The organism is Acidovorax sp. SRB_24 (assembly GCF_012931925.1).
In genome coordinates this window covers 1-91,952 of the sequence record NZ_MWOM01000013.1, presented here as the reverse complement: position 1 = coordinate 91,952, position 91,952 = coordinate 1, and the positions used below count along the sequence as shown (strand labels likewise).

The 91,952-nt window shown below is 66.8% G+C and carries 92 protein-coding genes, 1 tRNA gene, 1 other RNA gene and 2 riboswitches; of the genes, 27 read left to right on the top strand and 67 right to left on the bottom strand.

What is annotated here, in order from left to right; translation table 11 throughout:
• Positions 1-1,483: hypothetical protein (locus B2J89_RS06955; protein WP_169168410.1), on the top strand; the 1,483-nt coding region annotated here is incomplete at its 5' end.
• 96 nt (positions 1,484-1,579) lie between these two features.
• Here B2J89_RS06955 and B2J89_RS06950 read toward each other — a convergent pair.
• Genes B2J89_RS06950 through B2J89_RS06935 form a run of 4 tightly spaced genes read right to left on the bottom strand, consistent with a single transcriptional unit; the run spans position 1,580 to position 4,638 of the window.
• On the bottom strand, positions 1,580-2,485 hold the full coding sequence (locus B2J89_RS06950) for a thiamine phosphate synthase (protein WP_169168409.1): 906 nt from the start codon (positions 2,483-2,485) through the stop codon (positions 1,580-1,582).
• A gap of 10 nt (positions 2,486-2,495) precedes the next feature.
• On the bottom strand, positions 2,496-3,314 hold the full coding sequence (locus tag B2J89_RS06945) for a thiazole synthase (RefSeq protein ID WP_169168408.1): 819 nt from the start codon (positions 3,312-3,314) through the stop codon (positions 2,496-2,498).
• A 14-nt stretch (positions 3,315-3,328) separates the two neighbouring features.
• On the bottom strand, positions 3,329-3,526 hold the full coding sequence (thiS, locus tag B2J89_RS06940) for a sulfur carrier protein ThiS (RefSeq protein WP_169168407.1): 198 nt from the start codon (positions 3,524-3,526) through the stop codon (positions 3,329-3,331).
• Positions 3,523-4,638, bottom strand: coding sequence for an FAD-dependent oxidoreductase (locus B2J89_RS06935; RefSeq protein ID WP_169168406.1), 1,116 nt, complete (start codon positions 4,636-4,638; stop codon positions 3,523-3,525). The genes thiS and B2J89_RS06935 overlap by 4 nt, the downstream gene beginning before the upstream one ends.
• A 39-nt stretch (positions 4,639-4,677) precedes the next feature.
• Positions 4,678-4,800: riboswitch (TPP riboswitch) on the bottom strand.
• 66 nt (positions 4,801-4,866) lie between these two features.
• On the opposite strand from B2J89_RS06935, the gene thiD reads away from it, so the two are divergent.
• Positions 4,867-5,721: a bifunctional hydroxymethylpyrimidine kinase/phosphomethylpyrimidine kinase gene (gene thiD, locus B2J89_RS06930; protein WP_169168405.1), complete on the top strand. Its 855-nt coding sequence runs from the start codon at positions 4,867-4,869 to the stop codon at positions 5,719-5,721.
• 33 nt (positions 5,722-5,754) lie between these two features.
• Here the strand turns inward: thiD and B2J89_RS06925 are convergent, their stop codons facing one another.
• The 5 genes from B2J89_RS06925 to B2J89_RS06905 form a co-directional block, all read right to left on the bottom strand.
• A complete protein-coding gene (locus B2J89_RS06925; RefSeq protein ID WP_371809045.1) occupies positions 5,755-6,201 on the bottom strand; it encodes an SH3 domain-containing protein in 447 nt (148 codons plus the stop codon).
• Between the two features lie 257 nt (positions 6,202-6,458).
• The gene (locus tag B2J89_RS06920) at positions 6,459-7,766 is read right to left on the bottom strand and encodes a cytosine permease (protein WP_169168403.1); all 1,308 of its coding nucleotides are present in this window, start codon (positions 7,764-7,766) and stop codon (positions 6,459-6,461) included.
• Positions 7,767-7,830: 64 nt separating this feature from the next.
• Positions 7,831-7,938: riboswitch (TPP riboswitch) on the bottom strand.
• 94 nt (positions 7,939-8,032) lie between these two features.
• Positions 8,033-8,791, bottom strand: coding sequence for a 3-hydroxyacyl-CoA dehydrogenase (locus tag B2J89_RS06915; protein WP_169168402.1), 759 nt, complete (start codon positions 8,789-8,791; stop codon positions 8,033-8,035).
• 102 nt (positions 8,792-8,893) lie between these two features.
• Positions 8,894-9,946 carry an extracellular solute-binding protein gene (locus B2J89_RS06910; RefSeq protein WP_169168401.1) on the bottom strand — a complete coding sequence of 351 codons (1,053 nt, stop codon included), beginning with the start codon at positions 9,944-9,946 and terminating at the stop codon, positions 8,894-8,896.
• 279 nt (positions 9,947-10,225) lie between these two features.
• On the bottom strand, positions 10,226-10,780 hold the full coding sequence (locus tag B2J89_RS06905; protein ID WP_169168400.1) for a phasin family protein: 555 nt from the start codon (positions 10,778-10,780) through the stop codon (positions 10,226-10,228).
• Positions 10,781-11,024: 244 nt separating this feature from the next.
• Here B2J89_RS06905 and B2J89_RS06900 point away from each other — a divergent pair, with 244 nt between their 5' ends.
• The 5 genes from B2J89_RS06900 to B2J89_RS06880 all read left to right on the top strand — a co-directional run bounded on the left by B2J89_RS06900 (position 11,025) and on the right by B2J89_RS06880 (position 17,061).
• The gene (locus B2J89_RS06900) at positions 11,025-11,483 is read left to right on the top strand and encodes a thioesterase family protein (protein ID WP_169168399.1); all 459 of its coding nucleotides are present in this window, start codon (positions 11,025-11,027) and stop codon (positions 11,481-11,483) included.
• Positions 11,484-11,752: 269 nt separating this feature from the next.
• A complete protein-coding gene (locus B2J89_RS06895) occupies positions 11,753-13,168 on the top strand; it encodes a sodium:proton antiporter (RefSeq protein WP_169168398.1) in 1,416 nt (471 codons plus the stop codon).
• 19 nt (positions 13,169-13,187) lie between these two features.
• A complete protein-coding gene (locus B2J89_RS06890) occupies positions 13,188-14,165 on the top strand; it encodes a D-glycerate dehydrogenase (RefSeq protein ID WP_169168397.1) in 978 nt (325 codons plus the stop codon).
• An 81-nt stretch (positions 14,166-14,246) separates the two neighbouring features.
• Entirely contained in the window at positions 14,247-15,881 is a 1,635-nt protein-coding gene (gene rmuC, locus B2J89_RS06885) for a DNA recombination protein RmuC (RefSeq protein WP_169168396.1), read from the top strand.
• A 1-nt stretch (position 15,882) separates the two neighbouring features.
• The gene (locus B2J89_RS06880) at positions 15,883-17,061 is read left to right on the top strand and encodes an MFS transporter (RefSeq protein WP_169168395.1); all 1,179 of its coding nucleotides are present in this window, start codon (positions 15,883-15,885) and stop codon (positions 17,059-17,061) included.
• Positions 17,062-17,109: 48 nt separating this feature from the next.
• Here the strand turns inward: B2J89_RS06880 and B2J89_RS06875 are convergent, their stop codons facing one another.
• The 13 genes from B2J89_RS06875 to flgB all read right to left on the bottom strand — a co-directional run bounded on the left by B2J89_RS06875 (position 17,110) and on the right by flgB (position 27,882).
• A complete protein-coding gene (locus tag B2J89_RS06875; protein WP_169168394.1) occupies positions 17,110-17,979 on the bottom strand; it encodes a TIGR00730 family Rossman fold protein in 870 nt (289 codons plus the stop codon).
• 94 nt (positions 17,980-18,073) lie between these two features.
• Positions 18,074-18,988, bottom strand: a complete 915-nt coding sequence (locus B2J89_RS06870; RefSeq protein ID WP_169168393.1) for a hypothetical protein — start codon at positions 18,986-18,988, stop codon at positions 18,074-18,076.
• A gap of 155 nt (positions 18,989-19,143) precedes the next feature.
• The gene (gene flgL, locus B2J89_RS06865) at positions 19,144-20,040 is read right to left on the bottom strand and encodes a flagellar hook-associated protein FlgL (RefSeq protein ID WP_169168392.1); all 897 of its coding nucleotides are present in this window, start codon (positions 20,038-20,040) and stop codon (positions 19,144-19,146) included.
• Between the two features lie 9 nt (positions 20,041-20,049).
• Positions 20,050-21,444, bottom strand: a complete 1,395-nt coding sequence (flgK, locus tag B2J89_RS06860) for a flagellar hook-associated protein FlgK (protein ID WP_169168391.1) — start codon at positions 21,442-21,444, stop codon at positions 20,050-20,052.
• Between the two features lie 38 nt (positions 21,445-21,482).
• A complete protein-coding gene (locus tag B2J89_RS06855; RefSeq protein ID WP_169168390.1) occupies positions 21,483-21,845 on the bottom strand; it encodes a rod-binding protein in 363 nt (120 codons plus the stop codon).
• Positions 21,846-21,853: 8 nt separating this feature from the next.
• Positions 21,854-22,957: a flagellar basal body P-ring protein FlgI gene (locus B2J89_RS06850; RefSeq protein ID WP_169168389.1), complete on the bottom strand. Its 1,104-nt coding sequence runs from the start codon at positions 22,955-22,957 to the stop codon at positions 21,854-21,856.
• Between the two features lie 19 nt (positions 22,958-22,976).
• Positions 22,977-23,645 carry a flagellar basal body L-ring protein FlgH gene (gene flgH / locus B2J89_RS06845; RefSeq protein WP_169168388.1) on the bottom strand — a complete coding sequence of 223 codons (669 nt, stop codon included), beginning with the start codon at positions 23,643-23,645 and terminating at the stop codon, positions 22,977-22,979.
• A complete protein-coding gene (gene flgG, locus B2J89_RS06840; RefSeq protein ID WP_169168387.1) occupies positions 23,645-24,433 on the bottom strand; it encodes a flagellar basal-body rod protein FlgG in 789 nt (262 codons plus the stop codon). The genes flgH and flgG overlap by 1 nt, the downstream gene beginning before the upstream one ends.
• 27 nt (positions 24,434-24,460) lie before the next feature.
• Positions 24,461-25,186 (bottom strand): flagellar basal body rod protein FlgF, encoded by a 726-nt coding sequence (locus B2J89_RS06835; RefSeq protein ID WP_169168386.1) that lies wholly within the window; start codon positions 25,184-25,186, stop codon positions 24,461-24,463.
• A gap of 11 nt (positions 25,187-25,197) precedes the next feature.
• Complete coding sequence (gene flgE / locus B2J89_RS06830; protein WP_169168385.1) at positions 25,198-26,409, bottom strand: flagellar hook protein FlgE; 1,212 nt, start codon at positions 26,407-26,409, stop codon at positions 25,198-25,200.
• A 13-nt stretch (positions 26,410-26,422) separates the two neighbouring features.
• Positions 26,423-27,091 (bottom strand): flagellar hook capping FlgD N-terminal domain-containing protein, encoded by a 669-nt coding sequence (locus B2J89_RS06825; protein WP_169168384.1) that lies wholly within the window; start codon positions 27,089-27,091, stop codon positions 26,423-26,425.
• A gap of 4 nt (positions 27,092-27,095) precedes the next feature.
• Positions 27,096-27,515: a flagellar basal body rod protein FlgC gene (gene flgC, locus B2J89_RS06820; protein WP_169168383.1), complete on the bottom strand. Its 420-nt coding sequence runs from the start codon at positions 27,513-27,515 to the stop codon at positions 27,096-27,098.
• A gap of 4 nt (positions 27,516-27,519) precedes the next feature.
• Positions 27,520-27,882, bottom strand: a complete 363-nt coding sequence (flgB, locus tag B2J89_RS06815) for a flagellar basal body rod protein FlgB (protein WP_169168382.1) — start codon at positions 27,880-27,882, stop codon at positions 27,520-27,522.
• Positions 27,883-27,900: 18 nt separating this feature from the next.
• On the opposite strand from flgB, the gene flgA reads away from it, so the two are divergent.
• Positions 27,901-28,650, top strand: coding sequence for a flagellar basal body P-ring formation chaperone FlgA (gene flgA, locus B2J89_RS06810; protein ID WP_169168381.1), 750 nt, complete (start codon positions 27,901-27,903; stop codon positions 28,648-28,650).
• Here the strand turns inward: flgA and flgJ are convergent.
• From flgJ to B2J89_RS06725, 17 genes are all read right to left on the bottom strand, one after another.
• The gene (flgJ, locus tag B2J89_RS06805) at positions 28,635-29,336 is read right to left on the bottom strand and encodes a flagellar assembly peptidoglycan hydrolase FlgJ (RefSeq protein WP_169168380.1); all 702 of its coding nucleotides are present in this window, start codon (positions 29,334-29,336) and stop codon (positions 28,635-28,637) included. The genes flgA and flgJ overlap by 16 nt on opposite strands.
• The gene (locus B2J89_RS06800) at positions 29,323-29,751 is read right to left on the bottom strand and encodes a flagellar protein FlgN (protein ID WP_169168379.1); all 429 of its coding nucleotides are present in this window, start codon (positions 29,749-29,751) and stop codon (positions 29,323-29,325) included. Before B2J89_RS06800 ends, flgJ begins: the two co-directional genes overlap by 14 nt.
• Positions 29,748-30,029 (bottom strand): flagellar biosynthesis anti-sigma factor FlgM, encoded by a 282-nt coding sequence (gene flgM, locus B2J89_RS06795; RefSeq protein WP_169168378.1) that lies wholly within the window; start codon positions 30,027-30,029, stop codon positions 29,748-29,750. The genes B2J89_RS06800 and flgM overlap by 4 nt, the downstream gene beginning before the upstream one ends.
• Positions 30,030-30,064: 35 nt before the next feature.
• Positions 30,065-31,048 (bottom strand): flagellar motor protein MotB, encoded by a 984-nt coding sequence (locus B2J89_RS06790; RefSeq protein ID WP_169168377.1) that lies wholly within the window; start codon positions 31,046-31,048, stop codon positions 30,065-30,067.
• Entirely contained in the window at positions 31,045-31,953 is a 909-nt protein-coding gene (gene motA / locus B2J89_RS06785) for a flagellar motor stator protein MotA (protein ID WP_169168376.1), read from the bottom strand. Before motA ends, B2J89_RS06790 begins: the two co-directional genes overlap by 4 nt.
• 22 nt (positions 31,954-31,975) lie before the next feature.
• Positions 31,976-32,692 carry a FliA/WhiG family RNA polymerase sigma factor gene (gene fliA / locus B2J89_RS06780; protein WP_169168375.1) on the bottom strand — a complete coding sequence of 239 codons (717 nt, stop codon included), beginning with the start codon at positions 32,690-32,692 and terminating at the stop codon, positions 31,976-31,978.
• 2 nt (positions 32,693-32,694) lie between these two features.
• The gene (locus tag B2J89_RS06775; protein ID WP_169168374.1) at positions 32,695-33,156 is read right to left on the bottom strand and encodes a flagellar basal body-associated FliL family protein; all 462 of its coding nucleotides are present in this window, start codon (positions 33,154-33,156) and stop codon (positions 32,695-32,697) included.
• A 6-nt stretch (positions 33,157-33,162) separates the two neighbouring features.
• Entirely contained in the window at positions 33,163-34,281 is a 1,119-nt protein-coding gene (locus B2J89_RS06770) for a flagellar hook-length control protein FliK (protein WP_169168373.1), read from the bottom strand.
• Entirely contained in the window at positions 34,278-34,571 is a 294-nt protein-coding gene (locus B2J89_RS06765) for a hypothetical protein (protein WP_169168372.1), read from the bottom strand. Before B2J89_RS06765 ends, B2J89_RS06770 begins: the two co-directional genes overlap by 4 nt.
• A 10-nt stretch (positions 34,572-34,581) precedes the next feature.
• A complete protein-coding gene (fliS, locus tag B2J89_RS06760) occupies positions 34,582-34,968 on the bottom strand; it encodes a flagellar export chaperone FliS (RefSeq protein WP_169168371.1) in 387 nt (128 codons plus the stop codon).
• 31 nt (positions 34,969-34,999) lie between these two features.
• On the bottom strand, positions 35,000-36,370 hold the full coding sequence (gene fliD, locus B2J89_RS06755; protein WP_169168370.1) for a flagellar filament capping protein FliD: 1,371 nt from the start codon (positions 36,368-36,370) through the stop codon (positions 35,000-35,002).
• Between the two features lie 104 nt (positions 36,371-36,474).
• A complete protein-coding gene (locus B2J89_RS06750; protein WP_169168369.1) occupies positions 36,475-36,909 on the bottom strand; it encodes a flagellar FliJ family protein in 435 nt (144 codons plus the stop codon).
• A complete protein-coding gene (gene fliI, locus B2J89_RS06745) occupies positions 36,906-38,216 on the bottom strand; it encodes a flagellar protein export ATPase FliI (protein ID WP_169168368.1) in 1,311 nt (436 codons plus the stop codon). The genes B2J89_RS06750 and fliI overlap by 4 nt, the downstream gene beginning before the upstream one ends.
• Positions 38,213-38,890, bottom strand: a complete 678-nt coding sequence (fliH, locus tag B2J89_RS06740) for a flagellar assembly protein FliH (RefSeq protein WP_169168367.1) — start codon at positions 38,888-38,890, stop codon at positions 38,213-38,215. The genes fliI and fliH overlap by 4 nt, the downstream gene beginning before the upstream one ends.
• Positions 38,887-39,918, bottom strand: coding sequence for a FliG C-terminal domain-containing protein (locus tag B2J89_RS06735; protein WP_169168366.1), 1,032 nt, complete (start codon positions 39,916-39,918; stop codon positions 38,887-38,889). The genes fliH and B2J89_RS06735 overlap by 4 nt, the downstream gene beginning before the upstream one ends.
• The gene (fliF, locus tag B2J89_RS06730; RefSeq protein ID WP_169168365.1) at positions 39,902-41,572 is read right to left on the bottom strand and encodes a flagellar basal-body MS-ring/collar protein FliF; all 1,671 of its coding nucleotides are present in this window, start codon (positions 41,570-41,572) and stop codon (positions 39,902-39,904) included. The genes B2J89_RS06735 and fliF overlap by 17 nt, the downstream gene beginning before the upstream one ends.
• Before the next feature lie 21 nt (positions 41,573-41,593).
• On the bottom strand, positions 41,594-41,935 hold the full coding sequence (locus tag B2J89_RS06725) for a flagellar hook-basal body complex protein FliE (RefSeq protein ID WP_169168364.1): 342 nt from the start codon (positions 41,933-41,935) through the stop codon (positions 41,594-41,596).
• A gap of 411 nt (positions 41,936-42,346) precedes the next feature.
• Here B2J89_RS06725 and B2J89_RS06720 point away from each other — a divergent pair, with 411 nt between their 5' ends.
• Positions 42,347-43,471 (top strand): hybrid sensor histidine kinase/response regulator, encoded by a 1,125-nt coding sequence (locus tag B2J89_RS06720; protein ID WP_169168363.1) that lies wholly within the window; start codon positions 42,347-42,349, stop codon positions 43,469-43,471.
• 11 nt (positions 43,472-43,482) lie between these two features.
• Here the strand turns inward: B2J89_RS06720 and B2J89_RS06715 are convergent, their stop codons facing one another.
• Positions 43,483-44,370: a helix-turn-helix domain-containing protein gene (locus B2J89_RS06715; protein ID WP_169168362.1), complete on the bottom strand. Its 888-nt coding sequence runs from the start codon at positions 44,368-44,370 to the stop codon at positions 43,483-43,485.
• Between the two features lie 267 nt (positions 44,371-44,637).
• Between B2J89_RS06715 and B2J89_RS06710 the strand changes: the two genes are divergently transcribed.
• Genes B2J89_RS06710 through flhA form a run of 7 tightly spaced genes read left to right on the top strand, consistent with a single transcriptional unit; the run spans position 44,638 to position 51,017 of the window.
• Entirely contained in the window at positions 44,638-45,507 is an 870-nt protein-coding gene (locus tag B2J89_RS06710; RefSeq protein ID WP_169168361.1) for a FliM/FliN family flagellar motor switch protein, read from the top strand.
• Positions 45,508-45,517: 10 nt separating this feature from the next.
• Positions 45,518-45,886 carry a FliM/FliN family flagellar motor switch protein gene (locus B2J89_RS06705; RefSeq protein ID WP_371809044.1) on the top strand — a complete coding sequence of 123 codons (369 nt, stop codon included), beginning with the start codon at positions 45,518-45,520 and terminating at the stop codon, positions 45,884-45,886.
• 11 nt (positions 45,887-45,897) lie between these two features.
• A complete protein-coding gene (gene fliP / locus B2J89_RS06700; RefSeq protein ID WP_240964760.1) occupies positions 45,898-46,665 on the top strand; it encodes a flagellar type III secretion system pore protein FliP in 768 nt (255 codons plus the stop codon).
• Positions 46,666-46,716: 51 nt separating this feature from the next.
• On the top strand, positions 46,717-46,989 hold the full coding sequence (fliQ, locus tag B2J89_RS06695) for a flagellar biosynthesis protein FliQ (protein ID WP_169168359.1): 273 nt from the start codon (positions 46,717-46,719) through the stop codon (positions 46,987-46,989).
• 14 nt (positions 46,990-47,003) lie between these two features.
• Positions 47,004-47,780, top strand: coding sequence for a flagellar biosynthetic protein FliR (fliR, locus tag B2J89_RS06690; RefSeq protein ID WP_169168358.1), 777 nt, complete (start codon positions 47,004-47,006; stop codon positions 47,778-47,780).
• 1 nt (position 47,781) lies between these two features.
• A complete protein-coding gene (flhB, locus tag B2J89_RS06685; RefSeq protein ID WP_169168357.1) occupies positions 47,782-48,906 on the top strand; it encodes a flagellar type III secretion system protein FlhB in 1,125 nt (374 codons plus the stop codon).
• 11 nt (positions 48,907-48,917) lie between these two features.
• Positions 48,918-51,017: a flagellar biosynthesis protein FlhA gene (gene flhA, locus B2J89_RS06680; RefSeq protein WP_169168356.1), complete on the top strand. Its 2,100-nt coding sequence runs from the start codon at positions 48,918-48,920 to the stop codon at positions 51,015-51,017.
• Here the strand turns inward: flhA and B2J89_RS06675 are convergent.
• From B2J89_RS06675 to B2J89_RS06650, 6 genes are all read right to left on the bottom strand, one after another.
• Positions 50,998-52,029 (bottom strand): flagellar hook-length control protein FliK, encoded by a 1,032-nt coding sequence (locus B2J89_RS06675; RefSeq protein WP_169168355.1) that lies wholly within the window; start codon positions 52,027-52,029, stop codon positions 50,998-51,000. The two genes, flhA and B2J89_RS06675, sit on opposite strands and share 20 nt — an antisense overlap.
• 100 nt (positions 52,030-52,129) lie before the next feature.
• Positions 52,130-53,296, bottom strand: a complete 1,167-nt coding sequence (locus tag B2J89_RS06670) for a flagellin (protein WP_205763732.1) — start codon at positions 53,294-53,296, stop codon at positions 52,130-52,132.
• A 192-nt stretch (positions 53,297-53,488) separates the two neighbouring features.
• Complete coding sequence (gene crcB, locus B2J89_RS06665; RefSeq protein WP_169168354.1) at positions 53,489-53,872, bottom strand: fluoride efflux transporter CrcB; 384 nt, start codon at positions 53,870-53,872, stop codon at positions 53,489-53,491.
• 13 nt (positions 53,873-53,885) lie between these two features.
• Positions 53,886-55,190: a TRAP transporter large permease gene (locus tag B2J89_RS06660; RefSeq protein ID WP_169168353.1), complete on the bottom strand. Its 1,305-nt coding sequence runs from the start codon at positions 55,188-55,190 to the stop codon at positions 53,886-53,888.
• Between the two features lie 12 nt (positions 55,191-55,202).
• A complete protein-coding gene (locus tag B2J89_RS06655) occupies positions 55,203-55,712 on the bottom strand; it encodes a TRAP transporter small permease (RefSeq protein ID WP_169168352.1) in 510 nt (169 codons plus the stop codon).
• 12 nt (positions 55,713-55,724) lie between these two features.
• Positions 55,725-56,708 carry a TRAP transporter substrate-binding protein gene (locus B2J89_RS06650; protein WP_169168351.1) on the bottom strand — a complete coding sequence of 328 codons (984 nt, stop codon included), beginning with the start codon at positions 56,706-56,708 and terminating at the stop codon, positions 55,725-55,727.
• A gap of 192 nt (positions 56,709-56,900) precedes the next feature.
• On the opposite strand from B2J89_RS06650, the gene B2J89_RS06645 reads away from it, so the two are divergent.
• Positions 56,901-57,431 (top strand): winged helix DNA-binding protein, encoded by a 531-nt coding sequence (locus B2J89_RS06645; RefSeq protein WP_169168350.1) that lies wholly within the window; start codon positions 56,901-56,903, stop codon positions 57,429-57,431.
• A 74-nt stretch (positions 57,432-57,505) separates the two neighbouring features.
• Positions 57,506-61,165 (top strand): hydantoinase B/oxoprolinase family protein, encoded by a 3,660-nt coding sequence (locus B2J89_RS06640; RefSeq protein WP_169168349.1) that lies wholly within the window; start codon positions 57,506-57,508, stop codon positions 61,163-61,165.
• Positions 61,166-61,274: 109 nt separating this feature from the next.
• Here B2J89_RS06640 and mnhG read toward each other — a convergent pair whose 3' ends face one another.
• From mnhG to gyrA, 16 genes are all read right to left on the bottom strand, one after another.
• Positions 61,275-61,649, bottom strand: a complete 375-nt coding sequence (gene mnhG, locus B2J89_RS06635; RefSeq protein WP_169168348.1) for a monovalent cation/H(+) antiporter subunit G — start codon at positions 61,647-61,649, stop codon at positions 61,275-61,277.
• Complete coding sequence (locus B2J89_RS06630) at positions 61,646-61,924, bottom strand: K+/H+ antiporter subunit F (protein ID WP_169168347.1); 279 nt, start codon at positions 61,922-61,924, stop codon at positions 61,646-61,648. Before B2J89_RS06630 ends, mnhG begins: the two co-directional genes overlap by 4 nt.
• Complete coding sequence (locus tag B2J89_RS06625; protein WP_169168346.1) at positions 61,921-62,409, bottom strand: Na+/H+ antiporter subunit E; 489 nt, start codon at positions 62,407-62,409, stop codon at positions 61,921-61,923. The genes B2J89_RS06630 and B2J89_RS06625 overlap by 4 nt, the downstream gene beginning before the upstream one ends.
• On the bottom strand, positions 62,406-64,097 hold the full coding sequence (locus tag B2J89_RS06620; protein ID WP_169168412.1) for a monovalent cation/H+ antiporter subunit D: 1,692 nt from the start codon (positions 64,095-64,097) through the stop codon (positions 62,406-62,408). The genes B2J89_RS06625 and B2J89_RS06620 overlap by 4 nt, the downstream gene beginning before the upstream one ends.
• A 20-nt stretch (positions 64,098-64,117) precedes the next feature.
• Entirely contained in the window at positions 64,118-64,483 is a 366-nt protein-coding gene (locus tag B2J89_RS06615; protein ID WP_169168345.1) for a Na+/H+ antiporter subunit C, read from the bottom strand.
• Complete coding sequence (locus B2J89_RS06610) at positions 64,483-67,413, bottom strand: monovalent cation/H+ antiporter subunit A (protein ID WP_169168344.1); 2,931 nt, start codon at positions 67,411-67,413, stop codon at positions 64,483-64,485. The genes B2J89_RS06615 and B2J89_RS06610 overlap by 1 nt, the downstream gene beginning before the upstream one ends.
• A 124-nt stretch (positions 67,414-67,537) precedes the next feature.
• Positions 67,538-68,020 carry a helix-hairpin-helix domain-containing protein gene (locus B2J89_RS06605; RefSeq protein WP_169168343.1) on the bottom strand — a complete coding sequence of 161 codons (483 nt, stop codon included), beginning with the start codon at positions 68,018-68,020 and terminating at the stop codon, positions 67,538-67,540.
• A gap of 99 nt (positions 68,021-68,119) precedes the next feature.
• A complete protein-coding gene (gene lapB / locus B2J89_RS06600) occupies positions 68,120-69,277 on the bottom strand; it encodes a lipopolysaccharide assembly protein LapB (protein WP_169168342.1) in 1,158 nt (385 codons plus the stop codon).
• Positions 69,267-69,572 (bottom strand): lipopolysaccharide assembly LapA domain-containing protein, encoded by a 306-nt coding sequence (locus B2J89_RS06595; RefSeq protein ID WP_169168341.1) that lies wholly within the window; start codon positions 69,570-69,572, stop codon positions 69,267-69,269. The genes lapB and B2J89_RS06595 overlap by 11 nt, the downstream gene beginning before the upstream one ends.
• Before the next feature lie 51 nt (positions 69,573-69,623).
• A complete protein-coding gene (locus B2J89_RS06590) occupies positions 69,624-69,944 on the bottom strand; it encodes an integration host factor subunit beta (protein WP_169168340.1) in 321 nt (106 codons plus the stop codon).
• 73 nt (positions 69,945-70,017) lie between these two features.
• Positions 70,018-71,703 (bottom strand): 30S ribosomal protein S1, encoded by a 1,686-nt coding sequence (gene rpsA, locus B2J89_RS06585; protein ID WP_169168339.1) that lies wholly within the window; start codon positions 71,701-71,703, stop codon positions 70,018-70,020.
• A 160-nt stretch (positions 71,704-71,863) separates the two neighbouring features.
• Positions 71,864-73,906, bottom strand: a complete 2,043-nt coding sequence (locus B2J89_RS06580; protein ID WP_169168338.1) for a bifunctional 3-phosphoshikimate 1-carboxyvinyltransferase/cytidylate kinase — start codon at positions 73,904-73,906, stop codon at positions 71,864-71,866.
• Positions 73,907-74,791: a prephenate dehydrogenase/arogenate dehydrogenase family protein gene (locus B2J89_RS06575; protein WP_169168337.1), complete on the bottom strand. Its 885-nt coding sequence runs from the start codon at positions 74,789-74,791 to the stop codon at positions 73,907-73,909.
• A 10-nt stretch (positions 74,792-74,801) separates the two neighbouring features.
• Positions 74,802-75,899, bottom strand: coding sequence for a prephenate dehydratase (pheA, locus tag B2J89_RS06570; protein ID WP_169168336.1), 1,098 nt, complete (start codon positions 75,897-75,899; stop codon positions 74,802-74,804).
• 7 nt (positions 75,900-75,906) lie between these two features.
• Complete coding sequence (gene serC / locus B2J89_RS06565; protein ID WP_169168335.1) at positions 75,907-77,016, bottom strand: 3-phosphoserine/phosphohydroxythreonine transaminase; 1,110 nt, start codon at positions 77,014-77,016, stop codon at positions 75,907-75,909.
• A 111-nt stretch (positions 77,017-77,127) separates the two neighbouring features.
• Entirely contained in the window at positions 77,128-79,791 is a 2,664-nt protein-coding gene (gene gyrA / locus B2J89_RS06560) for a DNA gyrase subunit A (protein WP_169168334.1), read from the bottom strand.
• A 223-nt stretch (positions 79,792-80,014) separates the two neighbouring features.
• Here gyrA and ompA point away from each other — a divergent pair, with 223 nt between their 5' ends.
• The 4 genes from ompA to ssrA all read left to right on the top strand — a co-directional run bounded on the left by ompA (position 80,015) and on the right by ssrA (position 82,523).
• A complete protein-coding gene (ompA, locus tag B2J89_RS06555) occupies positions 80,015-80,656 on the top strand; it encodes an outer membrane protein OmpA (protein ID WP_169168333.1) in 642 nt (213 codons plus the stop codon).
• 86 nt (positions 80,657-80,742) lie between these two features.
• Complete coding sequence (gene ubiG, locus B2J89_RS06550) at positions 80,743-81,453, top strand: bifunctional 2-polyprenyl-6-hydroxyphenol methylase/3-demethylubiquinol 3-O-methyltransferase UbiG (protein ID WP_169168332.1); 711 nt, start codon at positions 80,743-80,745, stop codon at positions 81,451-81,453.
• A gap of 13 nt (positions 81,454-81,466) precedes the next feature.
• On the top strand, positions 81,467-82,132 hold the full coding sequence (locus B2J89_RS06545; protein WP_169168331.1) for an HAD family hydrolase: 666 nt from the start codon (positions 81,467-81,469) through the stop codon (positions 82,130-82,132).
• Positions 82,133-82,145: 13 nt separating this feature from the next.
• Positions 82,146-82,523: a transfer-messenger RNA gene (gene ssrA / locus B2J89_RS06540) on the top strand.
• Positions 82,524-82,753: 230 nt separating this feature from the next.
• Here the strand turns inward: ssrA and B2J89_RS06535 are convergent.
• Both B2J89_RS06535 and B2J89_RS06530 read right to left on the bottom strand, forming a co-directional pair.
• Positions 82,754-82,830 (bottom strand) — tRNA-Arg (locus tag B2J89_RS06535).
• A gap of 239 nt (positions 82,831-83,069) precedes the next feature.
• Entirely contained in the window at positions 83,070-84,905 is a 1,836-nt protein-coding gene (locus B2J89_RS06530; RefSeq protein ID WP_169168330.1) for a M14 family zinc carboxypeptidase, read from the bottom strand.
• Between the two features lie 265 nt (positions 84,906-85,170).
• On the opposite strand from B2J89_RS06530, the gene B2J89_RS06525 reads away from it, so the two are divergent.
• From B2J89_RS06525 to B2J89_RS06505, 5 genes are read left to right on the top strand one after another with little or no spacing between them, the layout of a single operon-like run.
• Positions 85,171-86,178 (top strand): sulfate ABC transporter substrate-binding protein, encoded by a 1,008-nt coding sequence (locus B2J89_RS06525; RefSeq protein WP_169168329.1) that lies wholly within the window; start codon positions 85,171-85,173, stop codon positions 86,176-86,178.
• Between the two features lie 3 nt (positions 86,179-86,181).
• Positions 86,182-87,072 (top strand): sulfate ABC transporter permease subunit CysT, encoded by an 891-nt coding sequence (gene cysT, locus B2J89_RS06520; RefSeq protein ID WP_169168328.1) that lies wholly within the window; start codon positions 86,182-86,184, stop codon positions 87,070-87,072.
• Positions 87,069-87,995 (top strand): sulfate ABC transporter permease subunit CysW, encoded by a 927-nt coding sequence (cysW, locus tag B2J89_RS06515; protein WP_169168327.1) that lies wholly within the window; start codon positions 87,069-87,071, stop codon positions 87,993-87,995. Before cysT ends, cysW begins: the two co-directional genes overlap by 4 nt.
• Before the next feature lie 9 nt (positions 87,996-88,004).
• Positions 88,005-89,147 carry a sulfate/molybdate ABC transporter ATP-binding protein gene (locus B2J89_RS06510; RefSeq protein ID WP_169168326.1) on the top strand — a complete coding sequence of 381 codons (1,143 nt, stop codon included), beginning with the start codon at positions 88,005-88,007 and terminating at the stop codon, positions 89,145-89,147.
• A 47-nt stretch (positions 89,148-89,194) separates the two neighbouring features.
• Positions 89,195-89,704 carry a disulfide bond formation protein B gene (locus B2J89_RS06505; protein WP_169168417.1) on the top strand — a complete coding sequence of 170 codons (510 nt, stop codon included), beginning with the start codon at positions 89,195-89,197 and terminating at the stop codon, positions 89,702-89,704.
• A gap of 25 nt (positions 89,705-89,729) precedes the next feature.
• Here B2J89_RS06505 and B2J89_RS06500 read toward each other — a convergent pair whose 3' ends face one another.
• The 3 genes from B2J89_RS06500 to B2J89_RS06490 all read right to left on the bottom strand — a co-directional run.
• Positions 89,730-90,395, bottom strand: coding sequence for a glutathione S-transferase (locus tag B2J89_RS06500; protein ID WP_169168416.1), 666 nt, complete (start codon positions 90,393-90,395; stop codon positions 89,730-89,732).
• Positions 90,392-91,372: a rhodanese-related sulfurtransferase gene (locus B2J89_RS06495; protein ID WP_169168415.1), complete on the bottom strand. Its 981-nt coding sequence runs from the start codon at positions 91,370-91,372 to the stop codon at positions 90,392-90,394. Before B2J89_RS06495 ends, B2J89_RS06500 begins: the two co-directional genes overlap by 4 nt.
• 160 nt (positions 91,373-91,532) lie before the next feature.
• Positions 91,533-91,952 (bottom strand): FCD domain-containing protein (locus tag B2J89_RS06490; protein ID WP_169168323.1); only part of this gene is annotated, 420 nt, incomplete at its 5' end.

The window sequence follows — 91,952 nt, the reverse complement described above, 5'->3', positions numbered from 1 at the left end:
GCTGGGCAGTTGGCTCGACAACGGCGAGCCCGGCCCCTTGCCGCTGCGCTTGTCGCCGCAGCTGTCGGCGCCGCCGCCAGAGGTGACGGACGCCCAGCGCGCCCAGGCTGCCGCGCTCTGGAAGGCCTTGAATACACCGGTGTCCGAGGTGCAGGAGGCGAACGCACGCCTGCGCCAGCAGCAGGGCGAGGCGGACGCTGCGCGCACCCGCGCCGCCGCAGCGCAGGCTGCTGCGGCCGAGTTGCAGCAGCGTCTGGCCCGCGATCAGGACGAGCGATTTTCTGCCAGTGTGGTGTACGCCCTCGTGGCCCTGCTGGCCGCCGCGCTGGCCGTGCTGGGGCTGTTGTGGACCCGCGCGCGCGCGCAGGCGCAGCGGGCCGAGCAGGCGTGGCGCGGCCTGGTGACGTCCAGCGCCAGCGCCGCCGAAGCCGATTGGGCCGTGCCCACCGCACCGCCACCGCCGCCGCCGCTCCTGTCCGCGGCACCGGAGCCGGCATCGCCAGCCGCCGAACCTGCGCCGGTGGCCCGTGAGCGCATGGGCCTGGCGCGCAGCATGGTCGCGGCGACCGGCTCGTCCGGGGCGTGGCCGCTGCCGGCCGCCAGCGCCCCGGCGGCGCCGGCGGAGGTGGTCAACCCCGAAGACCTGTTCGACCTGCAGCAGCAGGCCGAGTTCTTTGTCTCGGTGGGCGAGCACGACCAGGCCATCGGCGTCATGAAGCGGCACATCGCCGACAACGAGCGCAGCTCGCCGCTGGCCTATCTGGAGCTGTTGCGGCTCTACCACTCGCTCAGCCGCGTGGGCGATTTCAACAGCCTGCGTGACCAGTTCCACCGCTATTTCAACGCGCAGATTCCCGAGTTCGGCGTGTTCCACCGCGCCAGCCGCACGCTGCTGGACTGGCCCGAGGCACTGGCGCAGATCGAGGCGCTGTGGAGCGATGCCGCCGTGCTGGCGCTGCTCGATGGCCTGCTGTTTTGCCACGAGGGCACCGACACCGCGCGCTTCGACCTGGCCGCCTACGACGATCTGCTGCTGCTGTACGCCATTGCCCGCACCACGCCACCGAGGGCCCGCGGCGCGCCGCCGCCAAGGGCCCGCACTACGCCGGTGTCGGCCCCCGAACCGCTGCCGGCGCCCGAACCGCACGGGTTGACTCCGCAGGCGGCCGCGGCTGCGGCGCTCTTCGTGCCATCGGTGCCCGCCAGTCTGATGGACTACGACCTGGAGCTGGTGTCCGATTCGGGCTATGCCGCCCTCGGCCTGGATGCGCCCCTGGCAGCGCCGCAGCCGGACCCGCTCGACCTGGACTTGGACCTCGATTTGAGCGAGCCGGCCGGCGCCGACGACTGGGCGCTGCCGCCGCTGACCGGCAGCGAGCTGCCCGCGATGCCGGTGACGCCGCCGCCCCAGCGCGAGCAGCCGCGCGGCTTTGGCGCCCACAGCGACCGCGTGGAAGCGCGCTTCGACCTCGGCGACCGCTAGCCCGGCTGAGCGCATCGCGGCACTGCAGCGCGGACTATGTTTTTGGTAGCTTCAAGCGCTTGCCAGATCAGCGTTTGAGGCTGTTTTCATGGGTATTCAATGCGGCGCGTGCAGCGCCCGTTGCAGCTGCGCCGCTGCCGCCTCCGGGTCGGGCGCATTGACCAGGGCGCGCACCACCGCAATTGAGCCCACGCTCGTGGCCCGCACCTGCGCGAAATGCTCGGCACCAATGCCACCGATCGCCACCAGCGGGTAGCTTTGCATCAGGCGCGCATAGGCGGCGAGCCGGCCCAGGCCCTGCGGGGCCGTGGCCATGCGCTTGAGCGTGGTCGGGAACACCGCCCCCATGGCGACATAGCTCGGCCCCACGGCATCGGCGCGCAGCATTTCGGCATAGCCATGCGTGCTCACGCCCAGGCGCAGGCCGGCGCGGCCCAGCGTCTCCAGGTCTTCGGGGCGCATCGCGTCGAGGTCTTCCTGGCCCAGGTGTACGCCATAGGCGCCCGCGGCCACGGCCGCCTGCCAGTGGTCGTTGATGAACAGCAGCGCGCCCGTGCCCTGCACCGCGTGCACAGCGGCCTGCACCTCGTGCGCGATGGTGGCGGCGTCCTCGCTCTTGAAGCGCAGCTGCACCGTCGGCACGCCGGCGCGCGCCATGCGGCCGACCCAGGCGGCGTCGGGCAGCACCGCGTACAGGCCGAGCGCCCGCGGGCACGCGGCGAAGGCGTTTTGCTGTGGCAGCGCCTGCAGGCCGAAGTCTTGGGGCTCATCGGGCCAGGTTGCGGCATCGACAGCGCCTGTGCGCTCGGCGCGGGCCTGCCAGGCGCGCGCCAGGCAGCGGGCATCGGCGGCGATGAAGCCGAGAGCGCTGCAGGCCGCCAGCGCCGCGCGGTACACCGGAGAGGTGCCCTCGGATGCCGGGACGGGCTGTGGCGTGCTCGGCGTGAACGTGCCCGTGTGGTGGCGCACGATGTCCTGGGCCAGGGTGTCGGTGTCGATCATGGCTGGGGTCTCAGGCCGAGGGCTGCTCGTGGTGCCAGAACGGCGTGCCCAGCACCGGCGTGCTGGGCTGGGCACTGTGCTGTGGCTGCATGGCGCCGGCGCGGCGTGCGCTGCGGCCGGCCTGCACGGCGTCGGCAAAGGCGCCGGCCATCGCGACCGGGTCCTGCGCCAGCGCCACGGCGGTATTCAGCAGCACGCCGTCGTAGCCCCATTCCATCACCTGGCAGGCATGCGAGGGCAGGCCCAGGCCCGCATCGACCAGCAGCGGCACGGCCAGCCGCTCGCGCAGCACCTGCAGCGCATAGGGGTTGACGGGGCCGCGCCCGGTGCCGATCGGCGCCGCCCAGGGCATGACGGCCTGGCAGCCGACGTCGACCAGGCGCTGGCACAGCACCAGGTCTTCGGTGCAGTAGGGCAGCACGTAGAACCCGTCGCGGATGAGCTGCTCGGCCGCGGCGACCAGGTTCAGCGTGTCGGGCTGCAGCGTGTAGTCGTCGCCGATCACTTCGAGCTTGATCCACGGCGTGTTGAACACCTCGCGCGCCATGTGCGAGGTGGTGATGGCCTCCTGCACGCTGTGGCAGCCCGCGGTGTTGGGCAGCACCGGCACGTCGAGCTCGCGCAGCAGCTCCCAAAAGCTGTTGTGGCCTGCGTCCGCATCGCCGCTGCCCTGGCGGCGCAGCGAGGCCGTGACCATGGCCGGGCGGGCGCGCTGCACCGCGGCCTTGAGCGTGGCCGGCGACGGGTAGCGAGCCGTGCCCAGCAGCAGGCGGCTGGAGAAGGACTGGCCGTACAGGACCAGGGCGTCGTCAGAAGGGGTGGTGTTCATGGCAATGCGCGGCGCTAGCCGCCGGTGACGGGAGAAATGACTTCCACGCGGTCGCCCGCCTGCAGCAGGTGGCGTGCGTGCTCGGTGCTGGGCACGAAGACGGTGTTGACGGCGACCGCGAACGGCGGCCGCGCCGTGATGGCGGCCAGGGCGTCGGCCACCGTGGCGCCGTCGGGCAGCTGGTGCGGTGTCTGGTTGATGGTGATGTTCATGGCAAAGAGAGGGCGCTCGTCGCGCTGTGTAAATCCACGGCCAGGTCGAAGGCGCTGGCCAGGGGCGATTGTCCGGTCTGCAGCAGCTCCAGCACCACGTCGAGCAGGGCGGGCGCGATCATGAAGCCGTGCCGGTACAGGCCGTTGACTTCGAGCACGCGCTCCGCCGTCTGGCGGATGGCGGGCAGGTTGTCGGGCAGGGTGGGGCGGCATTGGGTGGCGATCTCGACGATGCGCGCTTCGGCAAAGCCCGAATGCACGGCGTAGGCGGCGCTGAGCAGCTCCAGCGCCGAGCGCACGCTGGCGGGCGAGAGGTCGTCGGACTCGATTTCGGTCGCGCCGATCACGAACAGGTGGTCCTGCTTGGGCGCGATGTAGATCGGGTAGCGCGGGTGCACCAGGCGCGTGGGGCGTTGCAGCGTCACCTCGGGTGCGTGCACGCGCACGACCTCGCCGCGCACACCGCGCAGCTCGCGCCACTGCGCGCGTGCGCCCAGGCCGCGGCAGTCGAGCAGCCAGTCGGGCTGGCCCGGCGTGCCGGGGGCGAAGTCGGCCGGCTCCCGCGGCGTGTTCCAGTGCACGGCCACGCCCCGCTGCGCCATCTCGCGCGCCAGCGCGTCCAGCAGCTGGCGGTTGTCGAGCTGGCCTTCGCCGGGCAGGTACATGCCCTGCGCAAAGCGCCCGGCCAGGGCCGGCTCCAGGCGCGCCATGCCGGCGCTGTCGAGCGCCTGCATGGCGGGCAGTGCCGGCAGCGCGCTGTGCGTGGTCTCGAACTGCAGGCGCAGGCGCGCCGCCTCCTGTGCATCCTGCCGGTGCCAGACCACCAACGTGCCGTTTTGCTGGAAGAACACCGGCGCTTGCAGGTCTGCCAGCAGCTGTGGCCAGCGCGTGAGCGCGTGCTGGCCCATGCGCACCACGCCGGGCTCCGTCACGGCCGACTCGGCCAGCGGCGCCAGCATGGCGGCCGCCACGCGCGCGGCGCTGCCCTGGCCGCTGGCGTCCTGCGCCTCGTACACGGCCACCGCATGGCCGGCACGCGCCAGTGACACCGCCAGCAGCCGGCCCATGAGGCCGGCGCCCAGAATCGCAAAAGAGGAAGGGTGAGCAATCATCGTTGTCCGTTGGTGTGGGTGCACGGACAAAACGGGCGGGCGCCTGTGCTGGAAACTCCCCACGCCAGCATGACCTGGATCGGGTAACGGGGCCTGCGTTGGCTCGGCCCCAGGGTGTTTCTCAGTCCGCGCCAGCCTGGCGGGACACCCCTGTTTCGTCCTGGCAAGAATTACAGCACAAGCCGCCAGCGCCCGTCTTGATGTGGCGCATAGGCCATAATTTTTGCCATGACTCAAACGACCCTCCCGGCCGCCAGGCCCGCGCGCTACGTCCGCGTGCTCTCGATTGCCGGCTCCGACAGCGGCGGTGGCGCCGGCATCCAGGCCGACCTCAAGACCTTCAGCGCGCTGGGCTGCTACGGCATGACCGCCATCAGCGCGATCACCGCGCAGAACACGCAGGGCGTGCGCGCCATCCACGGCATTCCGCCCGACATGCTGCGCGCGCAGATCGACGCCGTGGCTGAGGACATCGGCGTGGACGCCGTCAAGATCGGCATGCTGCACTCGCCCGAGGTGGTGCGCGTGGTCGTCAAGGCGATTGCCCGCCACCAGATGCTGCAGGTGGTGCTCGACCCCGTCATGGTCGCCACCAGCGGCGACCGCCTGATGTCGCAGGAGACCGTGGGCGTGCTGGTGGAGGAGCTGTTTCCGCTGGCCACCGTCGTCACGCCGAATCTTGACGAAGCGGCGCTGCTGCTGGGCCGCACCATCGACGGTGCCGATGCACTCGACGATGCGGCCAGCGCGCTGCTGGCGCTGGGCGCGCCGGCCGTGCTGCTCAAGGGCGGGCACCTGCCCGGCGACACCGTGATCGATGTGCTGGCGCTGGCCGGCGGGGGGCGGCTGCGCCTGCAGTCGCCGCGCATTGCCACGCACAACGGCCACGGCACGGGCTGCACGCTGTCGTCGGCCATTGCCGCGCACCTGGCACTGGGCCTGCCGCTGCCGCAGGCGGTGGAACAGGCGCGCGCCTACGTCCTGGGCGCGATCGCCGCCGGCGCCGCGGTGTGCACCGGGCACGGGCACGGGCCGCTGAACCACGGCTATGCGCCCGTGGCGCAGCGCGTGCTGCACCATTGAGCTGGCGGGCCCGCGAGCCCGCCCGGTCTTTGCTTACCAGCCCCAGGCCAGCCGCCGCGCGATCCAGCCCTTTTGCCCGCCTTCGCGCTGCACCTGCGCCCAATCGCCCGATTTTTTCAGCGTCTTCACGACCTCGTGCTGGTCCAGCTGGCCCACGCGCCGGTGCTGCTGGCCGGGGCCCGCGCGCAGGTTTGCCGTGTGGGCGGTGACCACCATGTGCGGCACCTTGTGGGTCAGCGGGGCATGGATCCAGCCCAGCGTGGCCTCGTAATCCTTCACCCGCAGCCACTGGCCCTTGCGCTGCAGGACCTGCAGCGGGTAGCCCGAGGCCAGCTCCCACAGCGTGGCCGAACGGGTCGTGGGCGTTTCGCGCACGTTCACGCTGGAGCCCTTCACGCTGACGAATTCTTGCGCGCGTGCGGCGGCGGCCGCGGGCAGGCTGGACAAGGCGGCGGCTGCAGCCAGGCCAAGGGCGGCCACGGAAAGCGAGAGACGGCGGGACAGAAACAGCACGGGAACAACACTCCTTTGAGACAAACGCATGGGATCCATGCGCCCGGTCCGACAGGGCGCTGCCGGTGAAGTTCCTGCACTTTCGATAAAAAGTGAGCTGCTGGCGCTGGCACAGCTTGGGTTTCAGGTGGGTTTTGCTCTGAATCCCAGGACCAGCGTGCGCACAGTGCTCATCTTTGAATAGCGCTGCGCGGGCGCGGGGGGCCGACGCGGGGCCGCGCTTGTCAGGCCTGCCGCGCGCCTGCGGCCAGCGTGCCGGCGCCGGGCCGGGTGCGCGTGGCATAGGCCAGCACGAAGCACAGCGCGAGCGTCGGCAGGGCCGAGCCCAGCGCCGGCGCGAGTCGGGGCACCAGGTGGTAGAACGCGATGCCCGCCAGCCACAGCGCGATCGGCGCGGCATGCGCCTGGCGTGCCTGCGCCAGCAAGGCCGCAGCGCTGGCGCCAAAGGCCAGGCGCCCCAGGATCACGCCAAACAGCGGCACGAAGACCGAGCTGAGCAGCAGCAGGAAGGGTTCGAGGCTGTGCATCGGCAGCACCAGCGCCAGCAGCGTGCACAGCAGCGCGATCGCGATGCCCCAGCGGCGTACGCTCCAGCGCGGCCGCAGGGCGTGGGCCGAGACGGCGCCTGAATAGGCGTCGCCATAGGCGTTGTCGACTTCGTCGATGAGGATCAGCGACAGCGCGATCAGCCCGCCCTGCGCCAGCAGCAGCGCGGTCACCAGGTCCTGGCTGGGCAGCACCAGCGCGACGAGCACGCCAAGCGCATAGCACCAGATGTTGGCCAGCGCATAGCCGGCCCAGGTGCCGCGCAGCGCCGCGCGGCCGCTGGTGCCGTGGCGCGCATAGTCGGCGACCAGCGGCAGCCAGCTGATCGGCATGGCGATCACCAGGTCGAGCGCGGGCATCACGCCCATGCCGCCTTCGCCGCGGCGCTGCCAGAGGTCTGCCAGGCCCTGTGCCTGCGCCAGCGACAGGAACTGCCAGCTCAGCCACACGAGCGACAGCACCACCAATGGCAGCGCCACGCGCGCGATGATGCGGCGCACCAGCTGCACCATGGAGCCGCTGATGAGCAGCGTCACGACACCGCCCCACAGCAGCGTGGCGAGCACCGGCCAGTGGGGCGCCAGCAGGCTGCCCGACTGGCGGCCGATGGCGACGGTGGCGTCGCGCATCACCACCAGTTCGAAGGTGCCCCAGCCGATCAGCTGCACGATGTTGAGCACGATGGGCAGGCGCGCGAACGCGCGGCCGTACACCGCGTGCATCAGCCCGGCGCTGGCCAGGCCGCTGTCGCAGCCGATCTTGGCCACCCAGCCGAGCAGGCCGGCGCCGAGCAGCGAGCCGAACACGATGGCCAGCAGCGCGTCTTGCGTGCCCATGGCGGGCATCAGGTAGGCGCCCACCTGCATCACCAGCAGGCCTACGCCCAGGCTGAACCACAGCGAGGCGTGGTCGTGCCACTGGAACACGCGCCGGTCGGCGGAAATGGGGGCCAGCGCCTCGTTGGCGGGGGTGGCGGGCTGTGTCATGAAAAGGCTCCGTGCGGTGCGCGCGCGGGGCGGGCCAAGGGCACGGCGGCCCGTGGGCGGGGCGGTGCTGTGCGGCCGGCTTCCCTGCGCGAGGATGATCTCAACAGGTTCAAAGGGACTTTCTCAGCCGCCCGGTCCTCGAAAGATCCCGGCGACACCCCCAGCGGTCGTGTCCGGCAAGCCACCGGACACGGCGCGATTGTAGGGGTGCCCCGGATGTCCTGCTGCGCGCGGGGCCGTTCACGCGCGGGCCCGCCGCCCGGCCTTCAGCGGGGCGCCAGGCGGATGGCGCCGTCGAGGCGAATCACTTCACCGTTGAGCATGTCGTTTTCGAAGATATGCCGCACCAGCTTGGCGTAGTCCTGCGGCGTGCCCAGGCGGCTCGGGAAGGGCACGCCGGCGGCCAGCGCATCCTGCACCTCCTGCGGCATGCCAAACAGCATCGGCGTGCCGAAGATGCCGGGGGCAATCGTCATGTTGCGGATGCCGCTGCGGGCCAGGTCGCGGGCGATGGGCAGGGTCATGCCGACGATGCCGCCCTTGGAGGCGCTGTAGGCGGCCTGGCCGATCTGCCCGTCGTAGGCGGCGACGCTGGCGGTGGAAATCAGCACGCCGCGCTCGCCCGTGGCTTCGGGTTCGTTCTGGGACATCGCTTCGGCCGCCAGGCGGATCATGTTGAAGCTGCCGACCAGGTTCACCGCGATGGTCTTGCTGAACGCGGCCAGGCTGTGGGCGCCGTTCTTGCCCACGGTCTTTTCGGCCGGGGCGACGCCGGCGCAGTTGACCAGGCCCATCAGCTTGCCCAGGGACACGGCCTGCGCCACCACGGCCTGGCCGTCGGCTTCGCTGCTGACGTCGCAGCGCACGAAGGCGCCGCCAATGTCCTGGGCCACCGCCGCGCCCTTGTCCGCCTGCATGTCCGCGATGACGACCTTGCCGCCCTGCGCGGCCAGCATGCGTGCCGTGCCTTCGCCCAGGCCCGATGCGCCGCCGGTCACGATGAATACCTTGCCCTGAATGTCCATGCCGTATCTCCAGTGAATGACGTTGACGTAAACGTAAATTATGGCGGATGCGGCACGCGAAAAAAAGCCCGGCAGGGCCGGGCGCGGGGAGGGGTGCAGGGCTTATTTGAAGCCGACGCGGTCCAGCATCTGCTGCACCTTGGTCATGTTGGCGCCCACGGCGCTGATCGGGATGGTCTCGCTCTTGAACGGCTTGCCGCCGGTCATGGCCTTGAGCGCGGGGTTGGCGATGTCCACGCCCTTGGCGGCGGGCCATTCGTTGTTGCCGTTGGCAAAATAGTTCTGCGCTTCAGGGCTCGCGAGGTACTCCATGAACTTGATTGCGTTGGCGCGGTGCTTGGCGTACTTGGCGACGGCGCCGCCCGCGATGTTCAAGTGCGTGCCCCACGACTGCTGGTTCGGAAACACCACGCCGACCTTGTTGGCCACGGCAATGTCTTCGGGTTTGTCCGAGCGCATCAGGCGCGCCAGGTAGTAGCTGTTGGTCACGCCGATCTGGCATTCACCCGACGCCACGGCCTTGATCTGGTCGGTGTCGCCGCCCTTGGGGTCGCGCGCCAGGTTGGCCACCATGCCCTTGAGCCACTCCTGCGTCTTTTGCTCGCCCATGTGCTCGGTAACGGCGCCAAACAGGCTCAGGTTGTAGGGGTGCGAGCCCGAGCGGATGCACAGCTTGCCCTTGTTCTTCGGGTCGCCCAGCTCCTCGTAGGTGTCCACGTCCTCGGGGTTCATCTTGACCTTGTTGTAGACGATGACGCGCGCGCGGGTCGACAGGCCGAACCACGAAATGCCGCCGTCTGCGGCCGGCAGGCTGCGCAGGTTGGCCGGGATGGCGTCTTCGAGCACCTTGGACCTGATCGGCTGGAACAGCCCGTCGACCTCGCCGCGGTACAGGCGCGCCGCGTCGACCAGCAGGATCACATCGGCGGGGGAGGCCGAGCCCTCGGCCTTCAGGCGTGCCAGGATCCCGGCATCGTCGGCATCGACGCGGTTGATCTTGATGCCCGTGGCTTGGGTGAAGCCGCTGTAGAGCGCTTCATCGGTGGCGTAGTGGCGTGCCGAATAGAGGTTGACGACGTTCTCTTGGGCCTGCACGAAACCGCTGGCTGCGAGCAGGAAACAGGCTGCTGCGGCAGCCGTGGAGATTTTTTTCATGGGAAGGGCGAAGGAGGAATGGTAACGGGTGCAATGGTAAAGCAAACGCGAACCATTCGCAATACTGCCTGCGCGGTTGTGTTTTTTCGGCGGCACCCGGTCCCTGGGTCGCGCAAAAAAAAGCCCGGTCGAGACCGGGCTTGAACGAATCCCTGAAACCCGTGTTTCGAGAGGATCCGAGGAGACAACTGGGGTCCCGGCGGCGCCGGGACAGTGTTCGCATTATCAGGGTAATCCCTGCTTTGTGTCCAGCGCCTTGTGGCTGGACAGGCGCATGGCTCAGCGCTGCTTGCGGGCACCCGCAGCCGACTTGGCTGCGTCGGCGGCCGTGGTGGCCACGGCGTTGAAGTTGGCTTCAGCGGCGTCGGTGGCCTGCTTGACGGCCTTTTGCACCGATTCGAACGCGTTGTTGGCGGCCGACACGGCGCTCTTCATCACGGCCACGGCCGTTTCCGAGCCGGCGGGTGCGTTCTTCGACGCCGAGTCCACCAGGGTGGCGAAGTTCTTCTGCACTTCGGCGGTCTGCGACTCGACGGCCTTGCTGAATTCACCGCCGGTGCCCGAGGCGATGTCGTACAGGTGGCGGCTGTAGGAAGCTGCCTTCTCGGCCAGGGGCTGGAACAGGCCGGCCTGCAGGGCGATCAGTTCTTGTGCGTCCTTGACGCTGAGCACGGCCTGGGCGTGGCTGGCGGCCTCGTTCAGTGCGGCGCGCGAAGCGGTCACGTTCAGTTCGACCAGCTTTTCCACGCCTTCAAAGGCTTTGCTGGTCAGACCAAACAGGGTTTCGATGTTGGCTTTGTGTGCGGCCAGGATTTGTTCAGCGGTCAGGGACATGTGAGATCTCCAAAAGAAAGGAAAAGTCGAAAGCGACTGTGGTTCACAAATATCTGCGCTGGCATGCTTTCCGGGCCATGTTGCAGTGCAGCATAGTGCGGATTCTAGGGGCGACGGTGGCCGACACGCAAGCACTTTTTGTTGCGTTGCAACAAATTACGTTTTCTGTCCTTTGTTACGTCAAAACGACGGACTGCGGTCCCTTGCCGGAGGGCCTGTTGCCGCGCTGGCAAAATCCACGGCCATGAACACGACAGCGACCCCGGCGCGCCCTGCGCCCCAGCCGCGCAGCGCCTACGCCGCCTTTCGCCCCATCAGCACGCGCTGGGCCGACAACGATGTGTATGGGCATGTGAACAACGTCGTCTATTACAGCTGGTTCGACACCGCGGTGAACGCCCACCTGATCGAGCAGGGCGCGCTCGACATCCACGCGGGCCGGACCATCGGGCTGGTGGTCGAGACGCAGTGCAACTACTTTGCCCCGCTCGCCTTTCCGCAAACGGTGGAAGCGGGCATCCGCGTGGCGCGCCTGGGCAGCACGAGCGTGCGCTATGAAGTGGGGCTGTTCGCCCAGGGCGAGGCGCTGACGGCGGCGGCCGGGCATTTCATCCATGTGTACGTGGACCGCGCCACGCGCCGGCCCGCCGCGCTGTCACCGCGCCTGCACGGCGTGTTGCAGGCGCTGGTGCTGCCGGGCTGATATTTTGCTCTGGTATCAGGAGCTGCCAGCACATTCTGGGTATGCGCTCAAGCCGGTTTTGACCATATTTTTTTCGCAGCGGGCAGGGCGCGTTGCGATTGGCCTGGCGTGTCCGGGCCATGGCCTACACTTTCGCGTTGCCCGCGGCCGACGCGGCCAGGCGCTCGGGGCGCTGGCAGCGCATGCTGTGGCGCGGTACGCCGCGCCGGCCTGCCGTCCACAGCCCATTTCCGTGCGCCTGTTTTCAATATAACGAGGGAGACCCACGCATGAAGCATTTCCGCTGGCTGCTCATGGCCACACTGTCGGCCTTGCCCGGCCTGGCGCTGGCCGCCGACATCGATGGCAGCCGCCTGGCCCTGTGGTGGGGCGTGCCGTTTGCCGGCGTTCTGCTGTCGATCGCGCTTCTGCCGCTGCTGGCACCCATTTTCTGGCACCACCATTACGGCAAGGTGGTGGCGGGCTGGGCGCTGGCCTTTCTGCTGCCGTTTGCCGCGGTCTTCGGCCCGGCGGCGGCCGGCGCGAGCCTGGTGCATGCGCTGCTGGCCGAATACATTCCGTTCGTGATCCTGCTGACGGCGCTGTTCACGGTGGCGGGCGGCATCTACATCCGCGGCAACCTGCAGGGCAGCCCCGGGCTCAATACCGCCATCCTGGCCATCGGCGCCGTGCTGGCCAGCTTCATGGGCACGACCGGGGCGTCGATGCTGCTGATCCGCCCGCTGATCCGCGCCAACGACCAGCGCAAGCATTGCGCGCACGTGGTGATCTTTTTCATCTTCATCGTCTCCAACGCCGGCGGCTCGCTGACGCCGCTGGGCGACCCGCCGCTGTTCCTGGGCTTCCTCAAGGGCGTCGACTTCTTCTGGACCGTGGCCCACATCTTCCAGGAGACGCTGTTCCTGGTCGGCGTGCTGCTGGCGCTGTTCTATGCGCTCGACACCTGGTACTTCCGCCGCGAAGGCCAGGGCGGCGGGCAGCGCCGCGACCCGACGCCCGACACGCGCACGATCGGCTTCGATGGCAAGGTCAACTTCGCGCTGCTGGGCGTGGTGGTGGCGCTGGTGCTGCTCAGCGGTTTCTGGAAGTCGCCCGTGGTGTTCGACGTCGCGGGCACGCCCGTCGGCCTGCCGGGCCTGGTGCGTGACGTGGGCTTGGTCATCGTCACGCTGGTGTCGCTGTGGCTCACGCCCGCGCAGGTGCATGCCGACAACCAGTTCGGCTGGGGGCCCATGCAGGAAGTGGCCAAGCTGTTCGCCGGCATCTTTCTGACCATCATTCCGGTCATCGCCATGCTCAAGGCCGGCGTGGGCGGGCCCTTTGGCGCCATCGTCGCAGCCGTCACGCGCCCCGATGGCGCGCCCGATCCGGCGATGTACTTCTGGGCGTCGGGGCTGCTGTCCTCGTTCCTCGACAACGCGCCGACCTACCTGGTGTTCTTCAACACCGCCGGCGGCAATCCGGCCGAGCTCATGACCACGCTGGCGCCCACGCTAGCCGCCATCTCGGCGGGCGCCGTGTTCATGGGCGCCAATACCTACATAGGCAACGCGCCCAACCTGATGGTCAAGGCCATCGCCGAGGACCGCGGCGTCAAGATGCCGAGCTTCTTCGGCTACATGCTGTGGTCCTGCGGCATCCTGGTGCCGCTGTTCATCCTGATGACCTTCGTCTGGTTCCGCTGAAACTGAAAGAAAGCCCGCCATGAACAAACCCCGCATCCTGATCGCCCGTGCGATCTTTCCCGAAGTGGTCGAGCGGCTCGCGCAGCACTTCGAAGTCGAAGCCAATCCCGAGGACGCCCTCTGGTCGCCACAGGAGCTGGCCGAACGCCTGGCCGACAAGGATGGCGCCCTCACCACCGGCAGCCAGCGCATCGACTCCGAACTGATCGCCGCCTGCCCGCGCCTGAAGATCGCGGCCAACATGGCCGTGGGCTACAACAACTTCGACGTCGAGGCCATGACCGCCGCGGGCGTGCAGGGCACCAACACGCCCGATGTGCTGACCGAGACCACGGCCGACTTCGGCTTCGCGCTGCTCATGGCGACCGCGCGGCGCATGGCCGAGTCCGAGCATTACCTGCGCGCCGGGAAATGGAACAAATGGAGCTACGACATGTTCGCCGGCACCGAAGTGCACGGCAGCACGCTGGGCATCATCGGCATGGGCCGCATCGGCCAGGGCATTGCCAAGCGCGGCGCGCACGGCTTCGGCATGGACGTGGTCTACCACAACCGCTCGCAGCTCTCGCCCGAACTCGAGGCCGAGTGCAAGGCCCGCTATGTCGGCAAGGAAGAGCTGCTGCGCAGCGCCGACCACGTGGTACTGGTGCTGCCCTACACCGCCGAGTCGCACCACACCATCGGTGCGGCCGAGCTGGCGCTGATGAAGCCCACGGCCACGCTGGTCAACATCGCGCGCGGCGGCATCGTGGACGACGCGGCCCTGGCGCACGCGCTGCGCACGCGCCAGATCGCGGCGGCCGGGCTCGATGTGTTCGAGGGCGAGCCCAGCGTGCACCCCGACCTGCTCACGGTGCCTAACGTCGTGCTGACGCCGCACATCGCCAGCGCCACCGTGGCCACGCGCTTGGCGATGGCCAACCTGGCCGCCGAAAACCTGATCGCGTTCTTTGACGGGCGCGGCGCGCTCACCCCCGTGAACCGCGTCGGCGACTGAATTGCATAATTGGCAGTCAAATATGCCTCCAGCCCTTATGGGGCATGCGTTGACAGCTATTGAAACAAGAGTGAACTGCCTTTGACTACCGACACCCTCGTTCTCGCCGCCCTGCTGCTGCTCGTGGTCGTTCTGCTGGCGCTGCTGCTGTGGCGCCGCCCGCGCGTGGAACTGCCGCCCGAATGGGGAGCGCGCCTGCAGGCCCTGGAAGCCACGGCCCAGTCCACCCAGCTGGCGGTGGCCAAGAACGACGGCGCGCTCGACGGCATGGGCCAGCAGCTGCGCGGCTCCACGCAGGCCATGCAGGGCACGCTCGATTCGCTGCGCCATGCGGTGGACGAGCGCCTGGCGCAGGCGGTGGCCGAGTCGCGCACCGGGCGTGCCGAGCTGTCGGACACCCTGGCGGGCTTTCGCACCGAGCTGATGCAGACCACGGCGGCGCTGGCGGCCGAGAGCGTGAAGTCGCGCCAGGCCATGGCCGAGAGCACGCAGCTATTCGAGCAGCGCATCCAGGAGCGCTTCGAGGCGCTCACGGGCGCCACGCGGCAGACGCTCGACTCGCTCAAGGGCGACATCCAGAGCCAGCTCGGCACCATGTCCACGGCGCTCAAGGACCAGCTCGAAGGCAACGGCCACCAGATCAAGAACCAGTTCTCGGTGCTGCAGGACGCGGTCTCGCAGCAGCTCGCCGGGCTGGTGCAGGGCAGCCAGCACAACGCCGAGCAGCTGCGCACGGCGCTCAACGAGCGCCTGGCCGCCATCCAGGCCGACAACTCGACCAAACTCGAAGAAATGCGCCGCACGGTGGACGAAAAGCTGCACGCCACGCTCGAGCAGCGCCTGGGCGAGTCGTTCAAGCTGGTCAGCGACCGGCTCGAACAGGTGCACAAGGGCCTGGGCGAGATGCAGACGCTGGCCGGCAGCGTCGGCGACCTCAAGCGCGTGATGACCAACGTGAAGATGCGCGGCACCTGGGGCGAGCTGCAGCTGGGCGCCATCATCGAGAACGTGCTCACGCCCGGCCAGTACGCGCGCAACGTCAAGACCGTGCCGGGCAGCGATGAGCTGGTCGAGTTCGCGATCCGCCTGCCGGGCCAGAGCGACGAGCAGCCGGTGTGGCTGCCGATCGATTCCAAGTACCCGGTGGAGCAGTACCAGCGCCTGATGGACGCGCACGACACGGCCGACAAGTCGGCCATTGCGTCGGCCGGCAATGCGTTCGAGACCTCGATCAAGCTCGAAGCGCGCAAGATCTATGGCAAATACGTCTCGCCCCCGCACACCACCGACTTCGCCGTGCTCTACCTGCCCACCGAAGGGCTGTTCGCCGAAGTCATGCGCCGCCCCGGCCTGGTCGAGGCGGTGCAGAACGACTGCCGCATGATGATCACGGGCCCGGCCAACCTGGCGGCCATGCTCAGCAGCCTGCAGATGGGTTTCAAGACGCTGGCGATCGAGAAGCGCTCGTCCGAAGTCTGGAACATGCTGGGCCAGGTCAAGACCGAGTTCGCCAAGTTCGGCGACGTGGTCGAGGCCACCAAGAAGTCGATCGACGCGGCCGCCAAGAAGTTTGACGAGGTGGGGGTGCGCACGCGCGCCATCCAGCGGCGCTTGCGCGACGTGCAGGCCCTTCCGGCCCCTGAAGAGGGCGGGCTGCTGGTCGCCGCGCCCGAAACGGCCATGCCGGCCGCGCCTTCGCCGAGCGAAGGCGAGTGACATGAACGCCGCGCTGGCCCGTCTGATCGCGGGACAGGTCTGCGTGCATGCCTGCATGGCCGGCATGCGCATGGCTGCGCCGCTGCTGGCGCTGCGCGCGGGCTACAGCGCAGCGGCCGTGGGCGTGCTGCTGGCGCTGTTTGCGCTGACCCAGGTGTTCTTGGCGCTGCCCGCGGGGCGCTATGCCGACCGCCATGGACTGCGCCGTCCGGTGGGCTTTTGCGTGGTGGCGGCCGCCAGCGGCGCGGGGCTCGCGCTGGCATTTCCGGTGTTCGAGGTGCTGTGCGCGGCGGCCTTGCTCACGGGCGGCGCCACGGGTGCGGCCACGATCGCGCTGCAGCGCCACGTCGGCCGGGCCGCCCACAGCGCCACGCAACTCAAGCAGGTGTTCAGTTGGCTGGCGATCGGACCGGCCATCTCCAACTTCATCGGCCCCTTCTTTGCCGGCCTGATGATCGACCATGCGGGCAGCGCCGCCGGCAGCCTCGGCGGCTTTCGCTGGGCGTTCGCGCTGCTGGCGGTGCTGCCGCTGGCCACCTGGTTCTGGGTGCGCCACACGGTGGAGCTGCCGCCCGTGATCGCCGCCACGGGCGGGCCGCAGCAGCGCGTGTGGGACCTGTTGCGCGAGCCGCGCTTTCGCCGCCTGATGCTGGTCAACTGGGTGCTGTCGTCCTGCTGGGACGTGCACACCTTCGTCGTGCCGCTGCTGGGCTACGAGCGGGCACTGAGCGCGTCGGTCATCGGCACCATCCTGGGGGCCTTCGCCATTGCCGCGGCGCTGGTGCGCATGGCGATGCCGCTGGTGGCGCAGTGGCTGCGCGAATGGGCGGTGATCGCCGGCGCCATGGTCGCCACCGCGGCGTTGTTTGCGGTCTATCCGCTGCTGACCACGGCCTGGTCGATGGGCCTGTGCTCGGTGCTGCTGGGCCTGTCGCTGGGCTCGGTGCAGCCGATGATCATGAGCATGCTGCACCAGATCACGCCCGAGCAGCGGCACGGCGAGGCCCTGGGCCTGCGCCTCATGGCCATCAACGCCTCCAGCGTGATGATGCCCCTGCTGTTTGGCACCGCCGGCGCGCTGATCGGCGTGGCGGGCCTGTTCTGGGTGGTGGGCACGGGCGTGGGGCTGGGATCGCGGCTGGCCTGGCTGCTGCGGCCGCCGGCCCGCGCGCGGGACTGATGCCCGCCAGCGAAGCCGGCACGGAGCACGGTTGATCTGGAACGGAAATCAGCTGGCGAGCTGGTAGAACTCGCGGATCCAGCGCCAGGCCTCCTGTGGCTCGTCGGTGTACCGGAACAGCTCCAGGTTTTCGCGCGAAATGGTGCCTTCCTCGACCAGCACGTCAAAGTCGATGAGCCGTTTCCAGTAGGCGGTGCCGAACAGCACGATCGGCAGCTGCTTGGCCTTCTTGGTCTGCACCAGGGTCAGCACCTCGAACAGCTCGTCCAGCGTGCCAAAACCGCCTGGAAACGCGACCAGGGCCTTGGCGCGCATCATGAAATGCATCTTGCGCAGCGCAAAGTAGTGGAACTTGAAGCTCAGCGTGGGCGAGATGAAGCGGTTGCCGCTTTGCTCGTGCGGCAGCGTGATGTTGAGCCCCACGTTGAGTGCGCCTTCGTCGCTGGCGCCGCGGTTGGCCGCCTCCATGATGCCGGGGCCGCCGCCGGTGCAGATGTAGAGCCGGTTGTCAGGGAGCTGGCGGTTGCTGTGTTCGGCCACCAGGCGCGCGAACTGGCGCGCCTTGTTGTAGTAGCCGGCATTGCGCACGGCGCGCTCTGCCAGCGCCAGGCGCTCGGCATCGCCGCTGGCCTGCGCCTGGGCCAACTGCTGCGCGGCTTCGTCGGGGGCCACAAAACGCGCACTGCCATAGACGACGATGGTGTTCTGGATGCCCTGTTCGGCCTGGCCCAGCTCGGGCTTGAGCAATTCGAGTTGCAAGCGGATGCCGCGCGTCTCGCGCCGGAACAGGAATTCGGGGTCGGCAAAGGCGAGCCGGTTGGAATTGGCCTCCAGCGGGTTGCCGTTGGTGGACTGGTTGTGCAGTTCGTCCCAGACATCGGAGAGACTGCGTTCATTGAGTTGGGTGGTGGCGTCCATGGCGTGATTGTGGCGGGGATTTTGCAGGCACCGGAGGGGCGCAAGCAAAAGGGGAGGCCGGGACCAGGGGCCATGTGGGCGCCACGCGCCCGGGTTATGGCAGCGCCAGAAGGCTGTCGATGCGGTAGCGGGGCAGGCCGAGCAGGCTGGGGGACACAGCCGACAGGATGGGGTAGTTGGCTGTCCGCGTCTGCTCCTCGAAGGACTGCGCGAACGCCCGCACGGCAGCGACGTCGCCGGCGGTTTCCGGGCGGCTGAGCGAGTGTTCTGCATCGGCCAGGGAGCGCAGGACCTCGGCGCGGGCGGCATCGCTCTGCTGGGCTGCCCGCACGATCTGCGGCAAGGCCTGGCGCAGGCCGCTCGGCCCGTCGAGCTCCCAGGCGCCCGGATCGATGATGGCCGGCTCGGGCTCCGCCCGTACCCGTGCGAACTGCCCGGTGGGAAAACGCTTGCCATCGCCCTTGATGGCCAGGCTGTCGCGCACCTGCGGCCACTGCGACTCCGGTACGGTGAAGTAATCCAGTTGGCCCTGGGCGTTGGGGCTCACCTGGATGCCGGCGGGAACCAGCGCCCGGTTGAACCGGCCTGCGAGCGCGGCCGGTGGCAGGCCGGCTTCGATCCGCAGCGACATGGTGTGCCGGGGTGCCCCGTTGAGTGAAAAGACCAGGGTCTCCTGGCCGCTGGCCTGCAAGCTTTGCTGGTCCAGGCCGCGAATCCGAAAGCGCTGCCGCGCCGGAGTGTCACCGCTGTACGCGAGCTGGGCGTCCAGGCGGTGGCCGCTGTGCTCGGCCCGGTCCTTCCACAGCTGCGCGAGGCGGTGCTGCTGTTTCTCCAGCGCGCCTTCGCGCACGTAGCTGCCGGCGAGCTTGAGGCTGAGCTGGGCCTTGACGTCCTGCAGTTGCGACGACAGCTCATCCAGAAAGGCCAGCGCCTGCTGGGCGCTGGCCACCTTTGCGTTGAGCTCCGGCGCCCAGACCCCCAGGCCCTGCCGTGGTGTGGGGGCAGCCATGCTCCGCAGGAGCGGTGCCGCCGGCATTGTCGGTGCCACTGGCACAGTGGAGCGCTGCGCCGCGCCGGTGGCTGGAAGCTGGGCTTGCAGGGAGGGAGAGCGGTCTGCGCTGGAGAGGGGCGTGAGCTGCATGGAGGCGGAGGCGGGGTGCGCGGTCAGAGAAGGTCGAACAGCGACAGGCCGCTGACCTTGCTGTAGGCCTTCTGTGTGGCTTGCAGCGCCGTGCTGTAACCCGACAGGCGTGTGGCGGCTTCTCCGTAGTCCAGTTGCCCGAGGGTGATCATGGCCTGCTGGTTCGACACGCTGACGTTGCCGTGGTTGCTGTCCAGCGTGGCAAGGATGTTCTGGGTGCCGCCGAGGCCGGCGATCTTGCCGCTGACCGACGAGAGCGCATCGTCCAGGGCCTTGATGGTGTCGCCCACGGTATCGCCGGTGTTCATTCCGGTGGTTTGCAGGGTGGTGGCCGTGCGGTCCAGTGAATTGAGCAGAGCGGCCATCTCAGACAGCGTGACGTTGGCCGTCTGCGTGATGCCATGGCCCACGACGACCTGTTGCGGCGCGGTGTTGCCCGTGAACGTATAGCGGGCGCCCAGGGGCTGGGTATCGTCGTAGGTGACCGTGTCCGTTGCGCTGACCGTGCCGGAGAACAGGTAGCGGCCCTCCTGGTCCTTGCTGTTGCTGCTGTAGAAAAGGCTGTCGCGCAGGGCCGTCAGAGAGCTTGCCATCGCCTTCACGTCTTCCGAGGTGTTGCTGCCGTCCCGGGCCCACACCAGCAGATCGCGCACCTGCAGCATGTCCTGCACCATGCTGCCGAGCGCCGTTTCATTCTGCATGAGGCGGGTGCTGAGCGCGCTGATGTTGTCGCGGTATTGCGTGAGCGCGGCATCCTCGCGCGCCATGCGCGACAGGCGGACGTTGGAGATCGGGTCGTCGGAGGGTTGCAGCAGGCGCTGCCCGGAGGACATTTGCTGCATGACATGCTCCAGCCGGGCATTGGCGTTCTGCAGCGCCGTGTTCATGGTGGCGTGAAACTGGGTGGTGGCGATGCGCATGTTCTGCCCTTAGTTCATCATGGCCAGCGTGCTGTCGAACAGCTGGTTGGCAACGGCAATGACTTTCATGTTGGCCTGGTACATCTGCTGGAACTGCACCAGGTTTATGGCCTCTTCGTCAGAGTTCACCCCGCTGGTGTTCTTCCAGTTGGCCACGGCGTAGTTGCGCACGGTTTCCGTCACGCTCAGCGCGCTGTGGTTCTGCTGGCTGTCCGTGCCCAGCTTGCTGACCAGTTGCGTGTAGGCGTCACCCATCAGCACGCTGCCCAGGGTGCCGACTGCAATGGGCTGGTTCTTCAGGTCGATCAATTGCAGCAAGTTGGCGCTGTCGCCCTGCAGTGCCGGGTCAGCAGAAAAGCCCAGGTCCTGTGGCGTGAGGCCGGCCGTGACCTGCAGCATGCCGGACGTGCTGCTGGCATTGAAGACGAACAGCGGTTTGCCGGACTCCGGTGTGGCCGCCGTGCTGCCCATGGAGTACCCAGCGGTCAGCGTGTCATTGAACTTCTTGCTGATCTCACCGGCCATGTCGGTGACCGACTGGGCCAGGGGCACCAGCACCTTGTCTTCATAGCTGGCCAGCCCGCCGAGCTGGCCGCCCAGGTCGGTGCCGGTCACGCCGAAGGATTGGGTGGCGAACTGGACCACCAGCGATTGCCCGCCGCCAGTGAGGGGCTTCACTTCCAGCGTGGCCGCCATCGATCCCGCCACCAGGGGCTGGCCGCCGCGCAGCGAGACGCTGCGCGAGCCATCGGGCTGGTTCACGACCTGGACTCCGACCAGGGCAGCGAGCGCGTCGATCTTGTTGTCGCGCTCGTCCATGAGGCCGGACGGGCTGGCCCCTGTGGCCGAGGCGGAAGCGATCTTTTCGTTGAGCTTGGCGATGTCGGTGGCCAGGGCATTGACTTGGGCCACCGTGGTGCTGCGCTGCTGCGCAACCGATGCGCGCTGGCCCGAGAGCACCTGGTTGAGACTGTTGAAGCGCTGGGCCAGGGCCTCGGCAGAGCTGATGACCTGCTGGCGCAGCGGGCTGGACGTGGGCTCCACGCTGGCCGCGTTCAGGGCGCTGAAGAAGGCGTCCAGGCCGCTGTTGATGGAGGCACTGTCGTCGCCCATGACCTGCTCGAGCTGGGTCAGGTAGGGCTGGGTGGTGGCGTGCTGGCCGAGGTTGGAGGCCGCGTTCCACATTTGCAGGTTCTTGTAGTCGTCGCTGAAGCGGAACAGCGACGGGATGTTGACGCCGTCGCCGGCCGCGAACGGGCCCGAGCGCGAAGGCTGGGCCGAGGTCAGCAGGATGCCCTGGCGGGTGTAGCCCGGCGTCATGAGGTTGGCGACGTTCTGGCTGGCGACGGTCAGGGCCGCTTGCGCCGCCAGCGTGCCGGACAGGGCGTTGTTGATCATGCTCATGGAATGGGCGCTTTCTGAAAAAGGTGGCCTGGGTGGCCTTAAGGCTTCAAGGCGGCCGTGGCGGGCGAAAACTTAAGCGGCCCGTCTGTGGCCGGATCGGCCGGTGCGAGCAGCTGCTGCAGGATGACGTCGGCAATGCCGAACGCCCGCTGCCCGGCCATGGCGTCGGCCACCATGGTGTCGGCCAGTTCCAGCAGGCTGCCGTGGGTCGGGCTTTTAAACATGCCGTCTTCGCCAGCGATCTCGCGGGCGCTGCGGCGCATCTGCTTGAGCATTTCGCCGATGAACAGGCCTTCGAACTTGACGGCGGCCTGCTCGGCCTTGGCCGCTTCGCGGATGGCGGGCTCGGTCGCGCTGGCGGCCGGGGCCAGTGAAAAGGGCTGGGGGTGCAGTTCGTTCATGGAGAGTCTTAGATCACGACCAGTTCGCCGTCGATGGCGCCGGCCTGGTCCAGCGCCTGCAGGATGGCCATGATGTCGTCGGGCGTGGCGCCGGTGCTGTTGATGGTGTCGATGATGGTTTGCAGCTTGGTGCTGGTGGGCCAGTTGAACATCCGCCCATTGCCTTGCTCTACGCTCACGCGCGACTGCGGCGTGACCGCGGTCTGGCCCTGGCTGAACGGCGCGGGCTGGCTGACCTGGGGCTGCTCGTTGATCACCACCTTGAGCGCGCCATGCGACACGGCGGCCGGCCGCACCGTGACGCCTTGGGCGATGACCACGGTGCCGGTCTTGGAGTTGAAGATGACCTTGGGGGTTTCGATGCCGACATTGACGCTCAGCGCCTGCAGCTGGGCCACGAAGGCGACGCGCTCGGTCGGGTTCTGCGGGGCCTGCACTTCCACGCTGGTGGCGTCGCGCGTGGTGGCGACGGCGCCGAAGCGCCGGTTGATCGATGCCACGATATTCGTCGCGGTCTCGAAGTTGGGGCGGCGCAGGCTCAGGCGTACGGTGGGCCGGGTGTCGAAATCTGTCTCGATTTCGCGCTCGATGGTGGCGCCGTTCGGAATGCGCCCGGCCGTGGGGGTGTTCACCGTCACGCTGGAGCCGCTGGCACCCTGGGCGTTCAGGCCGCCGACCACGAGGTTGCCTTGGGCCAGCGCATAAACCTCGCCGTTGGCCGCGCGCAAGGGCGACAGTAGCAGCGCACCGCCGCGCAGGCTCTTGGCGTCGCCCAGCGACGACACGGTGACGTCGATGGTCTGGCCTCTGCGGTAGCCCGGCGGGAAGACCGCGCTGACCATCACCGTGGCCACGTTCTTGGTCTTGGAGTCGGTGCGTTCGGGCAGCTTGACGTCGAACTGCTTGAGCAGGTTCGTGACCGACTGGCCGGCCGATTTGACCTGGGTGCTGTCACCCGAACCATTGAGGCCGACCACGATGCCGTAGCCGACCAGTTGGTTCTCGCGCACACCTTCGACCTGCACCAGGTTGCGCAGGCTTTGCGCCGCCAGGGCCGGCGCGGCGCACAGGCACAGCGTCAATAGAAAGGGGGCAAGGCGCAACAATTTCATGGCAACTTCTTTTGCAAGCTCAGAAAGGCATCCAGGGGCCGTTGAAGAACGTCATCAGCCAGCCCTGGCGCTGGGTGTCGGCCAAGGCACCGCGCCCCGAATACACGATGCGCGCATTGGCGATGCGCTGCGACGACAGGCGGTTGTCGGTGTCGATGTCGGCGACGCGAACGTAACCGCTGACGCGGATAAATTCCTCGCCCTGGTTCAGCGTCAGGCTTTTTTCGCCGCGAATCTGCAGCAAGCCGTTGGGCAGCACCTCCTGCACGACCACGGTGATCGCACCCTGCAGGGTGTTTTGCTGCATGCTGGAGCCGCTGCTGTCAAAGTGGCGCTGGGCATCGATGCCGATGTCGGTCTTGAGCGTCTTGCCCAGCAGCACACTGGGCGCTACCGAGGCGCTGCTGTTCTTGCCGGTGCTGGTGCCGGTTTTCTTGCTCGCCTGGGTGGTTTCCTGCAGCACCACGGTGAGCACGTCGCCGGGCCGGAACGCCCGGCTGTCCGAGGTCAGTGAAGAAAACGCGAGCGGGGAAAATACGCCGCCCGACTGCCCTCGCTGCACGGCAAGGGGCGCAGTGGCGAACTCGAGAGCTTCCGCGGGACCCGAGGGCGGGACTGTGGCCACCGTTTCGCAGGCGGCCAGTGCCAGGCAGGCGAGCGACGCGGCGATTGCCTTGCAGCCTTGCATCAGCGCACTGCCTGGACCAGGTTCTGCAGCATGCCGTCGGCGGCCGACAGTACCTTCGTGTTCATTTCGTAGGTGCGCTGAGCGGCGATCATGTCGACCATTTCCTCCACCACCTGCACGTTCGAGCCCTCCAGCGTCCCCTGCTTGAGTTTGCCACGGCCGTCTTCGCCGGGGTTACCCTCGGTCGGTGCGCCGCTGGCGGTGGTCTGTTTGTAGAGATTGTCGCCCAGGGCCAGCAGGCCGGTGGGGTTGATGAAGTGGGACAGCGTGATCTGGCCCAGCTCGGTGGGCGTGGTCGTGCCGGGCACGGTGGCCGAAACCACGCCGTTCTCGCCGATGGAGATGGCCGTGGCATTGGCCGGAACGGTGATTTCGGGACGCAGTGGCAGGCCCTGCGCATTCACCAGGCGCCCTTCGGAATTCACGGAAAGCTGGCCGGCGCGCGTGTAGGCGGATTCGCCACTGGCCATCTCCACCTGGAGGAATCCGTTGCCGGTGATGGCCACGTCCAGCGCCTGGTTGGTCGTCTGCATATTGCCCGTGGTGAACAGCTTTTGCGTGCCGACCATGCGCGTGCCATTGCCCAGTTGCACGCCCGAGACGGAGGTGCGGTTGTTGTCCAGTTGGGCGCCGGGCTGCTGCTCGACGGAATAGAAGAGGTCTTCGAAGACGACGCGGTCGCGCTTGAAGCCGACGGTGTTGACGTTGGCCAGGTTGTTGGCGATGGCCTGCAATTTGGCATCTTGCGCCTGCACGCCGGTCTTGCTGATCCACATGGCTGGGTTCATGGTTTTCTCCTGAGGGGGTGTCTGGGTTTACTCTCGCAACAGCCGGTTGCCGTTGGCCGCCATGTCGTCGGCGGCCTTGAAGAGCTTCATATGGAATTCGAAATCGCGGCTGAGCGTCATGGTGGCAACCATCTCTTCCACCGCCGACACGTTGCTGCTTTCAAGGTGGCCGCTGCGCACCTGCACGGTGTCGTCCGCGGGCAGCGCCACGCCCGCACGGCCGACGATCAGGCCCGCTTCGTTCTTGGTCAGGTCGTTGGCAGCGGGCTTGACCAGCTTGAGGCGGTCGACGGGCTGCATTGTTTCCTGGCCGTTGGGCTGCACCGAGATCGTGCCGTCTGCGCCAATGGCGATGCGCGATGCGGGCGGCAGCACGATGGGGCCGCCGTCGCCGATCACCGCCCGGCCGTTGAGGGTCAGCGTGCCGCTGCTGTCGAGCGCGAACGCACCGCTGCGCGTATAGGCCTCGCCATTGCCGTGGGCCACGGTGAAGAAGCCTTCGCCGCTGATGGCCGCATCCAGGTCGCGCCCGGTGGGCGCCAGGGTGCCTGCGCGCGTATTCACCGCGTTGGCCTGCAGCTGGCTCATGTGCCGGGCGTCGTAGCCGAAACCGTCCACGCTCTGGCTGGTCGCCAATTCGAGGTCGGCGCGAAAGCCGCTGGTCTGAAGGTTCGCCAGGTTGTTCGCATGCACCTGCTGGGCCCGCAGGGACCGTTCGGCGCCGCTCATCGCGGAGTAGATCAGTGCATCCATGCCGTGCTACCTCAGACAGCCTGCATCAAGGTTTTCATCATGTCGCTCTCGGCAGAGATGACCTTGGTGTTGGCCTGGTAGTTGCGCTGGGACGTCATCAGGCTTACCAGTTCGGAGGTCATGTCCACGTTCGATTGCTCGATCGCGCCCACGGTCAGCGCACCCGTCATGCCACTGCCCGGCGTGCCGTAGAGCGGCGTGCCCGAGCCGCTGGACGTGGTCCAGCTGGTGTCGTTGACCGAGACCAGGGCGTTTTCGTTGGGGAACGTGGCCAGGGCGACGGTGCCGACCTTCTGCTTCTGGCCATTGCTGTATTGCGCCACCACCGAACCGTCTTCGGACAGCTGCACGCCTACCAGCGCACCCGATGCGTAGCCGTTGGTCGCGTTGACGGTGTTGGTGGTCTCGCCGGCGAACTGGGTCGAACCTGCGTAGTTGATGTCGATTTCCATATCCTCCGCGCCGGTGGTGGGCGTGACCAGTGTTAGGTGGGCGGTGGGGAGGGGTTGCTTCAGCTGGCCAGTAGGCTCGAATTCCATCACCGTAGGAGTGCCGGCAGTGACTCCATCGATGGCGTAGTTAACTGTGACTTCGTTGGTGCCGGTCTTGACGAAGTACTGTGTCACGGTGTGCTTGGCACCCAGCGAGTCATAGGCCACGGCTACCGAGGAGCTGTTATAGGACAGCGGGTTTGTGGGGTCGAATGGGGTGACCGTGGGTGCTGTCCAGTCGGCGGAAAGATTGCCTACATATTCGAGCCTGGTGCTGGCCTGGGCCGCGATCTGGCCCGTGGGCACCTTGATGTCGCCCATGGCGCCCAGGGCCGCGCCCGGCATGGGGACGCCGGCCGCATCGACCACGGCGTTATAGCCCTGCACTTTGCGGTTGAAGCTGTCGACCAGATAGCCGTCCTTGTCGGTGGCGAAAATGCCCACCCGCGTGTAGAGCTCGACGCCAGTGGAGTCTTTGGTGACGAAAAAACCCCGTCCCTGAATGGTGGCGTCCAGGCCGCGGCCCGTGGTGAGCACGCCGCCGCCGATGTCGATGCTTTGGGTCTGCGAGCCGATGCGCACGCCGCTCGGCTGGGAGCCCGCGTACATCGAGGAGAAATTGGCACGGCTGGACTTGAAGCCGTAGGTGCCCGAGTTGGCGATGTTGTTGCTGATGGTGTCCAGCGACGTGTTGATGGCGTTGATGCCGGAGAGGGCGATTTCGAAGCTCATGGCGGTTCCTTGTTCAGTGGCTGGTGGAGGAGGGCTGGCCGTTGAAGCCGGTGATCAGGCCGGGCTGCACCTGGCCCGCGCCGGAGACGCTCAGAAGAGGCATGCCCGAGCTGGACAGCCGCACGCTCGCCAGGGTGCCGGTGACATCCAGCGGGGGCGTTTCCTTGTTGTCGGCGACGATTTCCATGCGGTAGGTGCCCGGTGGCAGGCCCAGCTTGGCGGGGTCGATCGTGTAGTGCGCCGCGCCGGGGCTCAGCGTGCCCAGTTCGATGCGCTGGGTGCTGCCGTCGCCGGCAGTGAGAACCAGTGTGTTCTGTGCGCTGAGGTTCTCCAGCGTGAAGCCGATCTGGACGGGCTCCCCGGCCAGGGTCACCGTGTCGCTGCGCACCGTGATCTGCGAGCCGACCTGGGCACCGAGGGACAGCAGCTGCAGGCTGGACAGGATGGACGTGCTCGCCGCGCCCTGGTCGGTCAGCTTTTGCAGCGCCTCCATCTGGCTGAGCTGGGCCAGCTGGCCGACGAATTCGCTCGGATCCGTGGGCTCCAGCGGGTTCTGGTTCCTGATCTGGGCGACCAGCAGGGTGGTGAACAGGTTGGAGACGGATGCCGCCGAGCCCGCTGCATTGGCGATGCCTGTGTCGACGCCAGCGCTCTGGCCGCTGGTGGAGGAAGGGGTTTGCATGGGATCAGCCTTCGCCGAGTTTCAGGAGGGATTGCTGCATCGACTTGACGCGGCTGAGCACCTCCACATTGGTTTCAAAGGCGCGCGATGCCGACAGCATGTCGGTCATCTCGGCCACCGGGTTGACATTGGGGTAGAACACTTCGCCCTGGTCGTTGGCCAGCGGGTGGCCAGGCTCGTAGACCTTGCGCAGGGGCTCGGTGCTCTGGATCACGTCGAGCACCTGCACGCGCGCTCCGGGCAGCTGATCGCCGCTGGCCGCCCGGTTGATGGCCGAAAACACCGGTTTGCGCGCGCGGTAGGTGTCGGCTTCGTTGCCGGCCGCCGACTGTGCGTTGGCCAGGTTGCTGGAGATGGTGTTGAGGCGCACGGTCTGGGCCGTCATGGCCGAACCGGCAATCTCGGTGATCATTCGGAATGACATGGTCTTACTGTCCCGCGATGGCTTTGGCAAGGCCCTTGAGCTTCATGTTGGTGAAGGCCAGGCTGGTCTGGAAATCCGAGGCGTTCTGCGAAAAGACAGCCTGCTCCACGCCAAGCTCGACGGTGTTGCCGTCCTGGGAAGGGTGGTTGGGCACGCGGTACAGCAACTCCGCGTCGCCGGTGTCCAGCGCCAGGCTGTCATGGCTGTCGCGGGTGCGGCTGAGCGCCGCAGAGAAATTGATGTCGCGCGCCTGGTAGCCAGGGGTGCTTTCGTTGGCCAGGTTGGATGCAAGGACCTTGGTACGATCCGCGCGCAGCCTGAGCGCATCCTGGTGGATGCCCAGCGCCTTGTCGAAGTGAATTCCCATATCGTTCCTCTTCTCCTGATGTACACAAAAAACGTTCACGGCCGGTCGCTGTTGCGTGCCGCCTTCGTGGGGGCATTGCTCGGGGCGACGCTGTCGCAGGCGGCCAGCCCGGAACCTGCGGTCCAGGTCGAGGCGGCGGTGCGCCAGTTTCTGGCCGAGCAGGCCACGCTCAAGGGTTTGGTGGACCCCGCCTTCGAGCTGAGCTTCGTCAGCCGTGCCCCGGTGCCGGCGCCCTGCCCGCAGGCGGTCGCCGTCGACGCGATGGAGACGCGGTATCTCAGCCGCATGCGCTTCAGCGCCACTTGCCCTGGCCAGGCCGGCTGGCAGCGCGACTGGATCGTGCGTGCCGAGGTTTCGGCCATGGTGGTGGTGGCTGCGACCGACGTGCCCGCCAACCGCCCGCTGGCCGAGGCCGACCTGACGCAGGAGCGGCGCAAGCTCGCCGACATGGCCGACAGCCTGCCGGCGCTGGACGCCGCGATCGGCCAGGCCAGCGCGCGCGCGCTGCGCGCGGGGCAGGTGGTGCAGCCGCGCTTTCTAGCGCAGCCCGTGCTGGTCAAGCGTGGCGACAGCGTGCACATCGTGGCCCGCAGCGGGCCGGTCGAGGTCCAGGTGGCGGGCGAGGCGCTGGAGTCGGGGCGGCGCGGCGCCATCGTGCGGGTGCGCAACACCAGCACGGGCAAGATCATCCGTGCGCGTGTGCTGGACAGTGCGGTGGTGGAGCCTGAAAGCATGGCGGGTTCGTATTCCGGTCAGTCCAACGACTGAATCTGGCTCGCCACCCGACCCAGCTTGGCCGCGTAGGCCGGGTCCGTGGCGTAGCCGCCGCGCGCCAGCGCCTGGGCGAATGCCTGGGCATCGCTGCCGGTGTTCAGCGCGGCGCGGTAGCGCGGGCTGCTCTGGAGTAGGCGGGCGTAGTCGTCGAACGCGCTTGCATAGTCGGGGTAGCTGCGGAAACCTTCGGTTTTCTTGACGGCCACGCCGTCTTCGTATTCGGTCGTGAGCGCTTCGGCGCGCTCGCCTTGCCAGCCCGCCTGGGCCTTGAGGCCGAACAGGTTGTGGGTGGTGTGGCCCGAGGCATCGCGCAACTGCCGCTGCCCCCAGCCAGACTCCAGCGCCGCGTGGGCGGCCACCAGCTCGGTGGAGACGCCCAGGCTTTGCGCGGCTTGCCGGGCCCACGGCGCAATCGCCGCGAGAAAGGCCTGCGGGCTTTCACTGGAGACCGCATCGCCCAGCGCGGTACTGGGCTGCGCGCTGTTCAGGCGGTGGATCTGGGCTTCAGGCCGCAACGCCGGCCAAGCCTCGTCGGGCCAGCCGTGCTCGATCACCTGCTTGATGTCGGCGTGCACGCGCTGGAATGCGGCCGCGAAGTTGCCCGTGCCGCCCAGCGCTGGCTGCAAGGTGCTCCACGACGAGGCGGTGGTGCTGCCGAGCGCGATGTCAGGCCGCAGCATAAGTGTCCTCTTCCTTGCCTGTCAGCACGCGCTGCAGCAGGGCCTGCTGGTCGCTCATCAGGCGGCCGTTGCCGGCGTTGCGCTCCTTGCATTCGCGCACCAGGGACTCCAGGGTGCTCCAGCGCGCGGCGACGGCCTTGCGCGCTGGTACCGAGAGGCGCTCCAGCACGGCCGCCATGCTCGGCCGGGCATGCGTGGGCAGCAGGCGGGAGACCAGCACCACGCGCGCTTGCCGGCGCTTTTCCAGCCCATCGACCGCCGCCGTGATGGTGCGGGCCAGCACTTCGAGGCCCGCGCTGTCGTGGCGCAGGGCGGTGGCGAACTGTTCCTCCAGCAGGGCGTTCAAGGCGCGGTATTCCCGCACGTCGGCATCCATGTCGGCGAGCAATCGCTTCAGGACGGGCTGCAGGCTCATTCCCTCCCCCCGTGGTAGCGCGCGATCAGGCCGGCGAGCTTGGCCGCGTCAAACTTCACCTCCCCGCGCGCCAAGGCATCGCGCAGCGCGGCCACCTTGGCTTCATCGATTTCGGGCATGGCGCGCAGCGCCGCCTGGGCCGGCTGCAGCACGGTGGACTGGTGTTCGCTGGCTTCCGCGCGCAGTGCCGTCTGGGCCGGGTGCGCGGGCAGGGTTTCCTGGATGGGGGTGGTGGCAGTGGCGGGCAGTGCAGGCAGGCCTGTGCTGGTGATTTTCATGCGATAGCCTCGGGGTCTGGTTTCCATGGCAACGGTCAACGGAATTTTTTCAGGGTCTCGCGCATCGCCGTCAGTGCGTTGCGCTCGGGCAGGGCCGAGTCCACACCGGGCAGCAAGGGTGTGACGGTGCCCGGCACGCCGAACATGGCGGCAATGTTGCCGGCATGTTCGCTGGTGAGGATGAGCAGCTCGATGCGGCGGTTGATGTCCGCTGTGGAGTCATTGGCATCGAAGGGGGCGCGGTCTGCCATGCCCACGATCTGCAGCGTACTGGTGGCGGGCATACCGCCAGCCAGCAGGTGGTAGCGGGCGGACATGGCCCGGCTGTTCGACAGCGTCCAGTTGGAGGCGGCGCCGAAATCGCCGTCGGCATAGGGCAGGGAGTCGGTGTGCCCGACGATCAGCATCTGGTTTTCCATGCGGGCAAATACCGGCCCGATCTTGCGCAGCAGGCGGCGGAAGCGGTCGGTGGGAAAGGCGCTGCCGCGCTCGAACATGCCCAGCTTGGCGGTGTCGTGGAGCATGACGCGCAGCCCGTAGGGCGTGATGATGGTCTGCAGATTGCTGGCCAGGCCCGCATCGTCGCTGAGCTTGGCCAGGATCGCCGACAACTGCTGCAGGTCGGCCGGAGATTCGTAGCGTGTCTGCAAAGGGGCGGCCCCTGGTAGAGTGTCCTGGGCGTTCCCTGTGCCGTTGGTGAAGGCCTTGCGTGGCTGCAGGGTGTCGCCTTGCGCGGGTATGGGGTCGCGGGGAATCAGGCTGCCCCGGGCCGTGCTGAAGCTCTGGATCTTGTGGCCCGCGCCCTCGTCGAAAAGCTTGCCGCCGGTGGTGCGCAGCACTTCCTCGGTGTGCTCCGCGTTGCGCGCAGCGAGCACCCACAGCAACAGGAAAAGGCACATCAAGGCCAGGCAGAAGTCGGCGAAAGCGACCTTCCAGGCTCCGCCGTGCTCCTCATCGTCGTGCTTGCGCGAGACGCGCTTGACGATGGCCTGGTGCTGTTTTTCGCGCGCAGCGCTCACCGGGGGTCTCCCGCGCGGCGATTGGGCGTCCTGGGCGGCGCATCTTCGCCGGTCAGCGCGTTGATCCAGCCCTCAAGCAGGGCAAAGCTGGGCTTGAGGTTGAGCTGCACCAAGCGGCGGCCCGCGTCAATGGCCAGCAGCGGGGGCTTGCCGGAGACGTGGGTGACCAGCACGACCTTCACGCATTCGAGCGTGGACAGCTCCTGCTTGACCAGTTGCTTCATCACGTTGCTCAGCGGGTCCAGCACGCCGTAGCAAAAGAAGATGCCGATGAAGGTGCCGACCATCGCCGCGGCGACTTTCTCAGCGATTTCGGCGGAGCTGGCGCCATCACCGATGGTGTTCATCGCCATCACGATGCCCAGCACTGCGGCCAGGATGCCGAAGCCGGGCATGGCCTCGGCGATCTTGTGCAGCGACTTGGACGGCTGGTTCAGCTCCTCATGGATCGCCTCCAGCTCCTGTTCGAGCACGCCTTCGAGTTCGTGGGCATTGATCTTGCCCATGGCCATCAGGCGGAAGTTGTCGACGATGAAGTGCAGCAGCTTGGGTTCAGCCAGCACCAGCGGGTAGCGCTGGAACAGGGCACTTTGCTGCGGCGCCTCGACATGGGCGTCGAGTGCCTTCAGGCCGCCGGCGGCGGTTTGCAGCAGTTCGTACATCAGCAGCAGCAACTGGCGCTGGAACTCCTGGCTTTGCTTGCGCATGGTGACGGCCTTGCGCAGCTGCAGCACCATTTCATTGAGCACATGGCGCGGGTTGCCTAGCACGATGGCGCCCAGGGCGGCCCCAGAGATGATCAGCAGCTCGACCGGTTCCCAGATGACCCGCAGCTCGCCGCCACCCATCATGAAGCCTCCGAACACACAGCCAAGAACAATGGCTATACCGACGATTGGTTGCATTTTTGTTTTCCTGAAAGGGAGTTCACGCGTCTTGCAGGAAGGCTTTCATCTTCCGCAGAGCTCCCTTGTTGATCTGGCAGATGCGTGCGTCCGTGAGGCCCAGCACAGCGGAAATTTCCTTCAGGCTGAGATCGAATTCGTAATACATGTGGACCACACGTTGTTCACGCTCGTCCAGGGTGCCCAGCGCCTGCTCCAGGCTGCGCCGGCTCATGAGGGCAGCCTCCGGCGTGAGCGCGCTGGCGGGCACGTTGCTGAGTTCCTGCAGGATCTCGTCGAAGCTCACCAGCATCTCGGCGTTTTCCGCCAGGCGGTACTCCTGCAGTTCGGCCGCGTTGATACCCAGCTCTTTCATGATGTCGTTCTCGCTCGGCGTGCGGCCGAGTCGGCGCGTCAGCTCGCGCACCGCATCCCGCATGCGGTGGCTTTCCTGGCGCACGGCGCGCGGACGCCAGTCCTGGCGCCGCAGCTCATCGAGGATGGAGCCGCGGATGCGTATTGAGGCATAGGCACCGAACTTCTCATCGGGGGCGCCGCCATAGCGCCGCAAGGCGTCGAGCAGGCCCATCAGCCCGATCTGCTCCATGTCCTCGCGGTCCACGGCGCCGCCAATCTGGGACGTCAGCTGCCGCACGACCCGCTTGACCAACGGTGCGTAAGACAGCAGATGCCGTTGCTCATCTTCGGCGCTGCAGGCGGCGGCACCGTGAACTTCGGCGTAACCCGTGTGCATGTCCATGTTTATTCGATGATCAGCTTGCCGATCAGGGCTTCAACAAACGGCTGCTCGCGGTTCTCGTTTTGGTAGCTGGCCTGGTAGGCGGCATTGATCTCCGCTGCCAACTGCGCCACGGTCATGTGGGAGGCTTTCTCCAGCGGATAGGTCGACAACGCCATCACGGCCACGCTGCGCAGCAGGGGCAGATGCTCTTTGACCGTGCGCTCCTTTTCAGCCACCGTCTTGAAGACCAAATCGACGGCCAGGTAGTGCGATAGGGGATCGCCGGCCTGGCTGCGCAGCATCACGATGACCTTGTCGAGGCTGACGTACTTGTATTCCTGCTTGTCGAAGGTCGGCTTGGCCTCTACCGCAGGGGCCGCCGTGGCCTGGCGCTGGAACCACCACCAAGCGCCGCCGCCGCCAGCAGCCGCCGTGAGTAGGCTCACTAGGGCGAGGACCATGAGTTGCCGTGACTTTTTCATCGTGGATCAATAAGGGGGTGAATGGAGGGCGAAGCGCGCCGGAGCCTGGTCGCTTTCTGCTTCCGCAAGGGCTTGCCCAGGCGCGTTCTGCTCCGGGGCGCTGTCTTTCTGGCGCTCCCGCCCGTCGCTGTCTCGGGCACCGTGGGAGATCACGACCATGACCTCGCCTGTCTGGCGACCCATCAGGTCCTGGCGCAGGCCATCGCTGATGGCCTGCAGTTGACGGACGACTTCGCTGCTGGAGGCGCTCAGGTGCACCTGGATGCCGGCGCTGTCGCGCCGGATGGTGATTTCCAACTGGCCGTGCATCGGTGGGTCGAGGCGGATGACGGCGTGCTCGCTGCCGCGTTTGACATGCCAGCCGATGCGCTCGCCGAGGGTTTCAAGCAAGGCCTGTGGCGTCCGCGTGTCCGTACGGGGCGTGGCGTTGGCCGAGACGGCGGTGGCGGGTATGTCACTTGCATCGGACTGAGCAGGGTCGGGCGCCACGCGAGTTTCACGCAGCCATAGAGGCAGCGCCATGCTTTTTTCGCGCACGGCGGCGGCCTCGGGGCCGAGCGTGGCGCTGCCTGACCACAAGTCTTTGGCAGCGTTGACACGCGGGGCCTGGGGAGCGGCTGGCGCCTCCTGCGGAACAAGCGGAGCCTGGGAGAGTTGCGCAGGGCCGGACATCGCCTGGGGAACGGTGCGATTGGGAAGCGCACCTGCGGCCGCCGACTGCTCGGCGGTTGCCGTCGCGGCGGTCGTGGCCGGGTCCAATGGCCGCTGCAGGTTGGTAGGCAGTGCGACCACAGGCATGTTGGCGTCGGCCAGCTGGGCCATGGCGAGTGGCGCCATTGCGCCGGTGGGCAACTGCGCGGCCTCGGTCTCTTGCTCCTTGTCGAAGCCGTCGAAGGGCCGTGTGCCGGAAACGGGCACGACCGGCAGAGCGGCTTCGCTGCTGCTGCCAGGGGCGCTCGGCAGCCACAGTGCGGGATCGGCGGCGCGTTGCAGCGTTTCAAAAAAAAGGGCAGCACCGGCGGACGCGGGCGCCGCCGTGGCAAAGGCCTGCGCAGTGCCCGGCGCCGGTTCGAGCGGGGCCGCCGCGACAGCGAATGCAGGGGAGAGGGGCAGGGCGATGGTCATGCCGTGGCGTCGTTCAGGTCGCTGTTGAGGGCATAGGCCAGCCAGCCGTCCTTGTGGGTGCGCAGGTCCGAGAGGCGCTGCGCCAATTCGTCGCTGGCCGCGGCGCACTGGGCCCGCGCCTGCTGGTGCGCGCGCTCCAGGTTTTGCAGGCTTGCGCGTTCGGTGTCAGACAAGGCGCCGGCCTGGGCGGGCAGCTCCAGCCACGTTGCCAGGTCGCGGTCGGCTTGCTCCAGCGCCCGCCAGTTCTGTGCCGCTGCCGCAGCGCGCAACCGCTGTGTCAAGTTGGCCATCTGCCGTGCCTTAGCCATGGGCCACCTGCATGGCCTGCCAGCTGTTGCGGATGCTGGTGAGCAAGCCCACCACCTCGTCGATCATGCCGACCTCCAGGTCGAGCCCCGCCTTGTACAGGCGCCAGGCGCAGTATTCGTAGAGCCGCCCCAGGTTGGCTACCACTTCACCGCCGTTCTCGAAGTCGAGCGAACTCGACAGGCCGTTGAGGATGTTGACGCACTTGTCCAAGCCACGGGCTTTGAGTTCGTAGCGCTTGCCTTCGATGTGGGCGCGCGTGCGCGCCAATTCCTCCAGCAGGCCATCCATCAGGATCAGCACCAGCTGCACGGGCGAGGCATTGGCGGTTTGCGCGTTCAGATTGACGGCGTGGTAATTGCTGTAAACGTCGTAGTCCATGGGTGTGGGGGCGAAGTGGTGGGGGCAGGCCTCAACTGGTGCCGAAGTTGCCGAGGTTGCTGAGCAGACTCGACGTATCGTTCATGCGCGCCTGCAGCGACTGCAGTTGCGTGAACTGGGCGAGGTAGCGGTTGTAGGCCTGCGTGTACTGGTTATCCAGGCGCGTCTGGCGCGTGGCCAGCGTCTTTTGCTGCGCTTGCACGGAGTTCTGGCGTTGTTTGATTTGGCCCGAGGCACTGTCGGTCCAGCTTTTCACGATACTGTGGAATGCACCCAGGGCTCCACTCGAAGTGGTCAGGCCGGTGTTGCCGAACACCGCGTCCAGGCCCTCGGGATGCGCGGCCAGGGTTTTCTGCAGCTTGGCGTCGTTCAGCGAGAGCGTGCCGTTGCGGTCGGCGTTGATACCGAACTCGGCCAGGCTCAGGCCGCCGTAGCTTTGCCGCAGCGCGTTCGACATCCGGTTGCGCAGGGACAGCACGCCGGCATCTGATGCAAAGGCGGCGCGCTCGACGCCGTCCTTGCCATTGGCCGTGAGGTCGTCGAGTGTTTTCTTCAGCGTGTTGTAGGCATCGATGAATTTTTTCACGTTGGCGCTGGTGCCGCTGTCGTCGTTGCTGACGGTCAGGCTGATCGGGGCGTCCCCGCTTTGCATGGCCTTGGCGAGGGTGATGGTCACCCCATCGACGGCGGTCAGGGTGTTGGAGGCCTGTTGCAGCTTGATGCCCGCGTCTTTGTCGCCCAGCCAGACGATGGCGTCGCGTGCCGCGGACAGTTCTATGCTGGTGGTGAACGCGGTTTTGAGGTCGCTGTTGGGCAGGCCGCTGGTGTCCAGCGTGATACGGCTGTTGACACCGGTCTGGCCCGAAGACAGCACCAGCTGTGTCTTGCCGCCCACGGTCACGGTGGCGGCGGTGACATTGCCCTGGTTCTCGGTCGCCTGGTTGATGGCGCGGGCGATCTCGGCCTGCGAGATGGTGCCGTCGTTGTTCTGGTCCGCGGTGGCGATGTTGGCGGTGAAACTCCTGCCGTCGGCCAGCGTCACCACCAGGGGGCCGCCCAGCGAGACCGGCACGGCTGGCAGGTCTTCAAACGCCACCTGGTGGCGCGCAGCGACCTGCTCCACGAAAAAACTGTAGTTGCCTGGTTGGGCGGTTGCTGTGGCGGTGACCGTGCCAATGGCGGGGTTGCTGAGGGTGGCGCCGCGCTGCACCACGCTCTTGCTCGCGCTGCCCGAGAGGCTGTTGAGCGCCGTGTCGAACGCGCTGAGCGCGGACTGGAGCTTGGTCAGCGCCGTCGACGCCGCCTGGGCGCTCTTGGTCTGCGACGTGATCAGGCTCTGTGCAGCCGAGGTGTACATGGTCGCCAACTGGCTGGCCATGGTGCTGGGGGTGATGTCTGCCATGTCAGGGTCCTTTCAAAGGGGTTGAAGAAGAACGGTCTGACGGAAAGGCGACCGAAATCGGCCGCCACTGAAATGGCGCCCAAGCAGGGGTTGAAAAAGCCGTGTCATGCGGACCTCCGGTGCCACACCAGCGAGGCCATTTCGTCCTGGCGCTTTTGCTCTTGCGCGGCCTGTGTCCGCTGCAGGGCCTGCCGCTGGCGCGTGAGCAGCTGGTCCACGGCCTCGCGCTGGCGCGCAGCCTCCACCAGGGCGCGGCGGGACAGCGCCAGGTCCGCGTCGTGCAAGGCCAGGTCGACGCGGTGCGTGTCGGCCAACTGCATAACGGTTTGCTTGTAGTTGGCGTTATTGAGTGAAAAAACGGCCATCGATGCGCCGCTGGGGCCGGCGTTGCGGCACAGGCTGTCGAGCTGCTCCAGATTGCGCTGGTAGCGCTCGCGCACGCTCTGCTTGTCGGCGACCTCGGCCAGCTGTCGGTCCACCGCGCGCTGGCGCAGCTCCACGAGCCGGGCCAGGTTGCCAAGGCTGTGCCCGTTCGTCATGCCATCAGGCCCTCAAGCTGGGTCAGCGTCGGCGCCATGGGGGCGGCCTCGTTGGTGCCCTGGTGCAGAAAAGCCTCGATGCGTGGGTACAGGGCCACGGCACGGTCGGTCGTGGGGTCGGCCCCCGCGACATAAGCGCCCAGGGGCAGCATGTCGCGCACCTGCAGGTAGCGCGACACCATTTCCTTGAGGTTGCGCGCTGCGCGCAGGTGCCCTGCGCTGGCCACCTGCGCCATGCAGCGGCTGATGGAGGCGGTGATATCGATGGCTGGGTAGTGGCCGCGTTCAGCCAGTTCGCGCGACAGGACGATGTGGCCGTCCAGAATCGCGCGCGCGGTGTCGACCACCGGGTCTTGCTGGTCGTCGCCCTCGGCCAGCACGGTGTAGATCGCGCTCATGCTGCCATGTTCGTGCTCGCCATTGCCCGCGCTTTCCACCAGCTGCGGCAGCAGGCTGAACACGGACGGCGGGTAGCCGCGCGTGGCGGGGGGCTCGCCCAATGCCAACGCGACCTCGCGCTTGGCCATGGCATAGCGCGTGAGCGAATCCACCAGCAGCAGCACATGCTTGCCCTGGTCGCGGTAGTGCGCGGCGATCGAGTGGCACAGCTCGGTGGCCCGCAGGCGCATCAGAGGCGACTCGTCGGCCGGCGCGATCACGACCACGGCCCGTGCCAGGCCGGCGGCGCCCAGCGAGCGTTCGATGAACTCGCGCACCTCGCGGCTGCGCTCGCCGATCAGGCCGACCACGACCACGTCGGCCTCGGTCTGGCGTGTGATCAGTCCCAGCAGCACGCTTTTCCCCACGCCGCTGCCGGCCATTAGGCCCACGCGCTGGCCCTTGCCCAGGGTCAGCATGCCGTTGATGGCGCGCACCCCGACATCCAGCATGTCGCGCACGGGCTGCTTGCGCAGTGGATGCACGCGTGGGGGGTGGGGGGGCAGCGCATGCTCGCCGCTCAGGCGGCCGAGGCCATCCAGGGGCTCGCCCAGGCCGTTGACGATGCGCCCCAGCCACGACGGACCAATCATGAGGTCGCCCCGCTCCGAGGCGGGCAGCACACGGGCGCCCGTGGACAGGCCTTCGGTCTTCTTGAAAGGCATGAGGTAGGAGATGTCTTCCCGAAAACCCACGACCTGGGCCTCGATCCATCCGCCGGCAGCGGTCTCGATGTGGCAGCGCTGGCCCGTGTGCAGCGCGCAGCCCGCGCTCTCGAGCAGCAGGCCCGAGGCGCCCACCAAACGCCCCGTGGGCGTGGCCACGGGAACGGCGCCCAGTTCAAGTCGGCGCAGTGCGGCGGCGATCACGGCGCCTCCTCGGGCATGGGCTCGATCAGCTGGGCGCTGATCTGCTCCATGACGGCCGCCTGCCGCTGGCGGCAACCGGCATCGGCTTCATGGTTGCCGGCATGGACGTGGCATTCCCCCGGCTCCAGTCGGGGGTCGGGGTGCAGCCTCCAGCGCTGGGCGCTTTCGGGGTGAAGTTCCTGGATGCGTTGGCACTCCTCAGGGTTGAGGCGGATCTCGACCGCATCGTCGCTCACGCGGGGCAGGGTGGCCAGGGTTTCGTCCACCATGGCCAGCAGCTGCTGCGGCTGCAGAGCGAGTTCGCAGCGGATGACCTGGCGCGCCACCTTGGCCACCAGCTCCACCACTTCCTTGCGCATGGCCGCCTGGTAATCGGCTTGCAGGCTGTTGACTTGCTGCAGCGCCGCCTCCAGCGGTTGAGACAGGTTGGCGAACAGGGCCAGGGCCTCTCGGCGGCTCTGCTCTTGCCCCTGGCGCAGGCCTTCGCGGCGGCCTTCGGCGATGCCTTCGCCGTGGCCGTCCTGGCGTCCGGCCTGCAGACCCTGCTCATAGCCTTTCGCCATGCCTTCTTGAAAGCCGTCCGCGACCGACGCAGCGTCTCCGCCTCGCACGGCGTGGGGGCGTGCCAGCAGCTGGGCCAGCGGAGGAAACCGGTGCAGGCGCGGATTCTTCATTCGACGACGGTTTCGGCAAACAGCTGGATCTGGATTTCGCCTGCATCGGCCAGGACCTTGACCTGGGCCATGATTTCCTTGCGTGACTGATCCACGCGGCTGAGGGGCACCGGGCCGGCGCGGCGCAACAGGTCCTCGAAGCTTTGGGCCTGGCGCCGCGGCATGGCGCGCAGGATCGCATTGCGCACGCTGGGTTCAGCCCCTTTGAGCGCCATGGCCCATTGTTCGAGCGGAACCTCGTCGAGGATGCGGGTCAGCACCTCTTCGGTCTGGTTCGACAGCATGAAGAAGTCATACATGCTGACTTCGATTTCGGACACCACCTGCGGGTCGTGCGCGCGCAGCAGCTCCACCATCTGACGCTTGTCGCCGGTCAGGCGGTTGATGATCTCTGCCACCTGGCGCGTGCCTTCGACCATGGCGCTTTGCGTGCCAAGCTCATCGAGGCAGCGGGCCACGATCTCCTCCAGCTCGAGCAGCAGCTCGCTTTCGATCTCCTGCAGGCGCGCCATGTTCAACAGCACCAGGTCGCGGCTCGCCTCTGGCAGGGCTTCGATGACCATGCTGGCCTGGGTCGGTGGGAGGAACGCCAGGAAGACTGCCTGCATGCGCACGTGCTCATGCGCGATGCGGTCGGCCAGCCATTTGGGCGAAGCCCATTGCAGCCGGGCCATCTTGGGCCGGATGGCGTCGCCGTAGATGCTGTTGAGTACGTTGCCGGCGATGTCCGATCCCAGTGCGAGATCGAGGGAGCGCTTGAGGTAGGAGCGCGAAGCGCCGTGCACGCCGCTTTGCTCGCGGTAGTCCTCGAAGAAGCGCTGCATGGAGGTTTTCACGGCATCGACCTTGATGCCGCTCAGCCGCGACATGACCTGCGTCACCTCCAGCAGCTCCTCGCGGGACAGGCAGCGCAGGACGGCCGCCGCAGGCTCTTCGCCCATGCACAGCAGCACGATGGCCGCTTGCTCCACAAGGCTGCTGGTCTTGGCTTCCCCTCCGGAGGGGAGCGCATCATTCAGGTCGGCCATGCTTTTGTACCCATTGTTTGACCACCTCGGCAACGCGCTCGGGCTCTTTGCTGGCCAGTACGCGCAGGTGATTGACCATCACATCGACGGGAGAACCGGGAGGGGGCAGGTCGTAGTCTTCCAGCAGCGGCACCACAGGCATCGCGTTGGGGGAGATGGCGGGTGTGCTGTGCTCGGCGCCAGAGGCGCTTTGAGCGCTCTTGCCTGCCAGGGATACCACTGGCGTGAGGGCCGGCCCGTTCGTGAGGAGGGGCGGGGTGCCGGCAGCCAGGCGCTTTTGCACGCTGCGCAGCAGCGGGCGCACGACCAGCAGGAAGCACAGCAGGGCGCCCACCAGATAGGCCAGGGGCGTGCCCATATCGATCAGGTTATCGCGCTGCTGCCACCAGACCGGCGGCTCGGGCCTGGCCCTGAAGGCCAGGGCCGAAACGGCCAGCCTGTCGCCGCGTTCGGCGTTGATGCCGAGACCGTTGGCCAGGATGTTTTCGATGTAGGCCAGGTCTTGCTTACTCCAGTCGGCAGCGCCCTTGGGCGCGGCGGCGCTGTTGAGTACCACCGACACATTGAGCTTGCTCAGGCGGCTGCGACTCCGCTTGATCTGCTTGATGCTGCGGTCGTACGCATACTGGCGCGTGGTGGCATTCTTGCGCGCCGTGTTGGCCTCGTTGGGGGGCGTGTCCGCTGGCGTGGCGTTGACGGGACGGTTGCTCAGCGAGCCGGGCACGCCGATGGCCGAGAGGGCGCGGTCCTGCTCGTCGCGCACGGCCTCTGCCGTGACCTTGGGGTCCGCCCCGAATTGCTCCAGCGTTTCTTCAATGCGGTCATCGTCGATCTCGGCGGTCACGGAGGCTTTGAAGTTGTCTTCGCCCAACACCGGCGTAAGCAGGTCGCGCAGGCTGCGCAGCGTGGCTTCTTGGTAGCGCTTGGCCGCCTCGTTGCCGTGCAGCGGCTCCGGGCCCTGGCTCAGGTCGATGTGGGCGGAGAGCAGGTTGCCGGCCTGGTCGACCAGGCTCACCCTCTGCGGGGTGAGGCTGGCCACGCTGCCGGCGACCAGGTTGACGATGGCGGCGATCTGCTCGGGCGCGAGCACGTGGCCGGGCTTGAGTGCAACCACCACCGATGCGGAGCTCTGGGTACCATCGCTGATGACGAACGAGGTCGACTTGGCGATTGACAGGTGGACGCGGGCGCTCTCCACCGCGTCCAGCGCAGCGATGCTTTGCGCCAACTCGCCTTCGAGGCCGCGGCGAAAGCGGATGTCCTGGACGAACTGGCTCACGCCCAAAGGATCGTTGCGGTCCATCAGCTCCAGCCCGGCCGGCAGCTTGGCCGTCACGCCCTTGGCAGCCAGCAGCATGCGCACCTTGCCGAGGCTTTTTTCAGGCACCAGCACCTGGCCGCTGTCGGGGTGCACGCGGTAGGGAATTCGTTCCGCTTCCAGCACTGACATCATGTCGGCGGTGGCGACCTTTTCGCGCGCGCCGAACAGCGGCTTATAGCCGGCCTGAGCGTTCCAGAGAAACATCAGCACCACGGCCGTCAGCCCCGCAGCCAGCAGCACCAGCGGAGCCAGATTCTTGAAGAATGCAGGTGGAAGTGCGGGCGCGCCATTGGCGCGCAGGCGCTCCCAGCCGGATTTCAGGGCAGCATTCACGCGTGTGACTTTCGCTCGGGCTTAGATCGGCAACTTGATGAGGTCTTCCATCGCCCCCATCACTTTGTTTCGCACCTGCATCAACATGGAGAAAGACAGGCTGGCCTCCTGGCTGGACAGCATGGCCCCGACCAGGTCGTCACTGGCGCCGCTGTCCACGGCCGCCATCCTTTCGGCCGCCAGATGGTCTTGCTGGTTGACGCCTCGCACCGCTTCCAACATGCGGTCGGCAAAACCGGCGCCGGCATGCCCGTGAGCACTCTCGCCTTGCGCTGGCGCGATCAAGGGCTTGGAGATGTCCGACAGGTAACCCTGGATCTGCAGCAGATCGGCGTTGATCAGTTGTCCGGTGACGGAACTCATGGGGCATTTCCTTGAGGCGCACAGAGCAACGACAGCACGCTGGGGCCTGTTTGTTGTCTGCATATGGTTGCAAATTGTTTATTATTGTAATGTTTGTTTTGCAAGTGCTGAGTTTTTTGCATCAAAGATATGTGTTTCGTTGTTTTGTGTCCTCTGGTGCTCTGTTTTGTAAAATTGGTTGCGTAAAAGTGGTGTCTGCCGCTTCTCTAGAATCAAGTCCTGCGTTGCCGGGTGCATGGAGGCGGACTGTGGAGTTTCTGGCATCACATGTTGCTATGTGCACGCGCCCGTCGCCAGACACAGCGCCTCACGGTATCTCCAGGGTGATCCACCCATTTAAGAAAGCGATAAATGGACTATGGAATTCATCCCGCCGCAGGTCTGGTGCTCGTTCTGGCGGCGGGGTGGATCATGCTGCTGGCAGTGCTGCAACTGCGTCGGGCGCGCCAGGCCTTGCTCCAGACCCAGCAGACCCTGGCGGAGCGCAACGAATTTCTGGGCATGATGGCCCATGAGATGCTCACTCCCTTGCAGACCATCATCAGTTCGGTGGAGTTGATCGAACTGGGTGGGAGGCTGCCTGCGGACGACCAGACGTTCCGGCGCCTGCGCCGTAGCGCGCAGCAATTGGAGGCGCAAATGAACGACACGGTCGAATTCGCGCGGCTGAGCGGTGGTCGCCTCAAAGTCTCGACAATGTTGTTCCAGCCGGACCTGATGATGCAGATCATCGCGGCCGAATACGAGGATGCCGCCCGCGAGCGCGGTGTGCGGCTGACGGTGCAGATCGAGCCCCAACCGTGTCCGCGCGTGATCACCGACCCGGCGCGCATGCGGCAGATCATCGCCAATCTGATCTCAAACGCCACCAAATACGCCAGTCCAGGGGAGGTCGTGTGCTCCCTGCAGGTTCAGGCGGCGCCGCCGCAGATCACCGTCGCCGTGATGGACCAGGGGCCGGGCTTCGACGCCAGCGTCGATGTCTGGGCGCCTTTCGTGCGCGCCAGCCAGGGACGCTCAGGCAGCGGCCTGGGGTTGGCGGTCGTGCGGCTGATGGCCGAGTTGCTGCATGGCACGGCGCGCGTGCTCAGCCGCCCCGGCGAAGGTTCGGTGTTCATCGTGCAGGTGCCAGTGGAAGTCGAAGTGCTGCAGGGGGCAATGGAGGTGGCTCCTTCCCCGGGGCGGCGGCGGATTCTTGTGGTCGATGACAACGACGATGTGCGCTTCAGCCTGCAGACCATGCTGCAGGCTCTGGGCGCGCTGGTGGATGTGGCCGACAGCGTAGCGCAGGCCGATCTCATGCTGGTGGCGGCCAGGTATGACGGCATCCTGCTCGACCTGCGCCTTCAGGATGGCAGCGGCTACCGTGTGGCGGAGCGCGCGCGCGCGCCCGGTGCGTTGAACCAGGCTACGCCCATCGTGGCGCTGTCGGCCTACCATGAGTCCGAGGCCGCAGGTGACGCCCTGTTCGCGGCCAAGTTCGAGAAACCGATCACCGTGGCGCGGCTGCGCTCCGCCTTGCAGACTTTCGGCTGAACTGCGCGTGATTAGCTGGTTTCGCCCAGCAGCTGTTTGACCTGCGAGATCAGCAGGGCCAAGCGGAAGGGCTTTTCAATGACCTGGACGCGGAGGGCCATGGCGATGCGGGCGATGTCGTCCTCGGCGGCGTTGCCGTTGGCGATGGCGCCGGTGGTCAGGATCAGCGGCGCCGAGGGCTGGGCCTTGCGTATCGTCTGCAGCACCGCGGCGGAAGTCTTGCCGTTGAGCCACCAGTCGACCACGTAGGCATCGAACGGCGCAACAGCCGATTCGTACGACAGTTCGGAGGCCGAAGAAAACACTTCGACCCGGAATCCCGCGCCCTCGAGCGCGTCTTTCAGGTTGGCGGCCAGGTCTGCCGCATCTTCCAGCACTGCAATGCGCGGTAACTGGCGTTGCGTGGGGATGACGGTCAATTGGTGGACACGGTGCCGCTGGCCCCCGCTTGCTTCCGCGTAGGGCTGCACCAGCCATTCAGCGCCTTGGAGCGTGGCCACCAGTTCACAGTGCTCGTGGCGTCCGAGTTCCGTGCCGATCAAGGCTTTGCAAGCCATGGTGCGCCCGCCAATGACGATGCTGGCTGGCTTTGCCTCGCCATTGCTTTGGTCTGCGTCGACCGGATGGCTGCTGAGCAAAAGGCTGACGTCCACCTGAAAATGCCGCGCCAGGCTTTGCAGGTCGGTCGCGGAAAACGCGCCGTCTTGGAATTTGCGGAAGGCGCCCGAGCGCGACAGTCCGAGGATTGTGGCCAGCTGCGAGGAATGCTTGTGCCGTGGCAGTCCCTGTTCGGCAAAGAAATCGTGCAGCCGCCGGGATATGAGACTGGTGGGCTGCGTCTCGGTGAGCTCGCTCCCTGTCGCTGGGTCTGGCGGCTCGGCGTAGTTTTTCTCAGGCATGGCGTAGTCACAAGTGGAATGGATGCTTAGCGACAAAAGTAACGTTTAGTTAAAAAAAGCGTTCAAAAAACTAGACGTTTTTGTGCCTGAGCGTAAAATGTTGCATCAAATGCACTCAAATACGATGCTCGGTGCCTGGCTGCCGTCTTCTTTCCCGATTCCTTGTTTTCTTGTCTCGATGCAAATCAATATAGCTCACACGCCCGATCGCTGTGCGAAGCGTTGCGAGAACCGCAATGTGTCCGGGCGCCACGGGCTTTGATCGATATGTCTCAGCCTTCCAAGGTGCTGTCCGCAGCGCACCCGGTGCTGGATCCCCGAACGCTGGGGCGCCCGGTGCACCTGCTGGCGGCTTTTGCCGACAAATTCGGCGCCGACCTGTCAGACCTCCTGCGCTTGGGCTTGAACCGGCGCTATGGCACGCAATTCACCGTGGGCAGGGTGCTGATCGTGCACGCCCCTGCCGCGATTGCGCCGCGCTGGAATGTGTATGGCTCGGCCACGGGGCGGATCGGTGTCGCGCTCGAGCGCAGCCTGGTGCTGCGCGTGCTGCATTGCCGCTACGGGCTGCGGGACGGGGAGGGCACCGACCCCGCCTCGGCCCCCATGACCGCCACCGAGGAACGGTTGGCGCAGAAGCTGGGCCTGCAGCTGGCGCTGGTGCTGGCGGTCCGCATCCGTGAGGGACTGAGCGCCTTGGTATCGGCGTCCGCCCACAGCGCTAGCGACGATATCGCCTGGCGCGCTGAAACCACCGATGCGGTGGGCGCCTGGACGCTCCAGGTGCGCATCGATGAGCCGCAGGTCGGACTGTGCTCGGAGCTGCAGTTCTCACTCGACTCCACCTGGATGGACCTGCTGCTTGGCCAACTCGCCGCCGCGCGCTCCGTGCCCCGGAGCGATCTGCGCAAGGAGCAGACGCAGCCGTTCGCGCAGTGCCTGCGGGTCCGGTTGGTGGCGCGATTGCTGCACCGGCGCATGGCGCTGGGCGAGGTGCTCGACCTGCGCCCGGGCGACATCATCCCTGTGAGCTTCCAGGCTGCCGACGTGCTGGTGAAGGACTCGCGCCTGTTCACCGCGACGGTGGCAGAGCACAAAGGCGGGCTGTGGCTCACCGCATTCAACGACACCCTCTAAAGCCATGGATATGAGCCAAGAAATCTCCGAATTCGACCCGGCCTTGCTGGACGACGACCTGACCGTGGAAGATGGCGCCTCCGTCCCGGTCCCAGTGGCTGCGTCCCGGCCACGCCGCGACCTCACGCAGATGTTGCGCAAAATTCCGGTCACACTGACCCTCGAAGTGGGCTCGGCGGACATTGCACTCGACCAACTGATGGCTCTGGAGCACGACAGCGTGGTGGAGCTCGACGCGGTGGCCGGTGCGCCGCTGGTGATCAAGGTCAACGGCACGGCCATCGGGCGCGCCGAGGTGGTGGTGTCGGGCGAAAACTATGGCCTGAAGGTGGTCGAGCTGGCCGACCTGGACCTGCTGTCGCTCGACGCGGCGAACTGAACCGTCGCACCATGACGTTACGACGAATGGGTGGCCATGCCGCCCTGGGGCTGGTCGCGCTCGTTCTGATGTTCGGGGTGAGCGAGTCGGCACTCGCCGCTGGCACCATTTCGCTTCTGGGCACCAACGCCAACGGCGCGCCAGCCGAATTCACGGTGAAGACCCAGATCCTGGTCATCATGACGCTGCTGGGGCTGCTGCCCGTGCTGATGCTCATGATGACCAGCTTCGTGCGCTTCGTGATCATCCTGTCTTTGCTGCGCCAGGCGCTGGGCCTGCAGCAGGGCCTGCCCAACCGCATCGTGACCGGGGTGGCGCTGATTCTCACGCTGTTGGTCATGCGCCCGGTCGGCGAGGAGATCTGGCACAAGGCTTTTGTACCTTACGACCAGGACAAAATCGGCCTGGAAGTGGCGCTGCAGAAGGCCGAGATCCCTCTGTCGCGTTTCATGCTGTCGCAGACCAGCAAGAGTGCCTTGCAGCAAATATCCACGTTGGCCGGTGAGGCGCCGGTGAGCGAACCGGGCCAGCATGCCTTCACCGTGAAGCTGGCCGCCTTCGTGCTCAGCGAACTCAAGACCGCCTTCCAGGTCGGCTGCATGCTGTTCATCCCCTTCATGGTGGTGGATCTGGTTGTCGCGTCCGTGCTCATGGCCATGGGCATGATGATGCTGTCGCCGCTGGTGATTTCCTTGCCGCTCAAGTTGCTGCTGTTCGTACTGGTCGATGGCTGGACGCTGACCGTGAACACCCTCATCACCAGTATCCGGGCCTATTGAGATGGCAGGCCTTTCTTCGCGCCTTCAAGCCCGCTGGGCTGCGCAGCGGCCATGCTGACGCCCGACATCGCCGTTGACCTGGTCAGCGAAAGCCTGCGCCTGGTCATGCTGCTGGTGGTGGTGCTGATCCTGCCGGGCCTGGTGGTGGGCCTGGTGGTGGGCATCTTCCAGGCGGCGACGCAGATCAACGAGCAGACGATGAGCTTTCTGCCGCGCCTGCTGGTGACGCTGCTGGCGGTGATCCTGGCCGGGCGCTGGATGGCGGGGCATCTGATGGATTTTTGCGTCCGCATCTTCGAGCGCGCCGCCACCCTGGTGGGCTAGCCCACCGGCACACCATGGACGCAGCCATTCCCGGCCTGTTGGCCCAGCTGTTGGCACTCTGGTGGCCGTTTTGCCGCGTCATGGCCATGCTCAGCGCCGCGCCCATCCTGGGCGACGGTGCGGTGCCCGTCACGGTGCGCGTGCTGCTGTCGCTGGTGCTGGCCGTGGTGCTGCTGCCGGTGGCCCGGCCGGTGGCGGCCATCGATCCGCTGTCCTTGCACGCCGTGGTCGCCACCATCGAGCAGGCGGCTATCGGCGGGCTGCTCGGGCTGGCGCTGCACTTCATGATGTCGGTGATCATGGTGCTGGGTTACATGGTGTCGTCGCAGATGGGCCTGTCGATGGCGGTCATGAACGACCCTTTGAGCGGCGTCTCTTCCGATGTGGTCTCCAGCCTGCTGTCCATCCTGGGCATGCTGGTGTTCTTCTCGATCGACGGCCACCTGCTGGTGACCCAGGTGCTGGGGGCGAGCTTTCAGCAATGGCCCGTGGGCTCGGGCATCAGCATGCCGGCGCTGCGCAGCGTGGCCTTCAATGTGGCCTGGGTGTTTTCGGCCGCCCTGCTGCTGGCTCTGCCGGTGATGCTGGCCACCCTGGTGGTGCAGATCGGCTTCGGGCTGCTGGCGCGCGTGGCGCCCACCCTCAACCTGTTTGCCCTCGGCTTCTCGGTGATCACGGTGTTCGGCGTGTTCATGCTGAGCCAGCTGGTCCGGTTCCTGCCGGAACACTATCTGCGCATCGCCACCCAGGTGCTCGACATGCTGCGCCTGACCATGCAGCAGAGGCCCTGAGATGTCGGGCTCTTCCACCGGCGACAAGAGCGAAAAGGCCTCGCAGCAGAAGCTGAAGAAGGCGCGCGAGCAGGGCCAGGTCGCCCGCTCGAAAGACCTGGTCACGGCCGTCGGCATCGTCGGCAGCCTGTACCTTCTCGTCTGGCTGATGCCGGGTTATCTGCAGGATTTCCGCCAGCTCTTCGCCTACGGCCTGGCCGATCTGGAGGGCGACGGCACCCTGGACAACGCCTGGTCGGTGCTGTTCCTGGCGGCGGCGCTGCTGTTGGTCAAGATGGTGCTGCCACTGTTGGTGATGCCGGTGCTGCTGGTACTGTCCTCGATGGTGCCGGGGGGCTGGGTGCTGTCGTCAGAAAACCTGATGCCCAAGCTCAACCGGCTCAGCCCCATGAGCAACCTGGGGCGCATGTTCAAGGGCAAGCACCTGGTGAGCGTGCTCACTTCCATCTTCAAGGCCCTGCTGCTGGGCAGCGTGCTCTGGTACCTGTGCAGCCGCAGCGCGCAAGACTACCTGCGGCTGCAGGGGCTGTCGCTTGGGCAGGCCATCGATACGGGCGCCGGCATGGTGCTGTCGGGCGTGCTGTCCATGGCCATGGTGTTCGTGCTGTTCGGCCTGATCGACCTGCCGGTGCAAGTGTTCTTCTTTTTGCGTGGCCAGCGCATGAGCAAGCAAGACCTCAAGGAAGAACACAAGGGCAACGAGGGCCGCCCCGAAGTCAAGAACCGCATCCGCCAGCTGCAGCGCCAGCTCTCGCGGCGCAGCGTGCGCAGCGCGGTGCCCACGGCCGACGTGGTGATCGTCAACCCCGAGCACTACGCCGTCGCGCTCAAGTACGACGAGCAGCGCGCCCAGGCGCCCTACGTGGTGGCCAAGGGGGTGGACGAAATGGCCCTGTACATCCGCGAGATTGCGCGCGAGCACCAGGTCGAGGTGGTCTCCATGCCGCCGCTGGCCCGCGCCATCTACAACACCAGCCAGGTGCAGCAGCAGATCCCAATCCCGCTGTACAACGCCGTGGCGCTGGTTCTCAACTATGTGCTGCAGCTCAAGGCCTTCCAGACCGGCCAGCGGCCCAGCGAGCCACGGTTGCCTGCCGACCTGGCCGTTCCCTCCCACCTGACTTAAGCCGTTCCGACATGAAACTCCTGCAGCCCGGACTCTTCGACGCCCTGCGCCGCTACAGCTATGCCACGCCGCTGATGGTGCTGGCCCTGCTGGCCATGATCATCCTGCCGCTGCCGCCGGCGGTGCTCGACGTGCTGTTCACGTTCAACATCGTGCTGGCGATCATCGTCATCCTGATCAGCGTCTCGGTCAGCCGCCCGCTCGAATTCTCGACCTTCCCGACCATCATCCTCGCCACCACGCTGATGCGGCTGGCGCTCAATGTCGCCTCGACGCGGGTGGTGCTGCTCAAGGGCCACGAGGGCACGCACGCGGCGGGCCAGGTGATCGAGGCCTTCGGCAACGTGGTGATCGGAGGCAACTTCGTGGTCGGTCTGGTGGTGTTCGTCATCCTGATGATCATCAACTTCGTGGTGGTGACCAAGGGCGCCGAGCGCATCTCGGAAGTGTCGGCGCGCTTCACGCTCGACGCCCTGCCGGGCAAGCAGATGGCGATCGACGCCGACCTCAACGCCGGCCTCATCAACCAGGAAAAAGCCCAGACGCGCCGCCGCGAAGTCGGCATGGAAGCCGACTTCTACGGCGCCATGGACGGAGCCTCGAAGTTCGTGCGTGGCGACGCCATCGCGGGCATCTTGATTTTGCTGATCAACATGATTGGCGGCGTCGCCATCGGCGCCTTCATGCACGACCTGTCGTTCGGCGACGCTTTCCGCCAGTACGCGCTGCTCACCATCGGCGACGGCCTGGTGGCGCAGATTCCGGCGCTGCTGCTGTCGGCGGCGGCGGCCATCATCGTCACGCGCGTGAGCGACTCGGGCGACTTCGAAACCCAGGTCAGCGGCCAGCTGCTGGCATCGCCCCAGGCGCTGTACAGCGCGGCGGCGCTGATGACGGTGCTGGGTCTGATCCCCGGCATGCCTTGGCTCAGTTTTCTGGGGTTTGCGGCCGTTCTGGCCTTCGTGGCCTGGCGCGTGGGCCAGCGTCCGCAGCGCCCCGCGCCAGGCAGCGATGTGGCTGCGCTCGGCGCTGCCCTGGCCACGGCCGAGCCGCCGGCCGACATCGACTGGCGCAGCCTGCCCTTTGTCGAGCCCCTGTCGGTGGCGCTGGGCTACCGCCTGGTGAGCCTGATCGACAAGGCGCAGGGCGCGCCGCTGCTCAAGCGCGTCAAGGGTGTGCGCCAGACGCAGAGCGAAGGCCTGGGCCTGCTGCTGCCCGCCATCGCCGTGCGCGACGACCTCGCGCTCAAGCCCAGCCAATACGCCATCATGCTGCGCGGCACCGTGGTGGCGCGCGCCGAGGTGCCGGCCGACAAGCTCATGGCCATCTCGTCGCCCCACCTGTACGGCGAGGTGGACGGCGAGCCCGGCGCCGACCCGGCCTACGGTATGCCCGTGGTCTGGATCAGCACCGACGACAAGGCCCACGCGCTCGGCCTGGGTTACCAGGTGGTCGATGTGCCCAGCGTGGTCGCCACGCACCTGAGCAAAGTGATCCGCGAATACCTGCCCGAACTGTTCGGACACGAGGACGCGGGCGAACTGATGGAGCGCCTGGCCGCGCTCGCGCCCAAGCTGGCCGAAGCGCTGGGCAAGGCCATGAGCCATTCGCAGCTGCTCAAGGTCTTTCGCGCGCTGCTAGCCGAAAACGTCTCGCTCAAAGACATCGTGCCGATTGCCACGACCCTGCTGGAGACGGCCGAAACCACCAAAGACCCGGTGCTGCTGGCTGCCGAGGTGCGCTGTACCCTGCGCCGCCAGATCGTCGACAGCCTGTGCGGCCAGCGACCCGAGCTGAAAGTGTTCAACCTCACCGGCGACCTCGAGAACATGCTACTGGGCGCGCTCAACCAGGCCCGCCAGGGTGGTGCCAAGGTGGCGCTCGACAACTATGCCATCGACCCGAATCTGCTGTCGCAACTGCAAGCGCACATGCCGCTGGCGCGCGACCAGATGAAGCAGCAGACCACGCCGCCGCTGCTGCTCGTGATGCCGCAGGTCAGGCCGCTACTGGCGCGCTACGCGCGCCTGTTTGCGCCGGGCCTCAACGTGCTGTCGTACAACGAGATTCCCGAGAACCGCGAAATCAGCATCATTGGAACGGTGGGCTGAGCGCGTTCAGCACTTCGGCCGCCGCGCGAAACAGGCCCGGCGGCAGAGCGGTGTGTACGCTGCACAGCTGCTGCGCCGTGGCGGGCAGCGCCATCATGGGCTGCCCCGGGGGCGCCGGCGCCACCTGGCACTGCATGAGCCGCAGCCCGGCGCGGGCCAGCGACGCGGCGATCAGCGCGGTGCGGCTGCGCAGCAGCGGCACGCTCTCTGCGCTCTGCGCCGCCAGGTTCAAGGCCACGGCGCTGCCGTACATCGACACATCGATGCGCACCTCGCCCAGGCCGGGCAGCAGCAGCAACAGGCCCATGTTCTGGGCCATGGCGCCCGTGGGCCGGCCGTGCCGCGCGCCGCGCGGGCGCGGCTGCGCCGGCCAGAACGTCAGCCCCACGCCCGGCCAGAGCAGGGTTTGAAACACCAGCGTGGGTTGCAGCGTGGACGCTTCGGCGCTCGGGGCCAGAGCTGCGCCCAGCGGCACCAGCGCGGTGCCGGCCGACGCCGGTGTGCTTGATGCGGCTGCCGGCACCGCGCGCTGCAACCGCTGCAGCACCATGGCGCGCCACTGCGCGGCCAGCGCCGCCACGTCGAGCGGCGGGGCCAGCAGGCGGTGCATGCCGGCCTGGTCCGGCAGCAGGGCCGCAGGGGTTTGCCCGGCCAGCAGGCCGGCGCGTGCGGGCAGGCCCTCGTCGGCGGGGCCGAGCACGGCCAGCTCCAGCTGGGGCGAGGTGCTCACCACCCGCACCAGCAGCAGTTGCCCCGGCGCCCAGGCCTGGCCCGCCAGGGCCGAGGTGGGAATCTGGAACGGCAAGCCATCGGCGCTGCGCGCCAGCAGGCCGCCGTCGAAGGCTGAGAACACGCGCAGCCGCAGCAGGGGCGCGATCCCCTCGGGCGGCAGCGCCGGCAGCAGGGCCGCTGGCGCGGTAGGCAAGGCCACGGCCCCGCCACCCGCGCGCGGCACCAGTGGGCGCGCCACGGCGCCGATGGGGGGTGAAGGGGTAGCCCGCTCCAGTGCCATGGCGTGCTCCAGTCAAGCCAAAAGAAAAGCCAACCGCAGACGCGGTTGGCTTGGGGGCAGGCTGGCGCTAGCGCCAGCCTGAAGCCGCCGCAGGGGCGTCTTACTGCAGCAGCGACAGGGCCAGCTGCGACATGCTGTTGGACTGCTTGAGCATGCTGGTGCTGGCTTGCATCAGCATCTGCTTGGTCGTCATGGTGGCGGATTCGGCGGCGTAGTCCACATCCATGATGCGGCCCGAAGCGGCCTGCACGTTGTTGCTCATGTTCGACAGGTTGACGGAGGTGTGCTCCAGGCGGTTCGAAGCGGCACCCAAGGTGGAGCGCAGCGAGCCCACCGAGTCGATCGCGGCTTGCAGCTTGTCTATGCTGGCCGATGCCGAACCGGCGGCGGTCAGTTCCGTGCCTGCAACGCCGCTTGCGGCGCCAAACGAGTTGTATCCCATGGACGCATCGTGCAGCGCGGTGTGCATCGCGGTCAGTTGGGCAGACAGATCCAGGCCCATGGTTTCGGAGGTCGATGCGCCAATCTGGAAGTTGATCGATGTGGCGAATTTTCCATCGGGAGTTGCAGCGGTGGCGGAGTTTTGTGCTGCTGTCGAATAAGCAGCGGAACTGGCGGCGTCTGCTTGGGCCAAGACATTGGCTTTGTCCGCCGCTTGCAGGGTAACGTTTGCAGCCGCCAAAGCGGTCACGGTGGTGGCGTCCGTGGTGTCCAAGGCCAGCAAAGCGGCATCGTAGTCAGTTTTTGCCGTGTCGTAATCGAATTGGGTGCCGGCGGTGGCATCACCGACGCGGGCAGCGTCGGCGGCGGCTTTGGTTGCTGCAGCAGCTATTTCAGCCGAGGAAGCAGCCTTGTTCATCAGCTTGGCGCCGCCGAAGGTGGTGTTGCCAATGATGTTGCTCAATTCCGTCGACAGCGAGTCGAACTCGGCTTGCATGGCGGTTTTGTCGGTGTCGGTGGCCGAAGCGTCCGCCGCCTGGGTTGCCAAGTCCTTCATGCGAACCAGCATGTTGGTGACTTCGCTGAGCGAGCCTTCGGCGGTCTGCATCAGCGAGATGCTGTTTTGCGTGTTACGCATGGCCACGGCCATGCCGCTGGTTTGTGCCTTCAGGCGGGTGGCGATCTGCAGGCCGGCGGCGTCGTCCATGGCCGAGTTGATGCGAAAGCCCGTGGAGAGGCGCGTCATCGAGTTGGACAGGGCCTTATTGGTCGAGCCGGATACGGCCTGGGCCGAGAGGGATGCCGAATTGGTGTGCAAGCTAAGCATGTCAGTGAACTCCTGGTGTTGGGTGGTTTACAGGCAGCGTTTTCTGCGCCCGTACCCACACAAGGCGGTCGACCGGTGGCGAAACTTAAATGCTGGTGCGCAAATTGTTTTGCGGCGTGTGGCGGCGCGCTGGGTAGAACCCGTTGGGCTTCTGGTAAATTTCAAGCTAAATGCGCCTAAAACGCCCGCCCATCAAGCGCGAGATGCTATGAAGTAAGTAGCGTTGTGCATGCCCAGCGTCGTCAGCAGCAGCGAGCCGAACAGGTGCATTCCGATGGTGCCTGCGGCGAGCAGGTAGCGCTGCTGCTGCAGCATGGCCACGACCTCGGCCGAGAAGCTGGAGAAGGTGGTGAGCGCGCCCAAGAATCCGGTGATGAGGGCCAAGCGCCAGGCGGGGTCAAGCTGCGGCAGGGCCTGGAACACGGCCACGCACACGCCGATCAGGTAGCCGCCGACCAAGTTAGCGACCAGCGTGCCCCAGGGCAGCCCGTGGCCGGCGCTGAGCCACAGGCCCAGGCGCCAGCGGGCCAGTGCGCCGGCGCTGGCACCGAGGCAAATGGCCACGACGTGGAGCATGGTGGGCAGGGCCTTAGCGCGCCGACATCTGCTGCGGCAGCCAGGTGACGATGGCCGGGAACAGATAGATCAGCGCCACGGCCGCGCACATGAGCACGAACATGGGGAAGGTGACCCGGGCAATCCAGGTCAGCTCGCGCCCCGTCATGCCCTGGAGCACGAACAGGTTGAAGCCCACGGGCGGCGTGATCTGCGCCATCTCGACCACCAGCACGATGAAGATGCCGAACCAGATCGGGTCGATGCCGGCGGCCTGCACCGTCGGCATGAGCACGCCCATGGTCAGCACTACCATCGAGATGCCGTCGAGAAAGCAGCCGAGGATGATGAAGAATACGGCGAGCGCGGCGATCAGCTGCGCCTGGTTCAAGCCCAGCGTGGCGATCCACTCGGCGAGGTGGCGCGGCAGGCCAATGTAGCCCATCGACAGCGTCAGAAACGCGGCGCCCGCCAGGATCAGCGCGATCATGCAGTACAGGCGCGTGGCGCCCATGAGCGCACCGCGAAAGCTCTCCCAGTTGAGCGAGCCCTGCAGGCCCGACAGCAGCAGCGAGCCCAGCACGCCCACGGCCGCGGCCTCGGTGGCGGTGGCAAAGCCGGTGTAGATGGAGCCGAGCACGGCGGCGATCAGCAGCACGACCGGGATGAGGCTTCTGGAGGCGCTGAGCTTCTGCGCGAACGTCAGCTGCTCGTCGGCGGCCGGCACCTGCTCGGGGTGGCGCAGCGCCCACAGCATGATGTAGCCCGAGAACAGCGCCGCCAGCAGCACGCCGGGCAACACGCCGGCAATGAACAGCTTGGAGATTGATACCTCGGCCGTGACGCCATAGACGATCATGATGATGGACGGCGGGATGAGCAGCCCCAGCGTGCTGGCACCGGCCAGCGTGCCGATGACCATGTTCTCGGGGTAGCCGCGGCGCGTGAGCTCGGGCAGGGTCATCTTGCCGATGGTGGCGCAGGTGGCGGCACTCGACCCCGACACGGCCGCGAAGATGGTGCAGCCGACCACGTTGGTATGCAGCAGCCGCCCGGGCAGGTTTTGCACCCAGGGCGCCAGGCCCTTGAACATGTCTTGAGAGAGCCGCGTACGGAACAGGATTTCGCCCATCCAGATGAACAGCGGCAGGGCGGTGAGCGTCCAGCTCGATGCCGAGCCCCAGATGGTCACGGCCATGGCGTCGCCCGCAGGGCGGGCAGAAAACAGCTGCATGCCGATCCAGGCCACGCCCGAGAGCGTAAGCCCGATCCAGACGCCGCTGCCCAGGATCAGGAACAGCGAAAGCATCAGCAGGCCGGTGATGGCGAGGTCGCTCATGGTGGTCAGGCCTTATTCATTGCGCAGGGCTTCGCCGGACTGCGGCTGCTGGCGCTGCCCGAGCAGCTCCAGCACCAGTTCATCGATGAAGGCGATCGCCAGCACCACGGTGCCGGTCGCCATGGCCAGTTGCGGCAGCCACAGCGGCGTGGCGTCGCTGCCGGTGGACATGTCGTTGAAAAGGTGCGACTGCCAGGCCAGCTTGCAGCTGTAGAACGCGTACAGCACGGCCAGCAGCGAGGCCAGGGCCAGGGCCCAGACCTCGAAGCCCTTCTTCCAGCGGCCGTGCAGGGCGCCCAGCAGCAGCGTCACGCGGATGTGTTCGCCGCGCTTGAGCGTGTGCGCCATGGCCAGGAAACCGCAGGCCGCCATCAGGTAGCCGGCATAGGCGTCGATGCCCGGCACCAGAAAGCTCAGCTGGCGGCTCGCGATGGACAGCAGCACGGCGCCCAGCAGCGCCACCATGAAAAGCGCCGCCAGGGCGGCGGCGCTGTCGTAGAGAAAATTCAACAAACGGCGCATGGGGCCCTGACTTTACTTGCGGTAGCCGTCCACCAGCGCCTTGCCGTCGGGGCCGGCCTTGTCCAGCCATTCCTTGAGCATGGCGTCGCCCACCTTGGCCATGTCGGCCTTGAGCTGGGGCGAGGGCGGCAGCACCTGCATGCCCTCGGCCTTGAGCTTGGCCAGGGTGTCGGTGTTCACGCGCTCGCTGGCGGCCCAGCCGCGCGCCTCGGCGTCCGCGCCGGCCTTCAGCAGGGCTTCCTGCAGCGGTTTGTCGAGCGCGTCGAAGGCCTTTTTGTTCACGATGACCGCATTCTTGGGCAGCCAGGCCTGGGTGTCGTAGTAGTACTTGAGGTGCTCGTAGAGCTTGCTGTCCACGCCCGTGGCACCGGACGTCATGGTCGCCTCGACCACGCCCGTGGCCAGGGCCTGCGAGAACTCGGCCGCCTGCACGGTGACGGGCTGCGCGCCGACCAGTTCGGCGATGCGCGCCGTGGCCGGGCTGTAGGCGCGCCACTTGATGCCCTTCAAATCGGCGGCGGTGTTGACCGGTTTCTTGGTGTAGATGCCCTGCGGCGGCCAAGCCACCGCGTACAGCAGGACCATGCCTTGCTCGGCGAGTTTCTTTTCCAGGAAAGGCTTTTGCGCCTGGTACAGCCGTTTGGCGTCGCCGTAACTCGACGCGAGGAACGGCTGGCCGTCGGCGCCGTAGATCTGCCATTCGTTCTGGAAGTTGACCAGCAGGATCTCGCCCATCTGCGCCTGGCCGCCCTGCACGGCGCGCTTGATTTCGGGCGCCTTGAACAGCGCGGCGTTGGCGTGCAGCGTGATCTTGAACTTGCCGGCGGTGGCCTTGTCCACGTCGCTGACCAATTGGGCCAGGTTCTCGGTGTGGAAGTTGGTGGCCGGGTAGGCGGCCGCCAGGTCCCATTTGGCCTGGGCCCAGGCGGTGGGGGCGGACAGGCCGCAGGCCAGGGCTAGGCCCAGAACGGTGACAGGCAAGGCTCGACGCTTCATAGGGCAACTCCGCAAAAGTGGGGGAATTTCGACGGCAGAAACAGAGAGGCCACTGTAGCGGAAGCATTTTGAAACGCCCTAGGTGTTTCTCCTAAATGTCGACAAATTGGCGACAAAATATTATCCAAATGCCTACAATCAGAGGCCTTGTAGATTCCTTTCCTGTGCCATTTCTCTGGAGTTGACCCGTCCATGAAGCCTGCTGCGCGCGCCAAGTCTGAGTCTGGCCCCATCGTTTCTTCGGCGCACCTGGTGTCGGCGCAGAGTGCTGAAATGAGCGAGTTCGAATTCGGCCTGATCGTGGCCGGCAACGCCTTTCACCGCTGGGTCGTGCACTGCATGGCGGCGGCCGGGCTCAAGGACCTGACGCCGCTCGATGTCGTGGTGCTGCACCACGTCACGCACCGCGCGCGCGACAAGCGCCTGGCCGACATCTGCTTCATCATGAACGTCGAAGACACGCACCTCGTCAATTACGCGCTCAAGAAGCTGCAAGGACTGGGCGTGGTGGTGTCGCGCAAGAACGGCAAGGAAGTGACCTACGCCGCCACCGAAGAGGGGCAGGCCTATGTGCAGCGCTACCGCGAGATCCGCGAAAGCTGCCTGATCAACGCGCTCAACGCCGACGACGCGCTCAACCGCGATATCGGCGAGCTCGGGCGCCTGCTGCGCGTGCTCTCGGGCATGTACGACCAGGCCGCGCGCGCCGCGGCGTCGCTCTGAAATTTCCATGAAATCAGGCTTTGGCGCTTGATGGGCCAGCGCTTGTAGCTCTGTTTCTAATAGCAAGCATGCCCATGACACACGCACACCTCCCTCGCTGGCAGTTCTGGATCGACCGCGGCGGCACCTTCACCGACCTGGTCGGGCGCCGGCCCGATGGCACCTTGGTCACGCACAAGCTGCTGTCCGACAACCCCGAGCAGTACCGGGACGCGGCCGTCGCCGGCATTCGCCATCTGCTGGGCCTGGCGCCCGACGCACCCGTGACGACCGACCTGGTGGAGTGCGTGAAGATGGGCACGACCGTGGCGACCAATGCGCTGCTCGAGCGCAAGGGCGAGCCGACGCTGCTGGTGACCACGGCGGGGTTTCGCGATGCGCTGCGCATCGCCTACCAGAACCGGCCGCGCCTGTTCGACCGCCAGATCGTGCTGCCCGAGCTGCTGTACGAACGCGTGATCGAGGCGCAGGAGCGCATGGGCGCGCACGGCGAAGTGGTGCAGGTGCTCGAAGAAGAGCACCTGCGCGAGCGCCTGTGGGCCGCCTACGACGCCGGCCTGCGCAGTGTGGCGATCGTGTTCATGCACGGCTACCGCTACACCGAGCACGAAAAAGCCGCGGAGCGCCTGGCGCGCGAGGTGGGCTTCACCCAGATCAGCACCTCGCACGGCACCAGTCCGATGATGAAGTTCGTGGGCCGCGGCGACACGACGGTGGTCGATGCCTACCTCTCGCCCATCCTGCGCCGCTACGTCGAGCAGGTGGCCGCCGACATGCCGGGCGTGAAGCTGTTTTTCATGCAGTCCTCGGGCGGCCTCACCGACGCCCATGTGTTCCAGGGCAAGGACGCGATCCTGTCCGGCCCCGCGGGCGGCATCGTTGGCATGGCGCGCACGGCCGAGATTGCCGGGCACCGGCGTGTGATCGGCTTCGACATGGGTGGCACTTCGACCGACGTGAGCCATTTTGCGGGCGAGTTCGAGCGCGAGTTCGAGACCCAGGTGGCCGGCGTGCGCATGCGCGCGCCGATGATGAGCATCCACACCGTGGCGGCCGGTGGCGGCTCGATCCTGGGCTTTGACGGTGCGCGCTTTCGCGTCGGGCCCGAGAGCGCGGGCGCCAACCCGGGCCCGGCCAGTTACCGGCGCGGCGGGCCGCTGGCCGTGACCGATGCCAACGTGATGGTGGGCAAGCTGCAGCCGGCGCAGTTTCCGCGCGTGTTCGGCCATGGCGCCGACGAACCGCTGGACGCCGAGGTCGTGCGCGAGAAGTTTGGCGCCCTGGCGCAGCAGACCGGCCGCAGCGCCGAAGACGTGGCGCATGGCTTCATCCAGATTGCGGTGCAGCAGATGGCCAATGCCATCAAGAAGATCTCGGTGGCGCGCGGCTACGACGTCACGCGCTACACGCTGCAGTGCTTTGGCGGCGCCGGTGGCCAGCATGCGTGCCTCGTGGCCGACGCGCTGGGCATGGCGCGCGTGCTGGTGCACCCGCTGGCCGGGGTGCTCTCGGCCTATGGCATGGGGCTCGCCGACCAGAACGTGATCCGCGAGCAGGCCGTGGAATGCCGGCTCACGCCCGAGGCCTTGCCGGCCATCGCGGCGCGCCTGCAGGCGCTGCAGGACGCTGCGCTGGCCGACTTCGAGGACCAGCAGGTGGGCGGCGCCGCCGCCGTGGTGCACCGCCGCGTGCATGTGCGCTACGAAGGCTCGGACGCCGCGCTGGTCGTGCCCTTCGGCGATCTCGAGACGATCGTTGCGGGGTTCGAAGCCGCGTACCGCCAGCGTTTTTCGTTCCTCATGCAGGGCAAGGCGCTCGTGGCCGAGGCGGTGTCGGTCGAGGCCGTGGTGGCCGGCGACGCGCCGCAAGAGCCGGTGCACGCGCTGCACCCGGCGCGCGAGGTGCCGCGCCGTGACACCGTGCGCATGTACACCGGCGGCGCCGACGGCCTGGCCGCCTGGCATGACGCGGCGCTGATCGTGCGCGCCGACATGCGCCCGGGCGACGTGGTCGCGGGCCCGGCCATCATTGCCGAGAAGAACGCCACCACCGTGGTCGAGCCGGGCTGGGTGGCCACGCTCACCGAGCTCGACCACCTGCTGCTGGAACGGCGCGAGCCGCGCGCGCTGCAGTACGCGGCCGGCACCACGGTCGACCCGGTGCTGCTCGAGGTGTTCAACAACCTGTTCATGAACATTGCCGAGCAGATGGGCCTGCAGCTGCAGAACACCGCCTACTCGGTCAACATCAAGGAGCGCCTGGACTTCAGCTGCGCGCTGTTCGACGCCGACGGCCAGCTGATCGCCAACGCGCCGCACATGCCGGTGCACCTGGGCTCGATGGGCGAGAGCATCAAGACCGTGATCCGCGAGAACGCCGGCACGATGCAGCCGGGCGACGTGTATGTGCTCAACGACCCCTACCACGGCGGCACGCACCTGCCCGACATCACGGTGATCACGCCGGTCTACATCGGCAGCGACGCGCAGCAGCCCACGTTCTACGTCGGCAGCCGCGGCCACCATGCCGACATCGGTGGCACCACGCCGGGCTCGATGCCGCCGTTTTCCACGCGCATCGAGGAAGAGGGCGTGCAGATCAACAACGTGAAACTGGTCGAGGCGGGCCGGCTGCGCGAGGCCGAGATCTTGGCGCTGCTGGCAAGCGGCGAATATCCCTCGCGCAACCCGCAGCAGAACCTGGCCGACCTCAAGGCGCAGATCGCCGCCAACGAAAAGGGCGTGCAGGAGCTGCGCAAGATGGTGGAGCAGTTTGGCTTGGGTGTCGTGCAAGCCTACATGGGCCATGTGCAGGACAACGCCGAAGAATCGGTGCGCCGCGCCATCACGCACCTGGCCGCGCGCGTGAAAGACGGCCAGTTCACGCTGGCGCTCGACAACGGCGCGCAGATCTGCGTGGCGGTGCGCGTCGACGGCGCCGCGCGCACGGCCGAGATCGACTTCACCGGCACCAGCGCGCAACAGAGCAACAACTTCAATGCGCCCACCGCCGTGTGCATGGCGGCGGTGCTCTATGTCTTCCGCTGCCTGGTCGACGACGACATTCCGCTCAACGCGGGCTGCCTCAAGCCGCTCAAGGTCGTCATCCCGCCGGGCTCGATGCTCAACCCGAACCCGCCGGCCTCGGTGGTGGCGGGCAACGTCGAGACCTCGACCTGCATCACCAATGCGCTGCTCGGCGCCCTGGGCGTGATGGCCGGCAGCCAGCCGACCATGAACAACTTCACCTTTGGCAACGCGAGCTACCAGTACTACGAGACGATCTCGGGCGGCAGCGGCGCGGGCGGCGTGTTTGACAGCGCGGGCCAGCTGGTCGGCGGGTTTGGCGGCACGAGCGTGGTGCAGACCCACATGACCAACTCGCGCCTGACAGACCCCGAGGTGCTCGAGTTCCGCTTTCCGGTGCGGCTGCTGGGCTATGCGATCCGCACGGGATCGGGCGGCGCGGGCCGTTGGCGCGGCGGCGACGGCGGCGTGCGCCGCGTGCAGTTTCTCGAACCCATGACGGCCAGCATCCTCTCCAACGGCCGCATCCACCCGGCCTTCGGCATGGCCGGCGGCCAGAACGGCGCACCGGGCATCAACCGCGTGGTGCGCGCGGACGGGCGCACCGAGCCACTGGCGCACATCGGCCAGGCGCAGATGGAGGCGGGCGACGTGTTCGAGATCCACACGCCGGGCGGCGGCGGCTTTGGCGCGCTATCCAAAGAATAGCCGCCCGCGCTGGTGTCTGAAGGGTTTCAGGCTAAAAACGGCCTGAAACCGTTTGCCAGCGAGCGCTGGCTGCTCACCTTTTTGCAGGCAACGGCGTGCGCCGCCGTGTTCACAGCGGGGCGCGGCCGGAGTTCTGCGCGTGGGTGCTCACGCTGGGCGGCGCATCCTGGCCCATCTGGCGCGCCCGGAACAGCGCCGCGCGCATCAGGAAAATGGTGGTGATTGGCACAGTGACCGCGATGAACACCGCGATCAGCAGCAGGTGCACGGCCAGGCCCTCGCCCTGCAGCGAGAAGTAGAGCAGGGCGCCGTACATGATGCACCAGCAGCCCATGGTGGCGATCATCGCGGGCGCGTGCACGCGTTCGAAGAAGCTGCGCAGGCGCAGCAGGCCAAACGAGCCGAGCAGCGCCACCGCCGCGCCCGCGAGCACGAGCAGCGCCACGGCAACCTGCGCCCATGCGGGCAGTGCGTCGGCGTTCATTCGATCACCTCGCCGCGCAGCAGGAACTTGGCCATGGCCGTCGAGCCGACGAAGCCGAACGCGGCAATCAGGAGCGCGGCCTCGAAATAGTCGGCGCTGCCATAGATCAGGCCGAGCACCAGCATGGCGAGCATGGCGTTGAGGTAGAGGCAGTCCAGCGCCAGCACGCGGTCCTGCGCGCTCGGGCCCTTGAGCAGGCGCAGCAGCGTGCAGGCCATGGCCAGCATCAGCATCAGCAAGGCCAGCGGCAGGGCCCACGAAAGTACCGAAGTCATTCAAAAATCTCCATGAGCGGGCGCTCGTAGCGCTGCTTGATGTCGGCGGCGATCGCCGCGGCGTCGTGCAGTTCGAGCACGTGCAGCAGCAGCACGCTGCGGTCCCGCGACAGTTCGGCCCAGGCCGTGCCCGGGGTGATGCAGACGATGCCGGCCAGCACCGCGAGCGCATTGGGGTCGCGCACGTCGAGCGGCACCTGCACGAAGCCTGCGCGGTGCTGCGCTGGCCCGGTGCGCAGCAGCAGCCGCACGACAGCGGCATTGGAGCGCAGGCTGTCCGCGGCCACCGTGAGCAGGAGGCGCAGCACCACGCCGGGGCGGCGGATGCGCACGGGCAGGGGGCGCAAGCCCGCGGTGAGCAGCGGAATGGCAACGGCCAGCACTGCGGCCAGCAGCAGGTGCCCGGCGCTGATGCTCTGGTTGAGCAGCAGCCACAGCACGAACAGCGCCACCGACAGCAGGGGCGTGGGCAGCAGGCGCTTCATGGGGCTCCTCCTTCTGGTGCGGCGGCACCGGGCGCGGCGCCGGGGTCGGGCACGGGCGCGGCCGACATGACGGCGCGCACATAGGTGCCGGGCGAGTGCAGGGCGTCTGCGGTGGCCTGGGCAAAGTGCATCGCGGGCCCGGCCGCCACGGTCAGGGCCATGCACACCGCCAACAGCACGGCAATCGGCAGGCCCTCGACCACGCGCAGCTGCGGCCTGGCGCGGTCGTGCGCCGCCCAGAAATGGCGGATGCCGGAGCGCGTGAGCGCGATCAGGGCCAGCAGCCCAGAGGCGATCAGCAGGGCCAGGAAGGTCCAGCCCACCCACCCTGGATGCTGCCCTGCGGACGACGCCAGGCCCAGCGGGTTGAGCACGGCGGTGAGCATCGCGAACTTGCCCACGAAGCCCGACAGCGGCGGCAGCCCGGTGATCAGCAGCGTGCACGCCATGAACGACAGGCCCAGGAAAGCCGCCGCGGCGGGAATGGCGCGGCCGACCAGCACCTCTTCTTCGTCGTCGAGGTTGGTGCCCTGCGTGGGCACCAGTTCGGCGTTCAGGAACGGGGCCTCGTCGGCGTGGGGTTCGTAGGGAAACGTGCCGTCGCCGTTGTTGCGCCAGCGGTCGATCAGGTCGCTGAGCAGGAACAGCGCGCCCACGGCCAGCGTGGAGCTGGGCAGGTAGTACAGCAGCCCGGCGGTGAGCATGTTCTGGCCAAAGCCGGTGGCGGCCAGCAAGGTGCCCGACGACACGATGGCGGCGTAGCCCGCCAGATGGCCCAGACGCTGCGAACCCAGCATGCCGATGGCACCGAAGGCCATCGTCACCAGGCCGGCACCGATCAGCCACAGGCTGCCGAAATGGGCCGATGCCCCGGCCTCGGTGCTGAACATCAGCGTCCACAGCCGCAGGATGGCGTAGATGCCCACCTTGGTCATGATCGCAAACAGGGCCCCCACCGGGGCGGTGGCGGCGCTGTAGGCGGGCACCAGCCAGAAGTTCAGCGGCCAGACGGCCGCCTTGATCAGGAAGGCGGTCGCCAGGATCGCGGCGGCGGTGTGCAGCAGGCTGCGGTCGTCGTCCGCGATCTGGGCCACCGCCTGGGCCAGGTCGGCCATGTTCAGGGTGCCGGTCAGTCCATAGAGCATGGACACGCCGATCAGGAACAGCGACGATGCTGCGAGGTTGATGGCAATGAAGTGCAGCCCCGACTGCACCCTGGCGCGGCCCGAGCCGTGCAGCAGCAGGCCATAGGACGCGGCCAGCATGATCTCGAAGAACACGAACAGGTTGAACAGGTCGGCCGTGAGAAAAGCGCCGGCCAGGCCCATGAGCTGGAACTGGAACAGCGGGTGGTAGTGCACGCCGGCGCGGTGCCAGCGCGCGCTGGCAAACAGGACCGATGCCAGGCCGAGCACGCTGGTGAGGACCAGCATCAGCGCCGACAGCCGGTCCAGCGCGAGCACGATGCCGAACGGCGCAGGCCAGTTGCCGGGCAGGTAGATGCCCATGGTGGCGGGGGCGCCGCGTTGGTGGGTCCAGAGCAGCAGGGCCACGGCCACGCCCAGGCCGATCAGGGTCGAGCCGAGGTTCAGCGCGAGCTTGAGGCGCTGCTTCTCCTCGCGCAGCAGCAGCATCAGCGCGGCGGTGAACAGGGGCAGCACCACGGGGGCGAGCATGAGGTGCGGCATGGCTGCCGCGGTGAAATCGGTCACGAGGGCTCCCGCAGTTCTTCGGCTTCATTGCCGTCCACGTGGTCGGTGCCCGAGAGCCCGCGCGAGGCCAGCAGCACCACCAGGAACAGCGCCGTCATGGCAAAGCCGATGACGATGGCGGTGAGCACCAGTGCCTGGGGCAGCGGGTCGGCATAGTGGGCCAGGTCTTGCTCCAGGCCCGGCTGCAGCACCGGCGCCTTGCCGATCGCCAGGCCCAGGCGCCCCATGCTGAAGATGAACAGGTTGACCGCATACGACAGCAGCGCCAGGCCCATGATGACCTGGAAGGTGCGCGGGCGCAGCAGCAGCCACACTCCCGAGCCCGTCAACACGCCAATGGCCAATGCCAGCACTATTTCCATCACGCGCCCCCTTGTTCAGCAACGGCCTCTTCGGCCAGGCGCGCGTGGAAGCGGTGGCCGCGCACCGACTGGTGGGCAATCGAGGTCAGGATCACCATGGTTGCGCCCACGACAAGGCTGAACACGCCGAGGTCAAAGAACGTGGCGCTGGCCAGGTGGATTTCTCCGAGCACCGGCAGCGTGAGGTGCGCCGTGTGCGTGGTCATGAACGGATAGCCCAGCGCGATGGAGCCCAGGCCGGTGGCCAGTGCGCACAGCAGGCCCATCGCCATCCAGCGCCGCGGCGCCAGCGGCAGGTGCGCCTCGACCCACTGGGTGCCCGAGACGATGTACTGCAGCAGCAACGCAATCGAAAACACCAGCCCTGCCACGAACCCGCCGCCGGGCTGGTTGTGCCCACGCAGGAACAGATAGATGGCGATCAGCACCGCGAACGGCAGCAGCAGGCGCACCAGCACGGCGGGCACCATGAGGTAGCCTACGGCGGTGTCCACCGCGAGGCGCGGGTTGATCAGGTCGGTGACCAGGTCGGCCGGCACCGCGCGCTGCTGCGCCGGCAGGTCCATGATCTCGGGGGCCGGGCGGAAGCGCCGCAGCAGGGCGTAGATCGTCAGCGCCACGACGCCCAGCACCACGATTTCGCCAAAGGTGTCGAAACCCCGGAAGTCGACCAGCATGACGTTGACCACGTTGGTGCCGCCGCCCTGGCTCAGCGCATGCTCCAGGAAGAAGGTCGACGTGCTTTGCGGAAACGGCCGGCTCAGCATGGCAAAAGACAGCACGGCCATGCCGCCGCCCGCGGCCAGCGACAGGACCAGGTCGCGCAGGCGGCGCCACTGGGCGCGGCGCTGTGCCGTCGGCGTGGCGGCGGCGCGCAGGTCCTCCTCGCGCTTGGGCAGCCAGCGCAGGCCCAGCAGGATCAGCACCGTGGTCACGATCTCCACCGCCAGCTGGGTCAGCGCCAGGTCGGGCGCCGAGAACCACAGGAAGGTGACGCAGGTGCACAGGCCGGCGCCGCCCATGAGCGTGAGCGCCGCGAGCCGGTGGTATTTGGCCTGCCACGCCGCCGCGACGGCGCAGGCCATGCCGACGCCCCACAGCAGCACGAAGGCCCACGACATGGGCAGCGCGGTACGGTCGCCAATGTGCAGGTCGCGCGTCCACAAAGGCAGGGCTGCCGCCAGCATCGAGGCGCACACCAGCCACAGCATCTGCCACTGCAGCCGCTGGGTGCCCAGCAGGCGCCGGCCGTTGCGACCGGCCAGGCTCAGCGAGGCGAGCAGCGCCTCGAAGATCCGTTTGCCGTCAAAGCGCTGCAGCCCCGGCGCGGCGTCGATGCGGCCCATTTCGCGTTGCCAGCGCAGCAGCAGGTACAGGAGGGCACCGCCCAGCAGCGCGACCAGGCTCATCGCAAACGGGGTGTTGAAGCCGTGCCAGACCGCCAGGTCGAAGGCCGGCAGCTCGCCGCCGACGACCGGGCGTGCGGCGGCGTTGAGGAACCGCCCGACCGACCAGGCAGGGAAGATGCCCACCACGAGGCAGCCGAACACCAGCAGTTCCACCGGCACGCGCATCCAGTGCGGCGGCTCGTGCGGCTGCAGGGGCAGGTCGGTGGCAGGTGGCCCCCAGAAGACATCGATCGTGAAGCGCAGCGAATAGGCCACGCTGAACATGCCCGCCACCGTCGCCACCAGCGGCAAAGCCATGTTCAGGGAAGGACTTGCCTCGAGGAAGACGGTTTCCGCAAAGAACATTTCCTTGGAGAGAAAGCCGTTGAGCAGGGGCACGCCCGCCATGGCGGCGGCGGCCACCATGGCCAGCGTGGCGGTCACCGGCATCATGGTGCGCAGGCCAGACAGGCGGCGGATGTCGCGGGTGCCGCTTTCGTGGTCCACGATGCCCACCGCCATGAAGAGCGAGGCTTTGAACGTGGCGTGGTTCATGATGTGGAACACCGCCGCCACGGCGGCGAGCGGGCTGTTCAGGCCCAGCAGCAGGGTGATCAGGCCCAGATGCGAAATCGTCGAATAGGCCAGCAGCCCCTTGAGGTCGTGCTGGAACATGGCGACATAGCCGCCCAGCAGCAGCGTGCAGGCCCCGGCGCCGCCCACGATCCAGAACCATTCGTCCGTGCCGCTGAGCACCGGCCACAGGCGCGCCAGCAGAAACACACCGGCCTTGACCATGGTGGCCGAGTGCAGGTAAGCCGACACTGGTGTCGGCGCGGCCATCGCGTGGGGCAGCCAGAAATGGAAGGGAAATTGCGCGCTCTTGGTCAGCGCACCCAGCAGGATCAGCACCAGGGCCGTGCCGTAGAGCGCATGGCCGCGCACCTGCGCACCGGCGGCCAGCACATGGTCGAGGTCATAGCTGCCCACGATATGCCCCAGCACCAACACCCCGGCCAGCATGCACAGGCCGCCGGTGCCAGTGACCGTGAGCGCCATGCGCGCGCCGCGCCGGGCGTCCTTGCGGTGGTGCCAGTAGCCGATCAGCAGAAACGAGAACAGGCTGGTCAGCTCCCAGAACAGGGCCAGCTGGATCAGGTTGCCCGACAGCACCACGCCGACCATGGCGCCCATGAATGCCAGGAAGAACGAAAAGAACCGGGGCACCGGGTCGGCCGCCGACATGTAGTAGCGCGCATACAGCACCACCAGCGCCCCGATGCCCATGACCAGCATGCAGAACATCCAGGCGAAGCCGTCCATGCGCACCACCAGGTTCAGGCCCAGGGACGGCAGCCACGCAATCTCCTCGCGCAGCACGCCGCCGTCCGCGATCTGCGGGAAGTACAGCGCGGCCTGCCCACAGCACACGAGCGCAATCAGGCCGGCCAGGGTGGACTCGGTATTGCGGGCATTCGACGGGAGCAAGGCAGCCAGCAGGCTGCCGATGAAGGGGAGGATGACGAGTGTGGACAAAGGCATGCGCGGACAATTTTACGGGCAGGCGCCGGAGGTGCAGGCGCTTGCGGGCACCGGCTTGGCGATGGCGCCAGCGGCACGCAATAAAAAAACCCGCCGAAGCGGGTTGCGTCCTGGGCCTTGGCGCTTATCTCTGTGGCGCGCTCGCCCCGCTGGCAGGTGCGGTGGCCGAAGGCCTGCCCTCTTTGGGGGCAGCGCTGGATTTTTGCGTGGCCTTGGCATCGGAGGCTGGCGTGGCAGCGGCACCGGATGTTTGCGGAGCGGCGGCTGCACCCGGGGCTGCCTTTTCGGCCGGTGCCTTCATGGGCTGGGCCTTCTTGTCTTCGGCCTTCTTGGATGGCGCGCCGCTGTAGCTGCTGCCGTTGACCGTCAGGCCTTCGGCGGAAAACCGCGCAGCCGACTTTTCGCCCACGCCATTGACGCGTCCAATGAAGTCGTTCCAGTCCTTGAAGTCGCCTTTTTTGCGTTCATCGATGATTTTGCTGGAAATGGCCGGGCCAATGCCCTTGATGCCATCGAGCTCGGCGGGAGTGGCCTTGTTGACGTCGACTGCCGCAAACGCGGCGGCGGCATACAGCATGGCGATGAGCATCAAGATTTTCTTCAGCATGGCAAATCTCCTGGGTGCGCAGCGAAGAGCCGCTGCGCCTTCCCTAACGGCCGGCTCGGGCCGGGCGTTGACCCGGCGGAGCGAACGGCCCTGGCTTCGCTATAGCTCTTCCACGCGGCGGGCAGGGTAGCTGTCCCAGGTCTGGCAGCCCGGACATTGCCAGAAGTGCTGGCGAGCTTCAAAGCCGCAAGCAGCACAGCGGTAGCGCGTCAAGGGCGAACTGGCCCGGTCGAGGGCGCGCTGGACTTGCGGGTGGAACTGCTCATGCTCGAGCGTCTCTCCGGCCAACCACTTGGCGGCGGCGACCAGCGAAGGCTCGCGTTCGAGGTGGCGCAGATACCAGTGCCGCCCTGCGGCGGATTCCTGCGCGCCGGCATTCTCGAGGGCCACGATGCCTTCGAGCACGTCCAGCGAAGGCGCGTTGTCGTAATGCTGTTGCAGCAGCGCCATCACCTGCGCCGCCATGTTGGCGGCACGCCCGGCTTCCACCAGCAACGCGGCCGCCAGGGGCAGCGCAGCGGGCGTGGCCGCGCCCATCTGCATCAGCGTGGCGACGGCTGCGCCCGGCTGCCCCCGCTGCTGCTGCAGCTTGGCCAGCTCCATGCGGGGGCGCGGTGCCTGCGGCGCCACATGGGCGGCCTGCTCCAGGCGTGCCTGGGCCGCTGGCAGGTCGCCTTGGGCCATCGAGCCCAGCGCCTGCTCGCACAGGTAGTGGGCCTGGCGGGTGCTGAAGTCTCCCTGGTGCGCAGCCTGCATTTTCTCGGTGATCGCGGCAGCGCGCGGCCAGTCGCGCGAGCGCTCGTAAATGGCCAGCAGCGCCAGGCGCGACTCGCCCTCGAAGGGCGTTCCTTCCAGCCGCGCCAGCGCATCCTCGGCGCGGTCGAGCAGCCCGGCCTTGAGAAAATCGAGCGCCAGGGCATGCTGCGCGCGCTCTCGGTCGGTGCGGCTCAGGTCTCCGCGCGACAGCAGGTGCTCATGCACGCGCACGGCGCGGTCGTACTCACCGCGGCGCCGAAACAGGTTGCCCAGCGCAAAGTGCAGCTCCGAGGTGTCCGGATCGTTCTGCACCGCTTCGATGAAGGAGTCGATCGCCTTGTCCTGCTGCTCGTTGAGCAGAAAGTTCAGTCCCTTGAAATAGGCCTTGGGAACGCGCCGGTTTTCGGCGCGCAGCTGGTGCAGGTCCAGGCGCGACGCCAGCCAGCCGAGCAGGAACGCCACAGGCAGTCCCAACAAAATCCAGGTCAGGTCAAATTCCATGGGGCGGCTGTGGCTCGGCGGGAGGTGAAGATGCGGTGGTGGGTGGGGTGGGCATGGGCTGCTGCGTGGCGTGCGTGCGGCGTGCCGCACTGCGGTGGCGCCACCAGCGCGGCACCATACCGAGCACACCCACGGCCACGCCACAGGTGAAAGCGCTCAGCACGACGAGCACCAGCGGCGCGCGCCATTGGGTGCCAAAGAAGAAGTGCAGCGTGGCGTCCTGCTGGTTGTTGAGCGCAAAGGCAAACAGGGTAAAAAAAATGGCTGCCTTGAGCAGCCACAGGAGGTATTTCATGCATCCCCTTTGTGACGGGGAGATTCTAGCGACGCCATGGCCCAGGCACCGTCAAGGCTTGGTTGCCGCAGCACCCAGGCCCAGCTCGGCGGTGCGCTTGTCCACCGCTTCGCGCAGGGCCTTGCCCGGTTTGAAGTGGGGTACGCGCTTGGCCGGGATGGCCACGGCTTCTCCGCTGCGTGGGTTGCGGCCCATGCGCGGAGGGCGGTGGTTGACCGAGAAGCTGCCGAAGCCCCGGATCTCGATGCGGTGCCCGCGCACCAGTGCTTCACCCACGGCGTCCAGCAGGGTTTTGACGGCGTACTCGGCGTCGCGGTGCGTGAGCTGGCTGAACCGGGCGGCCAGTTCTTCGACGAGATCGGATCGGGTCATGGGCAGGGTCTCATGAAAATGGCCGGGCGGGCGCTGTGCGCACCCGACCGGCCAATGGTCAAACGGTCAAGTTTTACTTTTCCGAATTGTCCAGCTTGGCGCGCAGCAGGGCGCCCAGGCTGGTCGTGCCGGCGCTTTCGCGGCTCGACTGCTGGCTCAGGCTGGCCATGGCGCCTTGCTCGTCGGCCATGTCCTTTTGCTTGATCGACAGCTGGATGTTGCGGGTCTTGCGATCCACGTTGACCACCACGGCCGTGACTTCGTCGCCTTCCTTGAGCACGTTGCGGGCATCTTCGACGCGGTCGCGCGAGATTTCCGAAGCGCGCAGGTAGCCCACGATGTCTTCGCCGAGGTCGATTTCAGCGCCACGGGCGTCCACGGTCTTGACCTTGCCGGTCACGATCTGGCCCTTGTCGTTCACCGTCACGAAGGTCGTGAACGGGTCGCCGTCAAGTTGCTTGATACCCAGCGAGATGCGTTCGCGGTCCACGTCCACGGCCAGCACCAGGGCTTCGACTTCCTGGCCCTTCTTGTAGTTGCGCACGGCGGCTTCGCCGGTTTCGTTCCACGACAGGTCGGACAGGTGCACCAGGCCGTCGATGCCGGCAGCCAGACCGACGAACACGCCGAAGTCGGTGATCGACTTGATCGGGCCCTTGACGCGATCGCCGCGCTTGGTGTTCTGCGCGAACTCTTGCCAGGGGTTGGCCTTGCACTGCTTCATGCCCAGGCTGATGCGGCGCTTGTCTTCGTCGATCTCGAGGACCATGACTTCGACTTCGTCGCCGAGGGTGACGAGCTTGGACGGAGCGATGTTCTTGTTCGTCCAGTCCATTTCGGACACGTGCACCAGGCCTTCAATGCCGGGCTCGAGTTCGACGAACGCGCCGTAGTCGGCGATGTTCGTGATCTTGCCGAACAGGCGCGTGCTTTGGGGGTAGCGGCGCGACACGCCCATCCATGGGTCGTCGCCCATCTGCTTGAGGCCCAGCGAGACACGGTTCTTCTCAGTGTCGAACTTGAGGATCTTGGCCATGATTTCCTGGCCAGCCGTGACCACTTCGCTCGGGTGGCGCACACGGCGCCATGCCATGTCGGTGATGTGCAGCAAGCCATCGATGCCGCCCAGGTCCACGAATGCACCGTATTCGGTGATGTTCTTGACCACGCCCTGGACAATGGAGCCTTCCTTGAGGGTCTCCATCAACTTGGCGCGCTCTTCGCCCATCGAGGCTTCGACCACAGCGCGGCGGCTCAGCACCACGTTGTTGCGCTTGCGATCGAGCTTGATGACCTTGAATTCCATGGTCTTGTTTTCGTACGGCGTCAGATCCTTGATCGGACGCGTATCGATCAGCGAGCCGGGCAGGAAGGCGCGGATGCCGTTGACCAGCACCGTCAGGCCGCCCTTGACCTTGCCGCTGGTGGTGCCGGTGACGAATTCGCCGGATTCCAGGGCCTTTTCGAGGCTCATCCACGACGCCAGGCGCTTGGCCGTGTCGCGCGACAGGATGGTGTCGCCATAGCCGTTTTCGATGGAGCCGATGGCCACGGAGACAAAGTCACCCACTTGGACTTCGACTTCGCCCTTGTCGTTCTTGAACTCTTCCAACGGCACGTAGGCCTCGGACTTGAGGCCGGCGTTCACGACGACAAAGTTGTGCTCCACGCGCACGACTTCGGCGGTGATGACCTCGCCCGGACGCATTTCGGTGCGTTGCAAGGATTCTTCAAAAAGGGCGGCAAAAGATTCAGACATGTATTTCCTTGCCACGGACAGGTTTTACAGCGGCACGATTGCCGCGGTTTCAAAGGCTGCCAGTGGTGGTTTGCTGTGCGGCGGTGGCCGCGGTTACGTCATAAGAACCACACTGCTGAGCGCTGCTGCGCGGCGGGAGCGGTGTGGGCCGGCGGGACGGTCAAGCCCCTTTATCGCCCTGCGCGCCAGGCGCGAAAGGCTGTCGCTGCTGCCACAGATGGCTGACCAGCTGCACGGTCTGCTCGACCGACAGGCTGGAGCTGTCCAGTGGCACAGCATCTTGCGCCTGCTTCAAGGGCGCGGCACTGCGGGACATGTCCCGTGCATCGCGCGCCTCCAAGTCGGCGCGAAGGTCGGCTATTTTAATGGAAATCCCTTTAGAAATCAATTGTTTGTGCCGGCGCTCGGCGCGGCATTCGGCGCTGGCGGTGAGGTACACCTTGAGCGGCGCCTGCGGAAAGATCACGGTGCCCATGTCGCGCCCGTCGGCGACTAGGCCCGGCAGGCGCTGAAAGCTGTGCTGCAGGCCGACCAGTGCCTGGCGCACGGCGGGAAGGGCGGAGACGCGCGACGCATTCATGCCGGCCTCTTCGGTGCGGATGGCCGCGGTGACGTCGTCGCCGGCCAGCCAGACCCGGTGGTTCTCGAAGCGCACATCGAGTGCGCCCGCCAGAGCGGCAATGGCGGATTCATGGCCGGCGTCTATCGGCAGCCCGGCCCGCACGGCGGCCAGCGCAGCGATGCGGTAGAGCGAGCCGGAGTCGAGAAAGGCATAGCCCAGCTGCTGCGCCAGGGCCTCGGCCACGGTGCCCTTGCCCGACGCGGTGGGGCCGTCGATGCATATCACCGGGATGGCGGCGGGCGGTGTGTGCACGACGGAGAACAAGGCCTCGAAATAGTCCGGAAAGGTCTTGGCGACGCACTGCGGATCTTCAATGCGCACCGGCAGCCCCGCGGGATTGAAGGCCGCCAGCGAAAAGCACATAGCGATGCGGTGGTCGTCGTAGGTGCGGATGCTGGCGGCGCGCCAGTCGGCGGGCGTGGTCGGGGGCGTGATGCGCAGGTAGTCGGCGCCTTCCTCCACGGTGGCGCCGAGCTTGCGCAGCTCGCAGGCCATGGCCGCCAGGCGGTCGGTTTCCTTGACGCGCCAGCTGGCGATGTTGCGCAGCGTGGTGGTGCCATCGGCGTACAGCGCCATCACGGCCAGCGTCATCGCGGCGTCGGGGATGTGGTTGCAGTCGAGGTCGATGGCCTTGAGCGGCCAGGCGCCGCGCGCCACCTGCAGCCAGTGGGGGCCGCCGCTGATCTGGGCGCCCATGGCGCGCGCAGCGTCGACAAAGCGGATGTCGCCCTGGATGGAATCCAGGCCCACGCCCATGATTTTGATGCCGTTTTGGCCTCCAGCGCTTTCTGCTATTGCGCCAAGTGCTATGAAATAGCTAGCTGACGAGGCGTCGGACTCGACATGGACGCTGCCGGGCGACTGGTAGCGGCTGCCGGCGGGGATGGTGAAGCGCTGCCAGTTGTCGTTGGCCACGGCAATGCCAAAGCGCGCCAGCAAATGCAGGGTGATGGCGATGTAGGGGCGCGAGATCAGCTCGCCCACGACCTCGATGACTACGTCCTGCCGCGTGGCGGCCAGTGGCAGCGCCATCAGCAGCGCCGTCAGGAACTGGCTGGAGACGTCGCCGCGCACGCGGATCGGCGCGGCCAGCGACAGCGCGGGCACACTGGCGGCCTGGGCGATGCGCAGCGGCGGATAGCCTGCGTTGCCCAGGTACTCGATCTGGCAACCCAGCTGGCGCAGTGCATCGACGAGGTCGCCGATCGGGCGCTCGTGCATGCGCGCGACGCCGCTGAGGCGGTATTCGCCGCCCAGCAGTGCCAGCGCAGCCGCGAGCGGGCGCATGGCGGTGCCGGCGTTGCCCAGGAAGAGCTCAGTGGGCGAGGTGGGCGTGCGCCCGCCCAGGCCGGTGATGCGCAGTGGTGCGCCGTCCTCCTCGACGGTGCAGCCGAGCTGGCGCAGTGCATCGAGCATCACGCGCGTGTCGTCGGAGGCCAGCAGGTCGTGCACCGTGGTGGTGCCGTGGCTGAGCGCAGCCAGCAGCAGCACGCGGTTGGAGATGCTCTTGGAGCCCGGCAGGTGGAGGCTGCCGTGCGCCGTCTGCAGCGGGGGGATGTCGAGAAAGGCGGTGCTGAACATTCAGTGGGGCTCGCTGGTGCGCTGTGCGCCCATGCGCCAGTGGGCGCGGGTTTCACTCGCCAAGGTGACCATGTCCTCGACGGCTTGCGCGTCGTTGCCGCGCATCGCCTGCTCGAACTGCTGCAAGGCCTGCTGGAAGAGGCTGGACTGGGAAAGGATGTCCTCGCGGTTGGCCAGCAGGATGTCGCGCCACATCTTCGGATCGCTGGCGGCGATGCGGGTGAAGTCGCGAAAGCCCGGGCCGGCCAGCGACAGAAAGCTGTCCGCCTGCGGCTGGCCCATGATGCCGTTGACCAGCGCGAACGCCAGCAAGTGCGGCAGGTGGCTGACGGCCGCGAAAGCCGCGTCGTGCGACTCGGGCGACATGCTGCTGACGCGGCAGCCCAGGGCCGTCCACAGCTCCTGCGCCTTGTGCAGCTGTGCGGTGAGCGTGCGTTCGGTGGGCGTCAGGATCACATGGCGGCCGCTGTAGAGAGTGGCTTCGGCGTGCTCCACCCCCGAGACTTCGCGTCCCGTGATGGGATGGGCCGGCACGAACGAGCCTACCTGGTCGCGCAGCGCGCGGCGCGCCGCCTGCACCACGTCGACCTTGGTCGAGCCCACATCCATCACCAGCGTCTGCGGCGTGACCAGGTGCTTGATGGCCCGGAGCGTGGCTTCGGTGGCCGCGACCGGCACGGCCAGCAGCACGATGTCGGCGCCGGCCACGGCCAGCAGGGCCGAGGGGGCTTCCACGTCGATCACGCCCAGCTGGCGCGCGCGGTCGGTGGTGGAGGGCGACTTGCTGTAACCGACCACGCGCTGCACCAGGCCGGCCTTTTTCATGGCCAGGGCGAACGAGCCGCCCATGAGGCCGCAGCCAATCAGTCCCAATTGTTCAAACATGCGGCGGTCCTCAGGGGGCGACCGGGTACGTGCCCAGCACCTTGTAGAAAGCGCACAGGCTGCGCAGCTCGGCCAGCGCGGCGCTGACATGGGGCTGGCTGGGGTGGCCGTCGAGGTCGATGTAGAAATAGTATTCCCACTGGCCGGTGCGCGCCGGGCGCGACTCGAAGCGCGTCATCGAGACGCCGTGCCGCTTGAGCGGCACCAGCAGGTCGTGCACTGCGCCCGGGTGGTTGGGCACCGAGACGATGAGGCTGGTGCAGTCGTGGCCCGACGGCGGCGGCGTCTGCAGCGTGTGCGGCAGGCAGATGATGGCAAAGCGGGTTCGGTTGTAGGCGTCGTCCTGGATCGCGTGGGCCACGATGTGCAGGCCGAACTGCTGGGCCGCGCGTTCGCTCGACAGGGCCGCCCAGGCCGGGTTGGTGGCCGACAGACGGGCGCCTTCGGCATTGCTCGACACTGGGCGGCGCTCGGCGTGCGGTAGGTGCTTGGACAGCCAGGCCTGGCATTGCGCCAGCGCCTGGGGGTGCGCCAGCACGGCCTCGATGCCGTCGAGCGAGTTGGTCTGGCGCATCAGGTTGTGCCGGATCAGCAGGCTGACCTCGCCGACCACATGGGTGGGGGTGTGCAGGAACATGTCGAGCGAGCGCGTGACCACGCCCTCGGTCGAGTTCTCCACGCCGACCACGCCGTACTGCGCGCTGCCGGCTGCCGTCGCGTGGAACACCTCGTCGAAGCTGCTGCAGTACATCAGGTCGGCCGCGCCGCCGAAATATTCGACGGCGGCCTGCTCGCAGAACGTGCCCTCGGGGCCCAGGACGGCGACGCGCTGGGGCGATTCGAGCGCCAGGCAGGCCGACATGATCTCGCGCCAGATCGCCGACACATGGGCGCTCTTGAGCGGGCCGGGGTTGGCGTCCTCGATCTTCTGGATCACCTGGGCCACGCGGTCGGGGCGGAAGAAGGGCGTGCCTTCGCGCTTCTTGACTTCGCCGACGCGCTCGGCCACCAGGGCGCGCTGGTTCAGCAGGGCCAGCAGCTGCTGGTCGATGTTGTCGATCTGCACGCGCAGGCTGGCGAGGTCGGGGGAGGCTTGGGGTGTCGTCATCGGGGGCTCAGGCGTGCTTCTGCTCGAAGGCTTTCATGTACTCCACCAGAGCCTGCACGCCGGCCAGCGGCATGGCGTTGTAGAGGCTGGCGCGCATGCCGCCCACGGACTTGTGGCCCTTGAGCTGCAGCAGGCCGCGCGCGCGCGCGCCGGCCAGGAAGGCGTCGTTGCGGGTTTCGTCTTGCAGGAAAAAGGGAATGTTCATGCGCGAGCGGCAGTGGGGTGCCACCTTGTTCACATAGAACTGCGACCGGTCGATGGTGTCGTAGAGCAGCTGGGCCTTGGCCTTGTTGCGCAGCTCCATCGCGGCCACGCCGCTGGCAGCGCCCTCGCGCTGGCGCTTGAGCCACTGGAAGGTGAGGCCGGCCACGTAGATGCCCCAGGTGGGCGGCGTGTTGTACATCGAGTGGTGGTCGGCCACGATGCGGTAGTCGAACGCGCTCGGGCAGGCCGCCAGTGCGTGGCCCAGCAGGTCTTCGCGCACCACGACGATGGTCAGGCCGGCGGGCCCGATGTTCTTTTGCGCGCCGCCAAAGGCCAGCCCGACGCGCGACCAGTCGACGGGGCGCGATGCCACCTGCGACGAGAAATCGATCACCAGCGGCGCGTCGCTGCCCAGCGCCCGGAGGTCGGGCAGTTCGTGGAATTCGATGCCGTGGATGGTCTCGTTGCTGCAGATGTGCAGGTAGCTGGCGCCGCGGCTGGGCTGCCAGCGGGCCGGGTCGGGCAGGGTGGTGAAGCCGCTGTCCTCGCCCGAGGCGATGACGTTCACCTCGGCGGCGTACTTGCGCGCTTCCTTTTGCGACTTCTGGCTCCAGCTGCCGGTGACGACGAAGTCCACGGTGGCCGCGCGCGAGAGGTTCAGCGGCACGATGGCGTTTTCGGCCAGGCCGCCGCCCTGCATGAACAGGATCCTGAACTCTGCCGGCACGGCCAGCAGTTCGCGCAGGTCGGCCTCGGCCTGCTCGCAGATGGAGACGAATTCCTTGCCGCGGTGGCTCATCTCCATCACGCCCATGCCGCTGCCATGCCAGTCGAGCATTTCGGCGGCGGCCTGCTCCAGGACCTCGACGGGGATGGCCGCCGGGCCGGCGGAGAAGTTGTAGGGGCGTTGCATGGTATTTGTGGTCAAAAGTGGCTCAAACGCTTATGCAATAAGCGCTGATGGCTATCAAATAAATAGTGCAGGCACCCGCCCCATCCTGGGTGTGGCAGGGCGCGCGTGCGTTCAGGCGTCGGGCGTGGCGGGTGCGTCGCTGGCGGTGCCGTCGAGGTCCTGGCTGTCGTCCTCGGCTCCAGCCGCTTCGGCTGCGTCGTTCTCGACGATGCGCTGCAGGCCGCTGAGCTTGGCGCCTTCGTCCAGTGCGATCAAGGTCACGCCCTGCGTGGCACGGCCGAGCTCGCGGATCTCGCTGACGCGCGTGCGCACCAGCACGCCACGGTCGGTGATTAGCATGATCTCGTCGTCGGCATGCACCAGCGTGGCGGCCACGACCTTGCCGTTGCGCTCGGACTGCTGGATGGCGATCATGCCCTTGGTGCCGCGGCCATGGCGCGTGTACTCGGTGATGCCGGTGCGCTTGCCAAAGCCGTTTTCGGTGGCGGTGAGCACGCTCTGGCTTTCGTCCTCGGCCACCAGCATGGCGATCACGCTCTGTCCTTCTTCGAGCATCATGCCGCGCACGCCGCGTGCCTGGCGGCCCAGCGGCCGCACATCGTTCTCGTCGAAGCGCACGGCCTTGCCGCCGTCGGAGAACAGCATCACGTCGTGCTGGCCGTCGGTCAGCGCGGCGCCGATCAGGTAGTCGCCCTCGTCGAGGTTCACGGCAATGATGCCGCCCTTGCGCGGGTTGGAGAAATCATCGAGCGCGGTTTTCTTGACGGTGCCCATGCTCGTCGCCATGAAGACGTAGTGGTCGGCCGGGAAACTGCGCATGGCGCCCGTGAGCGGCAGCACGACGTTGATCTTCTCGCCTTCCTGCAGCGGGAACATGTTGACGATGGGCCGGCCACGCGAGCCGCGCGACCCTGCAGGAACTTCCCAGACCTTGAGCCAGTACAACCGGCCGCGGTTGGAGAAGCACAGGATGTAGTCGTGCGTGTTGGCGATGAAGAGCTGGTCGATCCAGTCGTCTTCCTTGGTCGCTGTGGCCTGCTTGCCGCGCCCGCCGCGTTTTTGCGCACGGTATTCGCTCAAGGGCTGGCTCTTGATGTAGCCGGTGTGACTCAAGGTCACCACCATGTCGGTGGGCGTGATCAGGTCTTCGGTGGACAGGTCTTGCGCGCTGTATTCGACCAGGCTGCGGCGGGCGCCGAGCTTGCTTTGGCCGAACTCGGCCTTGATGGCGCTGAGCTCTTCGCAAATGATGGTCGAGACGCGCTCGGGCGTGGCCAGGATGTCGAGCAGGTCTTCGATTACCGCCATCACGTCCTTGTATTCGGCGACGATCTTGTCCTGCTCCAGGCCCGTGAGGCGCTGCAGGCGCATCTGCAAGATTTCTTGCGCCTGGGTGTCCGAGAGGCGGTACAGGCCGTCCTGCCCCATGCCGAATTCGCGCTCCAGCCCTTCGGGGCGGTAGTCGTCGGCATTGATGGTGCCTCCATCCGTGCGCGTGCGGGTCAGCATTTCACGCACCAGCTTGCTATCCCACGAATGCGCCATGAGTTCGGTCTTGGCGACCGGCGGCGTCGGCGCGTTGCGGATGATGGCGATGAAATCATCGATGTTGGCCAGCGCCACGGCCAGGCCTTCGAGCACATGGCCACGGTCGCGTGCCTTGCGCAGTTCGAACACGGTGCGGCGCGTGACCACTTCGCGGCGGTGCTGCAAAAAGACGCTGATCAGCGTCTTGAGATCGCACAGGCGGGGCTGGCCATCGATTAGCGCCACCATGTTCATGCCGAACGTGTCCTGCAGCTGGGTCTGCTTGTACAGGTTGTTCAGCACCACTTCGGGCACTTCGCCACGCTTGAGCTCGATCACCAGGCGCATGCCGGACTTGTCGGACTCGTCCTGGATGTGGCTGATACCCTCGATTTTTTTCTCATGGACCAGCTCGGCCATGCGCTCCTGCAGCGTCTTCTTGTTGACCTGGTAGGGCAGCTCGTCAACGATGATGGCCTGGCGCTGGCCGCGGTCGATGTCTTCGAAGTGGCACTTGGCGCGCATGATCACGCGGCCGCGCCCGGTGCGGTAGCCGTCCTTGACGCCGGTGATGCCATAGATGATGCCGGCTGTGGGGAAGTCGGGCGCCGGAATGATCTCCATCAGCTCATCGATGCTGGCCTCCGGGTGGGCCAGCAGGTGCAGGCAGGCATCGACCACTTCGTTGAGGTTGTGCGGCGGAATGTTGGTGGCCATGCCCACCGCAATGCCCGACGAACCGTTGACGAGCAGGTTCGGCAACTTGCTGGGCAGGACCAGGGGTTCCTTCTCGCTGCCGTCGTAGTTGGGACCGAAATCGACGGTTTCCTTGTCGATGTCTCCCAGCATCTCGTGGGCGATCCTGGCCAGACGGATTTCGGTGTAGCGCATGGCGGCCGCGTTGTCGCCGTCCACCGAGCCAAAGTTGCCCTGGCCATCGACCAGCATGTGGCGCAACGAGAAGTCTTGCGCCATCCGCACAATCGTGTCGTAGACCGCGCTGTCGCCGTGCGGATGGTATTTACCGATCACATCGCCGACGATACGGGCCGACTTCTTGTACGGCCGGTTCCAGTCGTTGTTGAGCTCGTGCATGGCAAACAGCACGCGCCGGTGCACAGGCTTGAGGCCATCGCGCGCATCCGGCAGCGCCCGACCCACGATCACGCTCATGGCGTAATCGAGATAACTGCGGCGCATCTCTTCTTCAAGGCTGATGGGCAGGGTTTCTTTGGCGAACTGGGTCATAGCGGTGGCGGAGGCTGCAAGGGACGTTCATTTTAGGCGCAAGCGCTTGTCGCACCTGCGCAACACATCCCGGCAATTACGCTTTTGTCCTACGGAAGGGATGCTAAAGGGCTCCTGCCGCCACTGTTACGTATGGCACAATCATTTCAACGTTTTTGGTGATGGTCACCGATGACGTCCTTATTCGCAGCGCGGCTGCGGCTTTTTCCCCAAGAGGAGAACCATGAAGAAATTGAACAAAGTGGCGATGTTGTTTGCCTCCGCAGCGCTCGCAACCGCCGCTGGCGCACAAACCATCGACAACTGGAAGAACGGCACCAACGAGCTGGTCTGGAAGAACGGCACGAACGAGCTGTGCTGGCGCGATGCCAACTGGACGCCTGCTACCGCAGCGCCTGGTTGTGATGGCGCTTTGGTCGTTCCTGTTGCCGCTGCTCCAGCCCCTGCTGCTGCACCTGCTCCCGCTCCTGCACCGGCTCCTGCTCCCGCACCGGCTCCCGCCGTCGCGACCAAGGTCACCTACGCTGCAGACGCCTTCTTCGACTTCGATAAGTCGGTTCTGAAGCCCGAAGGCAAGGCCAAGCTCGACGACCTGGTGTCCAAGGTCAAGGACGTGAACCTGGAAGTCATCATTGCCGTGGGTCATACCGACTCTATCGGTACCGATGCCTACAACCAGAAGCTGTCGGTGCGCCGTTCTGAAGCCGTGAAGGCGTACCTGGTTTCCAAGGGTATCGAAAAGAACCGCGTCTACACCGAAGGCAAGGGCGAAAAGCAGCCTGTTGCTGACAACAAGACCAAGGAAGGCCGCGCCAAGAACCGCCGCGTGGAAATCGAAGTAGTTGGCACCCGCGCTGCCAAGTAATCTTCTGATTGCCCCAAAAAAGCCCCGTTCGCGGGGCTTTTTTTATGGGGTGCCCTGTCCGCTGACTCTGGTAGAGAATCTAGTCCATGAACCACACCGTCAATGCAGATCCCTCTGAGCTGGCCAAATTTTCAGACTTGGCCCACCGCTGGTGGGATCCGGAAAGTGAATTTAGACCTTTGCACCAAATCAATCCCTTGCGTTTGGACTGGATCAATTCCATTTCTCCATTGCAAAACCAACGCGTGCTCGATGTGGGGTGTGGCGGCGGCATTCTGGCCGACTCCATGGCGCGCAAGGGTGCGCGTGTACTCGGCATCGATTTGGCGACCAAGCCCTTGCGCGTGGCCCAGCTGCATGCGCTGGAAGCGCAGACCCAAGGCGTGGAATATCGTGAAGTCAGCGTGGAATCGCTGGCCGCTGAGCAGCCTGGCAGTTTCGATGCCGTCACCTGCATGGAAATGCTCGAGCACGTGCCTGACCCGGGCTCCGTTGTCCGGGCTTGCGCGCAGTTGGTCAAGCCGGGTGGCTGGGTGTTCTTCTCGACCATCAACCGCAACGCCAAGGCCTTTGTGCTCGCCATCGTGGGTGCGGAGTACATCCTGAATATGTTGCCGCGGGGCACCCATGAGTACAGCAAATTCATACGCCCGAGCGAATTGGCGGCCGACTGCCGCTCTGCCCAGCTGGATATCCACCATACGCGTGGGCTGGAATACAACCCGATCACACGCCGCTACTGGCTCAGTGCCGACACCAGCGTGAACTATCTGCTGGCAACCCGCCGTGCGGCCTGAAAGAGGGGCCGCCATGTTCCCGAATGTGCGTGCTGTCTTGTTTGATTTGGACGGCACCTTGATAGACAGTGCGCCCGACCTGGGTGCCGCTGCCGACAAGATGCGCACCGATCGTGGCATGCCCTCCCTGCCTTTGGAGCGGTACCGGCCGATGGCGGGCGCCGGAGCGCGCGGCATGCTCGGAGAAGCGTTTGGGTTGACGCCGGAGCATCCAGATTTCGTGGCCATGCGGGAAGAGTTTTTTGCGAACTACGAAGCTCGCATGACCCAGAACACCCATGTATTCGGTGGCGTTCCTGAATTGATCCAGCAGATTTTGGCGCGCAATATCGTATGGGGTGTTGTCACCAACAAGGCGGCCCGGTTCACTGAGCCGCTGACACGGGAGATACCTTTGTTTGCGACCGCTTCTACGGTGGTGAGTGGCGACACGACACCTCACCCAAAGCCCCATCCCGCGCCGCTGTGGGAGGCTGCAGCTCGGTTGGGGTTGTCCGCTGCAGATTGCCTGTACGTGGGTGACGACGAACGCGACATTCTTGCAGGCCGAGCAGCCGGCATGGGCACGGTTGCCGCAACCTATGGATATCTTGGCGCCGAAGTGGAGGTGTGCCGGTGGCGTGCGGATGCAGAGATTAATTCTCCATTGGGGCTCTTGCAATTGCTGGCCATGGCCTAAAATACGTTCTGTAGGGGCTGCCCTGGTTTCGACGTGGGTTCGGAATCGGCGTGGTGCATGTCGAGCTTGATTGGCGCTCGTAAATCTGCATTCAAAAAACTAACTGCAAACGACGAACGTTTCGCACTCGCCGCCTAAAACCGGTGAGCCTTGCAACAGCACGCTGATGGGCTGGGCAAGGGGGCTGTAAAGCCTCCCGGCTGCAAGGTTATTTACGTCAGCTGGTTCCAGGCCGGGTACCTTGGCATGGAACGAGATTCAAGGGTACTGGCGTTCAACATAGCGTGCGACTGCGCGATGTTGAAGGCGAGACTCAAATCAGACCGCTAAACATGTAGATCTGCCCGAAGAAGGCTTGCGGACGCGGGTTCAATTCCCGCCAGCTCCACCACTATAGATAACCCCAGACATGAGCATCCCTCTGGTCTGGGGTTTTTTCTTGGCCGTTTGTGGTCTGGCGTGGCCCTGTGAAATTTGCACCGAAATCGCACCGATTCACACCACGGCCCTCAACACGGCTAGCAGTTTCTCGCGATTCTCTCGGATGGCACTTGCCATAGGTGCAAAAAACCGTCTCCACATCCTCAATCCCCAGTAGGGCGTATGAAGGACTATGGGTTGTGGCCTGCCCGGAGGGGCTCGAACCCCCGACCTATAGCTTAGAAGGCTATTGCTCTATCCAGTTGAGCTACGGGCAGATGCATAAACATTGCGTTTGATGCTATGGATTTGGTTGATCTTGCTGAAGCGTCGCGTCTTTGCCAAATCGCAATGCAGCGATCATACCTGCGCCGCCCATGGAATTTGGATTGCTCAGCGCGTATTCGCACGAGGCTCCTTCACAAGCTCCGGGATCTGGGAAACCTGTCGTCCAGGCCATCCAGATTCGGCGCAGGCGTTGGAAAAGCTGCAGCGCAGATTGCGCACACGCGCGGCGTCAATCGGTTTCTTCAAACACCAGAGAAGGCGTGGCCATGACCCGTGCGCTGTGTTCCAAGCGCTCGATCACGTGGTTGGCGAAGTAGCTGTTCTGTGTATCGGGCTCCAGCGCTGCCACAGCCAGATAGGCCATGGCCTGGTTGAGCGGGACGTAATAGCTGCCCGCAGGCACATCGATGGCACTGCGCACCAGGGCCACTTGCGCGCGCACAATGTCGGCAGACTCGGTCATCGGGCCGCGCACGTCTTCGCGGACACCCCGTGCGCTGCTGGTTTCGCGGTACGTGTCGGCCAGCAGGCCACCGGGTTCGGCCACGCGCAGTACCTGCACACCCAGCAAGCGCAGGCGTTCGATGGCGGCGTCGGCGTCGGCAGACAGCCAGTAGCCGCAGGGGCGGGGGCGCGACTTGAGGTTGCGCAAGGCAAGCGATGAGTTCCAGTCCACGCGCAGCACGCGGTCGGCCCCGGTGTCCGGGTCCAGCATGGTGATGTCGCGTTGCTCGCGGGTGGGTCCGGCTTCCACCACCATCTGATCGCGGCAGGCCTGTGCGCTGGTGTCGCGCACGACAAACGAGCGCACCTGCTCCAGGTTGGCCGCTCGCTCTGCGGTGCTGCGCAGCGCACTGGTGACGGCCGTGATCTGGGTGTGCACGCGGCGCTGGATGTGCGCGCGCCCGATCCCCACGCCCCGGGTCTCCACCAGCAGGCTGACGGCGTTCTTCAGGCCATTGACATTGCGCGCGGTGTCGGGCTGGGTGCCCCCCATGGACAGGGTGAGGTCGTCGGGGCGCATGGAGGTGGTGAAATACCACTCGGTGCTGAGGTTTTGCGCCTGGAGGGCAGTCACCATGGGGGCGTGGTACCACTCCTTCGAGGCCTTGACCAGGAATTCGGGCAGGTTGGCCGTGCCGGCATATTGCAGCAGGGCGTCGTAGCGCTGCAGCGCGTGGAATTTTTCCAGATATGGCCCGGCCACGGTGAATTCGTGCGCATCGATGACCAGAATCGGGCGGTAGTCGCGCACCAGCGCCGCCAGCGCGCGGGCCTCGGGTGTGTTGAGAAGCAGGTGGTCGCGGTCCATGTCCATGCCGTTGGCGGTAGCGCGCGTGCTGGCCTCGGCCCCGTCGGGATTGGCGCGCGGCACGACGATGACGTTGATGCGCTCCAGCAGGGGCTCCAGCAGGCCCTGCGCCAGTTCCTTGGCCACCACCAGCAAGGCTTCGCTTCCCGCGGGTTCGTCGCCGTGCTGCTGGCCCATCAGCAGCACGGTGGGGCGCTGGTTGGCGCTCAACTGGTCGGGGCTGGTGCCGCCAGCGTGCGTCAACACCATCGCGTGGATGGGGTTGCCGCGCTGCGAGGGGCCCAGTGCCAGCAGTGTCGTGCGCGTTCCGGTCGAGGCGGAGCCCGAGGCGATGCGCTGCAGCCACTGTCCGATTTCTGCATTGGTCGTGAAGGCGCGCCGCTCCGGTGCCAGGCCCGGCGTGTCGTAGCGGATGCCAGGATCGGGGAAGCGGGCGGCGACGGCAGGGCCATAGGGCGCGCTCTCTTGCGCGGCGGTGCCGACAGACGCCTGCGGCAGCGTCGTGACGACCGGCGCCGTGACGACGCCCGGGCGGGGCTGTTCTGCGGCTGGCCCAGGGGCCGTGAGGGCGCTCGGAGCCTGCACCACGGTCGCTGCCGGCGTGGCAGGCCACGGAGGCAGCGGCGTGCTGGCGCAGGCGGCGAGCAGGGCGGCTGCCAATGCCGCTGGCACCGGCCAGCGGCGATGCGGAGCCCGAGGCGACTCGGGAGCTGGGGCAAGCGGTGATGCGCCGAGGTGCGAGAGCAGGGTCATAGACGATCAGCCAGTGGAAACCGAGGGCTGCCATTGGGACGTGGCAGGTGTTGGCCCGATATTACCCGGCTGCCGCCTCTGCGCGCAGCATGCCATGTCGGGCGCGCCGGCGCGTGGCGACCCGGTCTGGGAGAGGAGACTCAATGCGCGTGGTGTGCCCTATATTCAAAATACAGATTAATTAACAAAAATATATTCTTTTGAGTTTTAAGCCGCGCTGTCCACAATCCCCTGTATCTATGGCTTCACTGGACGGCTTTCTCCCATGACAACCCTGAAAATCAAGTCTCTCCTGGCCACGGTGGCCCTGGCTGCCAGTGCGGTGGCGTCGGCCCAGACCACGACGCTGCTCAACGTGTCGTACGACGTGGCGCGCGAGTTCTACAAGGACTACAACGCCGCTTTCGTGGCCCACTACAAGAAGACCACAGGCAAGGACATCAAGATCGACCAGGCGCATGGCGGCTCCAGCGCCCAGGCGCGCGCCGTGAACGACGGGCTGGCGGCCGACGTGGTGACTTTCAACACCACCACCGACATTGAGTTCCTTGCCGGGAATGGCGTGGTGGCCAAGGATTGGGCCAAGAAGTTTCCCTACGATGCTTCGCCCACCACCTCGACCATGCTGTTTCTGGTGCGCAATGGCAACCCGAAGAAGATCAAGGACTGGGACGATCTGGTCAAGCCCGGCGTGCAGGTCATCGTCGTCAACCCCAAGACCGGCGGCAATGGCCGCTATGCCTACCTCGCTGCCTGGGGCGCGGTGCGCGAAAAGGGTGGCACCGACGCGCAGGCGGCCGAGTTCGTGGGCAAGCTCTACAAGAACGTACCGGTGCTGGCCAAGGGCGGGCGCGATGCCACGGCAACGTTCCTGCAGCGCAACATCGGCGATGTGCTGATCACGTTCGAGTCCGAGGTGGTGTCGATCAACCGCGAGTTCGGCGTCGGCAAGGTGGAGGCGGTGTACCCGTCGGTCAGCGTCACGGCCGAGAACCCCGTCGCCGTGGTCGAGCGCACCGTGGCCAAGAAGGGCACGGCCGATCAGGCCAAGGCCTATCTCGACTACCTCTATTCGGAAGAAGGCCAGGAAATCGCCGCCAAGCACGCCATCCGGCCGCGTTCGGAGGCGGTGCTGAAAAAGCACGCCGACCTGTTCAAGCCCATCAAGCAGTTCACCGTGGCCAAGTACTTCGGCTCGCTCGGTGAAGCGCAGAAAGTGCACTTCAACGACGGCGGCCAGTTCGACAAGCTCTACACCCCGGGTGCCAAGTAAAGCATGAGCGCAGCCACCTCCGCAGCCCCGCAAGGCGCTGCCCGCGCGCCTTCGGGCAACCGCCGGCGCGCACCCAAGCGGGTGCTGCCCGGCTTTGGCCTCACGCTGGGCTACACGCTGTTCTACCTGAGCATCATCGTGCTGATCCCGCTGTCGGCGCTGGTGTTCAAGACCTTCACGCTCACCTGGCCACAGTTCTGGGAGGCCATCAGCGCGCCGCGCGTGCTGGCCTCGTACCGCCTGACCTTTGGCGCCTCGCTGATCGCGGCGCTGGTCAACCTGGTGTTCGGCTTGCTGATCGCCTGGGTGCTGGTGCGCTACAGCTTTCCGGGCAAGAAGATCGTCGATGCGCTGGTCGACCTGCCGTTTGCCCTGCCCACGGCCGTGGCCGGCATTTCGCTGACGGCGCTGCTGGCGGGCAACGGCTGGGTGGGGCAGTACCTCGAACCCCTGGGCATCCAGCTGGCGTTCAAGCCCGCGGGCATCGTGATCGCGCTGATCTTCATCGGGCTGCCTTTCGTGGTGCGCACCGTACAGCCCGTGCTGCAGGACACCGAGAAGGAGCTTGAAGAGGCGGCCAGCTCGCTGGGCGCCAACCGCTGGCAGATTTTTACCAAGGTCATCCTGCCAGCCATCACGCCGGCCCTGCTGACCGGCTTTGCCATGGCGTTCGCACGCGCCGTGGGCGAGTACGGATCGGTCATCTTCATCGCCGGCAACATGCCCATGATTTCTGAAATCACCCCCCTGATCATCATCGGCAAGCTCGAGCAATACGACTACGCGGGTGCCACGGCAGTGGCGGTGGTGATGCTGCTGATCTCGTTCGTGCTGCTGCTCGTCATCAACGCGCTGCAGGCCTGGCAGCGGCGCAACGCGGGAGCGCCGGCATGAGCGCGGGCGCGACTGCACGCGTGCGGCGCGACCGCATCAGCACCACCGAAGCGCCCTGGGTGCGCAACCTGCTGATCGGCATCGCGCTGGCCTTTGTGCTCTTGTTCCTGGTGTTGCCGCTGGCGGCGGTGTTCACCGAAGCCTTGCGCAAGGGCTGGGACGCTTACTTCAGCGCCCTGATGGAGCCCGACGCCTGGTCGGCCATCCGCCTGACCCTCATTACCGCCGCGATTGCCGTGCCGCTGAACCTGGTGTTTGGCGTGGCCGCGGCCTGGTGCATCGCCAAGTACGAGTTCAAGGGCAAGGCCTTCCTGACCACGCTGGTCGACCTGCCGTTCTCGGTCTCGCCCGTGGTGGCGGGCCTGGTCTATGTGCTGATGTTTGGCGCCAACGGCTGGATCGGGCCGTGGCTGGCGGCGCACGACATCAAGATCATCTTCGCCGTGCCGGGCATCGTTCTGGCCACGGTGTTCGTGACCTTTCCGTTCATCGCGCGCGAACTCATCCCGCTGATGCAGGCCCAGGGCAACGACGAGGAGCAGGCCGCCACGGTGCTGGGTGCAAGCGGCTGGCAGACCTTCTGGTACGTGACCCTGCCCAACATCAAGTGGGGTCTGCTGTACGGCGTGATCCTGTGCAACGCGCGCGCCATGGGCGAGTTTGGCGCGGTGTCGGTGGTGTCGGGACACATCCGCGGGCAGACCAACACGATCCCGCTGCACGTCGAAATCCTCTACAACGAATACCAGTCGGTGGCGGCGTTTGCGGCGGCTTCGCTGCTGGCGCTGCTGGCGCTGGTCACCCTGGTCATCAAGTCGGTTGCCGAGTGGCGCGCCGAGCACGAGCGCAAGGCGCTGGCCGAACTGCCGCCCGAGCGGCCTGGCGCCGTGCGGTCCCCGGCCGCGCGCGGCAGCGCCGTCTGAAAGACACCCATGAGCATAGAAATCCGCAACGTCAGCAAACAATTCGGCAACTTCCACGCGCTGCGCGACGTGAGCTTGGACATCGCCTCGGGCGAGCTGCTCGCGCTGCTGGGCCCTTCGGGCTGCGGCAAGACCACGCTGCTGCGCATCATTGCCGGGCTGGAGACGCCCGACACCGGCAGCATCCACTTTGCCGGCGCCGACACCACCGACGTGCATGTGCGCGAGCGCAACGTCGGCTTCGTGTTCCAGCACTATGCGCTGTTCCGCCACATGACGGTGTTCGAGAACGTGGCCTTCGGCCTGCGCATGAAGCCGCGCAGCGTGCGCCCGAGCGAGGCGCAGATCAAGAAAAAAGTGCACGACCTGCTCAGCCTGGTGCAGTTGGACTGGCTGGCCGACCGCCACCCCGCGCAGCTCTCGGGCGGGCAGCGCCAGCGCATCGCCCTGGCGCGCGCGCTGGCCGTGGAGCCGCAGGTGCTGCTGCTCGACGAACCCTTTGGCGCGCTCGATGCCAAGGTGCGCAAGGAGCTGCGCCGCTGGCTGCGCCGCCTGCACGACGAGCTGCATGTGACCAGCATCTTCGTCACGCACGACCAGGAAGAAGCGCTCGAAGTGGCCGACCGCGTGGTGCTGATGAACAGCGGCGTGGTCGAGCAGGTGGGCTCGCCCCAGCAGGTCTGGGACCACCCGGCCAGTCCGTTCGTGTACGGCTTTCTGGGCGACGTGAACCTGTTCCATGGCCGTGCCCACGAGGGTGCGCTGCATGTGCACGGCATGCAGATCGACGTGCCCGAGCACAGCGATGCCCAGGACGCGCCCGCCTCGGCCTATGTGCGTCCGCACGACCTGGACGTGGCGCGCCATGTGCCCGGCAGCACCTCGCCCGCGCACAGCATGGTCGCGCGCCTGGAGCGCGCCATTGCCGTCGGACCGACGGCACGGCTGGAGCTGGTGCCGCTCGACGACGCGGGCGTGGAACTAAAGGCCGCGGCCTCGCCCCAATCAGCGGACAATGCGGCCGCTGCGCCCTTGGTTGAAGCGCACATCTCGGCGCAGCAGTTTCGGGACATGGGCCTCAAGGAGGGCGACACCGTGGTGGTGACCCCCCGGCGCACCCGGGTGTTTTTGGACCAGGCCGCCGGCATCTGACGCATCCTTCGTCGGAGCCTGGGCGGCGATGAAGGAAAACGATGGCGATGGTATTGAACTGGTGGAATACGGCCCCGCGCCGGATGCTGGCCTTGGTCAGCGCGGTGTGCGTGGCCATGCTGGCGTTTGGCCTGTACCTGCAGCACAGCGTGGGCCTGGAGCCTTGCCCGATGTGCATCGTGCAGCGGTATGCTCTTATTTTGGTAGCTATATTCGCAGGCCTGGCAAGCGTTAGGGGTCAAAAAGGCTGGTGGATGCCGTGGGCCGTATTGGCGCTCTTGGCCTGCGGCTTTGGCGCCTTCACGGCGGCGCGCCAAAGCTGGCTGCAGTGGTTTCCGCCCGAGGTCGCGATGTGCGGGCGCGACTTCTACGGAATGATCGAGAACTACCCGATGCGCCGCGCGATCCCGATGATCTTCAAGGGCTCGGGCGACTGCGCCGCGATCGACTGGACCTTCCTCGGCGGCTCCATCGCCAATTGGTCGTTTGTCTGCTTCGTGGTGCTCGGCGGCGCCTTGGCGTGGCTGCTGGCGCGCGGACTGCGCGCCGGGCGCTGAGCGGCCGGTGTAGCGGACGGCCATTTCAGGCCGCGCCGGGGGTGGCTGGGAAGCGCACGCCCGGCGTGCCGTCCTTCCAGGCGCCGTATTTTTCCATGGTCTGAGCGAACAGGGGCGATGCGCTCCAGCGCTCCAGCCAGCGCTGCAGGTGCGGCCAGGGCTGGGCCGACCACCACGCGGCATCGATGCCCGCGAATTGGCGCACGAACGGAAAGATGGCCGCATCGGCCAGCGCCGGGTGACGGCCGAACAGATGGCCCGAGCCCGCCAGCTGGGCGTCGAGCGCCGCGAGCCAGGCACAGGCCTGCGCGCGCGCCGTGGCCACATCCGCGCCGGGGTAACGCTGCGGGTATTTGCAGCGGTCCAGTGCCTGTTTGAACGGACCGTCGCAGTCTGCGATCTGCGCGAGCATGGCTTCGAGCGTTCCAACGCCCGGGTTCAGCCAGTGCAGCGGATCGTGGCGCTGCAGCGCCCAGCGCATGATCTCCAGGCTCTGCTCGAGCACCTGGCCGCCGGGCAGCACGAGCACCGGCACCGTGCTCTTGGGCGAGGCCTGCAGCAGGCCGTGCGGCTTGTCGCGCAGCACCACCTCGCGCAGCTCACACGCCTGGCCCGACACGGCCAGGGCCAGCCGCGCGCGCATCGCATACGGACAGCGGCGGAACGAATACAGGACGGGCAGGGCGCTCATGGCGCCTTCGGCGCGCCAGTGGGGTCAGGACGGCGCGGGTGCCCGGGTGCCGGAAGGCGCGCGCCCACATGGGCCTGGCCGCGCTGATTGGCCAGCTGCACCTGGCGTTCGCGCTCGGCCAGGGCACGCTCCTGCTGCGGCGTGCGCGAGCCGTGGCAATACGGGCAGCTCACGCCGGGCACCGTGTGGGGCGAGGCCAGCTCGGCCGCGCCCAGCGGCATGCGGCAGGCACGGCACAGCTGGTGGTGGCCCGGCGCGAGACCATGGCCCACCGACACGCGCTCGTCGAACACGAAACAGTCGCCGTGCCAGCGGCTGTCGGCCTCGGGCACGGTTTCGAGGTATTTCAGGATGCCGCCTTCGAGGTGGTAGACCTCGCCAAACCCCTGCGACTTCAGGTAGGCCGTCGACTTCTCGCAGCGGATGCCGCCGGTGCAGAACATGGCCACGCGTGGCTTGCCGGCGAGCGCGCCGCCCGGTTGCGATTGCGCCGCCACCCAGGCCGGAAACTCGGCAAAGCTGCGCGTGTGCGGGTTGAGGGCGCGCGCAAAGCTGCCAATGCCGACCTCATAGTCGTTGCGCGTGTCCACCACCACCACCTCGGGGTCGTCGATCAGCGCGTTCCAGTCTGCGGGCTTGACGTAGGTGCCGGCGTTGCGCGCGGGGTTCAGACCCGGCACGCCGAGCGTGACGATCTCGCGCTTGAGGCGCACGCGCATGCGGTAGAACGGCTGGCGCTCGCCCCAGGCTTCCTTGTGCGGCAGGCTGGCCAGGCGCGGGTCGCTGCGCAGCCAGGCCAGCACGGCGCGCACGCCGTCCGGCGGGCCGGCGATGGTGCCGTTGATGCCCTCGGGCGCGAGCAGCAGCAGGCCGCGCACGCTGTGGGCATCGCAGCAGGCCTGCAGGGGCGCCTGCAGCTGCGCGCAGTCGGGCAGGTCGACAAATTGGTAGAGGGCGGCGGTGAGAAAAGCTGGCATGGAAGCGGTCGATGATAGCGTCGGCCTGCGCTGCGGATGCACACACAAGGGCTGTCGGTGCACAGCGGACCGAGGTCGAAAATATCTGCAGCAGGCCCGCCGCTTTGCCTGTGCGCACTCCCGGGAAATGGTGCTGCCAGGCTGTTCCTTTTTTCGGAAATCACCGGTCCTGCGGCGGCTGAGACGATGACCAGGTCTGGTCCTGCAGGAAGAACTTGGCCACCATTTCTTTGGTGATTTGCACTGCGCGCTTGAGGCTCATGTCGATGTGCTCGGTGAGCGCCTCCAGCGCTGGCTGCAGCTGGCGTTGGCTCAGCAGCAGCACCAGTTGGGCATGGGCATCAAAGGCGCTGCTGTTCCAGTCCGACTGTTCCAGGTCGATGTGGCGCGCGACGTGGATGCGCCGCGTCACCTGCTCCAGGAACTGGCTCAGCTCGCGGTTGTGCGACAGCGCGGCCAGGCGCCGGTGGAACTCCTCGTCGGCCAGCAGCAGGTCGCCGATGGACATCGCCGCCGCATTGGCCATGACGCTGTTCCAGTAGTCGCGCAGGCCTTCGATTTCCGCATCGCTCGCATGTTC

Excerpts from the sequence above, each read along its gene's own strand:
- B2J89_RS06715 (WP_169168362.1), bottom strand. The coding sequence starts at position 44,370 with ATGCCTGAGAAAAACTACGCCGAGCCGCCAGACCCAGCGACAGGGAGC.
- B2J89_RS06775 (WP_169168374.1), bottom strand. The coding sequence starts at position 33,156 with ATGAAAAAGTCACGGCAACTCATGGTCCTCGCCCTAGTGAGCCTACTC.
- crcB (WP_169168354.1), bottom strand. The coding sequence starts at position 53,872 with ATGCTCCACGTCGTGGCCATTTGCCTCGGTGCCAGCGCCGGCGCACTG.
- fliR (WP_169168358.1), top strand. The coding sequence starts at position 47,004 with ATGGACGCAGCCATTCCCGGCCTGTTGGCCCAGCTGTTGGCACTCTGG.
- cysT (WP_169168328.1), top strand. The coding sequence starts at position 86,182 with ATGAGCGCAGCCACCTCCGCAGCCCCGCAAGGCGCTGCCCGCGCGCCT.
- B2J89_RS06855 (WP_169168390.1), bottom strand. The coding sequence starts at position 21,845 with ATGAACGAACTGCACCCCCAGCCCTTTTCACTGGCCCCGGCCGCCAGC.
- flgE (WP_169168385.1), bottom strand. The coding sequence starts at position 26,409 with ATGAGCTTCGAAATCGCCCTCTCCGGCATCAACGCCATCAACACGTCG.
- B2J89_RS06905 (WP_169168400.1), bottom strand. The coding sequence starts at position 10,780 with ATGTCCCTGACCGCTGAACAAATCCTGGCCGCACACAAAGCCAACATC.
- B2J89_RS06655 (WP_169168352.1), bottom strand. The coding sequence starts at position 55,712 with ATGCGCCGTTTGTTGAATTTTCTCTACGACAGCGCCGCCGCCCTGGCG.
- B2J89_RS06510 (WP_169168326.1), top strand. The coding sequence starts at position 88,005 with ATGAGCATAGAAATCCGCAACGTCAGCAAACAATTCGGCAACTTCCAC.
- flgK (WP_169168391.1), bottom strand. The coding sequence starts at position 21,444 with ATGAGCATGATCAACAACGCCCTGTCCGGCACGCTGGCGGCGCAAGCG.
- B2J89_RS06670 (WP_205763732.1), bottom strand. The coding sequence starts at position 53,296 with ATGCTTAGCTTGCACACCAATTCGGCATCCCTCTCGGCCCAGGCCGTA.
- flgM (WP_169168378.1), bottom strand. The coding sequence starts at position 30,029 with ATGAAAATCACCAGCACAGGCCTGCCTGCACTGCCCGCCACTGCCACC.
- B2J89_RS06615 (WP_169168345.1), bottom strand. The coding sequence starts at position 64,483 with ATGGAAATAGTGCTGGCATTGGCCATTGGCGTGTTGACGGGCTCGGGA.
- fliS (WP_169168371.1), bottom strand. The coding sequence starts at position 34,968 with ATGGACTACGACGTTTACAGCAATTACCACGCCGTCAATCTGAACGCG.
- B2J89_RS06580 (WP_169168338.1), bottom strand. The coding sequence starts at position 73,906 with ATGTTCAGCACCGCCTTTCTCGACATCCCCCCGCTGCAGACGGCGCAC.
- B2J89_RS06725 (WP_169168364.1), bottom strand. The coding sequence starts at position 41,935 with ATGAGTTCCGTCACCGGACAACTGATCAACGCCGATCTGCTGCAGATC.
- B2J89_RS06610 (WP_169168344.1), bottom strand. The coding sequence starts at position 67,413 with ATGCCTTTGTCCACACTCGTCATCCTCCCCTTCATCGGCAGCCTGCTG.
- B2J89_RS06825 (WP_169168384.1), bottom strand. The coding sequence starts at position 27,091 with ATGCAAACCCCTTCCTCCACCAGCGGCCAGAGCGCTGGCGTCGACACA.
- B2J89_RS06920 (WP_169168403.1), bottom strand. The coding sequence starts at position 7,766 with ATGACACAGCCCGCCACCCCCGCCAACGAGGCGCTGGCCCCCATTTCC.
- B2J89_RS06495 (WP_169168415.1), bottom strand. The coding sequence starts at position 91,372 with ATGCCAGCTTTTCTCACCGCCGCCCTCTACCAATTTGTCGACCTGCCC.
- flgJ (WP_169168380.1), bottom strand. The coding sequence starts at position 29,336 with ATGCTGCGGCCTGACATCGCGCTCGGCAGCACCACCGCCTCGTCGTGG.
- B2J89_RS06640 (WP_169168349.1), top strand. The coding sequence starts at position 57,506 with ATGACACACGCACACCTCCCTCGCTGGCAGTTCTGGATCGACCGCGGC.
- B2J89_RS06800 (WP_169168379.1), bottom strand. The coding sequence starts at position 29,751 with ATGAGCCTGCAGCCCGTCCTGAAGCGATTGCTCGCCGACATGGATGCC.
- B2J89_RS06945 (WP_169168408.1), bottom strand. The coding sequence starts at position 3,314 with ATGAACACCACCCCTTCTGACGACGCCCTGGTCCTGTACGGCCAGTCC.
- flgC (WP_169168383.1), bottom strand. The coding sequence starts at position 27,515 with ATGTCATTCCGAATGATCACCGAGATTGCCGGTTCGGCCATGACGGCC.
- B2J89_RS06750 (WP_169168369.1), bottom strand. The coding sequence starts at position 36,909 with ATGACGAACGGGCACAGCCTTGGCAACCTGGCCCGGCTCGTGGAGCTG.
- fliA (WP_169168375.1), bottom strand. The coding sequence starts at position 32,692 with ATGGACATGCACACGGGTTACGCCGAAGTTCACGGTGCCGCCGCCTGC.
- flgA (WP_169168381.1), top strand. The coding sequence starts at position 27,901 with ATGTACACAAAAAACGTTCACGGCCGGTCGCTGTTGCGTGCCGCCTTC.
- flhB (WP_169168357.1), top strand. The coding sequence starts at position 47,782 with ATGTCGGGCTCTTCCACCGGCGACAAGAGCGAAAAGGCCTCGCAGCAG.
- B2J89_RS06530 (WP_169168330.1), bottom strand. The coding sequence starts at position 84,905 with ATGACCCTGCTCTCGCACCTCGGCGCATCACCGCTTGCCCCAGCTCCC.
- B2J89_RS06650 (WP_169168351.1), bottom strand. The coding sequence starts at position 56,708 with ATGAAGCGTCGAGCCTTGCCTGTCACCGTTCTGGGCCTAGCCCTGGCC.
- fliH (WP_169168367.1), bottom strand. The coding sequence starts at position 38,890 with ATGAAGAATCCGCGCCTGCACCGGTTTCCTCCGCTGGCCCAGCTGCTG.
- ompA (WP_169168333.1), top strand. The coding sequence starts at position 80,015 with ATGAAGAAATTGAACAAAGTGGCGATGTTGTTTGCCTCCGCAGCGCTC.
- B2J89_RS06620 (WP_169168412.1), bottom strand. The coding sequence starts at position 64,097 with ATGCCGCACCTCATGCTCGCCCCCGTGGTGCTGCCCCTGTTCACCGCC.
- serC (WP_169168335.1), bottom strand. The coding sequence starts at position 77,016 with ATGCAACGCCCCTACAACTTCTCCGCCGGCCCGGCGGCCATCCCCGTC.
- B2J89_RS06595 (WP_169168341.1), bottom strand. The coding sequence starts at position 69,572 with ATGAAATACCTCCTGTGGCTGCTCAAGGCAGCCATTTTTTTTACCCTG.
- B2J89_RS06770 (WP_169168373.1), bottom strand. The coding sequence starts at position 34,281 with ATGACCATCGCCCTGCCCCTCTCCCCTGCATTCGCTGTCGCGGCGGCC.
- B2J89_RS06545 (WP_169168331.1), top strand. The coding sequence starts at position 81,467 with ATGTTCCCGAATGTGCGTGCTGTCTTGTTTGATTTGGACGGCACCTTG.
- flgL (WP_169168392.1), bottom strand. The coding sequence starts at position 20,040 with ATGCGCATCGCCACCACCCAGTTTCACGCCACCATGAACACGGCGCTG.
- B2J89_RS06705 (WP_371809044.1), top strand. The coding sequence starts at position 45,518 with ATGAGCCAAGAAATCTCCGAATTCGACCCGGCCTTGCTGGACGACGAC.
- B2J89_RS06880 (WP_169168395.1), top strand. The coding sequence starts at position 15,883 with ATGAACGCCGCGCTGGCCCGTCTGATCGCGGGACAGGTCTGCGTGCAT.
- B2J89_RS06910 (WP_169168401.1), bottom strand. The coding sequence starts at position 9,946 with ATGAAAAAAATCTCCACGGCTGCCGCAGCAGCCTGTTTCCTGCTCGCA.
- B2J89_RS06720 (WP_169168363.1), top strand. The coding sequence starts at position 42,347 with ATGCTGCTGGCAGTGCTGCAACTGCGTCGGGCGCGCCAGGCCTTGCTC.
- gyrA (WP_169168334.1), bottom strand. The coding sequence starts at position 79,791 with ATGACCCAGTTCGCCAAAGAAACCCTGCCCATCAGCCTTGAAGAAGAG.
- B2J89_RS06915 (WP_169168402.1), bottom strand. The coding sequence starts at position 8,791 with ATGGACATTCAGGGCAAGGTATTCATCGTGACCGGCGGCGCATCGGGC.
- flgG (WP_169168387.1), bottom strand. The coding sequence starts at position 24,433 with ATGAACCCAGCCATGTGGATCAGCAAGACCGGCGTGCAGGCGCAAGAT.
- B2J89_RS06890 (WP_169168397.1), top strand. The coding sequence starts at position 13,188 with ATGAACAAACCCCGCATCCTGATCGCCCGTGCGATCTTTCCCGAAGTG.
- B2J89_RS06835 (WP_169168386.1), bottom strand. The coding sequence starts at position 25,186 with ATGGATGCACTGATCTACTCCGCGATGAGCGGCGCCGAACGGTCCCTG.
- B2J89_RS06505 (WP_169168417.1), top strand. The coding sequence starts at position 89,195 with ATGGTATTGAACTGGTGGAATACGGCCCCGCGCCGGATGCTGGCCTTG.
- B2J89_RS06950 (WP_169168409.1), bottom strand. The coding sequence starts at position 2,485 with ATGATCGACACCGACACCCTGGCCCAGGACATCGTGCGCCACCACACG.
- lapB (WP_169168342.1), bottom strand. The coding sequence starts at position 69,277 with ATGGAATTTGACCTGACCTGGATTTTGTTGGGACTGCCTGTGGCGTTC.
- B2J89_RS06500 (WP_169168416.1), bottom strand. The coding sequence starts at position 90,395 with ATGAGCGCCCTGCCCGTCCTGTATTCGTTCCGCCGCTGTCCGTATGCG.
- thiD (WP_169168405.1), top strand. The coding sequence starts at position 4,867 with ATGACTCAAACGACCCTCCCGGCCGCCAGGCCCGCGCGCTACGTCCGC.
- mnhG (WP_169168348.1), bottom strand. The coding sequence starts at position 61,649 with ATGAACGCCGACGCACTGCCCGCATGGGCGCAGGTTGCCGTGGCGCTG.
- fliQ (WP_169168359.1), top strand. The coding sequence starts at position 46,717 with ATGCTGACGCCCGACATCGCCGTTGACCTGGTCAGCGAAAGCCTGCGC.
- B2J89_RS06575 (WP_169168337.1), bottom strand. The coding sequence starts at position 74,791 with ATGTTTGAACAATTGGGACTGATTGGCTGCGGCCTCATGGGCGGCTCG.
- B2J89_RS06935 (WP_169168406.1), bottom strand. The coding sequence starts at position 4,638 with ATGATTGCTCACCCTTCCTCTTTTGCGATTCTGGGCGCCGGCCTCATG.
- B2J89_RS06870 (WP_169168393.1), bottom strand. The coding sequence starts at position 18,988 with ATGGCTGCCCCCACACCACGGCAGGGCCTGGGGGTCTGGGCGCCGGAG.
- B2J89_RS06875 (WP_169168394.1), bottom strand. The coding sequence starts at position 17,979 with ATGGACGCCACCACCCAACTCAATGAACGCAGTCTCTCCGATGTCTGG.
- rpsA (WP_169168339.1), bottom strand. The coding sequence starts at position 71,703 with ATGTCTGAATCTTTTGCCGCCCTTTTTGAAGAATCCTTGCAACGCACC.
- B2J89_RS06525 (WP_169168329.1), top strand. The coding sequence starts at position 85,171 with ATGACAACCCTGAAAATCAAGTCTCTCCTGGCCACGGTGGCCCTGGCT.
- B2J89_RS06660 (WP_169168353.1), bottom strand. The coding sequence starts at position 55,190 with ATGAGCGACCTCGCCATCACCGGCCTGCTGATGCTTTCGCTGTTCCTG.
- B2J89_RS06645 (WP_169168350.1), top strand. The coding sequence starts at position 56,901 with ATGAAGCCTGCTGCGCGCGCCAAGTCTGAGTCTGGCCCCATCGTTTCT.
- B2J89_RS06850 (WP_169168389.1), bottom strand. The coding sequence starts at position 22,957 with ATGAAATTGTTGCGCCTTGCCCCCTTTCTATTGACGCTGTGCCTGTGC.
- B2J89_RS06605 (WP_169168343.1), bottom strand. The coding sequence starts at position 68,020 with ATGCTGAAGAAAATCTTGATGCTCATCGCCATGCTGTATGCCGCCGCC.
- cysW (WP_169168327.1), top strand. The coding sequence starts at position 87,069 with ATGAGCGCGGGCGCGACTGCACGCGTGCGGCGCGACCGCATCAGCACC.
- fliD (WP_169168370.1), bottom strand. The coding sequence starts at position 36,370 with ATGGCAGACATCACCCCCAGCACCATGGCCAGCCAGTTGGCGACCATG.
- B2J89_RS06710 (WP_169168361.1), top strand. The coding sequence starts at position 44,638 with ATGTCTCAGCCTTCCAAGGTGCTGTCCGCAGCGCACCCGGTGCTGGAT.
- B2J89_RS06900 (WP_169168399.1), top strand. The coding sequence starts at position 11,025 with ATGAACACGACAGCGACCCCGGCGCGCCCTGCGCCCCAGCCGCGCAGC.
- B2J89_RS06630 (WP_169168347.1), bottom strand. The coding sequence starts at position 61,924 with ATGACTTCGGTACTTTCGTGGGCCCTGCCGCTGGCCTTGCTGATGCTG.
- B2J89_RS06895 (WP_169168398.1), top strand. The coding sequence starts at position 11,753 with ATGAAGCATTTCCGCTGGCTGCTCATGGCCACACTGTCGGCCTTGCCC.
- thiS (WP_169168407.1), bottom strand. The coding sequence starts at position 3,526 with ATGAACATCACCATCAACCAGACACCGCACCAGCTGCCCGACGGCGCC.
- pheA (WP_169168336.1), bottom strand. The coding sequence starts at position 75,899 with ATGACGACACCCCAAGCCTCCCCCGACCTCGCCAGCCTGCGCGTGCAG.
- ubiG (WP_169168332.1), top strand. The coding sequence starts at position 80,743 with ATGAACCACACCGTCAATGCAGATCCCTCTGAGCTGGCCAAATTTTCA.
- B2J89_RS06625 (WP_169168346.1), bottom strand. The coding sequence starts at position 62,409 with ATGAAGCGCCTGCTGCCCACGCCCCTGCTGTCGGTGGCGCTGTTCGTG.
- B2J89_RS06590 (WP_169168340.1), bottom strand. The coding sequence starts at position 69,944 with ATGACCCGATCCGATCTCGTCGAAGAACTGGCCGCCCGGTTCAGCCAG.
- motA (WP_169168376.1), bottom strand. The coding sequence starts at position 31,953 with ATGCAACCAATCGTCGGTATAGCCATTGTTCTTGGCTGTGTGTTCGGA.
- flgH (WP_169168388.1), bottom strand. The coding sequence starts at position 23,645 with ATGCAAGGCTGCAAGGCAATCGCCGCGTCGCTCGCCTGCCTGGCACTG.
- fliP (WP_240964760.1), top strand. The coding sequence starts at position 45,898 with ATGACGTTACGACGAATGGGTGGCCATGCCGCCCTGGGGCTGGTCGCG.
- B2J89_RS06765 (WP_169168372.1), bottom strand. The coding sequence starts at position 34,571 with ATGGCCAACTTGACACAGCGGTTGCGCGCTGCGGCAGCGGCACAGAAC.
- flgB (WP_169168382.1), bottom strand. The coding sequence starts at position 27,882 with ATGGGAATTCACTTCGACAAGGCGCTGGGCATCCACCAGGATGCGCTC.
- B2J89_RS06675 (WP_169168355.1), bottom strand. The coding sequence starts at position 52,029 with ATGGCACTGGAGCGGGCTACCCCTTCACCCCCCATCGGCGCCGTGGCG.
- flhA (WP_169168356.1), top strand. The coding sequence starts at position 48,918 with ATGAAACTCCTGCAGCCCGGACTCTTCGACGCCCTGCGCCGCTACAGC.
- B2J89_RS06735 (WP_169168366.1), bottom strand. The coding sequence starts at position 39,918 with ATGGCCGACCTGAATGATGCGCTCCCCTCCGGAGGGGAAGCCAAGACC.